At 72.2% G+C, this 100,381-nt stretch carries 82 protein-coding genes, 11 tRNA genes, 1 rRNA gene, 1 other RNA gene and 1 riboswitch (1 of these 96 cut by a window edge); of the genes, 50 read left to right on the top strand and 45 right to left on the bottom strand.

Annotated elements, in window-relative coordinates:
• Positions 1–150 precede the first annotated feature (150 nt).
• Together DCW30_RS12075 and DCW30_RS12070 are read right to left on the bottom strand one after the other, a co-directional pair.
• Positions 151–1,678 (bottom strand): 16S ribosomal RNA (locus DCW30_RS12075).
• Between the two features lie 686 nt (positions 1,679–2,364).
• Positions 2,365–2,913, bottom strand: coding sequence for a MarR family winged helix-turn-helix transcriptional regulator (locus DCW30_RS12070; RefSeq protein ID WP_062782505.1), 549 nt, complete (start codon positions 2,911–2,913; stop codon positions 2,365–2,367).
• A 134-nt stretch (positions 2,914–3,047) separates the two neighbouring features.
• Between DCW30_RS12070 and DCW30_RS12065 the strand changes: the two genes are divergently transcribed.
• The gene (locus tag DCW30_RS12065; protein WP_205576605.1) at positions 3,048–4,334 is read left to right on the top strand and encodes an MFS transporter; all 1,287 of its coding nucleotides are present in this window, start codon (positions 3,048–3,050) and stop codon (positions 4,332–4,334) included.
• Between the two features lie 6 nt (positions 4,335–4,340).
• Here the strand turns inward: DCW30_RS12065 and DCW30_RS12060 are convergent, their stop codons facing one another.
• The gene (locus tag DCW30_RS12060; RefSeq protein WP_076685455.1) at positions 4,341–6,014 is read right to left on the bottom strand and encodes an ATP-binding SpoIIE family protein phosphatase; all 1,674 of its coding nucleotides are present in this window, start codon (positions 6,012–6,014) and stop codon (positions 4,341–4,343) included.
• A 196-nt stretch (positions 6,015–6,210) separates the two neighbouring features.
• A complete protein-coding gene (locus DCW30_RS12055; RefSeq protein WP_076685454.1) occupies positions 6,211–7,605 on the bottom strand; it encodes an NAD(P)/FAD-dependent oxidoreductase in 1,395 nt (464 codons plus the stop codon).
• A gap of 372 nt (positions 7,606–7,977) precedes the next feature.
• On the opposite strand from DCW30_RS12055, the gene DCW30_RS12050 reads away from it, so the two are divergent.
• Positions 7,978–8,751, top strand: a complete 774-nt coding sequence (locus DCW30_RS12050; protein ID WP_076685453.1) for a TetR/AcrR family transcriptional regulator — start codon at positions 7,978–7,980, stop codon at positions 8,749–8,751.
• A gap of 213 nt (positions 8,752–8,964) precedes the next feature.
• Entirely contained in the window at positions 8,965–10,929 is a 1,965-nt protein-coding gene (locus DCW30_RS12045) for a sigma-70 family RNA polymerase sigma factor (protein ID WP_076685452.1), read from the top strand.
• A 110-nt stretch (positions 10,930–11,039) separates the two neighbouring features.
• On the opposite strand, the gene DCW30_RS12040 is transcribed toward DCW30_RS12045, so the two are convergent.
• Positions 11,040–14,468 (bottom strand): AfsR/SARP family transcriptional regulator, encoded by a 3,429-nt coding sequence (locus tag DCW30_RS12040; protein WP_076685451.1) that lies wholly within the window; start codon positions 14,466–14,468, stop codon positions 11,040–11,042.
• A gap of 200 nt (positions 14,469–14,668) precedes the next feature.
• On the bottom strand, positions 14,669–16,753 hold the full coding sequence (locus tag DCW30_RS12035; RefSeq protein ID WP_076685450.1) for an asparagine synthase-related protein: 2,085 nt from the start codon (positions 16,751–16,753) through the stop codon (positions 14,669–14,671).
• 804 nt (positions 16,754–17,557) lie between these two features.
• Between DCW30_RS12035 and DCW30_RS12030 the strand changes: the two genes are divergently transcribed.
• The 4 genes from DCW30_RS12030 to DCW30_RS12015 all read left to right on the top strand — a co-directional run bounded on the left by DCW30_RS12030 (position 17,558) and on the right by DCW30_RS12015 (position 23,242).
• Complete coding sequence (locus tag DCW30_RS12030) at positions 17,558–19,006, top strand: NsdA family TPR-like regulatory protein (RefSeq protein ID WP_076685449.1); 1,449 nt, start codon at positions 17,558–17,560, stop codon at positions 19,004–19,006.
• Between the two features lie 323 nt (positions 19,007–19,329).
• Positions 19,330–20,550 (top strand): L-2-hydroxyglutarate oxidase, encoded by a 1,221-nt coding sequence (gene lhgO / locus DCW30_RS12025; RefSeq protein WP_062782537.1) that lies wholly within the window; start codon positions 19,330–19,332, stop codon positions 20,548–20,550.
• Between the two features lie 202 nt (positions 20,551–20,752).
• A complete protein-coding gene (gene trmB / locus DCW30_RS12020) occupies positions 20,753–21,748 on the top strand; it encodes a tRNA (guanosine(46)-N7)-methyltransferase TrmB (protein ID WP_076685448.1) in 996 nt (331 codons plus the stop codon).
• Positions 21,749–21,820: 72 nt separating this feature from the next.
• The gene (locus DCW30_RS12015; RefSeq protein ID WP_076685447.1) at positions 21,821–23,242 is read left to right on the top strand and encodes a PrsW family intramembrane metalloprotease; all 1,422 of its coding nucleotides are present in this window, start codon (positions 21,821–21,823) and stop codon (positions 23,240–23,242) included.
• Positions 23,243–23,357: 115 nt separating this feature from the next.
• On the opposite strand, the gene DCW30_RS12010 is transcribed toward DCW30_RS12015, so the two are convergent.
• From DCW30_RS12010 to DCW30_RS12000, 3 genes are all read right to left on the bottom strand, one after another.
• Positions 23,358–24,437 (bottom strand): M23 family metallopeptidase, encoded by a 1,080-nt coding sequence (locus DCW30_RS12010; RefSeq protein WP_076685446.1) that lies wholly within the window; start codon positions 24,435–24,437, stop codon positions 23,358–23,360.
• An 11-nt stretch (positions 24,438–24,448) separates the two neighbouring features.
• A riboswitch (cyclic di-AMP (ydaO/yuaA leader) is annotated at positions 24,449–24,596 on the bottom strand.
• A gap of 236 nt (positions 24,597–24,832) precedes the next feature.
• On the bottom strand, positions 24,833–26,062 hold the full coding sequence (locus tag DCW30_RS12005; RefSeq protein ID WP_079250065.1) for a PP2C family protein-serine/threonine phosphatase: 1,230 nt from the start codon (positions 26,060–26,062) through the stop codon (positions 24,833–24,835).
• Between the two features lie 218 nt (positions 26,063–26,280).
• A tRNA-Met gene (locus DCW30_RS12000) sits at positions 26,281–26,354 on the bottom strand.
• A gap of 639 nt (positions 26,355–26,993) precedes the next feature.
• On the opposite strand from DCW30_RS12000, the gene DCW30_RS11990 reads away from it, so the two are divergent.
• The gene (locus tag DCW30_RS11990) at positions 26,994–28,214 is read left to right on the top strand and encodes a helix-turn-helix domain-containing protein (RefSeq protein ID WP_335755782.1); all 1,221 of its coding nucleotides are present in this window, start codon (positions 26,994–26,996) and stop codon (positions 28,212–28,214) included.
• Positions 28,215–28,359: 145 nt separating this feature from the next.
• Positions 28,360–28,842: a hypothetical protein gene (locus tag DCW30_RS11985; protein ID WP_076685444.1), complete on the top strand. Its 483-nt coding sequence runs from the start codon at positions 28,360–28,362 to the stop codon at positions 28,840–28,842.
• A 687-nt stretch (positions 28,843–29,529) separates the two neighbouring features.
• Here the strand turns inward: DCW30_RS11985 and DCW30_RS11980 are convergent.
• The 5 genes from DCW30_RS11980 to DCW30_RS11960 all read right to left on the bottom strand — a co-directional run bounded on the left by DCW30_RS11980 (position 29,530) and on the right by DCW30_RS11960 (position 33,631).
• Positions 29,530–29,602: transfer RNA gene (locus DCW30_RS11980), tRNA-Lys, on the bottom strand.
• 134 nt (positions 29,603–29,736) lie between these two features.
• Positions 29,737–29,943, bottom strand: coding sequence for a LamG domain-containing protein (locus tag DCW30_RS11975; protein ID WP_123985612.1), 207 nt, complete (start codon positions 29,941–29,943; stop codon positions 29,737–29,739).
• Between the two features lie 140 nt (positions 29,944–30,083).
• Positions 30,084–32,405 (bottom strand): DEAD/DEAH box helicase, encoded by a 2,322-nt coding sequence (locus DCW30_RS11970; protein WP_076685441.1) that lies wholly within the window; start codon positions 32,403–32,405, stop codon positions 30,084–30,086.
• Between the two features lie 280 nt (positions 32,406–32,685).
• Positions 32,686–33,192, bottom strand: coding sequence for a hypothetical protein (locus DCW30_RS11965; protein WP_076685440.1), 507 nt, complete (start codon positions 33,190–33,192; stop codon positions 32,686–32,688).
• 88 nt (positions 33,193–33,280) lie between these two features.
• Entirely contained in the window at positions 33,281–33,631 is a 351-nt protein-coding gene (locus DCW30_RS11960) for a metallopeptidase family protein (RefSeq protein WP_198505059.1), read from the bottom strand.
• A 71-nt stretch (positions 33,632–33,702) separates the two neighbouring features.
• On the opposite strand from DCW30_RS11960, the gene DCW30_RS11955 reads away from it, so the two are divergent.
• The 4 genes from DCW30_RS11955 (at position 33,703) to DCW30_RS11940 (ending at position 35,640) form a co-directional block, all read left to right on the top strand.
• Positions 33,703–35,274 (top strand): metallophosphoesterase family protein, encoded by a 1,572-nt coding sequence (locus DCW30_RS11955; protein ID WP_076685439.1) that lies wholly within the window; start codon positions 33,703–33,705, stop codon positions 35,272–35,274.
• Between the two features lie 81 nt (positions 35,275–35,355).
• Positions 35,356–35,428, top strand: a tRNA-Glu gene (locus tag DCW30_RS11950).
• Between the two features lie 39 nt (positions 35,429–35,467).
• Positions 35,468–35,542 (top strand) — tRNA-Asp (locus DCW30_RS11945).
• 24 nt (positions 35,543–35,566) lie between these two features.
• Positions 35,567–35,640 (top strand) — tRNA-Phe (locus tag DCW30_RS11940).
• 81 nt (positions 35,641–35,721) lie between these two features.
• Here the strand turns inward: DCW30_RS11940 and DCW30_RS11935 are convergent.
• From DCW30_RS11935 to DCW30_RS11920, 4 genes are all read right to left on the bottom strand, one after another.
• A complete protein-coding gene (locus DCW30_RS11935) occupies positions 35,722–36,897 on the bottom strand; it encodes a DUF3533 domain-containing protein (protein WP_107419631.1) in 1,176 nt (391 codons plus the stop codon).
• 30 nt (positions 36,898–36,927) lie between these two features.
• Positions 36,928–37,815, bottom strand: coding sequence for a cytochrome c biogenesis CcdA family protein (locus DCW30_RS11930; protein ID WP_076685438.1), 888 nt, complete (start codon positions 37,813–37,815; stop codon positions 36,928–36,930).
• A complete protein-coding gene (locus DCW30_RS11925; protein WP_079250063.1) occupies positions 37,812–38,663 on the bottom strand; it encodes a DsbA family protein in 852 nt (283 codons plus the stop codon). Before DCW30_RS11925 ends, DCW30_RS11930 begins: the two co-directional genes overlap by 4 nt.
• Positions 38,664–38,730: 67 nt before the next feature.
• Positions 38,731–39,126, bottom strand: a complete 396-nt coding sequence (locus DCW30_RS11920) for a hypothetical protein (protein ID WP_123985611.1) — start codon at positions 39,124–39,126, stop codon at positions 38,731–38,733.
• 83 nt (positions 39,127–39,209) lie between these two features.
• Between DCW30_RS11920 and hrpA the strand changes: the two genes are divergently transcribed.
• From hrpA to DCW30_RS37040, 3 genes are all read left to right on the top strand, one after another.
• A complete protein-coding gene (gene hrpA / locus DCW30_RS11915; protein ID WP_076685436.1) occupies positions 39,210–43,199 on the top strand; it encodes an ATP-dependent RNA helicase HrpA in 3,990 nt (1,329 codons plus the stop codon).
• A gap of 94 nt (positions 43,200–43,293) precedes the next feature.
• Positions 43,294–43,368 (top strand) — tRNA-Asp (locus tag DCW30_RS11910).
• Between the two features lie 135 nt (positions 43,369–43,503).
• Positions 43,504–43,839 (top strand): DUF6274 family protein, encoded by a 336-nt coding sequence (locus tag DCW30_RS37040; protein WP_198505336.1) that lies wholly within the window; start codon positions 43,504–43,506, stop codon positions 43,837–43,839.
• A 454-nt stretch (positions 43,840–44,293) separates the two neighbouring features.
• Here DCW30_RS37040 and bldC read toward each other — a convergent pair whose 3' ends face one another.
• Together bldC and DCW30_RS11895 are read right to left on the bottom strand one after the other, a co-directional pair.
• Positions 44,294–44,500 carry a developmental transcriptional regulator BldC gene (bldC, locus tag DCW30_RS11900; RefSeq protein ID WP_003949541.1) on the bottom strand — a complete coding sequence of 69 codons (207 nt, stop codon included), beginning with the start codon at positions 44,498–44,500 and terminating at the stop codon, positions 44,294–44,296.
• Between the two features lie 471 nt (positions 44,501–44,971).
• Positions 44,972–45,817, bottom strand: coding sequence for a DUF8083 family protein (locus DCW30_RS11895; RefSeq protein WP_076685435.1), 846 nt, complete (start codon positions 45,815–45,817; stop codon positions 44,972–44,974).
• Positions 45,818–45,958: 141 nt separating this feature from the next.
• Between DCW30_RS11895 and DCW30_RS11890 the strand changes: the two genes are divergently transcribed.
• On the top strand, positions 45,959–47,035 hold the full coding sequence (locus tag DCW30_RS11890) for a Leu/Phe/Val dehydrogenase (protein WP_076685434.1): 1,077 nt from the start codon (positions 45,959–45,961) through the stop codon (positions 47,033–47,035).
• 316 nt (positions 47,036–47,351) lie between these two features.
• Positions 47,352–47,603, top strand: coding sequence for a DUF3073 domain-containing protein (locus tag DCW30_RS11885; protein WP_062780714.1), 252 nt, complete (start codon positions 47,352–47,354; stop codon positions 47,601–47,603).
• Between the two features lie 145 nt (positions 47,604–47,748).
• Here the strand turns inward: DCW30_RS11885 and purM are convergent, their stop codons facing one another.
• The 9 genes from purM to purS form a co-directional block, all read right to left on the bottom strand.
• Positions 47,749–48,822, bottom strand: a complete 1,074-nt coding sequence (gene purM / locus DCW30_RS11880) for a phosphoribosylformylglycinamidine cyclo-ligase (RefSeq protein ID WP_062780715.1) — start codon at positions 48,820–48,822, stop codon at positions 47,749–47,751.
• Between the two features lie 36 nt (positions 48,823–48,858).
• Positions 48,859–50,385: an amidophosphoribosyltransferase gene (gene purF / locus DCW30_RS11875; RefSeq protein ID WP_076685433.1), complete on the bottom strand. Its 1,527-nt coding sequence runs from the start codon at positions 50,383–50,385 to the stop codon at positions 48,859–48,861.
• 82 nt (positions 50,386–50,467) lie between these two features.
• On the bottom strand, positions 50,468–51,352 hold the full coding sequence (locus tag DCW30_RS11870; RefSeq protein ID WP_237283411.1) for an META domain-containing protein: 885 nt from the start codon (positions 51,350–51,352) through the stop codon (positions 50,468–50,470).
• 105 nt (positions 51,353–51,457) lie between these two features.
• Positions 51,458–52,264: a maleylpyruvate isomerase family mycothiol-dependent enzyme gene (locus DCW30_RS11865; RefSeq protein WP_076685432.1), complete on the bottom strand. Its 807-nt coding sequence runs from the start codon at positions 52,262–52,264 to the stop codon at positions 51,458–51,460.
• A gap of 10 nt (positions 52,265–52,274) precedes the next feature.
• Entirely contained in the window at positions 52,275–52,916 is a 642-nt protein-coding gene (locus DCW30_RS11860) for a TetR/AcrR family transcriptional regulator (protein WP_062780719.1), read from the bottom strand.
• Positions 52,917–52,959: 43 nt separating this feature from the next.
• Positions 52,960–53,784, bottom strand: coding sequence for a M23 family metallopeptidase (locus DCW30_RS11855; RefSeq protein WP_079250387.1), 825 nt, complete (start codon positions 53,782–53,784; stop codon positions 52,960–52,962).
• Positions 53,785–54,046: 262 nt separating this feature from the next.
• The gene (gene purL / locus DCW30_RS11850) at positions 54,047–56,296 is read right to left on the bottom strand and encodes a phosphoribosylformylglycinamidine synthase subunit PurL (protein WP_062780721.1); all 2,250 of its coding nucleotides are present in this window, start codon (positions 56,294–56,296) and stop codon (positions 54,047–54,049) included.
• Positions 56,293–56,973 carry a phosphoribosylformylglycinamidine synthase subunit PurQ gene (gene purQ / locus DCW30_RS11845; protein WP_062780722.1) on the bottom strand — a complete coding sequence of 227 codons (681 nt, stop codon included), beginning with the start codon at positions 56,971–56,973 and terminating at the stop codon, positions 56,293–56,295. The genes purL and purQ overlap by 4 nt, the downstream gene beginning before the upstream one ends.
• Positions 56,970–57,221, bottom strand: a complete 252-nt coding sequence (purS, locus tag DCW30_RS11840; protein ID WP_062780723.1) for a phosphoribosylformylglycinamidine synthase subunit PurS — start codon at positions 57,219–57,221, stop codon at positions 56,970–56,972. The genes purQ and purS overlap by 4 nt, the downstream gene beginning before the upstream one ends.
• 354 nt (positions 57,222–57,575) lie before the next feature.
• Here purS and DCW30_RS11835 point away from each other — a divergent pair, with 354 nt between their 5' ends.
• The 8 genes from DCW30_RS11835 to DCW30_RS11800 all read left to right on the top strand — a co-directional run bounded on the left by DCW30_RS11835 (position 57,576) and on the right by DCW30_RS11800 (position 62,288).
• Positions 57,576–57,902: a histone-like nucleoid-structuring protein Lsr2 gene (locus tag DCW30_RS11835; RefSeq protein WP_062780724.1), complete on the top strand. Its 327-nt coding sequence runs from the start codon at positions 57,576–57,578 to the stop codon at positions 57,900–57,902.
• A 148-nt stretch (positions 57,903–58,050) separates the two neighbouring features.
• Positions 58,051–58,122 (top strand) — tRNA-Gly (locus tag DCW30_RS11830).
• Between the two features lie 79 nt (positions 58,123–58,201).
• Positions 58,202–58,277 (top strand) — tRNA-Gly (locus DCW30_RS11825).
• A gap of 144 nt (positions 58,278–58,421) precedes the next feature.
• The gene (locus DCW30_RS11820) at positions 58,422–59,387 is read left to right on the top strand and encodes an ABC transporter ATP-binding protein (protein WP_062780725.1); all 966 of its coding nucleotides are present in this window, start codon (positions 58,422–58,424) and stop codon (positions 59,385–59,387) included.
• Positions 59,384–60,160, top strand: a complete 777-nt coding sequence (locus DCW30_RS11815) for an ABC transporter permease (RefSeq protein ID WP_076685430.1) — start codon at positions 59,384–59,386, stop codon at positions 60,158–60,160. Before DCW30_RS11820 ends, DCW30_RS11815 begins: the two co-directional genes overlap by 4 nt.
• Before the next feature lie 17 nt (positions 60,161–60,177).
• Positions 60,178–61,587: a sensor histidine kinase gene (locus DCW30_RS11810; RefSeq protein WP_079250386.1), complete on the top strand. Its 1,410-nt coding sequence runs from the start codon at positions 60,178–60,180 to the stop codon at positions 61,585–61,587.
• The gene (locus DCW30_RS11805; protein ID WP_076685428.1) at positions 61,584–62,192 is read left to right on the top strand and encodes a response regulator transcription factor; all 609 of its coding nucleotides are present in this window, start codon (positions 61,584–61,586) and stop codon (positions 62,190–62,192) included. The genes DCW30_RS11810 and DCW30_RS11805 overlap by 4 nt, the downstream gene beginning before the upstream one ends.
• 23 nt (positions 62,193–62,215) lie before the next feature.
• Positions 62,216–62,288: transfer RNA gene (locus DCW30_RS11800), tRNA-Gly, on the top strand.
• A 184-nt stretch (positions 62,289–62,472) separates the two neighbouring features.
• On the opposite strand, the gene DCW30_RS11790 is transcribed toward DCW30_RS11800, so the two are convergent.
• The 6 genes from DCW30_RS11790 to ffs all read right to left on the bottom strand — a co-directional run bounded on the left by DCW30_RS11790 (position 62,473) and on the right by ffs (position 71,893).
• Entirely contained in the window at positions 62,473–63,369 is an 897-nt protein-coding gene (locus DCW30_RS11790; protein ID WP_076685427.1) for a phosphoribosylaminoimidazolesuccinocarboxamide synthase, read from the bottom strand.
• Positions 63,370–63,462: 93 nt separating this feature from the next.
• The gene (locus DCW30_RS11785; RefSeq protein WP_062780729.1) at positions 63,463–64,950 is read right to left on the bottom strand and encodes a N,N-dimethylformamidase beta subunit family domain-containing protein; all 1,488 of its coding nucleotides are present in this window, start codon (positions 64,948–64,950) and stop codon (positions 63,463–63,465) included.
• Positions 64,951–65,360: 410 nt separating this feature from the next.
• The gene (locus DCW30_RS11780; RefSeq protein WP_076685426.1) at positions 65,361–67,175 is read right to left on the bottom strand and encodes a hypothetical protein; all 1,815 of its coding nucleotides are present in this window, start codon (positions 67,173–67,175) and stop codon (positions 65,361–65,363) included.
• Positions 67,176–67,842: 667 nt separating this feature from the next.
• Positions 67,843–69,096 carry a phosphoribosylamine--glycine ligase gene (gene purD / locus DCW30_RS11775; RefSeq protein ID WP_076685425.1) on the bottom strand — a complete coding sequence of 418 codons (1,254 nt, stop codon included), beginning with the start codon at positions 69,094–69,096 and terminating at the stop codon, positions 67,843–67,845.
• Positions 69,097–69,458: 362 nt separating this feature from the next.
• Entirely contained in the window at positions 69,459–71,750 is a 2,292-nt protein-coding gene (locus tag DCW30_RS11770) for a DNA polymerase III subunit gamma and tau (protein ID WP_076685424.1), read from the bottom strand.
• 44 nt (positions 71,751–71,794) lie between these two features.
• An RNA gene (gene ffs, locus DCW30_RS11765) (signal recognition particle sRNA small type) lies at positions 71,795–71,893 on the bottom strand.
• Between the two features lie 250 nt (positions 71,894–72,143).
• On the opposite strand from ffs, the gene DCW30_RS11760 reads away from it, so the two are divergent.
• A tRNA-Ser gene (locus tag DCW30_RS11760) sits at positions 72,144–72,228 on the top strand.
• 172 nt (positions 72,229–72,400) lie between these two features.
• Here the strand turns inward: DCW30_RS11760 and DCW30_RS11755 are convergent.
• Complete coding sequence (locus tag DCW30_RS11755; protein WP_076685423.1) at positions 72,401–73,567, bottom strand: serine hydrolase domain-containing protein; 1,167 nt, start codon at positions 73,565–73,567, stop codon at positions 72,401–72,403.
• A gap of 53 nt (positions 73,568–73,620) precedes the next feature.
• A complete protein-coding gene (locus DCW30_RS11750) occupies positions 73,621–74,805 on the bottom strand; it encodes a serine hydrolase domain-containing protein (protein WP_076685422.1) in 1,185 nt (394 codons plus the stop codon).
• Between the two features lie 141 nt (positions 74,806–74,946).
• Here DCW30_RS11750 and DCW30_RS11745 point away from each other — a divergent pair, with 141 nt between their 5' ends.
• The 3 genes from DCW30_RS11745 (at position 74,947) to DCW30_RS11735 (ending at position 77,608) form a co-directional block, all read left to right on the top strand.
• Positions 74,947–76,188 (top strand): sensor histidine kinase, encoded by a 1,242-nt coding sequence (locus DCW30_RS11745; protein WP_076689110.1) that lies wholly within the window; start codon positions 74,947–74,949, stop codon positions 76,186–76,188.
• Entirely contained in the window at positions 76,185–76,892 is a 708-nt protein-coding gene (locus tag DCW30_RS11740) for a response regulator transcription factor (RefSeq protein WP_076685421.1), read from the top strand. Before DCW30_RS11745 ends, DCW30_RS11740 begins: the two co-directional genes overlap by 4 nt.
• A gap of 143 nt (positions 76,893–77,035) precedes the next feature.
• Positions 77,036–77,608, top strand: coding sequence for a hypothetical protein (locus DCW30_RS11735; protein ID WP_123985610.1), 573 nt, complete (start codon positions 77,036–77,038; stop codon positions 77,606–77,608).
• A gap of 38 nt (positions 77,609–77,646) precedes the next feature.
• Here the strand turns inward: DCW30_RS11735 and DCW30_RS11730 are convergent, their stop codons facing one another.
• The 3 genes from DCW30_RS11730 to DCW30_RS11720 all read right to left on the bottom strand — a co-directional run bounded on the left by DCW30_RS11730 (position 77,647) and on the right by DCW30_RS11720 (position 79,689).
• Positions 77,647–78,225, bottom strand: a complete 579-nt coding sequence (locus DCW30_RS11730; protein WP_076689109.1) for a DUF4396 domain-containing protein — start codon at positions 78,223–78,225, stop codon at positions 77,647–77,649.
• Positions 78,226–78,487: 262 nt separating this feature from the next.
• Positions 78,488–79,150: a DUF305 domain-containing protein gene (locus tag DCW30_RS11725; protein ID WP_076685419.1), complete on the bottom strand. Its 663-nt coding sequence runs from the start codon at positions 79,148–79,150 to the stop codon at positions 78,488–78,490.
• Positions 79,151–79,278: 128 nt separating this feature from the next.
• Positions 79,279–79,689 (bottom strand): DUF6153 family protein, encoded by a 411-nt coding sequence (locus DCW30_RS11720; protein WP_076689107.1) that lies wholly within the window; start codon positions 79,687–79,689, stop codon positions 79,279–79,281.
• Between the two features lie 136 nt (positions 79,690–79,825).
• On the opposite strand from DCW30_RS11720, the gene DCW30_RS11715 reads away from it, so the two are divergent.
• Positions 79,826–80,869: a phosphorothioated DNA-binding restriction endonuclease gene (locus tag DCW30_RS11715; RefSeq protein ID WP_237283410.1), complete on the top strand. Its 1,044-nt coding sequence runs from the start codon at positions 79,826–79,828 to the stop codon at positions 80,867–80,869.
• Here the strand turns inward: DCW30_RS11715 and DCW30_RS11705 are convergent.
• Positions 80,866–81,765, bottom strand: a complete 900-nt coding sequence (locus DCW30_RS11705; protein ID WP_076685418.1) for an alpha/beta fold hydrolase — start codon at positions 81,763–81,765, stop codon at positions 80,866–80,868. The genes DCW30_RS11715 and DCW30_RS11705 overlap by 4 nt on opposite strands.
• A 111-nt stretch (positions 81,766–81,876) precedes the next feature.
• Here DCW30_RS11705 and DCW30_RS11700 point away from each other — a divergent pair, with 111 nt between their 5' ends.
• From DCW30_RS11700 to DCW30_RS11685, 4 genes are all read left to right on the top strand, one after another.
• On the top strand, positions 81,877–82,446 hold the full coding sequence (locus DCW30_RS11700) for a CGNR zinc finger domain-containing protein (protein WP_076685417.1): 570 nt from the start codon (positions 81,877–81,879) through the stop codon (positions 82,444–82,446).
• Positions 82,447–83,101: 655 nt separating this feature from the next.
• Positions 83,102–83,800: a GAF and ANTAR domain-containing protein gene (locus tag DCW30_RS11695; protein WP_076685416.1), complete on the top strand. Its 699-nt coding sequence runs from the start codon at positions 83,102–83,104 to the stop codon at positions 83,798–83,800.
• A gap of 219 nt (positions 83,801–84,019) precedes the next feature.
• Positions 84,020–85,474 carry an FG-GAP-like repeat-containing protein gene (locus DCW30_RS11690; RefSeq protein ID WP_076685415.1) on the top strand — a complete coding sequence of 485 codons (1,455 nt, stop codon included), beginning with the start codon at positions 84,020–84,022 and terminating at the stop codon, positions 85,472–85,474.
• A gap of 147 nt (positions 85,475–85,621) precedes the next feature.
• Entirely contained in the window at positions 85,622–86,389 is a 768-nt protein-coding gene (locus DCW30_RS11685; RefSeq protein ID WP_076685414.1) for a sensor domain-containing protein, read from the top strand.
• Here DCW30_RS11685 and DCW30_RS11680 read toward each other — a convergent pair.
• Positions 86,331–87,293 carry a DMT family transporter gene (locus tag DCW30_RS11680; protein ID WP_076685413.1) on the bottom strand — a complete coding sequence of 321 codons (963 nt, stop codon included), beginning with the start codon at positions 87,291–87,293 and terminating at the stop codon, positions 86,331–86,333. The genes DCW30_RS11685 and DCW30_RS11680 overlap by 59 nt on opposite strands.
• Before the next feature lie 166 nt (positions 87,294–87,459).
• Between DCW30_RS11680 and DCW30_RS11675 the strand changes: the two genes are divergently transcribed.
• Complete coding sequence (locus DCW30_RS11675; RefSeq protein ID WP_079250060.1) at positions 87,460–88,452, top strand: LysR family transcriptional regulator; 993 nt, start codon at positions 87,460–87,462, stop codon at positions 88,450–88,452.
• On the opposite strand, the gene DCW30_RS11670 is transcribed toward DCW30_RS11675, so the two are convergent.
• On the bottom strand, positions 88,415–88,972 hold the full coding sequence (locus DCW30_RS11670; RefSeq protein ID WP_103557456.1) for a GNAT family N-acetyltransferase: 558 nt from the start codon (positions 88,970–88,972) through the stop codon (positions 88,415–88,417). The genes DCW30_RS11675 and DCW30_RS11670 overlap by 38 nt on opposite strands.
• Before the next feature lie 106 nt (positions 88,973–89,078).
• Here DCW30_RS11670 and DCW30_RS11665 point away from each other — a divergent pair, with 106 nt between their 5' ends.
• The 4 genes from DCW30_RS11665 to DCW30_RS11650 all read left to right on the top strand — a co-directional run bounded on the left by DCW30_RS11665 (position 89,079) and on the right by DCW30_RS11650 (position 91,026).
• Entirely contained in the window at positions 89,079–89,414 is a 336-nt protein-coding gene (locus DCW30_RS11665; protein ID WP_123985609.1) for a hypothetical protein, read from the top strand.
• A gap of 110 nt (positions 89,415–89,524) precedes the next feature.
• A complete protein-coding gene (locus DCW30_RS37035) occupies positions 89,525–89,704 on the top strand; it encodes a hypothetical protein (protein ID WP_123985608.1) in 180 nt (59 codons plus the stop codon).
• Between the two features lie 270 nt (positions 89,705–89,974).
• A complete protein-coding gene (locus tag DCW30_RS11655) occupies positions 89,975–90,271 on the top strand; it encodes a type II toxin-antitoxin system VapB family antitoxin (protein WP_003955420.1) in 297 nt (98 codons plus the stop codon).
• 113 nt (positions 90,272–90,384) lie between these two features.
• A complete protein-coding gene (locus DCW30_RS11650; RefSeq protein ID WP_076685411.1) occupies positions 90,385–91,026 on the top strand; it encodes a LytR C-terminal domain-containing protein in 642 nt (213 codons plus the stop codon).
• 74 nt (positions 91,027–91,100) lie between these two features.
• Here DCW30_RS11650 and upp read toward each other — a convergent pair whose 3' ends face one another.
• Entirely contained in the window at positions 91,101–91,736 is a 636-nt protein-coding gene (gene upp, locus DCW30_RS11645) for a uracil phosphoribosyltransferase (protein WP_062780950.1), read from the bottom strand.
• A 97-nt stretch (positions 91,737–91,833) separates the two neighbouring features.
• On the opposite strand from upp, the gene DCW30_RS36660 reads away from it, so the two are divergent.
• The 8 genes from DCW30_RS36660 (at position 91,834) to DCW30_RS11610 (ending at position 96,287) form a co-directional block, all read left to right on the top strand.
• The gene (locus DCW30_RS36660) at positions 91,834–92,004 is read left to right on the top strand and encodes a hypothetical protein (RefSeq protein ID WP_162933573.1); all 171 of its coding nucleotides are present in this window, start codon (positions 91,834–91,836) and stop codon (positions 92,002–92,004) included.
• A gap of 203 nt (positions 92,005–92,207) precedes the next feature.
• The gene (locus DCW30_RS11640; RefSeq protein WP_062780949.1) at positions 92,208–92,756 is read left to right on the top strand and encodes a tRNA adenosine deaminase-associated protein; all 549 of its coding nucleotides are present in this window, start codon (positions 92,208–92,210) and stop codon (positions 92,754–92,756) included.
• A gap of 75 nt (positions 92,757–92,831) precedes the next feature.
• Entirely contained in the window at positions 92,832–93,278 is a 447-nt protein-coding gene (tadA, locus tag DCW30_RS11635; protein WP_062780962.1) for a tRNA adenosine(34) deaminase TadA, read from the top strand.
• A gap of 31 nt (positions 93,279–93,309) precedes the next feature.
• Positions 93,310–93,394 (top strand) — tRNA-Ser (locus DCW30_RS11630).
• A gap of 200 nt (positions 93,395–93,594) precedes the next feature.
• A complete protein-coding gene (locus DCW30_RS11625; protein WP_055553710.1) occupies positions 93,595–93,774 on the top strand; it encodes a hypothetical protein in 180 nt (59 codons plus the stop codon).
• 47 nt (positions 93,775–93,821) lie between these two features.
• Complete coding sequence (locus DCW30_RS11620) at positions 93,822–94,115, top strand: Dabb family protein (protein WP_062780948.1); 294 nt, start codon at positions 93,822–93,824, stop codon at positions 94,113–94,115.
• A gap of 227 nt (positions 94,116–94,342) precedes the next feature.
• The gene (locus tag DCW30_RS11615) at positions 94,343–95,179 is read left to right on the top strand and encodes an RNA polymerase sigma factor SigF (protein ID WP_076685409.1); all 837 of its coding nucleotides are present in this window, start codon (positions 94,343–94,345) and stop codon (positions 95,177–95,179) included.
• Between the two features lie 244 nt (positions 95,180–95,423).
• Positions 95,424–96,287 (top strand): RNA polymerase sigma factor SigF, encoded by an 864-nt coding sequence (locus tag DCW30_RS11610; RefSeq protein ID WP_062780947.1) that lies wholly within the window; start codon positions 95,424–95,426, stop codon positions 96,285–96,287.
• A gap of 1,125 nt (positions 96,288–97,412) precedes the next feature.
• Here the strand turns inward: DCW30_RS11610 and DCW30_RS11605 are convergent.
• The gene (locus DCW30_RS11605; RefSeq protein WP_062780946.1) at positions 97,413–97,613 is read right to left on the bottom strand and encodes a hypothetical protein; all 201 of its coding nucleotides are present in this window, start codon (positions 97,611–97,613) and stop codon (positions 97,413–97,415) included.
• A gap of 172 nt (positions 97,614–97,785) precedes the next feature.
• Between DCW30_RS11605 and DCW30_RS11600 the strand changes: the two genes are divergently transcribed.
• Both DCW30_RS11600 and DCW30_RS11595 read left to right on the top strand, forming a co-directional pair.
• Positions 97,786–98,295 (top strand): MarR family winged helix-turn-helix transcriptional regulator, encoded by a 510-nt coding sequence (locus DCW30_RS11600; RefSeq protein ID WP_076685408.1) that lies wholly within the window; start codon positions 97,786–97,788, stop codon positions 98,293–98,295.
• Between the two features lie 97 nt (positions 98,296–98,392).
• Positions 98,393–100,381: the 5' portion of an MFS transporter gene (locus DCW30_RS11595; protein WP_472573274.1), read on the top strand. Its footprint extends 477 nt past the window's final position; only the first 1,989 of its 2,466 coding nucleotides appear in the window; the start codon lies at positions 98,393–98,395; its stop codon lies off the right edge, out of view.

Genomic DNA, 100,381 nt, shown 5'->3' with positions numbered 1-100,381 from the left:
TGCTTTCCACGCTCTGACGAGCAGTACTTGCAGCCTCCGACCCGGAAACCAGGCCGAGTAGTCAACGTTCCACCCATGAGCAACCAGCATCAGACGTTCGCTGATGAACTGGCCCCTGGACTGCCGAAGCAGCCTAGAAGTGCTCCTTAGAAAGGAGGTGATCCAGCCGCACCTTCCGGTACGGCTACCTTGTTACGACTTCGTCCCAATCGCCAGTCCCACCTTCGACAGCTCCCTCCCACAAGGGGTTGGGCCACCGGCTTCGGGTGTTACCGACTTTCGTGACGTGACGGGCGGTGTGTACAAGGCCCGGGAACGTATTCACCGCAGCAATGCTGATCTGCGATTACTAGCGACTCCGACTTCATGGGGTCGAGTTGCAGACCCCAATCCGAACTGAGACCGGCTTTTTGAGATTCGCTCCACCTCGCGGTATCGCAGCTCATTGTACCGGCCATTGTAGCACGTGTGCAGCCCAAGACATAAGGGGCATGATGACTTGACGTCGTCCCCACCTTCCTCCGAGTTGACCCCGGCGGTCTCCCGTGAGTCCCCAACACCCCCGAAGGGGCTTGCTGGCAACACGGGACAAGGGTTGCGCTCGTTGCGGGACTTAACCCAACATCTCACGACACGAGCTGACGACAGCCATGCACCACCTGTACACCGACCACAAGGGGGGCACCATCTCTGATGCTTTCCGGTGTATGTCAAGCCTTGGTAAGGTTCTTCGCGTTGCGTCGAATTAAGCCACATGCTCCGCCGCTTGTGCGGGCCCCCGTCAATTCCTTTGAGTTTTAGCCTTGCGGCCGTACTCCCCAGGCGGGGAACTTAATGCGTTAGCTGCGGCACGGACGACGTGGAATGTCGCCCACACCTAGTTCCCACCGTTTACGGCGTGGACTACCAGGGTATCTAATCCTGTTCGCTCCCCACGCTTTCGCTCCTCAGCGTCAGTATCGGCCCAGAGATCCGCCTTCGCCACCGGTGTTCCTCCTGATATCTGCGCATTTCACCGCTACACCAGGAATTCCGATCTCCCCTACCGAACTCTAGCCTGCCCGTATCGACTGCAGACCCGGGGTTAAGCCCCGGGCTTTCACAACCGACGTGACAAGCCGCCTACGAGCTCTTTACGCCCAATAATTCCGGACAACGCTTGCGCCCTACGTATTACCGCGGCTGCTGGCACGTAGTTAGCCGGCGCTTCTTCTGCAGGTACCGTCACTTTCGCTTCTTCCCTGCTGAAAGAGGTTTACAACCCGAAGGCCGTCATCCCTCACGCGGCGTCGCTGCATCAGGCTTTCGCCCATTGTGCAATATTCCCCACTGCTGCCTCCCGTAGGAGTCTGGGCCGTGTCTCAGTCCCAGTGTGGCCGGTCGCCCTCTCAGGCCGGCTACCCGTCGTCGCCTTGGTGAGCTTCTACCTCACCAACTAGCTGATAGGCCGCGGGCTCATCCTTCACCGCCGGAGCTTTCAACCCTCTCCCATGCGAGAGAGAGTGTTATCCGGTATTAGACCCCGTTTCCAGGGCTTGTCCCAGAGTGAAGGGCAGATTGCCCACGTGTTACTCACCCGTTCGCCACTAATCCACCCCGAAGGGCTTCATCGTTCGACTTGCATGTGTTAAGCACGCCGCCAGCGTTCGTCCTGAGCCAGGATCAAACTCTCCGTGAATGTTTTCCCGTTACCGGGATGAACACCACGAGAGCGGAACCAGGGAGAGGAATAATCCCCCCGGTTCACAGCGTCCTCGCTGTGCTGCCTGCACGGTCATGCCGTACAGGACTTTTTCAAAGGAACCTCAACTCACCGAAGTGAGTCGGGGTATCAACATATCTGGCGTTGACTTTTGGCACGCTGTTGAGTTCTCAAGGAACGGACGCTTCCTTTGTACTCACCCTTGCGGGCTTTCCTCCGGGCGCTTCCCTTCGGTGTTTCTTTTGTTCTTGCGTTTCCGACTCTATCAGACTCTTTCGTGTCCGATTTCCTCGGTGCCTTTCCGGTTCCCGCTCGGCCTTTCGGCTCTCGCGCTTCCCTTTCCGGCGTTCCGACTCTATCAGATCCTTTCGGGCCTGATTCCCAGTCAGCGGGGGTTGTCCTCGCGGCTGTTGGGCCGTTCCGACGTCTCAAACTCTAGCGGGTTTTCCCGGCGACTCATAATCGAGCCGTGGAATTGAATTCGGGCATGCCGAATGCGTTCCGTTGGGAGGTCGTGCAGAGTTTGTTTTGCCGCTACCCGCGGCGGGGAGTTGCTGTCGCAGAACCGTTACGGCCCCGTGGCAACCCGAAGAACTCTACGGATCGAGCGGGTTGCTGTCAACCCACCCCCTTGCCCGGCAGGCGGGGCGTCAAACGGCCGGTCAGTCCAGGTCGTTGAGGCGTCCGCCGGCGTCCGGCTGGGCGTCCTCCACACGGCGCAGGAGCCGGGTCAGCACCTCGCCCAGGGCTCCGCGCTCCTCCTGGGAGAGGTCCTGGAGGAGGTCCTCCTCGAAGACCGTGGCGAGGCGCATCGCCTCCAGCCACTTCTCGCGGCCCTCCGCGGTGAGCTCCACGATCACGCGGACGCGGTTGCTCTCGTCGCGGTCCCTGGTGACCAGCCCCTCCGCCACCATGCGGTCGATGCGGTGCGTCATGGCGGCCGGCGTGAGCCCGAGCCGCTTGGCCAGCTCGCCCGGACCCATTTGGTACGGGGCGCCGGACAGGACGAGGGCCTTGAGGACCTCCCACTCGGCGTTGCTTATTCCGAGGGTCGCGGTCTGGCGGCCGTAGGCGACGTTCATACGGCGGTTCAGGCGGCCGAGGGCCGAGACGATCTCCTCGACCTGGGGGTCTAGGTCCTGGAACTCCCGTTGGTACGCGGCGATCTGTTCTTCAAGTGTCGGCTCACTTGGGCCGGGGGTGTCACCCATGGGCCGAGTATGGCACGGGCCCACTTGGCGTTGAAGTGCTTCGGTGTGTACAGTTTAGCTCTGAACTTTAGCTTCGAAGTCTTCATCTCTAAGGCTTCACCACACTCCCAAGGCAGGTGAAAGTGACCAGGGCGATGGGCGCAGCGATGCGTCGAATCCAGGCAGGCAGCGCGCTGAGCGCGTTCGGCATCGGTTTCACGGTCCCGTTCCTCTACGTCTACGTGGCGCAGGTGCGGGAACTGGGAGCCAGTACGGCGGGCATCGTGCTCGCCGCGTTCGCCATGGCCGCTCTGATCGTCCTGCCCGTCACCGGCCGCGTCATCGACCGTCGCGGCCCCCTACCGGTGCTCGTGGGCGCGGCGGTCGTGGCGTCCGTGGGCGCGGTCGCGCTGGGCCTGGCGAACAGCGAGCCGACGGCGATCCTCGCCGCGGCCCTGCTCGGCGCGGGCACGGCGGTCATGCAGCCGGCGCTGGCGACGATGATCGTCTGGTCGTCGACGCCCGCCACACGTACGCGTTCCTTCGCGATGCAGTTCTTCCTGCAGAACCTCGGTCTCGGCATCGGTGGTCTGATCGGCGGCCAGATCGTCGACGAGAGCCGCCCCGACAGCTTCCTGCTGCTGTTCTCCATCGAGTCCGTGATGTTCCTGGTGCTCGCGGCGATCGCGCTGACCGTGCGTCTCCCGCACGCGCCGAACCTCCAGGAGGCCATGCCCAAGGACGCGTCCGCGCCGCGGGGCGGCATGCGCGCGCTCCTGGGGCACAAGGCCATGGTGCAGCTCTGCGTGCTCGGCTTCGTGATCTTCTTCGCCTGTTACGGGCAGTTCGAGTCGGGCCTCTCGGCGTACGGCGTGGAGGCCGCCGGCATCTCGGCCTCGACGCTGGGCATCGCGCTGGCCGCCAACACGGCGATGATCGTCATCGCGCAGTTCGCCGTCCTGAAGTTCGTCGAGCGGCGCAAGCGGTCCCGGGTGATCGCCGCCGTGGGCCTGATCTGGGCCTTCGCCTGGCTCCTCGCGGGGTACGCGGGCGTCGGCCACGGCAGCCAGGCGATGGCCACGGCCGCGTTCATCTCCACGTACGCGCTGTTCGGGCTCGGTGAGGCGATGCTGTCGCCGACCGTCGCGCCGCTGGTCGCCGATCTGGCGCCGGCCGGCATGGTCGGGCAGTACAACTCGGCGTTCGCGCTGGTGAAGCAGCTGGCCCTCGCGGTCGGCCCGGCCGTGGGCGGCCCGATGGGCGCCGCGCTGCACGTCCCGTACATCGTGACGTTCGTGCTGTTCTCGCTGGGCATCACGGTGCTCGCGGTGCGTCTGGGGCGGCGGCTCACGCCGGTGCAGAACCAGCCCTCGCTGGCCAAGAGCCCGGTGGTGGCGCAGGGCGGTCCGGCCACCGAGCCCGCCGCTGCGGCCAACGCCTAGAGCGCGCTACTCGGGCAGTGCGAACTCGCACCAGACGGCCTTGCCGCCGCCCGGGGTGCGGCGCGAGCCCCAGTTCGACGCGATCGTGGCGACGATGGCGATGCCGCGTCCCGCCTCGTCGGCGGGCTCGGCGTGGCGGCGGCGCGGCATGTGCTCGTCGCCGTCGGTCACCTCGATGATCAGCCTGCGGTCGGTGCGGCGCAGCCGCAGGCGCATCGGCGGCGTGCCGTGCTGGAGGGAGTTGGCGACCAGTTCGCTGGCCGCGAGGACCCCGAGGTCGTGCAGGTCGGGGGCGAAGCGCCAGCTCGCGAGGACCCCGGTGGCGAAGGCACGCGCGCGTGGCGCCGCCTCGATCCCGCCGAGGAGCTCCAGGGTGGCGTTGCGGAAGAGTTCCGCGTCGGAGCCGGTGCGCGCGGGGTGCTGGAGGACCAGGACGGCCACGTCGTCGTCGTGGTCGGCGGTCACCCCGAGGGCGCGGATCAGGCGGTCGCACACCACCTGGGGCGTGCCGGTGGCGCCGGCCAGGGCGCGCTCCAGGGACGCCACTCCCTCGTCGATGTCCTCGCTGCGCCGCTCCACCAGGCCGTCGGTGTAGAGGACAGCGGTCGAACCGGGCCCGAGCGGCACGGACCCCGACGTGTGCTGCCAGCCGCCGGTGCCGAGCGGCGGGCCCGTGGGCTCCTCGGCGCGGTGGATCACGCCGCTCTCGTCGCGTACGAGGATGGGGAGGTGCCCCGCGGAGGCGTAGGAGAGGCTGCCTTCGTTCGGGTCGTGCACCGCGTAGACACAGGTGGCGATCTGCATGGCGTCGATCTCGGAGGCGAGGCCGTCCAGGAGCTGCAGGACCTCGTGCGGGGGCAGGTCGAGGCGGGCGTAGGCGCGGACGGCGGTGCGGAGCTGGCCCATGACGGCCGCCGCGCGCACCCCGCGGCCCATGACGTCGCCGATGACCAGGGCGGTGCGTCCGCCGCCGAGGGTGATCACGTCGTACCAGTCGCCGCCGACCGCGGCCTCGGTGCCGCCCGGCTGGTACGTGGCGGCGATGCGCAGGTCGTCGGGCTGCTCCAGCTCCTGGGGCAGGAGTGACTTCTGCAGGGTGACGGCCGTCTCGCGCTGGGCGCGCTCACTGGCGCGCAGGCGCTCGGCGGCCTCGGCGTGGTCGGTGACGTCGGCGGCGAAGACCAGGACGCCGCCGCCCTGCCCGGCGTGCGCGGCGGGGCCGCCGAAGGGCGGCGTCGCCGGGGTGCACGTGAACGTGTACGAACGGCCGCTCGCCGCCTTGCGGGACTTGACGGTCCGCGGCTTCGCGCTGCGCAGGACCTGGTCGAGCAGGGGGAAGAGGCCCAGCTCGGCCAGTTCCGGCAGTGCCTCGCGCGCGGGCTCGCCGAGGGGGCGGGGCCCGAAGGCGGTCACATAGGAGTCGTTGACGTAGGCGACGCGGTGGTCCGCGCCGTACACGAGGGCGACGAGGGCCGGGACGCGGTCGAGCACCTCGCGGACCGGCAGGGCGTCGACGCCGTCGACCGGGGTGGTGGTGCGGGCTTTGTCGGAGAGCCGCTCGGCGCGGGCGGCGGGGACGGAGCCGTCCCCGCGCGGTGCCGCGGGGACCGTCTGCTCGGTCCGCGCCGCCGCGCGGCGCTGCGTTCCGGGGAGCCGGGCGCTCCAGCGCGTGAAGTTCACTGCGTTAGGCCTCGTGGTGTCGCTTCTGGATCGGCTTCGGGATCGAAAACACAGCGTGTCGAGGGCGGGTGTCCCAGGGCCGGCCTCGCGGCCGGGCCATGGTCACACGCACAGTCTGACCCGCCGGTCCGGCATTCGCCGGACCCGGCCGGTACCCGTCAGACGCCGGGCCCGGGTCGGGAGTTCCTGACTCCGGTCAGGAGGACTCCTTCGGGGGCTTGTGACCGGCCGCCAGTTCGAACTCCGCACGGGGATGTTCGAGCGATCCCAGGGAGACGATCTCTCGCTTGAACAGTCCGGACAGGGTCCATTCGGCGAGCACCCGGGACTTGCGGTTGACGGTCGGCACTCTGCTCAGGTGGTAGACGCGGTGCATGAACCAGGCAGGGTAGCCCTTCAGCTTGCGTCCGTAGACGTGCGCGACACCTTTGTGCAGTCCCAGGGAGGCCACCGAGCCGACGTACGCGTGCGTGTACCGCTGGAGCGGCCGCTCGCGCAGGGACGCCACGATGTTGTCGCCGAGGACCTTGGCCTGGCGTACGGCGTGCTGGGCGTTGGGGGCGCACTCCTTGCCGGTCTCGTCGGCGGTGACGTCGGGGACGGCGGCCGCGTCTCCCGCGCCCCACGCGTGCGTGGTCCCCTCGACGGTCAGCTCCGGGGTGCACTTCAGCCGGCCGCGTTCGTTCAATGGCAGGTCGGAGGCGGCGAGCACGGGATGCGGTTTGACGCCCGCGGTCCACACGACGGTGCGGGTGGGGAAGCGCGAGCCGTCACTCAGGACGGCGACCCGGTCCTCGCACGATTCGAGCCGTGTCTCCAGGCGTACGTCGATATTGCGTCGCCGCAGCTCGCCGACGGTGTACTTGCCCATCTCCTCGCCGACCTCGGGCAGGATGCGCCCCATGGCCTCGACGAGGATCCACTTCATGTCATGGGGCTTGATGTTGTGGTAGTGCCGCGAGGCGTAGCGCGCCATGTCCTCCAGCTCGCCGAGCGCTTCGACGCCCGCGTAGCCGCCGCCCACGAACACGAAGGTCAGGGCCGCGTCGCGGATGGCGGGGTCGCGGGTGGAGGAGGCGATGTCCATCTGTTCGATGACGTGGTTGCGCAGCCCGATGGCCTCTTCGACGGTCTTGAAGCCGATGGCGTACTCGGCGAGCCCGGGGATCGGCAGGGTGCGCGCGATGGAGCCGGGCGCCATGACCAGTTCGTCGTACGGGATGTCGACGGGGCCCGTGCCCTCCTCCTCGGTGGCGAGCGTCGTGAAGGTCGCGGTGCGCTTGGCGTGGTTCACGGACTCGACCTCGCCGATGACGATGCGGCACTTGTCGAGGACGCGGCGCAGCGGGACGACGACGTGTCTCGGTGAGATGGAGCCGGCCGCCGCCTCGGGCAGGAACGGCTGATAGGTCATGTACGGATCGGGCGTGATCACCACGATCTCGGCCGCACCCCGCCTGAGCTCCGCCTTCAGTTTCTGCTGGAGGCGGAGTGCGGTGTACATGCCGACGTAGCCCCCGCCGACGACGAGGACGCGCACACGGTCCGGGGTGCCGGGGGTCGTCCCCCGGGAGATCGCAGCCTTCACCATCCCATGACGCACCCGGGCCCGGAGTTTGTCCACAGGCCCGGCGAATTGTGTGACCGGAGGCGGCGCGCGGCAGGTGTGCGGGAGTCGGCCGGGACGGACGGAAGACACGCAGGTCATCCCGGGTGGAGAGGGGAGGGGCCCAGGGTGCGATAAGGCCTGAAACGGTGCGTACTCCGATCGGGGGGCGCACCGTGCGGAACCCACCCCTTCTGAATTGACTCCGGCTCAACTATGTTCGTGGGACGTCGGGGTGTCGGGGGATGCGCTCGTCGGGCCGAGTTTCGGGCCCGCGGCAGGGTTCACTCCTCACACGCCGGTTGTCAATGGCGGGGAGTGTCTCCGGGGGGAGACGTCATTACCGGGGGAACGTGTATGCACATTCAGGAGACTCACTGGACTTCCGCTGCCGCGTCGGCCTCAGCCGTCGGCCCGGGCGGAAGCGGACGCGACATGGGGGAAGGAGCGCGCACGACACCGCTGCGTGTCGACGCACAGCGCAATCTCGAACACGTGCTTCGTGCGGCACGCGAGGTCTTCGGCGAGCTGGGTTACGGCGCGCCGATGGAGGACGTGGCGCGCCGCGCGCGGGTCGGTGTCGGCACCGTCTACCGGCGCTTTCCGAGCAAGGACGTCCTGGTCCGGCGCATAGCCGAGGAGGAGACCTCCCGGCTGACGGACCAGGCGCGTGCGGCGCTCGGGCAGGAGGACGAACCGTGGTCGGCGCTCTCGCGCTTCCTTCGGACGTCCGTGGCCTCGGGGGCGGGGCGGCTGCTGCCGCCCCAGGTGCTGCGGGTGGGCGTCGAGGACGCCGCCCCCGAGGACGGGGCACGGGTGCCGCAGCAGCGGCAGTCGTCCCCGGGCTCCCCCGAACTGCGCCTCGTGGAACAGCGCCAGGCGCCCGCTGAGGAGTCCGCCTCCCTGGGCGCGGGCGACGACGCCGGGGCGGCGACGCTCCTCGACGTCGTCGGCCGTCTCGTCGAGCGGGCCCGTGAGGCGGGTGAGCTGCGTCCGGACGTCACGGTCTCGGACGTCCTGCTGGTGATAGCCACCGCGGCGCCCTCGCTGCCGGACGCCGCCCAGCAGGCCGCCGCCTCGTCGCGACTGCTCGACATCCTGCTCGAAGGGCTCAGGTCGCGCCCCGTGTGACGGCCGGCCGCGACGCGCTCGGTTCGGTGGAGGGCTCAACCGCTCGGTGGACACCAAGTGTTGAGCCTTCCCCGAACGAGTGACGAGTAGTGCTCCATTGCGGGAACTCACCCCGGACGGGTGGTTGCCTGTCGACGCCACCGACATGGGCACGGCCGTATGCCACTGTTTCCCGATGGTCGGGACAGAGCGTGCGGACGGGGGCGTTCCGCGATGAGTGCTGACGGTCGGGACGAGCCGTCCGACGGCTCCGCCGGGGAGGCGGTCCCGGCGAGCGGCGACACGGATACCGGCGGCCCGCCGCCGGAGCAGACGCCGTCCCTGAGCGGGCCCGGCAGCACGGCTGCCTCCGCCGGACCTCCCGCGCCCCCGGCAAAAGCACCGCCCGGTCCCAGCGTGCCCACGCAGCGCGCGGGCGGCGCGGGCACCCGCTTGTCCGCCGCCGGGGAAGCCTCCCGGGCCGACGCCGACCTCATCACGCGGATGCGGGCGGGCGACGACTCCGCGTACGAGACGCTGTACCGCAGGCACGCCGAGGCGGTCCGGCGCTACGCCCGCACCTGCTGCCGTGACGCGCACACCGCGGACGACCTCACCGCGGAGGTCTTCGCCCGCATGCTCCAGGCCGTACGCGGCGGCAGCGGGCCCGAGCACGCCGTGCGCGCCTATCTCCTGACCACCGTCAGACGCGTCGCCGCCGGATGGACGAAGTCGGCCAGACGGGAACAGCTCGTCGAGGACTTCGCGGTCTTCGCGGCGCAGGCCGCGCGGGGCCAGGAGATCTCCGACGACGACACCCTGGACCTGGGCGCCGACGTCCTCGCGATGCACGAGGCCGAGCAGTCCATGGCGATGCAGGCCTTCCTGAGCCTGCCCGAGCGCTGGCAGGCCGTGCTCTGGCACACGGAGGTCGAGGACGAGTCGCCGAGCGACGTCGCGACACTCTTCGGCCTCGACGCGAACGGCACACGGGTGCTCGCCAGCCGCGCCCGCGAGGGACTGAAACGGGCCTACCTCCAGGCGCACGTCAGCGCCACGCTCACCAGGAGCGAGGAGTGCGCCCGCCACGCCGACCGGCTCGGCGCCTTCGCCCGCGGCGGCCTGCGCGCCCGCGCCGAGCGGGGCCTGCGCAAGCACCTGGAGGAGTGCGCCGAGTGCCGCGTGGCCGCGGGGCAGATCAAGGACATCGCCGGCGGCATCCCCGCGGTCGTGCCGATCGCGGTCATCGGCTGGTTCGGCGCCGCCGGGTACGCGAAGGTGGTCGCGCTCGTCGGCGGCGGCGCCGCGGCGAGCGCCGGGGCCGGCGCGGCGAGCGCCGCCGTGGGCGGTTCCTCCGGCGGCTCCGCCGCGGGCGGGGCCGCAGCGGCCGAGGGGCTCGGCGCCCCGGCGAAGGCCGGCATCGCGGTCGGCGTGGTGGTGGCGGCAGCGGTCGCGGCGGCGATCGCCCTCACCGGCGGGGGCGGCAAGCCGAAGGACGACCCGCCGCGCAGGGCCGACGGGCCCGCGGCCTCCGAGTCGATCGTGCCGCAGAAGCCGCCGTCCTCCGCGCCGAAGCCGGAGCCCGCCCCGCCGTCGGCGCCGCCGAAACCGTCCCGCACGCCCGCGCCGCCCGCTCCGGCGCCCGAACCGGAGCCGCCGGCAGAGGAGACATCCGGGCCGAAGCCGCCCCCGCCGTCCCCCGAGCCCGAGCCCATACCCCCGAAACCGAGGCCGACGCCCACGCCGTCCCCTCCTTCGGCCCCGGTGGTCTACCAGTGGAGCTCGCTGCGGTACGACGTCGCCGGCGACGGCACCGGGCCCGAGATGCGCCTCGCCGACAGCAGCTGGGTGTGGCAGCGCCAGGGCCTCTCGGTCGCCGACACGCGGTACGCGCACGGCGTCACCGTGCACGGCGAGTCCTCCGTGACGATCGACCTGAACCGCAGCTGCTCGACGTACGACGCGCTGGTCGGCGTCGACGACATGACACTGGGGATCGGCCGACTCCGCTTCTCCGTGTACGGGGACGGGGTGCGCCTGTGGCGGTCGCCGCTGATCAGCGGCGGTGACCCGGCGACGCCCGCACATGTGGACATCACCGGGCGCGAGGCGATCCGGCTGGTCGTCGAACCCCACACGTCCTTCGACACGGTCGCCCTCGCCGACTGGGCCCAGTCACGCCTGAGCTGCCGTGGCTGAGCTGTCGCGGCGGAGTCGGTCGTGGCTGAGCTGTCGCGGCGGTGTCGGTCGCGGCGGAGCCGGTCGTGGCTGGGGGGCGCGGCGAAGCCGTGCCTGGGCTCGGGTGGCGTTCAGCCCCCGGGCCGGTGTGCCGCGGCTCGCAGCTCCTCGTACACGTCGTCCGTCGTCAGGACGCTGCCCGCGGCGGTCGCCGCCTCGTACCGCCCGGCGTCCAGTGCGGCCGAGGCGGCGGACACGACGCTCTCGGCCGCCGTCGAGTCGGGGCGCGGTCGCGGGCGTCCGCCCCGCAGCCGGGTGCCGACCGCGAGCAGGCGCACCGCGCGCACATGGTCGCCCAGTTCACCCACGAGTGCGGCGCCCCAGTCCACCAGCGAGGCGACGATCATCTCGGAGCACTGCCCCTCCACGGCCTCGCGCAGCGCTTCCGCCAGCTCCGCGAGGCCGGCTGCGGGACCCGCGTCGGCGGCGAGGAGCCGTGCCTCCACACCGCGCAGAGCCGCCCTGAACTGCACCGGCGGCGTCCCGTACCGCAGCTCGTCCCGCACCTTGGCGCACATCTCGCGCGCCCTGGCCACCTCACCGTCGTCGGCGGCCATCAGCGAGCGCAGCAGCCACACGAAGGCCCGTGCCTCCGTCACGCCGTGCCGCTCGGCCTCGGTGCTCGCCTCGTCGAGCGTCTTGAGGGCCCCGTCCCTGTCGCCCTCGCGGTAGGAGATCTCGGCGAGCCGGGCCAGGAGGAAGGACGTCTCCGCGTACGCCCCGACCTCGTGGGCCAGGCGCAGCGCGTCCTCGTAAGCCGCGCGGGCCACCGCGTGGTCGCTGCGGGCCATCGAGGCCTCGCCCACGGCGCTGCTGACCTGGGCGTGCATCCACCGGTCGCCCACCCGGCCGCTCAGCGTCGCCAGCTCGGCCAGGTCCTCGTCGACGCCCGAGAAGTTGCCGCTCATGTCGATGGCCATGTGCACGCGGAACATCAGGATGACGCAGAGCTCCCAGTCCCCTCCGTACCGACGGCAGTTCTCGACCGTCACGTCGACGGCGGGGCGGGTGTCCTCCAGCGTGCCGCCGGTGAAATGGTCCGTGAACGCCCAGATCAGACCCGGGAACGTGGCCGCCTGGGGGCCCGACCGCCGGAAGGCGTCCCGCACCCCCTCGACGTACGCGGTCCGGGTGTCGTCCTGCTGGCCCGCGTCCGCGGGCCGGGACTCGGCCAGCAGGAAGAGGTGGAGGAGCCGGAGCTTCATCCACGGCCAGTAGAGCGGATCGTCCTCGTCCGGCAGCGCCGCCGCGCCCGCCGACAGCGGGATCGGCGCCAGGGACAGGACGCGCTCCATCCACTGAAGGCCCTCCCTGCGGAAGTTGCGCAGCCACCAGAACCAGCCCGTGTTCAGGGCGAGCGTGATGGCCGCCGGCAGGTCGCGGGTCTGGATCGAGTGGTGGATGGCCGCGCGGATGTTGTCGAGCTCGGTCTCCAGGCGGCCGATCCAGGGCAGCTGCTCGGCGGAGCGGAGCAGGGGCTCGGCCCGCTCGACCAGCGCGCGGAAGTACGCGCTGTGGCGCCGCCCCGCGTCCGCGAGCAGGTCGGGGGTCTCGGCGGCGCGCTCGCTCGCGTACTCGTGGATGGTCTCCAGGAGGCGGTACCGCATGCCGCCGCCCTGCCCGTCCGCGACGGTCACGATCAGGGACTTGTCGACGAGGGCGCCGATGAGATCGGTGGCCTCTCCCGTGCAGACCGCCTCGGCGGCGGGCAGGTCCCAGCTCCCGGCGAAGACGGACACCTCGCGCAGAACGGTCCGCTCTGCGTCGTCGAGCAGTTCCCAGGACCAGTCGACGACCGCCCGCAGCGTCTGCTGGCGGGGCAGGACCGTGCGGGCGCCGCTGGTCAGGAGCCGGAAGCGGTCGTCGAGGCGGTCGGCGATCTGCCGGGGGGTGAGCAGCCGCAGGCGGGCGGCGGCCAGCTCGATCGCCAGGGGGAGGCCGTCGAGGCGCCGGCAGATCTCCGCGACGGCCCCGGCCGACTCCTCCGCGTCGAACCCGGGCCGCACCGACGTGGCCCGCTCGGCGAAGAGGCGGTGCGCGGGGTCGGGCGGAAGCGGCTCGACCGGGCGCACGGACTCCCCCGGCACCCCCAGCGGCTCCCGGCTGGTGGCCAGGACGGTGAGGTCGGGGCAGTGCGTGAGGAGGGTCTCGGCCAGCTCGGCGGCCGCGTCGATCACATGTTCACAATTGTCAAGGACCAGGAGCAGGGCGCGGGACGCGCAGTACTCGACGAGCAGGGCGAGGGGGTCGTCCTGCGGGGCGGTCAGCTCGCTGGTCATCAGCACGGTCTCGCGCAGACCGAGCGCGCTGACGACAGCGCCCGGCACCGCCTCCGGCCGGTCGAGCGGGGCCAACTCGACCAGCCAGGCCTGCGGATGCCCGGCGGCGGCTTCCTCGGCGAGGCGGGTCTTGCCGGAGCCGCCGGGACCGGTGAGGGTGACGAGGCGTGCTCTGTGTATGTCCGAACGGATGGCCCCGAGCTCGGGTTCCCGCCCGACGAAAGAGGTCAAACGGTTACGGATGTTCCCCTTCCGCTCGGGTCGAGCGAGACGGTCGGACCTCGCGGCGTCGGACCTCGCGAGGTCGGCGGGGCGCCGTGAGGAGGGCTCGGCGGACGCGGCGGCTCCGGCGGGCGCTGTGGCTTCGCCGGCCGTTGCGGCTTCGGCGGGCCCGGCCGGTCGAGTGGGCCCGGCCGCTTCCCCGCTCCCGGCGGCTTCGGCCGATCCCGCCGAGCCCGCCGATCCCGCGGGGCCGGTGGGCTGTCCGGCCCCGTCGGCCCCAGCCCCCTCACGAAGCAGCCGCTCATGCAGGGACCGCAGCTCGGGGCCGGGATCAGTCCCGAGGCCCTCGGCCAGGGCGCGGCGGGTGTCGGCGTAGGCGGCGAGGGCGTCGGCGCCGCGCCCGGCGGCCCGCAGGGCGCGGATCAGAAGGGCGTGCAGCGGCTCGTCGTACGGGCGGTCGGCGGTGAGCTGCCGTAGCTCCGGCACGACGTCGGAGGCCCTGCCGAGCAGCAGGTCCGCCTCGATGCGCGCGCGGACGGCCTCGCCGCGCAGGGCGTCGGGGCGCGCCGCCCCGCCGCGGTCGGGCAGGTCGGCGAGGGCGGGGCCGCGCCAGAGGGCGAGCGCGTCGCGCAGGGTGCGGGCGGCCGACTCCGGGTCGGCGCGGTCCAGTGCGGCCCTGCCCTCGCGCGCGAGCCGTTCGAAGCGGTGCAGGTCGACCTCGTCGGGGGCGACCGCGAGGCGGTAGCCACCCGGGCCCGAGGCGATGGCGTCCCTGCCGATGGCGCGGCGCAGGCGGCCGACGAGGGCCTGGAGCGCGGCGGGGGCGTCGGCCGGCGGATCGTCCGCCCAGACCTCGTCGATGAGGGAGCCGACGGGGACCGCGCGGCCCGCGTGCAGCGCGAGGACGGCGAGCAGGGCGCGCAGCCGCCGGCCCCCCACGCTCAGGGGGACGCCTTGCTCGTCGTACGCCTCGGTGGCGCCCAGGATTCCGTACCGCACCGGGTCATTCTCCCCGCACGGCCGCCACGGGGCGCGGGAGTTTCCCGGCGCGGCGGCGGGCGAGCGGGGCGCCGGCCGCCCCGCGGCCCCAAAAGCCCCCGGGCGGCTCCGCCCCACGCCCGACGGCCACCACCCGACCACCCGGCGGCTCCGCCCCTCGCCCGGCAGCCGCTGCCCCGGGGCCGCCGCCCCACGCCCCACTACCGTCCGGCCCCCAGCGCCCCTCTCCGCGGAACCACGCTCCCCGTCGGAACGGCCCGCTGGCGTGCCGGAGTTCCCGTCCAGCACGTCCCTCTCCGCGACAGGAGCCTCCGCAGCCAGAGTTCGGTGGAGACCAGCTCGGCCAGGCCGTCCAGCGGGAGCGGCTGCCCCTCGGCGGCCTCGCGCAGGGCCTTGCGGACGACGCGGGCCTCGACCAGGCCCGCCTGGGCGAGCAGCGGGGTGTCGAAGAGGGCGATCAGGTCGTCCACGGCGGCGCGCAGACCGGTGCGGGCGGCTTGCGCGCTCGGGGCGTGGGACGGGGCTCCCCAGCCCGGCGGCAGGTCGGCGACGCCCGCGCCCTCCAGGACCGTGCGCAGGATCGCGGCCCGCGCCCCCGGCTGGACCCGCAACGCCTCGGGGAGCGCCCGGCACGCGCGTACGACCTGATTGTCCAGGAACGGCGCGTGCAGCCGCTGGAAGCGGACCTCGGCGGCCTGTTCGAGGATGCGGAACTCCGCGGCGTGCCGGGCGAGGGCGGCCCGCGCGCGGAAGTCGCCGGGGCGCTGGCCCGGGCCGCCCGCGCGCAGGGTCGTGTCGTTCAGACGAACCGATACTTCAGCGAGGGCCTCGCCGGTCAGCCAGCGCGCGGCGGGGCCGGGTCTGGCCCAGGTGAGGGCGGCGAGCGAGGCGCCCACGGCCCCGCCGGGCTCGTCGAAGCGCCGGTGCAGGAGCCGGTCGGCGAGGGAGTCGATGCCCGCGCGGTGCGGTGTGCGGGCCAGCTTGCGGGCAGCGCCGTACACGCGCGCGGGGACGAGGACCGAGCCGTCGGCCTTGGTCAGGGCGGCCACCGGGCGGACCAGGTGGCGGCGCTTGCGGTCCATCAGGAGGTCGGCGAGGCGGGCCGGGTGGGCGTCGAGCACCTGCCGCGCTCCGTAGCCCGTGAAGTGGTCGGCGCTGCCCGACGAGAGCCGCGCGCGGTGCCGCTGGGCCGTCACCAGGGTGGCGCTCGGTTCGTCCGTCAGGGGCCCGTTCAGGTCGGCGTAGGGCAGCGTGTCCTCGCCCGCGGCGACGACGACGTGGTGCAGGCGCGGGTTGGCCGCGATGGCCCCGGCCCGTTCGAGCTCGGCCTCGCGGCCGGTGACGGCGAGGTCGTTGAAGGTGACGGCGAGGAGCCGTTCCCCGGCCCCGGTGCCGTGTCCGAGGACGGTTCCGGGCATGCCGGGCAGGCCGGCGGCCAGGAGGGCGAGGGTGCCCGACGCGGGGCCTCCGGAGAGGTCGGCCCCGATGCCGGGCACCGGCATGCCGCGCGCGGCGCGCCGCTCGGCGGGGCCCATGCCGGGCACCGGGCCCGGGTCGATGTCCGTTCCCGGCACGTGGCGCGGGGCGGTGAGGCGGGCGCGCACCGCTTCCACCAGGGCGTCACGCACTCCGTCGACGGCGCTGTCCGCGTCGGCCGCGGGGGCGGCCACGGCGAGCGAGGCCACCGGGTCGTACCCGGCGATCTCCCGTGCGCCGGCGCGCAGGATGAGCGCATGCCCCGGGGGCACGCGCCGCACGCCCTGGTAGGGCGTCGAGTCGTGCAGCGCCTCGGGGACGTCGGGGGCGGCGAGCAGCGCCGCGAGGTGGCCGATGTCCAGGTGGGCCTCGATGAGGTCGGCCAGGGGGAGCGCGGCGGTGGCGTAGGCCGTGCCGCCGGCCCAGGGGGCGTGGAAGACGGGGCGCGCGCCCGCGAGATCTCCGGCGACCATGAGGCGGCGGCCGACCTGGACGACCGCCGTGTAGCTGCCGGACCAGGCGGTCAGGTGGCGCAGGGCGCCCCCGCGCGCGGAGAGGAGGCCGGCCCGCAGTTCGTCGTCGGAGGCCCCGCAGGTGCCGAGCACCGCGATGCGGGTCTGCTCGTCGGCCGTCACCGTCCGTACTTCGTCGGCCCGCCAGTCGCCCACCGCCCAGAGCGGGTCGGGGTCGCCCCACAGGAGCTGGGAGCCGACGGGGCGCACAGCCTCACCGTCGTCGCCGGTGGCTCCGGCCGATCCCACGACCGAGGGCCTCGCGGCGGTACTGCTCCACCCCACCAACCACCGCATCGCTGCCTCCACAGGCTGTGGACGGGGCTGCCGGCGGCGTGCCGTGGGGCACGGCCGGCCAATGCACCGAAGAACTGGAGTCCCATGCTGCCACGAAGGGGGCGCGCGAGAGGGCCCGCGGGGCCGCTAGTGCGGCGGTGAACGCACCCCAGGAGGGCGGTGGTTGCAGCGCTGGGCTTCGATCCTCTTATCCCAGGGGTCCGGCACATCGGGCGCTCGGCTGCCGCACGGACGGAATGCCCGATCCGTCCTGGGGGTGCTTTTCGGCCAAATCGGCCAGGGTTGGGCGCAGCGGGGAACCACCCGCGGACAACACACAGCCCGGGAGGCGGTGTTCACCTCCCGGACCGGTCCGCCGCCCGCGGGGATGGAGGCGGCGGTGTCCCCCAGCCCGCTGACTCCAGCGCAGCGGGCCGACCCACGCATCGCCAATCGAAGCGTCCCCGCCATGGCCGGAGAAGAGCGCACACGCAGGCGCACGGCCACACACCGGGGGCACGCCCCAACGGCCGCGCGCCCTCGCACGTACAACAATCCCGCCATCCGGAACTGGGCCTCTTAACGCTTGGGAGGCGGCGAACTACGCTGTGTGTGCTGATGTTTTCGCGGAGGCATATACCTGGAGGATCGGCCAAACGCTCATGCGGCCGATGATCCGGCCACGACCCCCGGAGCTCGGGCCACCAGGCCCGATGTCCGACGCACGGCGGTCGCGGCCACGGGTGCCGTGCCCCCGCCGGAACGCAGCACGAATGCCGTGCGGTCCAGCCACCGCCCGGCAGCCGTCTGTGTCGAGGGGTGGCCATGTCCAGGGAGCAACGCGGGCCGAACGAAAAGCTCGGCACCGTTCTCGCCCTCGCGGGAATCAGCAACGCGGGTCTCGCCCGCAGGGTGAACGACTTAGGGGCTCAACGCGGGTTGACGCTCCGTTACGACAAGACGTCGGTGGCCCGCTGGGTGTCCAAGGGCATGGTGCCCCAGGGCGCCGCCCCCCACCTCATCGCGGCGGCCATCGGCCAGAAGCTCGGCCGTCCCGTGCCGCTGCACGAGATCGGCCTCGCGGACGCCGACCCCGCGCCCGAGGTGGGCCTCGCCTTCCCGCGTGACGTGGGAGCGGCGGTCAAGTCCGCCACCGAGCTGTACCGCCTGGACCTGGCGGGGCGGCGCGCGGGCGCCGGCGGCATCTGGCAGTCCCTGGCCGGCTCCTTCGCCGTGAGCGCGTACGCGACGCCCGCGTCCCGCTGGCTCATAACCCCGGCCGACAGCTCTGTCGCGCGCGACGCCACGGAGGACGTGCCGCGCGACGCGGCACAGGCCGACGACAGCGGCGCGCCGATGAAGGTCGGCCACAGCGATGTCCTGAAACTGCGGGAGGCGGCGGAGGACGCGCGCCGCTGGGACTCCAAGTACGGCGGCGGCGACTGGCGCTCCTCCATGGTGCCGGAGTGCCTGCGCGTCGAGGCCGCGCCCCTCCTCCTCGGGTCGTACTCCGACGAGGTCGGGCGAGCCCTCTTCGGAGCCTCCGCCGAGCTGACCCGCCTCGCCGGGTGGATGGCCTTCGACACGGGCCAGCAGGAGGCCGCCCAGCGCTACTACATCCAGGCGCTGCGGCTCGCCCGCGCCGCCGCCGACGTCCCCCTCGGGGGGTACGTGCTGGCCTCCATGTCCCTCCAGGCGACCTACCGCGGCTTCGGCGACGAGGGCGTCGACCTCGCGCAGGCCGCCCTGGAGCGCAACCGCGGGCTCGCCACGGCCCGCACCATGAGCTTCTTCCGCCTCGTCGAGGCGCGGGCACACGCGCGTGCCAACGACGCGCAGGCCGCGGGGGCGGCGCTGCGGGCCGCCGAGGGCTGGCTCGAACGGGCCCGCGACGGTGACAACGACCCGTCCTGGCTCGGCTTCTACTCCTACGACCGCTTCGCCGCGGACGCCGCCGAGTGCTACCGCGACCTGAAGGCGCCCCGGCAGGTCCGCCGCTTCACCGAGCAGGCGCTGTCCCGCCCCACGGAGGAGTTCGTGCGCTCCCACGGCCTGCGCCTCGTCGTCTCGGCGGTCGCCGAACTGGAGTCCGGCAACCTCGACGCGGCGTGCGAGCAGGGCACGCGCGCGTTGGAGGTGGCCGGACGCATCTCCTCCGCGCGGACCACGGAGTACGTGAAGGACCTCCTGCACCGCCTCGAGCCGTACGGCGACGAGCCCCGCGTCGTCGAGCTCCGCGAACGGGCCCGCCCCCTGCTGGTGGCCCCGGCGTAGCCTGGCGGGGCGCTTTGAGCGGGGGTGCGGGGTGGTCCTCGGAGTGTGGTCGGCCGGCCGGTGGGTCGGTGCTGTTCGCGTTGCCTCGGGCGTGGGGGTGGCCGCCGCCTCACGCCTGGGGGGCCGCGTGCCCTCCCCGCCGCTTCACGGCGAACCCTCCCACCCACCCGTTCACCCGGCAGCGTCGACGGCCCCGCACCGCACACCGCTCCACCGCGGGGAGACCCGAGCGAGGCCGAGCTGTGATGGAGGATTACGGCCCCGCAGGTTTGGGGGCGATGTCAGTGGCGCAGGGCAGTATCTGTGGTGGGAGGTGAGACGCGGTGAAGAAGCTCGCGTACGACTGCGACGTGCTGGTGATCGGCGGCGGGATCGTCGGCCTGGCGACGGCGTACGCCCTCACGCGCTCGTCCCCCGGCGTCGGCGTCACGGTCCTGGAGAAGGAAGAGGGCCCGGCCCGCCACCAGACGGGCCGCAACAGCGGCGTCATCCACAGCGGCATCTACTACCGCCCCGGCTCGCTCAAGGCGAGGTACGCCGTCCGCGGCGCCACCGAGATGATCAAGTTCTGCGCGGAGTACGGCATCCCGCACGACGTCACCGGCAAGCTGATCGTCGCCACGGAGCGCGCCGAGCTGCCCCGCCTGCACGCCCTGGTCCAGCGCGGCAGGGAGAACGGCATTCCGGTGCGCGAGCTGGGCCCCGCCCAGATCACGGAGTACGAGCCGGAGGTCCGCGGACTCGCCGCCATCCACGTCGGCACGACCGGCGTCTGTGACTACGGCGCGGTGGCGGAGCACCTGGCGAAGACCTCGGGCGCCGAGATCCGCTATGGAGCGGCCGGGGACGTCGTGCGCGTCGACCGCCGCCCCGACCTCGGCGTCGCCGTGCGCACGGCGGACGGAGCCGTGGTGCGCGGCAAGGTCCTGGTGAACTGCGCGGGGCTGCACTGCGACGAGATCGCGCGGCTCACGGGCGACGACCCGGACATGCGGATCGTGCCCTTCCGCGGGGAGTACTTCGAACTGGCCCGCCCCGAGCTGGTGCGCGGCCTCGTCTATCCCGTGCCCGACCCGGCCTTCCCCTTCCTCGGCGTCCACCTCACCCGGGGCATCGACGGCGGCGTCCACGTCGGTCCCAACGCGGTGCCCGCGCTGGCCCGCGAGGGCTATGACTGGTCGGTCGTCCGTCCCCGTGAGCTCGCCGGCACCCTCGGCTGGCCGGGTTCCTGGCACATAGCCCGCCGCCACTGGCGGTACGGAGCGGGTGAGCTGCGCCGCTCCGCCTCCAAGGCGGCCTTCACCGAAGCGGTCCGCAGGCTGCTGCCCGCCGTCAGGCCCGAGGACCTGGCGCCCGCCCCGGCCGGGGTCCGCGCCCAGGCGGTCCTGCGGGACGGCACGCTGGTCGACGACTTCCTGATACGGGAGGCCGCCCGCACGGTCCACGTCCTGAACGCTCCCTCCCCCGCCGCCACGGCTTCCCTCCCCATCGGCCGCGAGGTCGCCCACCGGGCGCTGGCCGCGCTGCGGGACGGGGACGCCTGAGCGGCACGGGCGCCGAGGCCCCGACCGCTGGAGCTTCCGGCCGACGTGTCACCGCCGGGCGGCGCGGCCTTCGGGCACCGGGCGCGGGTGGCGTTGCGCTGCCGGTGTGGAGTGCGGGTGGGCCGCACGGCTGCCGGGGTGGTGGGGCCTCGTCGCGCTGACCGCACTGCCGGGTCCGGCATCCCCGTAAAATTGACGCACTGTGTCTGAGTCACCCCACACCCCCGAAGCCACCGGCCTCCGCGAAGCCTCCCGGGCCGCCGAGCCGGCCGAAGCCGCCCGCGCCTTTGAGGCCGCCGGCGCCCGAGCAGCCGCCGAGCCGGACCGGGCCGCCGAGGCTGCCCGGTCGAGCGAAGCCGCCGAGTCCGGCCGGGCCGCGGGCGGTCCGCGGGCGTCCAGGCCGCAAGCGGCCCCCCGCTTCCCCGGCGGGCCGTCGCCCGACCCCGCGGGGTCGCACCACGAGCGGCGGATCCGTAGCTTCCAGCCGCGTCGCAGCCGGGTGACCACCAGCCAGGGCGACGCCCTGCGGCGGCTCTGGCCCGTCTGGGGCCTGGACATCGACGGGCTGCGCACGCTCGACCTCGGCGAGCTGTTCGGGGACGGGCAGAAGCGGTCCGACAAGCCCGTCGTCCTGGAGATCGGCTTCGGCATGGGCGAAGCCACCGCGCGGATGGCCGCCGCCGACCCGGACACCGGCATCCTCGCCGTGGACGTGCACACCCCCGGCCAGGGCAACCTCCTCGGGCTCGCCGAGCGCAACGGCCTGACCAACGTCCGCGTGGCCAACGGCGACGCGATCATCCTGCTCCGCGAGATGCTGCCGCCCTCCTCCCTCGACGGGCTCCGCGTCTACTTCCCCGACCCCTGGCCCAAGCCCCGCCACCACAAGCGGCGCCTGATCCAGCCGGATTTCCTCACGCTGGCCGCGCCCTCGCTCAAGCCGGGCGCGATCCTGCACTGCGCGACCGACTGGGAGCCGTACGCGGAGCAGATGCTGGAGGTGCTCACCGCGCACCCCGACTTCGAGAACACACAGCCCGACGGCGGCTACGCCCCCCGCCCCGACTTCCGCCCCCACACCCGCTTCGAGGGCCAGGGACTGCGGAAGGGCCACGTCGTGCACGACCTGCTGTTCCGCCGGGTCACCCGCCCCGGAGCCACCGACGCCCACTCCGGAGCCACCGCCCCGGAGGCCTGACCCCGCCTTCCGCACGCGCCGGAACCCGATGCACCGTCGCGGCCACCCGTTGTCCCTCGTTAGGGTCAACGAGTGGCCACCACCTCTGCGTATCCGATACCCCCCGAGGCGCCCGCCCCGGGGGAGCTCCGCCGCGTCCGCTGGTGGCAGCGGCGGGCGATACGCGCCGCCGGGCTCGTCATCCTGCTCGCCCTCTCGGGGCTGGTGATCCTGGCCCTGGTCAGGGAGCAGACCGGCACGGAGGGCTTCCTCGTGGGGCTCGGCCTGGCGACCGTGCCCGTGCCGCTGCTCGTCGCCGCGTTCCGCTGGCTGGACCGGGTGGCCCCCGCCCCCTGGCGGAACCTGCTGTTCTCCTTCGCCTGGGGTGCCTGCGCCGCCGCGCTCATCGCGATCGTCGCCAACAGCTTCGCGATCCGCTGGATAGCCACCGCCACCGCCGACCCCACCAGCGCGGACACCCTCGGCGCGACCGTCATCGCACCGGTCGTCGAGGAGTCGGCGAAGGCCGCGGCGGTCCTGCTCGTCTTCCTGTTCCGCAGACGCGACTTCACCGGCGTCGTCGACGGCGTGGTGACAGCCGGGGTGACCGCGACCGGCTTCGCGTTCACCGAGAACATCCTCTACCTCGGCAACGCCTTCGTCACCGACCAGCTCAGCCAGGACAGCGGCCTGGCGTCCGTGACGGCGGCGACCTTCTTCGTCCGCGTGGTGATGTCACCCTTCGCGCACCCCCTGTTCACGGTCCTGACCGGCATCGGCTTCGGCATCGCGGCGTACTCCGCGCCGCGCCTGCGCGTGCGCCGCGTCCTGCTCCCGCTCACCGGGCTGCTGCTCGCGATGGGCGTGCACGCGCTGTGGAACGGCTCGGCGGTCTTCGGCCAGTACGGCTTCTTCACCGTGTACGCGCTCTTCATGCTGCCCTGCTTCGGCCTGCTGACCTGGCTGGCCATCTGGACCCGGCAGCGCGAACTGCGCATGATCAGCGCGGAACTGCCCGTCTACGCGGCGGCGGGCTGGCTCACCCCGCCCGAGCCGTACGCGCTCGGCTCGATGCGCGCCCGCGCGCTGGCCCGCGACTACGCCTCGTACACCTGGGGCAAGGCCGCGGCCCGCACGGTCGCGGAGTACGAGACGCACGCGACGTCCCTGGCGTTCCTGCGCCACCGGGGCCGCAAGGGCCGGGCGGGCGCCGACTTCGTCGCCCGCGAGCGGGAACTGCTCCACCGGCTCTGGGAGCGCCGCGAACCCGCCCGCCCCGCGCTCGCCTACGCGGCGCGCGCGACGGCGCCGGTCCCGCCGGCCCTCCCGTACACGATGTACGGACGCCCGCCGTACGGCTACCAGGCCCCGACGCCTTACGGCCCCGGCCCCGGTCCTGGCCCCGGCCACGCCCAGCCCACGTACGCGGCCGTCCCGTACGGACAGCAGCCCCAGGCATATCCGGTGACACAGCCGTACCCGGCGGCACAGGCGTACAACCCGTACCGCACCTGACCCGGCAGCCCTCAGCCGGCGGCGACGGACCGGCGGCCCTGACGTCGGGGGGTTGGCGCCAGGACCGCCGGAGTTCCGTGCACCCGGGGTGTCACCCGGGCGTCGGCGCGGCCTCTCAGGGGTTGAGGCCCTTGCCCTGCAGCCAGGCGAGCGGGTCGATGTTGGCGCCGCCCGCGGTGTGGACCTCCATGTGGAGGTGCGGTCCGGTCACGTTGCCCGTGGCGCCGACGCGGCCGATGACGTCGCCCGTGCTGACCTTCTGCCCGGCGCTGACGCTCATCGAGGACTGGTGGCAGTACCAGACCTCGGTGCCGTCTTCGAGCTCCAGGACCGTGCGGTAGCCGTAGGCCCCGGCCCAGCCGGCCTCCTTGACGGTGCCGGTGTGCACGGCCTTGAGCGGGGTCCCCGTCGGCGCGGCGAAGTCGAGGCCGGTGTGGTGCCCGGAGGACCACATGGAACCGGCGTCACCGAAGTGCGAGGTCAGGGTGTACGAGGAGGTGGGGATCGCGAAGCTCTTGGCGAGCTTGGCCCGGCGCTCGGCCTCGGCCTTGGCCTTGCGGGCCTCCTCCTCCTTCTTCTTCTTCGCTGCGGCCTTGGCGTCGGCCTCGCGCTCGGCTTCCCTCTGCTGGGCGGCGGCTTCCTCGGCGGCCTTCTTGGCGGCGGCCTCCTCGGCCGCGGTCCGCACCGCGTCGTCGGCCTGGCTCTGCTGGTTCTCGGCCTGCTGCATGATGCGGCTGCGCAGCGCCTCACCCGCGTCGGTGGTGCCCTGCCGGGCGTCGGCGGAGCTGACGCCGGCGGCCGTGAGCGGGGCCGCGGCGGTGACGGCGTCCGTCCCGGCGCCGGAGCCGGCGGAGTCGTCGGAGATCAGCGAGCCGACGCCGGGGAGGGACTCGGCCTCCGGCAGCGAGTCGGCGACGGCGCCCAGGTCGGGCATCGATATGGAGACCGGCGGCTTGCCGTCCTGCGCGGTGGCGATGCCGCCCGCGCCGACGGCGGCGATGACGCCGACGCCCAGGACGGTGGAGCTGCGGGCGAGGCCGCCGCCGCCCTTCTTGTGCACACGGTGCCTGCCGCGGACGGGACGGACGGACTCCTCGGTGGGATTCCACTCCTCCCAGGTCTGCTCGTCGTACCCGCCGAAATCAGGGTCGTTCGGAATGTACGCGGCTTCTGGGGCAGGCCGGTTGGACGCCACTGGGGCGCACTCCTTTCCTTCCTTCTCGCCTACCGGGTTAGCTGACGGGTTCGGAGCAGGAAGGTCTCCTACGAACACCTGGCACGGATGCACAGATGCCCGATTCACCCCAAGTTGGTGGTTCCCCGGCTCCCTTGCGGGATTAGGCGTGTGCGCACGGAGCCGCCTCTAGTGACGGCTGGGACGACCGCGCTGCGTTATCGAACGTTAATAGACAGCGGGCCCGTATTCCAAGCTGTTCCTGGTGATTCTTAAGGCTCCCGGGGTATGGACCGGCCGCACGTATGGGGACACGGGGGCAGCATACGGGGCGAGTTGACCGGCAGGCGGCGCACACGGGGGCCCCGCCTCCACTTGACAGTACGTCAGTCGTTATGCGGAGGGGCGCAGTTCCGTCACTCGGCGTGACGGTCGCGCCCGGTCTCCGGGTAGATCTCCGCGGCGGTCCCCGGACCCGTGTCGGGGTCTCCCGCCGCGGGCCGTCGCACCGCGAGCATGGCCAGGTCGTCCGTCGCACCGCCCCCGGTGTGCCACCGCACCTCCTGCGTGAGCGTGGCGAGCAGCGCCTGCGGCCCCCTGCGGCCCGGGAAGATCCGCCCGCCGAGCCGGGTGGCGGGGTCGTAGAACTCCCCGGCCTCGTTCCGCGCCTCCGAGAGGCCATCCGTGTAGAGGAGCAGCATCGCGCCCGGCGGGAACTCCGTCTCGTCCGCCCGGTCCGGCCAGGCCCCCAGGGAGCCCATGCCGAGCGGCAGCGCCGGCTCGGTCGGGGACAGCACGCACAACCGCCCGTCCCCGCGCAGCAGCAGCGGCTCCGGGTGGCCCCGGTTGATCAGGCGCACGCGGCCGTCGCCGTGCCCGATCTCCGCGAGGACCGCCGTGGTGAACCCTTCGAAGGCGTCGAGCCCGTCCCGCCGGGTCCCCTCCCGGGCGAGCGCCCGCTCCAGGCGCTGCGCCACCGCCTCCAGGGTGGTCTCCTGCTCGGCGGCCTCGCGGAACGCCCCGATGACGACGGCGACGGCCGCGACGGCGCCCATGCCCTTGCCGCGCACGTCTCCCACGATAAGCCGCACGCCGTGCGGGGTGTCCTGCACGGCGTAGAGGTCGCCGCCGATGAACGCGTCCGCCTGCGCCGCCTCGTACCGCGCCGCGATGTCGAGCCCGCCGATGCGGGCGTCCGGCTCCGGCAGGACCGCGCGCTGGGCGGCCTCGGCGATGGAGCGGGCGGTCGCGAGCCGGTCGTTGCCGCGGCGCACGACGCGGTTGATGACGACGGCGAAGACGGCGACGGTCACCACGGTGAGCAGCTCGGTCACGGATTCGACGTGGCCGGTCGAGGAGTGGCGGTAGTGCAGCAGGAGGACGGCGGCGGAGGCGGCGGCGCCGGTCAGGACGGTGTTGAGCAGCGAGTAGAAGGGGGCGGCGATCAGGGGGGCCGCGGTGTAGAGGGGGGCCGCGGTGAACTCCGAGGGGGTCGAGACGTCGTACACGATGCCGACGATGAGCAGCAGGAAGGGCAGGGTGCGGACGAAGGCCCACTCGCGGAGGGTGGCCCTGCTGCCGTTCAGCCGCGGGCCGGGCCGACGGCCCCCACGGCCGGGCCCGTCGGCCCCTCCTCGCTGCCCCACCGCTCGTCTCCCGCCGAATCCGCGCCCATCACCGCGCTGCACCTGCCCAGGCTTCCCGCAGCTCGGTGCGGATGCGACCCGTGTGGGCCGAACGGGTCACGTGATCGCCCCATGCGAGGGCGGGTCGACGGCCGGCCGGACGCGGGCCGGGCGAGCGGGCGGGCCCCGGAAAACACTCAGGGCCGGGAAGCTGATGCTTCCCGGCCCTGAGCCTTCAGTAGCGGGGACAGGATTTGAACCTGCGACCTCTGGGTTATGAGCCCAGCGAGCTACCGAGCTGCTCCACCCCGCGTCGGTAAACACAACTCTACGCCATCCGAAGGGGTGCGTCGAACCACTTGCCCCGCCCCGGCGCGCGCCGCACCACGCCGACCCACCACAGGCCCCGGTCGGAACCATCCTGACCCGGGCCTGGTCGCCGCCGTGCTCACCGCCGTGCTCACCGCGATCGTCACCAGCAGCGGCCCGGCCGGTCCCGGCCTCATCGAGACCGCCGCCCACCAGACACGCCACGGTGCCCGACGAGCATCTACCAGCAGGAGTCGAGCGGTGACCGACGAGCCGACCCTCGGTGAGGTGGACCGCAGGTCCGAGGACCGCTTCGCCGACGTCCGCGAGGACATCCAGCAGCTCGGCCCCGCTCGGCGAGCCAGGCCCTGCCGGCGCGGACGGGAAGGACGGTCAGGTCTGCCCGGACGGCTACTCGCTCCAACCGCCACTCGGCGCCCCGGACGCCCTGGCCCGCCGCCGGGACGGAGCGCCACAGCCTGAGCCTGGCGGCGAGCCCACACCGCAGGCCGCCCTCGATCCCACGCGACGCCAGTACTGACACGGACCCCTTCCGCCTTCGGGTGCAAGGGGGCGCTTTCCCATGTCGGGGGTCCATCCGTCAGGAGTAGCGTGAAAGGAACACCTTCTGGCGGGGGTAGCAATGAACACACCTATGGGTTCAGGCATGGGCGAGCGCATCGCGACACTGAGGTACAGGCGAAGCCTTACGCAAGAGGAGCTTGCAGAGTGCGCGGAGATCTCCGTGGACGTCGTCCGCAAGCTGGAGCAAGGGCGCAGAAAGACCGCCCGACTAACCACCATCAACGCCATCGCCCGCGCGCTGGATACCGAACCCAGCTACCTCCTCGGGCAGCCCGGCACGTACGAGATCCACGACGGTTCCGAGGATGAATCCCCCTCGGTCCTCGCTCTCCGACAGGCGATCTCGCCGGTGGCTGATCTATTGGGCGGGGAACCCGATCCAGAGGACCCGCCCAGCATCCATGAGCTCCAGGAATCGCTCCGGTCCACAGAGGTGATCCGCCGAGAGGGGCGCATGGCCGAGATCGGCGTACTGCTGCCGCCACTGATCCAGGACGCCCGCGCCGTCGTGCATTCCTCCACCGGCAGCGAGAAGGCAGCCGCCAATTCGGTACTCGCCCTCGCCTATCAGGTGGCGTCAGTCACACTGACCGGCCTGGGCAAGGAGGATGCGGCGTTCACCGCGATGGAGCGCTCGATGCTCGCCGTCCAGGGCTGTGATGACCCTGGCCTGGAGACGATGGCGGCCTCCACCCTCTCCTACGTCCTGACCAAGCAGGGCCGCCTCGCCGACGCGGAGCGCGTGGCGATGACGCGGGCCGCGGCAATCGAACCGGGATTCAACAGCACTCCACAGGAATTGGCCCTCTGGGGAATCCTGCTGCTGCGCGCGGCCACTGCTGCCGTGCGGCAGAAAAAGCACGCCCAGGTGCTCGACTTGCTGCGGATGGCGAAGGGTGCCGCCGAGACGATGGATCAGGATCTTCTGCTGCACGCAACACCGTTCGGTCCGACCAACACGGGCGTAGCGCGCGTGAACTTCCTGGTCGAGATGGAGCACTCCGACGACGCCGTCCGAGCCGCGCGGAGCGTCCGCCATCTCACCTCGTTGCCGCCAACCTGGCGCGCCCGTTTCCATGTCGATCGCGCACTGGCCTTCAACGACATGGAGAAGGACAGTCAGGCCGTCGGTGCTCTGCTCACGGCCGAGGAGGACGCTCCGGAATGGATGCGCTACCACTCGACCTCACGCCGCTTGGTCGAGGAACTGCGAGGCCGGGCCGCTCGGCGTGATGCGCCCGTGAACGCCCTGGCAGACAGGCTCGGCCTGCTGCGGTAGGGCACTGTGTCCTACCTGATCCCAAGACTGGGACGGCCCGTCACTGGGCACTGGTCGCGCGGCTCCATAGCGTGATCTGCATGACGCGGCGTCGGCTCACCCCCGCCGGGCGAAAGCCGACGCCGCACGTGCGGACGGAGGCGCCATGAGCACCCAGACGAGTACGGCGGTAGCGGAGTGGCTGGCGCACGCGCAGGACGAGCCGGGTCACGCCTGGGGCGAGTGGCGCGCCCGCGGTGTGGCGGTGCTCCCCCTCGGCGCCCGCTTCGACGCCGTCCGCATCCCCGAGGCGATCGTCCACGCCGCCCTCGGCACAGCCGCCCCCAGGGAGGTCGCCGAATATCTCGCCCGCCGACTCAGGGGCCCGGTCATCCACGACGGCCGGACCATGGGCGGCGTCTACTACGCCCTGGCCCGGCCCCGCGCGGCATGCCGCTGGCCACACGCCGACAAGGCGGCTTGGCTGGGAGCGGGCACCTACCTGGGGGTACCGCGGCCGGAGCGGACACAACCCCCAGGAACACACTGGGTGGTGCCGCCACAGGCCGACGGCACCCTGTGCCCGCTGGTGCCCCTCACAGCCCTGGTCCTCGCCGGATGGCACGCCAGTACGGAGGTCGAGCAGTGATGCCGTTCACCGGCGAGGAGTGCTCGGCCCAGCTCGCCAGTCGCCTCCGCGGGCATCTCCTCACCTGTCCCGACTGCCCGGCCAGAGACTGCGAGGAGGGCGCACGCATCCGCCGGGCCTTCCGGGCGGTGCAGACGCTGCTGCGCCCGCCCGAGCCCGTGATCGGACAGATGCGGCCATGACCTTCTCCTACGTGGCCCGCGCCTTCGGGTTCCCGGCCTGGTGCGACGGATGCAGCCAGACCCTCCGCGACGGCGAGACCGTCAACCAGCAGGGCCCCGGGATGGCGCACTCACCCCGCTGCCCGCAGATGCCCTCAACGGTGCCGTGCCCGCCATGCCTGAACGCCCTCCTGGACGGCGACACCGCGGAGCGGCACGACTGCGACCTCACCACCGTGATCACGGTCGACGGCGTGCAGCTCCTCGCCAGCCGTGAGCGTGACTGCCCGTGCCCCGGAACGCACCGCGGGCCGCCCACCCCTTCCGCGGCGCCCCGTACCCCGATGCTCCGGGGACGGGCGGAAGGCCAGGCCCCCGGCCGGGCATGTCCCCCGGCCCGGAGAGGACGTGGAGGACGAGGTACGGGCGGCCACCCCCCTTGGGTGGCCGCCCGTACCTCGTCCTCCAACCCCCCGAAAAAGCAGACGGCCCCCGGCCAGACGATGTCTGACCAGGGGCCGAGCGGTAGACCGTGTGGGACTCGAACCCACAACCAATGGATTAAAAGTCCACTGCTCTGCCAATTGAGCTAACGGTCCGCGTCGGTGCACCCCCGAGCATAGCGGGACGGGCGCCGCCATCCGATCGGGTATCACCGCCGGAAGCCGAATCAGTTACGGAGTAAGAGATTCCGGATGCTCGTGGGGGGCACGGCACGGCCGCCGCCACCGCGTCAGACGGCCGCGCGCAACAGGGCCACCTCTTGCTCGGTCAGCGCACCCGTGAAGGCGTGCACGTCGTCCACGGCCCCGCGCAGGTGCTCGCCCCAGCCGTCCGCCGACTGGGCGCGGCCGGCCTGGAGGCCGCCCGTGGCCCGCCACGCGTGGGGGTACGGCGCCCGCGCCGCCACCGTGCCGCGGCCCGGCTCCCCACCGGACACTCGATCCCAACGGCCTCGAAGGCAACAGTGCGTGCTGACATCGGTACGCGAAGCGCGATCACCACGCTCCGAGCACGCCGAAGGGCCCGCACGACAGGAGTGTCGTACGGGCCCTTCGGTCAGGCGGAGACTGCTACCGATCAGCCGTTGCGCTTCCAGCGCGGCTTGTCGTCGCGGCGGCCGAACGAACCCGTGGCCGAGCCGGAGCGGTCGTCGCGGCGGTTGTGCGCCGGGCGGTCGTGGCCGCCGGAGCGGAAGCCGCCCGAGGGGCGGTCGTCGCGGCGGTCACGGTTGAAGGGACGGTCGCTGCCACGGTGGCCGCCGGAGGGGCGGTCGTCGCGGCGGAAGCCGCCACCGCGGGTGTCGTCACGGCGGTCGCGGTTGAACGGACGGTCGCCACCGCGGTTGTCGTCCCGGCGGAAGCCACCCTCGCGGCGGTCGCGGTTGAAGCCACCGCCGCGGTTGTCGTCACGGCGCTCGAAGGAACGGCCGCCACGGTCACCGCCGCGGTCGTCACGGCGGTCACGGTTGAAGCCGCCACCGCGGTTGTCGTCACGGCGCTCGAAGGAACGGCCGCCACGGTCGCCACCGCGGTCGTCACGGCGGTCACGGTTGAACGGACGGTCGCCACCGCGGTTGTCGTCCCGGCGGAAGCCACCCTCGCGGCGGTCGCGGTTGAAGCCACCGCGGTCACCGCGGTCGTCGCGGTTGAAGCCGCCACGGTCGCCGCGGCGGTCCCGCTCGTAGTTGCCGCGCTCGTCACGCTGCGGACGGCGGTTGTCGTACGAGGAGGAGCGCTCCTCGCGGACCGGGCGCTCGTCGGCGGCCTGCTCGGGCACCGACACGGCGGCCTCGACGACCGCCTGGGCGGCGGCAGCGGCCTCGGCGACCGCGGTCTCCGGGTCCTCGCCGCGCTCACGGGCGGCACGCGCGGTGAGGCGGTCGGCCTCCTCGCGCAGCTCGGCGGCGCGGCGCGTCGCGCGCTCCAGCTCCTTGGTGAGGTCCTTGACCTCGCGCTCGGCCTGGGTCGCGGCGTTGCCCGCGGAGTCGGCCTGCACCTCGGTCATGGAGCGGGCGCCGGTGATCTCGGCGACCTCCGGGTCGAAGGTGCCGCCGCCGTTGATGATGTGGCGCGTGGCGTCGACGCCCGCGTCCTCCATCAGGCGGAAGATCTGGCGGCGCTGGTGCGGCAGCGACAGGGAGACGACCGTGCCGGAGCGGCCGGCACGCGCGGTGCGGCCCGAGCGGTGCAGGTAGTCCTTGTGGTCGCCGGCCGGGTCCACGTTCAGGACCAGGTCGATGCCGTCGACGTGGATGCCGCGCGCGGCGACGTCCGTGGCGACGAGGGCGTTGACGTAGCCCTTCTTGAAGTCCTCGAGGACGCGGGTGCGGGCGCCCTGCGTCATGCCGCCGTGCAGGGCGTCGGCCTTCACACCGGCGTCGCAGAGCTGCTCGGCGATGCGGTCGGCGCCCAGCTGGGTGCGGACGAAGATGATCGTGCGGCCCTTGCGCGCGGCGATGGCGGCCGTGACGGGCGCCTTGTCGCGGGGCTTCACGATGAGGATGTGGTGCGTCATGGTCGTGACGTTGCCCTGGGCGCTGTCGACCTCGTGCGTCACCGGGTTGTTCAGGTAGCGCTTGACCAGCGTGGAGATCTCGTTCTCCATCGTGGCCGAGAACAGCATGCGCTGGCCGCCGGACGGCACCTGGTCGAGCAGCTCGGTGACCTCGGGCAGGAAGCCCAGGTCCGACATCTGGTCGGCCTCGTCGAGGACGGCGATCTGGGTGTTCTCCAGCGAGCAGGCGCCGCGGTTGATGATGTCGCGCAGGCGGCCCGGGGTGGCGACGAGGATGTCGACGCCGCGCTCCAGGGCGTAGATCTGGTTGCCCATCGACGTACCGCCGCAGACGACCTTCATCTTCAGGCCGAGCACGTCGCCGTAGGGCTGGAGGGCATCCGCGACCTGCATCGCGAGCTCACGGGTCGGGGTGAGGATGACGCCGCGGGGCTTCTTCTTCTCGGTGCGGCCGTCGGCGGCGAGCGTCGCCAGCATCGGCAGACCGAAGGAGAGGGTCTTGCCGGAGCCGGTGCGGCCACGGCCGAGGATGTCCTTGCCGGCCAGGGCGTCCGGGATGGTCGCGGCCTGGATCGGGAAGGGGGCGGTGACGCCGTTCTGCGCCAGCTTGCGGACGATGCCCTCGGGCAGACCGAGGTCGCCGAAGGTGAGCTCGGGCTCGGCGTCGGAGGCGTCGGCCTCGTCGGAGGCAGTCGCGTCGGCGGCGCTCGCGTCCGCCTCGGCGGAGGTGGCGTCGGCAGCGGTCGTGTCGGCGTCGGGGGTGACCTCGGTGACGCCCTGGGCCTCGGCGGACTCGACGATCTCGGCGGCGGCCACTACGGCCTCGTCGGTCACGACGGTCTCGTTCTCGGGCAGGACGGCGTGGTCAGAACTGAAAATGGACATGCGAAATGCGAAACCTTCCGGAGTCTCGGCACGCGCCCGTCAACTCCGTGATTTCGCAATGGACCGCCTCTATGCGGTCAGCCACGGCAAGGGAGAGTACGCGCCACGCGGCGCTCTTCTGTGTCGGCGCCGGGCAAATGGGATCAAACGATCTACCACCATACGCACCTACCCCCCTGCAAGGCAAACCACCCCCGTCGCACCCCCTCCGACCTGCACATACGCACATCCCTCCCCGGAGGCGCACACCGACGGACTACCTCACCCGATGCTCGCCGCACTACGCCGGCCCGGACCCCTCGTGCTCCGACGGGGACGGCTCCGGAGTCGTCGGGTCCGGCGTCGGGGTCGGCTCGGGCTTCGGCGGCTCCGGCCGCTCGGTCGTACGCGTCGGGGTCGGCTTCGGCGGCTCCGGGTCGCCCTGACCGCCCGGCGGCGGCCTCTCGGGGAGCGTGACGGAGTCCCCCGGGTGCTTGCCGCGGTCGGCGTCGCCCTCGCCGTCCTCCCGGGCGGCGTCCCCGCCCTTGCCGCCCTTGCCGTCCTTGCCGCCCTTCCCCTTGCCCTTGCCCTTCGCCCGGTCCTCGGCCCGGCCCCGCTCGCCGCCGGACATGGCGCCGTCGCCGCTGACCACGGGAGCGCCGTCGGGGGCCGCCGCGCCGCCGCGGCCTCCCGCCGAGTGCCCGGGGCGCGGGGTGCGCCCGTCGTCACCGACGCTCACGCAGCCCGCGGTCGCCGCGACGGCCACCGCGACCGCGGCCCAACGGACGGGAACGTACAAATGGCGCACGGCCGAGCACCTCCGAGGCGCTGACAACGGGACGCCCTGCCCAACTCCCGTCACCCGCAAGAGGACACGGATGCGGCGGGACCCGGCGTCACCCGTACCCGAGCGCGTGCAGCCGGGCGTCGTCGATGCCGAAGTGGTGGGCCACCTCGTGCACCACGGTGATCTCCGTCTCCTCGACCACCTCCTCGCGCGACCCGCACATCCGCAGGGTCGGCCCCCGGTAGATCGTGATGCGGTCCGGCAGCACCCCGGCGTACCACTCGCCGCGGTCGGTCAGCGGCGTCCCCTCGTAGAGCCCGAGAAGTTCGGGATCGTCGGAGGGCGGCTCGTCCTCGACGAAGACGGCCACGTTGTCCATCAGCCGTGTCAGCTCCGGTGGAATCCGGTCGAGAGCCTCGCCGACCAGTTCCTCGAACTCCTCGCGCGTCATCTCCAGCACGCCCCCATTGTCGGCCACGCCACCGCTCCCGTCCCGGCATACCCGATGCCCCAACTGGGCATACGGGACCAATGGCCCGCGACTTCGGAGTCGTTCTCCAGGGCGTACCACGGGTGGGCGGCGCCCTCGTGGGCCGCATCCGCGCTCGCCGCACCCTCGGACGCGACGGCTCCGCGGCCGTCACGGCCCCGCTCGAAGGCTCTCCGCGCCACCCCGTGCGAGCCGCGGCCGGCCTGATCGCGGTCGTCGTCTTCGGCGCCTGGCTCGGCCTGCTGATCGTCGGCAGCGTGCGCACGCCCGTGGGCCCGATGGACACCCGCATGACGCTGCGGCCCTCCCTGTCCGGCGGCACGAAGATCAACGTCTCGCCGCTCGGCGCCCTGGAACTGCGCTCGCACACCGCGCCGATCCGGCTCGACGTGGACGTGGACCAGCTCGACCCGGTCCGCTCCCAGGCCCTGGTCGACCACCCGGAGCGGCTCGCCGGCCTCCAGGACGAGGTCGTACGCGACGTCGGCCACGGCACGCTCGACCTGGCGGCGCGCTCCTGCGCCGCCGTCGTCTCGGGGGCCACCGCGCTCGGCCTGGCCGTCTACCGCCGCCCGCGCCGCGCGCTCGCCGCCGGCGGCCTCGCGCTGGCGCTCCTCGCGGCGTCGGGCGCGGCCGCATACGCCACCTGGAACCCCAAATCGGTCCTTGAGCCCAAGTTCTCCGGGCTGCTCAGCAGCGCCCCCTCGGTGGTGGGCGACGCCCGCAGCATCGTCAGCGAGTTCGACGTCTACCAGCAGGAGTTGGCGCGCCTGGTCACCAACGTGACCAAGCTCTACGACGTGACGTCCACGCTCCCCGCCTACCAGCCCGACCCGACCACGATGCGGGTCCTGCACGTCTCCGACATCCACCTGAACCCGGCGAGCTGGAAGATCATCGCCTCGCTCGTGGAGCAGTACGACATCGACGTCATCGTCGACTCCGGCGACACCATGGACCACGGCTCGGCCGCCGAGAACGCCTTCCTCGACCCGATCGAGGACCTGGACGCGCCCTACGTCTGGGTGCGCGGCAACCACGACTCGCGCACCACCCAGCGCTACCTGGAGCGCTTCGAGAACGTCCACGTGCTCGACGACGGCCGGGCCGAGACCGTGGCGGGGTTGCGGTTCGCCGGGATCGGGGACCCGCAGTACACCCCCGACCGCTCGGCGAAGCGGTCGGGCTCGGTCCACCACCTGGCGGGCGTCCGGCTGGCCTCGGCCCTGCGCGCCGAGCGGGCGGCGGGCACCCCGGTGGACGTGGCGGTCGCGCACGACCCCACGGCGGCCCGCGAGACGGACGGCGAGGTCCCGCTGGTCCTCGCCGGCCATGTGCACCACCAGGAGATGGAGGTCATGGAGGGCGGCACGCGGCTGCGCGTCGAGGGGTCGACGGGCGGCAGCGGGCTGCGCGCGGTCGAGGGCAAGTACCCCGACCCGGTCGAGGCCTCCGTGCTCTATCTGGACCGTACGACCAAGCGGCTGCAGGCCTGGGACGAGATCAGGCTCGGCGGCCTCGGCCTGACGAAGGCGGAGGTCAGCCGCCATCTGCCCAAGGAGAACCAGCCCGGCGCCACCCCTTCGCCGACCGCTCCGAGCCCCTCCGGGTAAACCGTTTTGGCGATAGCTCCCCGCATCCCATATGCTTCTCACGTCCCCGACGCGCTGCAAAGCGCCCAGGCGGGCCTCTTAGCCCTCATCGTCTAGTGGCCCAGGACGCCGCCCTTTCAAGGCGGTAGCACGGGTTCGAATCCCGTTGGGGGCACGCAATACCTTGTGCGAGACTAGTGCTCGCACAAAGCTTGGTCCTGTGGAGCAGTTTGGAGTGCTCGCCACCCTGTCAAGGTGGAGGCCGCGGGTTCAAATCCCGTCAGGACCGCTTGCGATTCCACGCGGATCGCGTGGCTGGGTAGCTCAGTTGGTACGAGCGATCGCCTGAAAAGCGATAGGTCGCCGGTTCGATCCCGGCCCCAGCCACTTGCGACGAAGGCCCCGTCCATCGGACGGGGCCTTCGTCGTATCCGCCTCCGGCGGTCGTCCGTGCCCGTGGCGGAGGGATCAGGCCATCGTGGCGCCCGCGCCCGCTCCCGCCGCGTGCGCCGGGGTGTGCGCGCGTCCGCCGTTCCTGCCACCCGGATGGCGGTGCCGCCACACCCAGAAGATGGCGGAGGCGAGCAGCGCCCAGCCCGCGAGGACCAGGAACGGGAACGCGTGCTGGTGCCCGCCGAAGTAGACGGCCGTGTGCTGCGCGTTGACCGAGGCCCCCGGCGGCAGCCACTGGCCGATGTGTCCGAGCACCGAGGGGAGCAGCGGCCATGACACGGCGCCGCCGGACGAGGGGTTGCCGAGCAGCACCATGAGGCCCCAGGTCGGGAGCATCGCCCACCGCCCGAAGAGGGTGTTGAACATGGTGAAGACCATCCCCGAGGCGAACATCGTCAGCGCCAGGATCAGCCACGACTCCACGAACGGCAGATCCAGCGCGCCCAGCCACCAGTCCACGACCGCCGCGATGACGAACGCGCCGAGGAGCGCGTAGAGCACCGTGAAGCCGATCCGTTCCGCCGGGTTCAGGCCCCTGGCGTGGACGCTGAGCTGGATCGCGCCCACGAAGCCGATGATCACCGCGGCCAGCGAGATGTAGAAGATCGCGAGGCCCCGCGGGTCGCCCTCCTGGAGCGGCTTGATGTCCGTGACCGTGACCGGGACGCCGGTCGCCTCCGCCACCTTCGGCGCGGCCTCGGCGAGCACCTGGGCGACCGAGGCGCCCGAGGCCCCCGAGACGTTCAGCGTCACCCGGTCGTCGCCGCGCCTGACGTCCACGATCGCGAAGACCCGCTGCTCGTCCACGTCCCGCCGGGCCTCGTCGAAGGTGGCGTACTCCTTCACCTCCAACGAGGCGTTCAGGGCCTTCTCCATGCCGCCGAGGAAGGCCTTGCCCTGTTCGGAGCCCTGGTCGCCGACGACCGCCACCGGTACGTGGTGGGGCGTCGGCTTGGCCATGGAGTACGTGTACGAGCCCGCGAAGAGCCCGGCGGCGGCCGCCAGGATGAACACCAGCACGAGCGCCGGAAGGAACGGTGACTCCTTGAACGAGGTCCACCGCTCGCCGAGGGTGGGGACCCGGCCGTGCGCGCCGTGCTGGTTCGCCTCGTGGGGCGACTGAGGCTGCTGGGGCTGCTGGGGCTCCAGCGATTGCGGTGATTCAGGTGATTCAGGTGCCGGGTGAGACATACGAACCACGCTAAACCACCTAAAAGGTACTCACCCCTGCTCGGCCTCGGCCCCGGCGGAGCCGGCGCCGGTCCTGGAGCCGGCCTCGGAGCCGGTGCGGGAACGCCCCCGCCACGACCGCACCGCGAGCACCGCCCCCACCAGGGCCACCACCCCGATGAGCAGCACCGAGTCCGGCACGGCCCTGCCGAGGTCCCCCGCCCACCGCTCCACCGCGAAGGAGTCGTCCACGTCGAGGAGACCGGGCAGGGCGGTCGTCCCGTCGTAGGCGAGGAAGAGCGCGCCGAGGCCGATGAAGAAGAGGCCGGACAGCAGCGAGGTCGTGTGCAGCTCGAACCGCCCGAGCCGGAAGGTCCGCCCCCGCAGCCAGCCGCGCCGCCCCAGGTCGAAGCGGTCCCAGAGCAGGGCGAGCAAGAAGAGCGGCACGGCCATGCCGAGCGCGTAGACCGCGAGCAGCAGCCCTCCGTAGACGGGGCTGCCGCTGACCGCGGCCACCGTCAGGACGCTGCCGAGGATGGGTCCGGCGCAGAAGCCGGCGAGGCCGTAGACCGCCCCGAGCGCGTACACCGAGAACGCCGTGGTCGGCCTGATCCGCCCCGAGAGCTCCGCCATCTTCCGCGAGGCGAAGCCCATGCCGAGGATCTGGAGGACGCCGAGCCCGATGATCAGCCAGCCGGCGGTGAGCACGAGCTGGTCGCGGTGGCCGAAGAAGAATCGCCCCGCGACCGATCCGGCCGCGCCGAGCGGCACCAGGGTCGTCGCGAGCCCCGCGTAGAAGATGCCGGTCCGCGCGACGAGGCGGGACGTGGAGTCGATCGAGTACGCGAAGAAGGCGGGCAGCAGCAGGGCGCTGCACGGGCTGATGAGGGCGAGCAGACCGCCGAGGAACGCGGCGAAGTACCCGAGGTCGGCGGTCACCGCGAGCCGTCCGCGCTCTTGCCGACGGACTTCTTCGCGCCCTCGGCGGCCTTCGCGGCGGCCTCGATCGCCTGGTCGAAGACCTGGTCGGGCTGGGCGCCCGAGATGGGCCTGCCGTTGACCAGGAACGACGGCGTGGAAGTGGCCCCGAGGCCGTACGCCTCTTCCTGGTCCCTCTTGACGGCCGCCCGCGCCTCGTCGCTGCCGGCGTCCTTCACGAAGCGGCCGACGTCCTTGACGCCCGCCTCCTCGGCGAGCTCCTTCAGGCGCTCGCCGCCGAAGCCCTTCTCCTTGCTCCCGTCGGCGTACGCGGCCTCGTGGAACCGCCAGAAGCGGCCCTGGCGCCCGGCGGCCCACGCGCCGCGCGCGGCGCGCTCGGAGTCCGCGCCGAAGATGGGGAAGTTGCGCCATTCGATGCGCAGGGTGCCCTTCTCGACGTACTTCTCGACGAGTCCGGGCTCGGTGTCGCGGGCGAACTTGCCGCAGTAGCCGCACTTGAAGTCGGCGTACTCCACCATCACCACGGGCGCGTCGGCGTCCCCCTGGGCGAGCGGGTCCTTCGCGTCGCGCCGGGCGAGCTTCTCCAGCTCGGGGTAGGCGCCGGCCTGCCCTTCCGCCTCGGTGGACGTGGCCGGCCGGTCGCCGGCGGCCTCCTCGGTCACGGTGGCGCCGGAGGAGTCGTCGGGCTTGGTCGCCGTGTAGGAGGCGATCCCGAGCAGCGCGGCGGCGACGGCGACGCCCGCGCCGATGGCGATGTTGCGTCCCTTCCCGCCGCCGTTCCCGCCGCTGCCGTTCGTGTTGCCGACGCTCTTGTTGACGGCGCTCTTGTTGCTGTCGTTCTTGGGCATGGGTGTGTTCTCTCGTGTCCGTGTGTGTACGTGTACGTCGATGAGGGCCCCTGGAGTCAGGGGCCTCCTACACGCGCAGGACCGAGAGGGCGAACGGGGAGGGCGCCAGCGGCTCCGGCGGCCCCCGCACCGGCGTCAGATCGAGGAACGCCGGGTCACCGGCCCAGGAGCCACCGCCGCCGTGCGCCTCGGCGAGGGCGGGCAGCAGTTCGTGCGAGGTGCTGGGGCGCGGCGACTGCGCGGGGTCGTCGAGGCCGTCCCGCCGCTCCCCCCGCCCGCAGCCCGGCCGGTCGTGGCCGGGAGCGGAGACGGAGACGGAGACGGATTCAGCGGCGGGCACCGGGTCGGCGGCCGACGGCGCGGTCCGCGCCGCCACCGCGGGCGCGCAGAACATGCCGAGCCCGAGCACGGCCAGGAGCAGCGCCACGAGGGGGCTCCGGAGCGTGCGTACGCGGGTCGGCATGCCCGGAATCGTAACGGCCGGGCCGCGCCCCGCGGGAAATCGGTTCGCCACCGCCGAGCGGCGGGTGAGATCCTGGGACCCGTATGTCTACGCAGCCCGCCCTCACCCTCGACGCCCTCGCCCCCCGTCTGTCCGAGCTGTCGCTGCGCGACGAGCACCGGATCGGCCGGCGGCTGGAGGGCGCGCGCCGGATCCGCAAGCCCGAGGCCCGCGCCGCCGTCCTCGCCGAGATCGCGGCGGACGTGGCGAAGGGCGAGGCCCGGATGGCCGAACGCGGCTCCCGCGTGCCCGCGGTCAGCTATCCCGAGCAGCTCCCGGTCAGCCAGAAGAAGGACGAGATCGCCGACGCGATACGCGACCACCAGGTCGTGATCGTCGCGGGTGAGACCGGCTCGGGCAAGACCACGCAGATCCCCAAGATCTGCCTGGAGCTCGGCCGCGGCGTGCGCGGCATGATCGGCCACACCCAGCCGCGCCGCATCGCCGCCCGCACGGTCGCCGAGCGCGTGGCCGAGGAGATGGACACGCCGCTGGGCGAGGCCGTCGGCTGGAAGGTCCGCTTCACCGACCAGGTGAACCCGGACGGGACGTTCATCAAGCTGATGACGGACGGCATCCTGCTGGCCGAGATCCAGACGGACCGCGAGCTGCGGGCGTACGACACGATCATCATCGACGAGGCCCACGAGCGGTCGCTCAACATCGACTTCCTGCTCGGCTATCTGGCGCAGCTGCTGCCGAGGCGTCCCGACCTGAAGGTCGTCATCACCTCGGCGACCATCGACCCCGAGCGCTTCTCGCGGCACTTCGGGGACGCCCCGATCGTCGAGGTCAGCGGGCGCACGTATCCGGTGGAGGTCCGGTACCGCCCCCTGCTGGAGGAGGACTCCGACGACTCCGACCGCGATCAGATCACCGCGATCACGGACGCCGTCGAGGAGCTCCAGGCCGAGGGCAAGGGCGACATCCTCGTCTTCCTCTCCGGTGAGCGCGAGATCCGCGACACGGCGGACGCGCTGAACAAGAAGAACTACCGGTTCACGGAAGTCCTCCCCCTGTACGCCCGGCTGTCGCACGCCGAGCAGCACCGCGTCTTCCAGCAGCACACCGGCAGACGCATCGTCCTCGCGACGAACGTCGCCGAGACGTCCCTGACCGTCCCCGGCATCAAGTACGTGATCGATCCGGGCACGGCCCGCATCTCCCGCTACAGCCACCGCACCAAGGTCCAGCGGCTGCCCATCGAGGCGATCAGCCAGGCCAGCGCCAACCAGCGCAAGGGCCGCTGCGGTCGCACGTCGGACGGCATCTGCATCCGCCTCTACAGCGAGGACGACTTCCTCTCGCGCCCGGAGTTCACGGACGCGGAGATCCTGCGCACGAACCTCGCCTCCGTCATCCTCCAGATGACCGCGGCCGGCCTCGGCGACATCGAGAAGTTCCCCTTCATCGACCCGCCGGACCACCGCAACATCCGCGACGGCGTCCAGCTCCTCCAGGAGCTGGGTGCGCTGGACCCCACCCAGAAGGACCCCAAGAAGCGGCTCACGGAGCAGGGGCGCAAGCTCAGCCAGCTCCCCGTCGACCCGCGCCTCGCCCGCATGGTCCTCGAGGCCGACAAGAACGGCTGCGTGCGCGAGGTCATGGTGATCGCCGCGGCGCTCTCCATCCAGGACCCGCGCGAACGCCCGGCGGAGAAGCAGGCGCAGGCCGACCAGCAGCACGCCCGCTTCAAGGACGAGACGAGCGACTTCCTCGCCTTCCTCAACCTGTGGCGCTATGTGCGCGAGCAGCAGAAGGAGCGCGGCTCGTCGTCCTTCCGCCGGATGTGCAAGGCGGAGTACCTGAACTACCTGCGCATCCGCGAATGGCAGGACATCTACTCGCAGCTGCGCACGGTCGCCAAGCAGATGGGCATCCACCTCAACGAGGAGGACGCCCCCGAGCAGCACGTGCACATCTCCCTCCTGGCCGGCCTGCTGTCCCACATCGGGATGAAGGACGTGAAGGAGTCCAAGGAGAGCAAGCCCGCCAAGGACGGCGACGCCAGGCAGCGCGGCGGACGCAACGAGTACATCGGCGCGCGCAACGCGAAGTTCGCGGTCTTCCCCGGTTCGGCGCTGTTCAAGAAGCCCCCGCGCTTCATCATGTCCGCCGAGCTCGTGGAGACCTCCCGCCTGTGGGCGCGGGTCAACGCGCGCATCGAGCCGGAGTGGGTCGAGCCGCTCGCCCAGCACCTGGTGAAACGCACGTACAGCGAGCCGCACTGGGAGAAGGACCAGGCGGCGGTCATGGCGGTCGAGAAGGTGACGCTGTACGGCGTCCCGATCGTCACCGACCGCAAGGTGAACTACGGCCGCATCGACCCCGAGGTCTCCCGCGACCTGTTCATCCGCAACGCCCTGGTCGAGGGCGACTGGCGCACGCACCACAAGTTCTTCGCCGCGAACCGCAGGCTCCTGACCGAGGTCGAGGAGCTGGAGCACCGCGCCCGGCGTCGCGACATCCTCGTGGACGACGAGACGCTCTTCGACTTCTACGACCAGCGGGTGCCCGCCGATGTCGTCTCCGGGGCGCACTTCGACTCCTGGTGGAAGAAGAAGCAGCGCGAGGAGCCCGAACTGCTCGATTTCGAGCGGTCGATGCTCATCAACGAGAAGGCGGGGGACGTCTCCAAGGACGACTACCCCGACTCCTGGCGGCAGGGGCCGCTCAAGTTCCGGGTGACCTACCAGTTCGAGCCGGGCGCGGACGCGGACGGCGTGACCGTCCACATCCCCCTCCAGGTCCTGAACCAGGTGACGGAGGACGGCTTCGACTGGCAGATCCCCGGTCTGCGCGAGGCCGTGGTCATCGAGCTGATCCGCTCCCTGCCGAAGCCGATCCGCCGCAACTACGTGCCGGCGCCGAACTTCGCCAAGGCGTTCCTGGACCGTGCCGTGCCGCTGCAGGAGCCGCTGCACGTCACGCTCGCCCGGGAGCTCCAGCGGATGGTGGGCGTGCCGGTCGCGCCCGAGGACTTCGATCTGACGCGCGTGCCCGACCACTTGAAGGTGACGTTCCGGATCACCGACGAGCGGCGCAGGAAGCTCGCCGAGGACAAGGACCTCCAGGCGCTCAAGCTCCGGCTGAAGCCGAAGGCCCGCAAGGCCCTCTCCCAGGCGGCCGCCGCGACGGCGGAGCGCTCGGGCGGCGCGGCGGTGGAGCGCTCCGGGCTCACGGACTGGAGCATCGGCTCCCTCTCGCGCGTCTTCGAGACCCGGCGCGCCGGCCAGCCGGTCAAGGCGTATCCCGCGCTCGTGGACGACGGCGACACCGTCTCCGTACGCCTCTTCGACACCGAGGCGGAGCAGCAGGTGGCGATGTGGAAGGGCACGCGCCGTCTCATCCTGCGCAACATCCCGGTGAACCCGGGCAAGTTCGCCTCGGACAAGCTGACGAACCAGCAGAAGCTGGCCCTGTCCGCCAATCCGCACGGCTCCATGCAGGCGCTCTTCGACGACTGCGCGATGGCGGCGGCGGACCGGCTGATCGCGGACTTCGGAGGGCCCGTGTGGGACGAGGAGTCCTACCGCAAGCTGTTCGACAAGGTGCGCGCCGACATCGTCGACACGACCGTACGGGCGGTCGGCCAGGTCCAGCAGGTCCTCGCCGCCTGGCAGGCGTGCGAGCGGCGCCTGAAGTCGACCAGGAGCCCGGCGCTGCTGCCCAACCTCGCGGACGTGCGGGAGCAGCTCGGCTCCCTCGTCAAGCCGGGTTTCGTGACGGAGACGGGGCTGCGGCGCCTGCCGGACCTGGTGCGGTACATGGTGGCCGCGGACCGGCGGCTCCAGCAGATGCCGACCAACGTCCAGCGGGACACCACGCGCATGGAGAAGGTCCGCGAGATGCGGGACGAGTATCTGTGGCTCCTGGAACAACTGCCGCAGGGCAGGCCCGTGCCCAGGGAGGTCCTGGACATCCGCTGGATGATCGAGGAGCTTCGCGTCAGCTACTTCGCGCACGCGCTCGGCACGGCGTACCCGGTCTCGGACAAGCGGATCGTGAAGGCCATCGACGCCGCCGCACCGTGACGGTGCGGGCACATGGGGTGAGTTCGACCACCGAGCCTGCACTGCTGTAGAGTCCTGTCTCGCAGCGCAACGCACGACAAGCACTGCGGAGCAAGGTCCTGTGGAGCAGTTTGGAGTGCTCGCCACCCTGTCAAGGTGGAGGCCGCGGGTTCAAATCCCGTCAGGACCGCAGAAGAGCAAGAGGGCCGCACCCATCGGGTGCGGCCCTCTTTCGTGTGCACGGCCGCCGGAGCCTTGACTCCGTCACATTCCACCGGTACCCAGACAGCTAGGGGCCGGCGGGAGGCTCCCACGGAGGTGACGCATGTCCGCTTCTTCTGCGTCCGCTCGCCATGAGACGCGCGCCCTGCTGCGCGCCCACCTCGCGGCAGCCACCGGCTACCGCCATCTGACGCGGCACTGCCCCATCTGCCACCGGCTCCTGAGACTGGCCCTGGAGCCCTCCCAGACCGGCTCCGACGAGCATGAGGCGCCGCAGGCCGGCTTCGTCCGCCAGAACGCCGTGGACGAGGAGCACGACGGGCGGCGCGGCGAAGGCCACGACGCCGAGCACGGCGGGCGGCGCGGGGAGCGAGAGGGCGAACCGCGGGGCGACGAGCCGCCCGAGGACGAGAGCGCCGGACCGCCGAAGTCCCTTTAGCGCAGCGGCATCTCGCGCAACAAGACACGCGGCGTGTGACGGGTGTCACCGAACTCGTTTGACGAACACCCGAACTTACACCCTTCCTACAACGAGTCAATTTAATATGTGCCATTGCACCACCCGTTGGCCAGCCCCTCTCCTCCCTCCCCAGGGACCCTCCGGGCAACTCCCCCGTGACCGGCGGAGACTCGCACCGGGTCCCCCAGAGACCGACAAGGGCGCTCACGGCCACGCCCGATCGGACCCCTGGGCGCACAAAAAAGATCGCGCTGGACCCGGCGGAGTCCAGCGCGATCGAACGACTCACCCAAGTGGTTCAGGCGTGGCTCCCGTTGGGGCGGGACCCGCGTCGCGTGCAGCCATATGTCGGACGTACGACCAGGTTGGGGGACCCGGCAGTAGTGGTGCTCTTCGCCCGAGTTGTACGAGTTACTGCTGGTTGAGCTGTGGTTCAGGCCTCGCTGCGCTGCTGCGGAATACCCGCGAGCAGTGCACGGACCTCAGCCTCGCGGTACCGGCGGTGTCCGCCGAGTGTGCGAATCGACGTGAGCTTGCCAGCCTTTGCCCAGCGCGTCACCGTCTTCGGGTCGACGCGGAACATCGTGGCGACCTCAGCCGGGGTCAGCAGCGGCTCGGCATCAGGGGTGCGAGCGGTCATGAGCGGCCTCCTCGGGAGAACCGAACCTTCTCGGTTCATTCCTCTAAATTCTGCACCTTGACCCGCGTTGCCCGAAATGGCGGACGCGAGTCGAGTCGGTTATAGGACGAACGGCTTGTCCTCGGCACTACAACTACACCATCCGTCCAGCCGCGTCGGCCAAACCGATGGAATTGCCCTCCCAGGTGTTCATCACCGACGGAAGCCGATGGACCATGCCATAGCGGACAGTCACGCCACCGTGACGATCAGTCACAGAGCGATCAGGAGTCAACAGGACCCCCCATAGCGTGCAATGCAGAGCAATCCGCCCATAGTTGGGCGGAAGGAGCCCTCCCCGGACTCCTTGTCCTATTTTGGCACGAGGAGGGGTGATGGGCGCAAGGGCCCCGTTAGTGCGGTCCATCACGCTTCAGGGGCATAGGCCCGGATCGGGACCTACGTCCCGGCGGCCCTCACGACCGCCGGCGCTCAGTTCGCGAACTGCAGGTGCCGGATCGCCCGCCACCGCTCCACGAGCCTCGCATAGGCCTCGCCGGCCGCCTCGCCGTCGCCCTCGCGCAGCGCCTCGATCCCCTCGGCGACATCGGCCGCCGAGTGGTCCTCGTCCAGCTCGTCGGCGGGCACGGCATGCACGAGCCCTCCGTAGTCCACCTCGACCAGGGAGCGCGGGTGGAACTCCTCCAGCCACCGGCCCACGTCCACGAGCCCCTCGACGAGCGGGGCGTCGTCCAGCGCGTCCCGCAGGGCCCGCAGGCCCCGCGCGACCCGGCGCCTGGCCTCCACCATCTTGGTGCGGTAGCGGAACACCGGCGGGCGTCCCGGCCCCGCGCACGGCTCGTAGACCCGCTCCTCGTCCGAGACGAGGACGAACCAGTGCAGCGGCACCTGCCACGTGGAGGTGCGGATCCAGGGCCGGGCGTCGGGGTTGCGGACCCGCCACCGCTCGTAGTCCGCGGCCGTCTGGCGGCGCAGCACCGGGGGCAGCACCGCGTCCAGGACCGGGGCGGGCAGCTGTTCGGGCAGCTCCCCCATCGCCTGCCAGCCGCGCAGCCGGGTGCGCCACGGACAGACGCGGACCACCCCCTCGGTCTCGACGACGAACGCGTCGCCGCTCTCGTGCACCGGCACGGGCACGGGCGGCGTGGACACGAGGTCCGCCAGCGAACGGCGGAGTTCGTCCTGGTAGGAGGGACGGTCGGAGCGGCGCGCATAGCGGGCCCAGTGATCGCGTTCCGGTTCGGGGAAGGCGGCCAGGGGCTCGTAGACACGCAAGTAGGACGCGTACGGGACCGTCACCGATGACACCTTGGGCACGGCTGCTCTCTCCCCCACGTACAGGTTGGAAAACACGGGTGATCGTGCCATGGCCGATCAGGCTCTAGTCTCGTGCCCAACGGGCCCCGCCACCCGTACGGGAGCCCGCCCACCGCCGCTATTCGACCGGGAGTCACCACAGTGACCGATGCAGACAACGGCGTCCTGCGCACCCTGTTCCACTCGGACCAGGGCGGCCATGAGCAAGTAGTGCTCTGCCAGGACCGCGCGAGTGGCCTCAAGGCCGTCATCGCCCTCCACTCCACCGCCCTGGGCCCCGCCCTCGGCGGCACCCGCTTCTACCCGTACGCGAGCGAGGAGGAGGCCTTCGCCGACGCCCTGAACCTCGCGCGCGGCATGTCGTACAAGAACGCCATGGCCGGGCTCGACCACGGCGGCGGCAAGGCCGTGATCATCGGTGACCCCGAGCAGATCAAGAGCGAGGCCCTGCTCCTGGCCTACGGCCGCTTCGTCGCCTCGCTCGGCGGCCGGTACGTGACGGCCTGCGACGTCGGCACCTACGTCGCCGACATGGACGTCGTCGCCCGGGAGTGCCGCTGGACCACCGGACGCTCCCCGGAGAACGGCGGCGCCGGCGACTCCTCGGTGCTCACCGCCTTCGGCGTCTTCCAGGGCATGCGCGCCTCGGCCCAGCACCTGTGGGGCGATCCGACCCTGCGCGGCCGCAAGGTCGGCGTCGCGGGCGTCGGCAAGGTCGGGCACCACCTCGTCGAGCACCTCCTGGCGGACGGCGCCGAGGTCGTCGTCACGGACGTGCGCGAGGAGTCGGTGAACCGGATCGTCCACAAGCACCCGTCGGTGACGGCGGTGGCCGACACGGACGCGCTGATCCGCACCGAGGGCCTCGACATCTACGCGCCCTGCGCGCTCGGCGGCGCCCTGAACGACGAGTCCGTGGCCGTTCTGACCGCGAAGGTGGTGTGCGGCGCGGCCAACAACCAGCTCGCCCACCCGGGCGTGGAGAAGGACCTCGCCGACCGGGCGATCCTGTACGCGCCGGACTACGTGGTCAACGCGGGCGGGGTGATCCAGGTCGCCGACGAGCTGCACGGGTTCGACTTCGACCGGTGCAAGTCGAAGGCGTCGAAGATCTTCGACACCACGCTTGCCATATTCGCTCGTGCGAAGCAAGACGGCATTCCGCCGGCCGCGGCGGCCGACAGGATCGCCGAGCAGCGGATGGCCGACGCCCGCTGAGGCCGTCTGGAATGCGGCATTCCGCCACCGCGTGAGGCCGCGCGAGGGCTCCGCCGACGGGAACGGGAGACAAGACTCACCCCCGTCGGCGGGTCGCCCGGCAAGAAGAGGTTAAAATCGCAGTTGACCAGCGAGGACGGGGCTCCTCGAGGGTTGTGCGCCGAGGCGCGTCCTGCGGGCGACGTACCGTATGGCCGCAGGAGCAGGTACCGTGGAAGCCCTACGGACCGGTCTCTCCGAGGAGAGACCGTTCTAGATCATGAACGCGTGTCAAGACTCTGGGGCCGTCGAGCCCCGTATCCGAGGGGGTCGAGCCATGGGGCGCGGCCGGGCAAAGGCCAAGCAGACGAAGGTCGCCCGCCAGCTGAAGTACAGCAGCGGCGGGACAGACCTGTCGCGTCTGGCCAATGAGCTGGGCGCTTCGACTTCGCAACAGCCGCCGAATGGCGAGCCGTTCGAAGACGACGACGAGGAAGACGACCCGTACGCCCAGTACGCGGATCTGTATAACGACGACGAGGACGAGGACGAAGAGTCCGGTCCGTCGTCGCAGCGCCGCGGCGCTTGACCTCGTTGCACAAGCGGTAGTCGCACAGAGCGGTATCCGCGGTCGGCCTCCGTGCCGTCCGCGCTTCACCCGGTCCGGGGTGGTCACCACACCGGACCGGGTTTTGTGCTGCCTCGGGGCGGCCCGGCCGGGCCGCCCCACCGGCTCACTTCGCGTAGTCACCGATCAGGGCCGCGCCCGTGGTGTGCTCGCCGCGCTCGGTGATCTCACCGGCGACCCAGGCGTCCAGGCCGCGGTCGGCGAGCGTGGTGAGCGCCGCGTCCGCCGACTCCTCGGGGACGACCGCGATCATGCCGACGCCCATGTTCAGCGTCTTCTCCAGCTCCAGGCGCTCGACCTGCCCGGCCTTGCCGACCACGTCGAAGATCGCGCCGGGCGTCCACGTCCCACGGTCCACGACCGCGTGCAGGCCGTCCGGGACGACCCGGGCGAGGTTCGCCGCGAGGCCGCCGCCCGTGATGTGGCTGAAGGCGTGGACGTCCGTGGTGCGGGTGAGCGCCAGGCAGTCCAGGGAGTAGATCTTGGTGGGCTCCAGGAGCTCCTCGCCGAGCGTGCGGCCGAACTCCTCGACCTGGCGGTCCAGGGTCCATCCCGCGCGGTCGAAGACCACGTGCCGGACGAGCGAGTACCCGTTCGAGTGAAGGCCGGACGCCGCCATGGCGATGACCGCGTCACCCTTGCGGATGCGGTCCGCGCCGAGCAGGCGGTCCGCCTCGACCGCGCCGGTGCCGGCGCCCGCGACGTCGAAGTCGTCCGGGCCGAGCAGGCCCGGGTGCTCCGCCGTCTCGCCGCCGACCAGCGAACAGCCCGCGAGGACGCAGCCCTCGGCGATGCCCTTGACGATGGCGGCGACACGCTCGGGGTGGACCTTGCCGACGCAGATGTAGTCGGTCATGAAGAGCGGCTCGGCACCGCAGACGACGATGTCGTCCATGACCATCGCGACGAGGTCGTGGCCGATCGTGTCGTACACGCCCATCTGGCGGGCGATGTCGACCTTGGTCCCGACGCCGTCGGTGGCGGAGGCCAGGAGGGGGCGCTCGAAGCGCTTGAGGGCGGAGGCGTCGAAGAGCCCGGCGAAGCCGCCGAGGCCGCCGAGGCCCGCGACCTCGGGCCGCTGGGTCTTCTTGACCCACTCCTTCATCAGCTCGACGGCGCGGTCGCCCGCCTCGATGTCGACGCCCGCGCTTGCGTAGCTGGCACCAGTGGTCTCAGACATGACGGTGAGAACTTTCGTGTCGTACTGCGTGGGGACTTACGGGCGGCGGATCGCGTCGGCGGCGGCAGTGCTCGCCGGGCCCGCGGCCAGTTCCGTCTCCAGGAGCTGCTTGCCGAGCAGTTCGGGATCGGGCAGGTCCATCGGGTACTCGCCGTCGAAGCAGGCGCGGCAGAGGTTCGGCTTGTCGATGGTCGTGGCCTCGATCATGCCGTCGATGGAGATGTACGAGAGGGAGTCGGCACCCATGGAGGTGGCGATCTCGTCGATCGTCATGCCGTTGGCGATCAGCTCGGCGCGGGTCGCGAAGTCGATGCCGAAGAAGCAGGGCCACTTCACGGGCGGAGAGGAGATGCGGATGTGGATCTCGGCGGCGCCGGCCTCGCGGAGCATCTTGACCAGGGCGCGCTGGGTGTTGCCGCGGACGATCGAGTCGTCGACGACCACGAGGCGCTTGCCCTTGATGACTTCCTTGAGGGGGTTCAGCTTGAGGCGGATGCCGAGCTGGCGGATCGTCTGCGAGGGCTGGATGAAGGTCCGGCCGACGTAGGCGTTCTTGACCAGGCCCGCGCCGAACGGGATGCCGGAGGCCTCCGCGTAACCGATCGCGGCGGGGGTGCCGGATTCGGGGGTCGCTATGACCAGGTCGGCCTCGACGGGGGATTCCGCGGCGAGTTTGCGGCCCATCTCGACGCGCGAGAGGTAGACGTTCCGGCCGGCGATGTCCGTGTCGGGACGCGCCAGGTAGACGTACTCGAAGACGCAGCCCTTGGGCTTCGCTTCCGCGAATCGGGAGGTGCGCAGACCGTTCTCATCGATCGCGACGAACTCGCCGGGCTCGATCTCGCGGACGAAGCTGGCGCCGCAGATGTCGAGCGCGGCGGACTCCGACGCGACGACCCAGCCGCGCTCCAGGCGGCCGAGGACCAGCGGGCGGATGCCCTGCGGGTCGCGGGCCGCGTACAGCGTGTGCTCGTTCATGAAGACGAGGGAGAAGGCGCCCTGCACGTCCGGGAGGACCTTGGCGGCGGCTTCCTCGATCGTCAGCGGCTTGCCGTCGTCGTCCACCTGGCCCGCGAGGAGAGCCGTCACCAGGTCGGTGTCGTTGGTCGCGGCGACCTGGGTCGCACGGCCGTTCTCCTTGGGAAGTGCGGCCACCAGCTCGGCGAGCTGGGCCGTGTTGACGAGGTTGCCGTTGTGCCCGAGCGCGATGGAGCCGTGCGCGGTGGCACGGAACGTCGGCTGGGCGTTCTCCCATACGGAGGCCCCGGTGGTCGAGTAGCGGGCGTGACCGACCGCGATATGACCCTGGAGCGAACTGAGAGACGTTTCGTCGAAGACCTGGGAGACGAGCCCCATGTCCTTGAAGACAAGGATCTGGGAGCCGTTGCTGACCGCGATTCCCGCGGACTCCTGGCCTCGATGCTGGAGGGCGTACAGCCCGAAGTAAGTGAGCTTGGCGACCTCTTCACCCGGAGCCCAGACACCGAAGACGCCGCAAGCGTCCTGGGGGCCTTTCTCGCCGGGGAGCAGATCGTGATTGAGTCGACCGTCACCACGTGGCACATCATCGAGTGTAGGCGAGATCGACCACTGGTCCGAATTGGGGATACGACCCCTGCACGGACCGTAATCACGAGCGGCGGGGTCACTTCTCGCCGGGCCGGTCCTCGTCGGACCGGTCCTTGTCGGGCTTCGCCGCGTTCCCGGCGCTCGCGTCGACGACCGTGCCGTCGGCCGCGGTGAGTTTCAGGGTGTCCTGGCTCACCTCGTAGCGCGCCGTGCCGTCGAAGATCTTCAGCAGCTCGCGCTCGGTCCGCATCGCTTCGCCGGGGCACATCTTGCGCGTGGTGCGCGGGGCGCCGAAGGTGATGCGGCCGTCCTTGGCCTCGGCGGTGGCGGAGACGTCGTTGCAGCCGAGGTTGCCGCGGACCTTGCCGTCCTTGCCGAAGGTGAGGTGGACCTTGTCGGCCAACTCCTCGGGCAGGGACGCGGACGTGCGGTCGTCGCCGACGCCGCGCACGGTCCACGTGGTGCCGGTCAGCGGGGCGTCGGGCTCGTCGGCGCGCGAGGTGAGGTCCACGTGGTCTCCCTTGGCGGAGGTGAGGGTCATCCGGTCGCCGTCGACCTCCGCCGTCAGCTTCTGCTTGCCCAGGGTGTCCGCGAGGCTCTTCTCGAACGCCATGCGGTCACCGTCCGTGCAGGCCATGTCGGTCATCCGCGTCTCGGAGAAGGCCAGCTGGTCGCCGTCGATCCTCACGTCGGCGCCGACGTGGTTGCAGCCGAAGCTGCCGCCGGCCCGCCCGTCCTCGCCGATCTCTAGGTGGGCGCCGTCCGGCGCCTCGTACTTCTTGCCGCCGACGGTCACGCTGTCGACGTTCCACCGGATGCCGGTGATGGCCGGGGCGCTCCCCGCGGACCGGTCGGCGGCGCCGCCGTCGGAGCCGGCCCCGGTCTCGGTGCCGCATGCGGTGAGCAGCAGCCCGGCGGAGGCCAGCGCGGTCAGGGTCAGGGTCAGACGCTGCGTGTGCATGCCGATGTGACGGGACAAGTGGGGGAGTCGGTTCCATCCGGCTCACGCGGCGGTCCCTGCCCGGTTCCCGCTCCCAGCGCGGGCCCCGTGGCCGGCGGCTCCGGCCTAACCCATGATGGGCAGCAGTTCCGAGAGGTCCGCCCGTTCGCCGCTCGCGCTGACCTTCGCCGCGTCGAGCGCCGTCTTCCAGTCGGTGCGGCCCGTGGCGAGCCTGATCCAGGTCAGCGGGTCGGTCTCGACGACGTTCGGCGGCGTGCCGCGGGTGTGCCGGGGTCCCTGCACGCACTGCACCACCGCGTACGGCGGGACGCGGACCTCGGTCGAGGCGCCGGGGGCCTTCACCGCGAGGGCGTCGGCGAGCAGCCGGGCGCAGGCGGCGAGGGCCTGGCGGTCGTGGGGGACGTCGAGGCCGGGCACGGCGTCGTTGAGGTCGTCCGTGTGGACGGTCAGTTCCACCGTGCGGGTCACCAGGAAGTCGCCGAGGGTCATGACGCCGACGCGGGAGGGCACGAGGCGCGCGTCCGGGGCCGCGGCCAGGGACTCCTCGATGCCGGCGAGGGTGCGCGCGAACAGTGCGCCGAGGCCTTCGCCGGTGCCCGCCGCCTCCGCGATGGCGCGGGTGTCCTCGTCGACCTGGGCGGCCTTGCCCACCGTGGCGAAGGGCCAGTCCATGAGGGCCACTTCGTGCCGTTCCGGTTCCGGCATGCCGAGGTAGCGGTGGACGGTGCCGAGCACCAGGGCGATGTGCGCGGCGAGTTCGTGGACGGTCCATTCGCCGAGGCGGGTCGGCCGGGCGAGCTGGTCGGGGGTGAGGGCGCCCACCGCGTCCCGTACGGCGCCGGACTGGGCGAGCACGGCTTTGCGGATCTTGGCGGAGTCGTACGTACGCGTGCGCTTCTTGGCCGGTGGCATGGTGCCGACCCTAAGCGCTCGCCGGGTAGCCCTGAAGTCCCTTTTCGACCAGGTCGAAGGCGCGCTCGGCGAGTGCCGCGCAGTCGGCGGCCATGGCGTCGGCGCGGTCGCCCGCGAGCAGCCTGCGGTGGTTCTCGACGACCACCGCGTCACGGGCGGAGACGAGCTGGTGGGCGGCGATGCCCGCGGTCAGCCGGTCGCCGGTCTCCTCGGCGAGCACGTCGGTGAGGAGGGCGATGCCGCGCATCTGGAAGAGCATGACGCGGCGGGCCAGCGCGGGCGTATCGCTGATGAGCCGGAGCAGTTGCACCACGCCCACGTCGTCGCTGAGGCCGATGGAGGGGTCGCGCCCGTCGACCTTGGCCAGGAACTGCCTGCGGAGCGCGGCGACCGCGGACTCGCCCGGCTCGCGGTCGCGCACCGCGTCGGCGGCGTCGGCGACGTGCGCCTCCAGCGGGGCGAGGAGCACGTCCTCCTTGGTGCCGAAGTAGTTGAAGACCGTCATCTTCGAGACGTCGGCGGCGGCGGCGATCTCCGCGACGGAGACCTTGTCGAAGCCGCGCTCCACGAAGAGGTCGAGCGCGGTCCGCCAGATCCGGTGCGCGGTCTGCCGCTTCTTGCGCTCGCGCAGCCCCAGGGATTCCTCAGCCATGGCGGCAACTTACCAGGATGAATATTTGACCCGGTAACAATCTTTACCCGGTGGTTTCCGCCGCCGCCGTGAACTCCTCGCCGTTCGCCGGCACCCCGATCCCGCGCCAGCTGAACGGCACTCCTCGCGCGGTGTCCAGGTCGGGGCCGTCCATGAGCTGGAAGTGCACGTGCGGCTCGGTGGAGTTGCCCGAGTTGCCGCAGCCGCCGAGCCGCTGCCCTGCGACGACGCGGTCCCCCGCCCTGACGGCCAGCGAGCCCCGCTGGACATGGGCGTACATGGCGTACGCGCCCTCTCCGAGGTCGAGGACGACGTGGTTGCCCACGATGCGGCGGGTGCCGCCGATGCTGCGGCCGACACCCTCGACCAGCCAGAAGTACAGGACCCCGAGGAGGGAGCTGCGGCTGAGGTGGTCGCGCTGGCCGTCCTCGGCGTGCACGACGGTGGCGTCGGCCACCGCGAGCAGCGGCGCCCCGAAGGCGGGGTAGGCCGCGCCGGGCCGGGCGACGGGCCAGAACCAGACGGGGGCGGGGCGTGCGCCTTCCTCCGGCTCGGCGGTGATGTCGATCGCGTACGTCTGCCCGAGGCCGTGCGTGCCGTGGCTCGGCACCTTGTCCGCCGGGCTGTTGAGGGCGGACCAGCGGCCGGTGACCGGGGCCTCGACCTCGATGGGGGCCGGGGGCTCCGCCTCGGTCCGCCGCCGGGCCGAGCGGGAGAGCAGCAGGCCGACGGCGATCGCGCCGAGCGCGGGCAGCCAGCCCAGCCAGTAGTCGTACGGCAGGTCCACGAAGAACCCGGCGGTCACCTGGGCGAAGAAGATCAGCCACAGCAGGCGCTGGGCCAGGGCGGCGAGCTTGCGCTGACGTATGGACACGGCACTTCCCCCTCGTACGGGTGAACGATCGCCGAACACCCCTGGTGCTGCTGGTCGGAGGCCAACACTGGCCGTCGCCCGGAGAGGAGTGCGACATCGTGGTCCGCATCACGCCGGACACGGCGGCCGGCGGCCGGCGGCCACCTCGACGCTACCCCCGGCAGGACGCACGCCTGCCGCACACCTGACGCACGCCTGACGCACGACGGAGCCCCCGCCCGGATCAGGTCCGCACGGGGGCTCGCGGCAGGGGCCGTCAGGCGAAGAGACCCGGCAGGGTCGCCTCGTGGGCCTCGCGCAGCTCGCTGAGCGGCAGCGTGAACTCGCCCTGGACGTCCACGGCGTCACCGTCGACGACACCGATGCGGGTCACGGGCAGGCCCCGCGCCCCGCACATGTCGGTGAACCGCAGTTCCTCGCTGCGCGGCACGGAGACGACCGCGCGCCCCGCCGACTCCGAGAAGAGGAACGTGAACGCGTCCAGGCCGTCCGGCACGACGAGCCGGGCGCCGCGACCGCCGCGCAGGCAGGACTCGGCGACCGCTTGCACGAGACCGCCGTCGGACAGGTCGTGCGCGGCGTCGATCATGCCGTCGCGCGAGGCGGAGATCAGGATCTCGCCGAGCAGCCTCTCGCGGGCCAGGTCGACCTCGGGCGGCAGCCCGCCGAGGTGGCCGTGGATCACCTGCGACCAGGCGGAGCCGCCGAACTCCTCGCGGGTCTCGCCGAGGAGGTAGAGGAGCTGGCCCTCCTCCTTGAACGCCATCGGCGTGCGGCGGGCCACGTCGTCGATCACGCCGAGCACGGCGACGACCGGCGTCGGGTGGATGGCCGCCTCGCCCGTCTGGTTGTACAGCGAGACGTTGCCGCCGGTCACCGGGGTGCCCAGCTCCAGGCAGCCGTCCGCGAGGCCGCGGATGGCCTCGGCGAACTGCCACATGACGTCCGGGTCCTCGGGCGAGCCGAAGTTGAGGCAGTCCGAGACGGCGAGGGGCTTCGCGCCGGAGGCCGCCACGTTGCGGTAGGACTCCGCGAGGGCGAGCTGCGCGCCCTTGTACGGGTCGAGCTTGGCGAAGCGGCCGTTGCCGTCGGTGGCGATGGCGACGCCGAGGCCCGTCTCCTCGTTGATCCGGATCATCCCGGAGTCCTCGGGCTGGGCGAGGACCGTGTTGCCCTGCACGAAGCGGTCGTACTGGTCGGTGACCCAGGACTTGGCCGCCTGGTTCGGGGCGGCGACCAGCTTGAGGACCTGCTCGCGCAGCTCGTCCGCGTTCGCCGGGCGGGCCAGCTTGTTCGCGTCGTCGGCCTGGAGGGCGTCCTGCCAGGACGGGCGCGCGTAGGGGCGCTCGTAGACCGGGCCGTCGTGCGCGACCGTGCGCGGGTCGACGTCGACGATCTTCTCGCCGTGCCAGAAGATCTCCAGGCGGTCGCCGTCGGTCACCTCGCCGACGACGGTGGCGATGACGTCCCACTTGTCGCAGATCTCCAGGAACCGGGCGACCTTGTCGGGCTCGACGACCGCGCACATGCGCTCCTGCGACTCACTCATGAGGATCTCCTCGGGAGTGAGCGTGGAGTCGCGCAGCGGCACGTCGTCCAGCTCGACCCGCATGCCGCCGGAGCCGTTGGACGCCAGCTCGGAGGTCGCGCAGGAGAGTCCGGCCGCGCCCAGGTCCTGGATGCCGACGACGAGCTTCTCGGCGAAGGCCTCCAGGGTGCACTCGATGAGGAGCTTCTCCTGGAAGGGGTCGCCGACCTGCACGGCCGGGCGCTTGCTCGGCTTGCTGTCGTCGAAGGTCTCGGAGGCCAGGATCGAGGCGCCGCCGATGCCGTCGCCGCCGGTGCGGGCGCCGTACAGGATGACCTTGTTGCCGGGGCCCGAGGCCTTCGCGAGGTGGATGTCCTCGTGCCGCATCACGCCGATGGCACCGGCGTTGACCAGCGGGTTGCCCTGGTAGCAGGCGTCGAAGACCAGCTCGCCGCCGATGTTGGGCAGGCCCAGGCAGTTGCCGTATCCGCCGATGCCCGCGACGACGCCGGGGAGCACGCGCTTGGTGTCGGGGTGCTGGGCGTCGCCCATCCGCAGCGGGTCCACGACCGCGACCGGGCGGGCGCCCATCGCGATGATGTCGCGCACGATGCCGCCCACGCCCGTGGCCGCGCCCTGGTAGGGCTCCACGTACGAGGGGTGGTTGTGCGACTCGACCTTGAAGGTGACCGCGTAGCCCTGGCCGACGTCGACCACGCCGGCGTTCTCCCCGATGCCGACGAGCATGGCGTCGTTGGCGGGGGCCTTCTCGCCGAACTGGCGCAGGTGGACCTTGCTGCTCTTGTACGAGCAGTGCTCGGACCACATCACCGAGTACATGGCGAGCTCGGCGCCGGTGGGACGGCGGCCCAGGATCTCCCTGACGCGCTCGTACTCGTCTTCCTTCAGGCCCAGTTCGGCCCAGGGCAGCTTGACGTCGGGCGTCTCGGCCGCGTGCTTGACGGTGTCCAGAGTCATGCGTTGACCAGCTTCTTCAGGATCGAGGTGAAGAATCCGAGGCCGTCGGTGCGGCCGGTCCCGACCAGCGGCTCCACCGCGTGCTCGGGGTGCGGCATCAGACCGACGACGTTGCCCGCCTCGTTCGTGATGCCGGCGATGTCGCGGAGCGAGCCGTTGGGGTTGCCCTCCAGGTACCGGAAGGCGACGCGGCCCTCGGCCTCCAGCATGTCCAGGGTCCGCTCGTCGGCGGTGTACTGCCCGTCGATGTTCTTGAGCGGGACGCGGATCTCCTGTCCTGCCGTGTAGTCGGCGGTCCAGGCGGTCTCCGCGTTCTCCACGCGCAGCGTCTGCTCGCGGCAGATGAAGTGCAGGTGGTTGTTGCGCAGCATCGCGCCCGGCAGGAGGTGGGTCTCGGTGAGCACCTGGAAGCCGTTGCAGATGCCGAGCACCGGCATTCCGGCCTTCGCCTGCTCGATGACGGACTCCATCACCGGCGAGAAACGCGAGATGGCGCCGGCCCGCAGATAGTCGCCGTAGGAGAACCCGCCGGGCAGGACCACGGCGTCGACCTGCTTGAGGTCCTTGTCCTTGTGCCAGAGCGGCACGGCCTCGGCGCCCGCCACGCGGACGGCGCGCTGGGTGTCGCGGTCGTCGAGCGTTCCGGGGAAAGTGACGACTCCAATTCGAGCGGTCACTTCTCGTCCTCCACCTTTACGACGAAGTCCTCGATCACGGTGTTGGCGAGGAAGGTTTCCGCCATCTCGTGGATACGGGCGAGGGCGGCCTCGTCGACCGGTCCCTCCACCTCCAGTTCGAAGCGCTTTCCCTGACGTACGTCGGAGATGCCCTCGAAACCGAGGCGCGGCAGTGCACGCTGCACCGCCTGGCCCTGGGGGTCGAGGATCTCCGGCTTGAGCATGACGTCGACTACGACGCGTGCCACTGGCACTCCCGGTGTGTGGTGCTGGCGTGTGCTGCTCGCCTGGTGCTGAAGCAGGTTCCTTCAGACTACCGGCACAAAATTTCTACTCGCGTAGACTCGTAGAAACCTACGTGATGACGGTCACGTTCACCTGCTCAAACAGGTTTCGAACGGGACACCTTCACGGAGAATCCAGGAAAAGATCACGGTTCGGCATTACGGCCGGACACGCGGAGCTATTCGGACGGACTTCACAATGCATTGCCAGGCACTGTACAAAGGAAATGGCAATAGCCGATACTCGCTCCAAAACAGCCGGACAGTCGGTGTCACCGCACGTCAACGCGGTGCTGCCGCACGAAGGGACCGATATTCGTGGCGCAGCGTGTCGTAGTCACTCTCTTTGACGACATGGACGGCGGGGAAGCGGCGGAAACGGTCGCCTTCGGTCTTGACGGGAACTCGTACGAGATCGACCTCAGCCAAACGAATGCCAAGAAACTGCGCACGGCACTTGCCCCGTACCTGGAGGTGGCGCGCAAGCAGTCGAAGTCCGGGAAGGCGTTCCGGCACACGGCGGTCTCCCCCGACCCCTCCGCGGTCAGGGCCTGGGCCCGCTCGCGGCAGATGGACCTGCCGCCGCGCGGCCGCATCCCGAAGAAGGTCTACGAGGCGTTCGAGGCGTTCGAGGCGGCCGACTGACGGCCTCGTCGCGGAGCCGGAGGCCCCGGGCCCCCGACGGTCCCCGAGCCCCTCGCGGCAACCGACTTGCGCAGCACCCCCGCTGGTCAGCTAGAGTCTGGAGCACGCCGAGGGGCAAGGCCGAAAAGCCGGGTCCCAAGGAGTCTGTGCGGGTGTAGTTCAGTAGTAGAACATCCCCCTTCCAGGGGGAAGGCGCAGTGTGCAATTCCTGTCACCCGCTCCGCATCGCCTACGGACCAGTCAGCTGGTTGCGGTAAGCTGATGCACGCGCCGATCAGTGAGAGCTGGTCGGAGGCAATGCGAACGTAGCTCAGTTGGTAGAGCGCAACCTTGCCAAGGTTGAGGTCGCGAGTTCGAACCTCGTCGTTCGCTCCAGAGAAGAAGGCCCCGGTCGATGCGACCGGGGCCTTCTCCGTGTCCGGCCCCCCATCGCCCCGTTCGTCCGCTTCTGACATTTGTCATAAGGGCAGGTGACAGCGCGCACTGCCGCCGCCGCCCCTCCTGGGGGAGGCTCGGACCATGACTGACCAAGTGATCGACGTGACCGACCTCCGGCGCGTGTACGGGGGCGGTTTCGAGGCGGTGCGGGGGATCTCCTTCGAGGTGGGCCGCGGCGAGCTGTTCGCGCTGCTCGGCACCAACGGCGCGGGCAAGACGTCCACCGTCGAACTCCTCGAAGGCCTCGCCGCGCCCGCCGCCGGGCGCGTACGGGTGCTCGGGCACGACCCGTACACCGAGCGGGCCGCGGTGCGTCCCCGCATCGGCGTCATGCTGCAAGAGGGCGGCTTCCCCGCCGAGTTGACGGTCACGGAGACCGTGCGGATGTGGGCCGGGTGCACCAGCGGGGCCAGGCCCGTCGCGGAGGCCCTCGACGTCGTCGGCCTCACCAAGCGGGCCGGCGTGCGCGTGAAGCAGCTCTCCGGCGGCGAGAAGCGGCGGCTCGACCTGGCCATGGCGCTCATCGGGCGGCCCGAGGTGCTCTTCCTCGACGAACCCACCACGGGACTCGACGCCGAGGGGCGCCGCGAGACCTGGGAGCTGGTCCAGGAACTGCGGGACGGCGGCACGACCGTGCTGCTCACCACGCACTATCTGGAGGAGGCCGAGGAGCTGGCCGACCGCCTCGCGATCCTGCACGAGGGCCGCATCGCCGCCGAGGGCAGCGTCGCCGACGTGGTCGCCGCGCAGCCCTCGCACGTCTCCTTCGAGCTGCCCGAGGGGTACTTCGTCGGCGATCTGCCGCCGCTCGCCGGAATCGGTGTGACGGGCCACGAGACCGTGGGGCGCCTGGTGCGGCTGCGGACGAACGAACTCCAGCGGACGGCCACCGAACTGCTCGTGTGGGCCAGGGACGCGCGGATCACCCTCGGTTCGCTCGACGTGCGGGCCGCCTCGCTGGAGGAGGCCTTCCTGCGCATAGCGCGGGAGGCCGGGACCGCCGACGACGCCTCCGGGCGGCCGGGACGGAAGGAGATGGCGGCATGAGCACCCTGACGACGACTCCCGCGGGGCGCATGACGTCCCTGGCCCGCGCCGAGATGACGCTGCTCGCCCGGAGCAAGGGGACGCTGTTCGCGGCGCTGTTCGTGCCGATGGTCCTGCCGTTCAGCGTCGCCTCGGCGGTGGACGAGGCCGACCTGAAGGAGGCCGGGCTCTCCGTCGGCACCATGCTGCTGCCCTCCGCGGTCGGCTTCTCGCTGATCTTCGCCGTCTACGGCTCGCTGATCGGCGTCTTCGTCGCCCGGCGCGAGGAGCTCGTGCTCAAGCGGCTGCGCACCGGCGAGCTGCGGGACCACGAGATCCTGCTCGGCGCCTCGCTGCCGGCCGTCGCCATCGGGCTCGCGCAGACCCTGGTGATCTCCGTGGGCTGCGTGGCATTCCTGGACGCGGGGACGCCCGGCGCGCTCCACTACGCCGTCCTCGGGGTGCTCCTCGGCATCGTGATGTTCGGCGCGCTCGCCGCCGTCACGGCCAGCTTCAGCAGGACCTCCGAGACCGCGCAGGTCATGAGCATGCCGCTGATCTTCCTGTCGATGCTCGGCTCCGGGCTCGTCATACCGTTCGAGGTCATGCCCGACGGCCTCGCCTCGGTCTGCGAACGCCTGCCGCTCTCCCCGGTCATCCAGCTCGTGCGCGGCGGCTGGACCGGCGGCCTCTCGACGGGGGAGGCCTTCGACGCGGCCGTCACCGCGGTGGTCTGGACACTCCTCTCGGTGTCCGCTGTGCGACGGTGGTTCCGCTGGGAGCCGAGGCACTGAGAGGGGCGGTCAGGGTGGTGGGCCGGATACGGGACTGGCAGCGGGGCTGGCACGCGCGGAGCAAGATCGAGAAGGTCGAGTTCCAGAGCGTCGCCATGTGGCACGCCATGCCGTGGATCTTCTATCTGAGCTGGTGCTCGCTGCCGCTCGGCCTGAGCCTGCGCGCCGAACCGGCGGCGCGGTTCACCGGCTGGGCGCTGATCCTGGTGGGGGCCGCGCAGTGCGCGCACGCCAACCGCTCGCTGCGGCGGTCGCTCGACCACTTCCTGCAGCGGCGGGAGCTGCCGCGCGGCGACCTCGTGGTGGCCGCCGCCCTGATGGGCGCCGCCTACGCGCTGACGGTCGTCCTGGAGGCCCTGGACGGGGTCGAGGACGGCCTGATCGGCCTCACCGTCATGTACCTGATGGTGCCGTACAGCCAGGCCCTGGCCTTCGCCGTCCCGGTCCGCACCTTCCTGGCCCGTCTCGCTGTCCTCGCCGCCGTGCTCGTGGCCGCGTTCGCCGCCGCCGGGGCACGGGACGGACGGCTGGTCGCCGTCGCCGTGCTCATCGCCGTCGGCGGTCTGCTGACCCTGCTGACCGCGCGCTGCGGGGCCTGGACGCTCTCCGTGATGTGGGAGGCCGACCACGCCCGGGAGGTCGAGGCGCGGCTCGCGGTCGCCGAGGAGCGGCTGCGCTTCGGGCGTGACCTGCACGACGTGATGGGCCGCAACCTCGCCGTCATCGCCCTCAAGAGCGAACTCGCCGTACAGCTCGCGCGCCGCGGACGCCCCGAAGCCGTGGAGCAGATGGCCGAGGTGCAGCGCATCGCGCGGGAGTCGCAGCGCGAGGTGCGCGAGGTCGTCCGCGGCTACCGCGAGGTCGACCTCGGCGTCGAGCTGATCGGCGCCCGGGGGGTGCTCGAAGCCGCCGGGATCACCTGCCGGGCGACCGGGTCCGCGACGGGCCTCCCGGCCCCCGTGCAGTCCGCGCTCGGCTGGGTCGTGCGCGAGGCGGCCACCAACGTGCTGCGGCACGGCGACGCCAAGCGGTGCGACATCACCTTGGCGGTGACTCCGGAACATACGACGCTGACCGTGGAGAACGACGGTGCGCCCGCCGGAGCGGAGCCGGGCCCCGCGCCCACCGGGGGCTCCGGGCTCGCCGGGCTGCGGGAGCGGCTCGCCGAGGTGGGCGGAACGCTGGACTCCGCCTGCGAGGCAGGGCGGTTCCGCCTCACCGCCCGGGTGCCGTCGGCGCCCGCCGGGGCCGAGGGCCGGAGCCCGGACCCGAGCCGGAGCCCGGACCCGTCCCCGAACCCGTCCCTGGACCCCGGCCCGGACCGGGATCAGAGCTCGGGCCCGGCCCCGGACCCGAGCCCGAGTCCGAGCCCTGGTCAGCGACCGAGTCCGAGCCCCATCGAGGAACAGGAAGAAGTCCTGCTGTGAGTCTGCGTGTGCTGCTCGCCGATGACGAGCACCTCATCCGAGGCGCGCTCGCCGCGCTGCTCGCCCTGGAGGACGACCTCGTCGTCGTCGCCGAGGCGGCGACCGGGCCCGAGGCGCTCGCCATGGCGCTCGCCCACCGGCCCGACGTGGCCGTGCTCGACCTCCAGATGCCGGGCGCCGACGGTGTGAGTGTGGCCACATCCCTGCGGGACGAACTGCCGGGGTGCCGCGTCATGATCGTGACGAGCCACGGCAGGCCGGGGCATCTCAAGCGGGCCCTCGCCATGGGGGTGCGCGCCTTCGTGCCGAAGACCGTGAGCGCCCAGCGGCTCGCCGAGCTCATCCGCTCCGTGCACGCGGGAAACCGCTACGTGGACCCGGAATTGGCCGCCGACGCGATCTCCGCCGGGGACTCCCCGCTGACCGAGCGCGAGGCCGAGGTGCTAGAACTCGCCGCCGACGGCGCCCCCGTCGCGGAGATCGCCGAACGCGCCTCGCTCTCCCAGGGCACCGTCCGCAACTACCTCTCCTCCGCGGCCATCAAGATCGGGGCGGAGAACCGTCATGCGGCGGTGCGTCTCGCACGCGAGCGCGGTTGGGTATAGTTGTTCTCGCGCCACGGCGCAACGCGGACGTAGCTCAGTTGGTAGAGCGCAACCTTGCCAAGGTTGAGGTCGCCAGTTCGAACCTGGTCGTCCGCTCAGAGATAGGAAGAAGGCCCCGCTCCTCGGAGCGGGGCCTTCTTCGTGTTCCGGCCCGGGTGGACCCGCCGGGCCGGGAAGACCGACGGGTCCGGCGGGTCCGGCAGGTCCGGCAGGGCTGGCAGGTCCACCCGGCTCGGCGGGCTGGCGGGTCCACCCGGCTCGGCGGGCCCAGCAGGTCCGGCTACCAGGTGGTGCCGGTCAGCCGCTCGTACGCCTCGATGTACTTGGCGCGTGTGGCGTCCACCACGTCCTGCGGCAGCGCGGGCGGCGGCTGCTCGCTCCCGCGGTCCCAGCCGGAGGCCGGCGAGGTCAGCCAGTCGCGGACGAACTGCTTGTCGTAGCTGGGCTGGGCGTGGCCCGGCTCCCACTGGCCGGCGGGCCAGAAGCGCGACGAGTCCGGCGTCAGGACCTCGTCGCCGAGGATCAGGGCCTCGCCGTCGAAGCCGAACTCGAACTTCGTGTCGGCGAGGATCAGACCGCGCTCACGGGCGGTGTCCCGCGCCCTGCTGTAGACGGCGAGGGTCGTCTGGCGCAGCTTGGCCGCCGTGTCGGCGCCGACCTGGCGGGCGACCTCCTCATAGCTCACGTTCTCATCGTGCTCGCCGACGGCGGCCTTCGCGGCGGGCGTGAAGATCGGGGCGGGCAGCTCGGAGCCGTCGGTGAGGCCCTCGGGCAGCGCGAGGCCGCAGACCGTGCGGGAGGCGTTGTACTCCACGAGCCCCGACCCGGTGAGGTAACCGCGGGCCACGCACTCGACCGGGATCATCTGGAGGGACTTGCAGACCAGGGTGCGGCCCGCCCAGTCGGCGGGGGCGCCTTCGGGCAGGTCCGTGGAGACGACGTGGTTGGGGACCAGGTCGGCGAGCTGGTCGAACCACCACAGGGAGAGCTGGGTGAGCACCCGGCCCTTGTCGGGGATCTCCGTGGGGAGCACCCAGTCGTAGGCGGAGAGCCGGTCGCTGGCGACCATGACGAGGTCGCCCGCCTCGTTCTGGTACAGCTCGCGCACCTTGCCGGTGTGGAGGTGCACCAGACCCGGCACATCGAGAGGCTCGGGCTTTTCTACGAATCCGGACACGGTTCCTCCCGGTGGTTCTGGCCAAGTGCTGTCGATTCTCCCGTATCGGGGGCGTGCTCTCGGCCAGGGGGCGGGCGGGAATGTGCGCGGCGGTCAGTCCCGCTTGCAGATGCGGTCGAGGAGATTGGCCGTGGCGCGCTGCACGCGCGTGTCCACATGGCCCGGACGGTCGAGCGCGGGGGACCAGGCGAAGGTGCCGGAGGCGAAGACCAGGGCGCCCGAGGGGGCGCGGTAGAGCGAGGTCTCCTGGTGGCGCTTGGCGCCCTCGGTGTCCGTGTACGGGGAGTGGGCGAGCAGGATGCGGCCCTGGTGCTCGGGGAGCGGCGTCCGCGGGAAGTAGCGGTCGGCCTCGCCCGCGACGAGGCCGTCCAGCTCGTCGCCCTCGTGCGCCCCCGTCGCCTCCCAGAGCCAGTGGTCGGCGTTGCGCACGACCAGGGGGTGCGGCTCGGGGACCCGGCCCGCGTACTGGATGCCGATCAGCTGCTGCTCGGCGGTCTTGTCGCCGTCGCGCTCGCGCCAGAGGGCAGGGCGGCCGGGGCCGCGGCGCTTGCGGCAGGTCAGCAGGCGGTCGGGGACGCCGGACGGGGAGGGGGCCAGCTCCACCTGCCAGTACATGGTGTTGGCGGAGAGGAAGACCAGGGAGGTGCCGCCGTCGCGGGCCAGCTCGGCGGTGCGGCGCATGGCGGGTGACCAGTACTCGTCGTGGCCGGGGAAGACCAGGCCGCGGTAGCGCCCGGGGTCGATGCGGCCCGCGTGCAGGTCGCGGGCGTCCGCGTACGCGAGGTCGTATCCGTACCGCTCGGCCCAGCGGATGAAGTCGTAGGCGTGGCCCACGTGGAGCGGCAGGCCGGCCCCGGCGAACGGCCGGTCGAAGGAGACCGTGACGGCGGCCTCGCCCTCGCCGAGGAGACGTCCCTGCTCGTCCCAGGCGTGGTAGAGACTCGCGCCCGTGCGGCCGTCCTCGGGATAGAGGTTGTACGCCTGCCAGGTGACGTCCGGCAGGAGCAGCAGGAGGTCGGCGGGGTGGTCGTCGCGGACCGTGAAGGGGACGTGCGAGCGGTACCCGTCGGCGGTGGTCAGCACCGCCACATACGCCCCGACGTTCCAGTAGCTCGGGATCTGCAGCCGCCAGGAGAGCCACCAGTGGTGGCAGGAGACGGTGCGGTCCGCGGTGAGGGGGGCGGGCTGGACGATGCCGGACAGGCGGGGACTCGTGGTGATCTTCGACGCGCCGTCGCCGCCGTAGTGCCCGATGCGGTAGATGTCGACGCTGAACTGCTGGGGCGGGTCGACCGTGACGTGGAAGTCGATGGCCTCGCCGGGAGCGGCGGCTCCGGTGGAGGTGAAGCCCTTGATCTGGCGGCGCACGTCGTCGGCGTTCAGCGGGCCTCCGGTGCGGGCCGCCGGGATGTCGGCCCCCGGGGGCGAGGCGTGCTCGACGTACCAGGGCACGACCTGGCCCGTGTCGTCGAAGTAGTGCTCGGAGCCGCGGAGCCAGGGCAGTGGGCCCTGTCCGAAGGGGTCCGACACGGCGTGCGCGAGCGCCCCCGATTCCCAGCGGCGGATCGGCTCCTGCCCCATGTGCCCTTCCCTCCCTCGCTCCCCCGAGCCGGCGTATCCGGTCTGTACGTACGACCGGGGCCACGCCCAGCACATCACATTACGCACGCAGGCCGTCACCGTTCGTCGTGAATTGACGAGATCGGAACGTTGTCTTCCGGATATCTGTGCTCCGGCGCCTTGGGCGCGTGTGGCTCGGGTGGGTGCGGCTCGGGCAGGTGCGGCTCGGGTAGGTGCGGCTCGGGTAGGTGCGGCTCGGGTGGGTGCGTGTGGCCTGGGCGCTCGGTCCACGTGGCTCGGGAGCGCTTGGAGTGCGGCTGCTCCGGGGCGGGCGGCTGGGGCGTGCGGCTCGGGGCGGCTGCGGCTGCGGCTGCGGCTCGGCGCGGGTGCCCGGGGACGGGCGGCTGGGCGGCTGGGCGGCTGCGGCTCGCTCAGGCCAGGCGGACCGGCTTCTCCGGGCGGACGCCGAGGCGGGTGAGCCAGTCGCGCAGCGGTGCGGGGTCGCCCCGCTCCACGAGGCTCCGCACGCTCGGCGCGAGGTCGGCCGCGCGCTCGCCGCCGATCAGTAGGGCGGGGCCGTCGAGCCAGTCGAGGCCGGGGGCGGCTCCCGCGGTGTCCACGGCGGCGCAGCAGACCATCGCGGTCACGTGGTCGGCGAGGAGCTCGCGTCCGGTGCGGGGCGGCTGGAGCGGGAAGAGGGGCAGTGCCCCGTCCACCCAGAGCGCCTCGTCAGGTCCCTGCCCGGCGGGGGCCGGGCGAGGCGGGGCCGTGGCCTCCTCACGGGCCAGCTCGGCCGTGAGCGAGGCGGCGAGCATGCCGCGGGGGCCCTCATCGGGGGCGTCGTCGGAGGTGTCGTCGGAGGTGTCGTCAGGGGCGACATCGGGGGCGTCGTCAGGGGCGATGCTCGCCGCGGAGGCTTCGAGGCGGGCCGGGTCGGCCGTCGCGACGGCGTCGGGCCCGCCCGTGGCGTCGGGCGCAGTGAGGTGGGCGAGGACGCGGCCGAGGGTCGGCCCCTCCGGTCCGGCGGCGGCCGGGTCCGCGAGGTGGTCGACGCCGAGGGAGTCGAGGACGCGGTGCAGCCGCGCCGCGTCCGTACGCCACTTGCGGTCCACGACCTCGTCCGGATACTCCTGCCACGCCACCGGGGCCCAGTCCGGGCCCGGCTCGGCCGGACCGCCGTGGAAGAGGCGCGCGGCGAGGAGCGAGGCGGCCTCGTCCACCATGCCGGGCTCCTCCAGCAGGTCACAGGCGGGGCGCTCGCCCAGGCGCGAGGCGAAGCCCTCCGCGAGGCGGTCCCTGCGGGAGAGCTCGGTCAGCGCGGCGACCACGCCCGCGTCGAGCCGGGACGGCCAGCGGCCCATCCGCCAGGCGGGCAGCGCGACCCGGGTGAGCAGCCGGTCCCACCCCGCGTACGCGAGGCCGACCTGCTCCTGGGCGACGATCCGCACGCCGTAGTCCACGGCCTGGGCGCGCTCGGCGGCGGCCGCGGCGACGCCGCGCTCCATCTCGGCGGCGTGCACCCGGCAGTTGCGCAGCAGCAGCCGGGCCACCCAGCCGACACCCGCGAGCAGTGGGCGGAGCAGGGGGGCGCGGCCGGGGGCCGAGGCGTCGGCCACCGCGGCGTCGAGCCCGCGCACGAAGCGCCGGGCGGCGGCTATGTCGGGGTGCGCGGAGGGGCCCGTACCCGCCACGACGGGGGCGAGGACCGCGCGCAGCTCGCCGACCCGCATCCACCACAGGAACGGGGAGCCGATGACGAGCACGGGCGCGGTGAAGGACGGGCGGTGCGTGGCGCGGGCGTCCTCGGCGGGGGCCGCGTCGGCGGGCGTGCCGTGCGCGGGGTGGGTGCGGTCCTCCAGCCAGCTGTCGCAGTCGGGGGTGAGCGCTATCGCCGAGGGCGCAGGCACGTCGAGCCGGTCGGCGAGGTCACGGACCAGGCGGTACAGATCGGGGGCGGACTCCTCGGGCACCGGCACCGTGGGGCTCAGGGCGGGCCTCGCCCTGGCCACGACCAGGGCGACGGCTCCCGCGGCGAGCAGGACGAGCAGGGCGAGGACCGCGACGGCCCAGCGCGCGACGTCCCAGCCCGGGCCCTCCATATGGCCCATGACACCACCGGCGACGAGCACGACGGCGACGGCCGCGGGCAGCAGGGCGACGGCCAGCGCCCTGCTGCGCAGCCGCAGCACGGCGAGAGCCCGTGAACGCGCGGCCTGCGCGCCCACCTCCACACCCGGACCTGACACGACCGATGGCACCCCCTGCTGCCTACTGCTCGGCCACCGGCCGGGGCCGGTGGCACACGTCAATGGCGTTGGCGTTGCTCATTCCCCCACTGTTGCACCCGCCGCCGACACCGCAATGCCGGTGGTCTGTTTGGCTCTGGGCGCCCGGAAGGCTTCCGCCGCACCCTAGTTGGGGTGCCGGACGTCGTCAGCCGGATAGGGCAGCGGTCACTCGATGGAATGGCTTTGGCTAAAGGTGGCCGTCGAGCAAGCACCGGGCGAGCGCCGAACGGGCACCGCGCGAGCCCGAACGGGCGTCACGCGAACCCGAGGCGGACAGGAGACAGGCCCTGGATCCGAGGCTGGATCCAGGGCCTGAACTTGGCCGAAAGGCGTGTACGGCGAGTGCCGCCCCCGCGGGCGAGTGCCGACCCGGCGAATGGGCGCGGCTCCAGCGGGCGGGCGCGGCTCCGGCGGGCGGGCGCGGCTCCGGCGGGCGGGCGGGTGCCGTTCCCTCACGGCGGCGGGTTCCGTGCTGCCGCTGCGGCGGGCGGGCGCGGCTCCGACGGGCGGGTGCCGTTCCCTCACAGCGGCGGGTTCCGTACTGCCGCTGCGGCGGCGCTGCGGCGGCCTGCGGCTTCGAGATCCGGGACCCGCGCCCCGGCGGCTCACCCGGCGGAGCCGGGCCTCACGCCTCGGCCGCCGCCTTCGCCGCGATGTCCGTACGGTGCTGCGAACCGTCGAGGCGGATGCGGGACAGCGCGGCGTACGCGCGCTCCCGGGCCTCGGTGAGGCCGCTGCCCGTCGCCGTCACGGACAGCACGCGGCCACCGGCGCTGACCACGGCGTCACCCTCGCGCCGGGTGCCGGCGTGCAGGACGTACGCGTCGGGGGCGTCCTGCGCCGCCACCTCGTCGAGCCCCTCGATGGGGTCGCCCTTGCGAGGCGTGCCGGGGTAGTTGTGCGAGGCGACGACCACGGTCACCGCGGCGTCGTCGCTCCAGCGCAGCGGGGGCAGGTCGGCGAGGTTGCCGGTGGCCGCGGCCATCAGGAGCCCGCCGAGCGGCGTCTTCAGCCGGGCGAGGACCACCTGGGTCTCGGGGTCGCCGAAACGGGCGTTGAACTCGATGACCCGTACGCCGCGGCTCGTGATCGCCAGGCCCGCGTACAGCAGCCCAGCGAATGGCGTGCCCCGGCGGCGCAGCTCGTCGACCGTCGGCTGGAGCACGGTCCGCATGACCTCGTCGACTAGCTTCGGGTCGGCCCACGGCAGCGGCGAGTACGCGCCCATCCCGCCCGTGTTGGGGCCCTCGTCGCCGTCGAGCGCGCGCTTGAAGTCCTGGGCGGGCTGGAGCGGGACGACCGTCTCGCCGTCGGTGACCGCGAAGAGGGAGACCTCGGGGCCGTCGAGGAACTCCTCGATGACCACGCGGTCGCAGGCGTTGGCGTGCGCGCGGGCCGCCTCGACGTCGTCCGTCACGACGACGCCCTTGCCGGCGGCGAGCCCGTCGTCCTTGACGACGTACGGCGCGCCGAAGGCGTCGAGGGCCTTGTCGACCTGCTCGGGCGTGGTGCAGACGTAGGACCGCGCCGTCGGCACGCTCGCGCCCGCCATCACGTCCTTGGCGAACGCCTTGGAACCCTCGAGCTCCGCGGCCTCCTTGGACGGGCCGAAGCAGGGGATGCCGGCGGCGCGCACGGCGTCGGCGACACCGGCGACGAGCGGGGCCTCCGGGCCCACGATCACCAGGCCCGCGCCGAGCCGCTCGGCGAGGGCGGTCACGGCGGTGCCGTCGAGGGCGTCGACCTGGTGGGTCTCGGCCACCTCTGCGATGCCGGCGTTGCCGGGGGCGCAGTGCAGCTCGGAGACGTCGGGGTCGAGGGACAGAGAGCGGCACAGGGCGTGTTCGCGGGCACCACTGCCGATGACGAGGACCTTCACGGTGGTCAGCCTAGCGGGTGGCTTCGTATGCCTCCCCGAGGTCCGGCTGCGGAGCCTTTCGTACGATCGTCCAGCCCTGGGCGGCCCGGCCGCTCCCCACGGCCCTGCCCGACCGGTGGCTCTTGGCCTTGACCGGCGCTCTGGAGTGGGCTCCCCCACCCTTCGTCCGCGGCCCGGCCCCCACCCGCCCCGTCGCTCCGCGACCGACCTCTTCCACCCCCCGCCCGTTTCTTCGGGTGCCTCGGGCGCGCAGGGGCCCGCCGTGCCCTGCACCCCGCGCCCTGCGGCCGCCTACGTGCCGCAGGGCTGGGGCGGGTCGCTCACGGGCCGCGAGGCTGGGGCGGTCGCTCACGGGCCCGCGGTCACACGTTGGGGTACTCGTCCACCACCGTCGCGCCCAGTTCCCGCATGATCAGGTCGTGGCCCGAGAGGGCCGAGTCGACCAGGTCGGGATCGTCGTCCGCGGGCATGTCGTCCTCGGGCGACACATGCTCCGGGGCCGGTGCGGGGGCCGAGCGGGGCGGGGCCGCCGGTTCCGGAGCAGGGGCGGGGGCCGGGGCCGGCGTGCGGGCCGGGGCGGACTGGGGGGCGGTCTGGGGGCGCGGGGCCGCGGGGGCGCCGCCGAAGCGGCCGCCAGGGCTGCCGCCACCGAAGCCGCCCGAGGCGCCGCCGCCACCGCCGCCGAAGTTCCCTGCGGCGGGCGGGGGCGCGGAGCCGCCCGAGGGGTCGACGATCGCCTCGACCTTCCACTGCACGCCGAACTGCTCCGACAGCGCCTGGCGCAGCACGTCCTCGCTGCCGCTGCTGGCGAAGTTGTCCCTCGCGCCCGCGTTGACGAAGCCGATCTGCAGGGTCGTGCCGTCGAAGCCCGCCACCTGGGCGTTCTGGCTGAGCAGGATCCAGGTGAAGCGGCGGCGGTTCTTCACCGCCTCCAGGATGTTCGGCCACAGGGTGCGGGGGTCGGGGCCGCCGCCCGCCGGGGCCTGGACGGCCATCGGGGCGGGCGCGGACGGCTGCGGTGCGGGTGTCTGCGGGGCGGGGGCCTGCGGGGCTCCGCCGGAGGGGGCAGCCGTGGGCCAGCCGCCGGGACGCTGGGGCGCGGCCGTCTCGGCGGGGGCGGCAGGAGCGACCGGGGCCGCGGGGCCGCTGCCCGGGGCGGAGGCCGTGGGCCAGCCGCCGGGGCGCCGCTCACCGGACGGGGCGGCGGGGGCGGGGGCGGCAGGAGTGGCGGCCGGTGGCGGGGTCGGGGCCGCGGGGGGCGCCGCCTGCGGAGCGGGGGCCTCCGGGGCGGCGTCGCCCTGCGGTGCGCCGGGCCCTCGTACGGCAGCGCGGGCGGCGGCGGGACCGCCTCCCGGCGGCACGGGCGGGCCCTGCGGAACCTGCGGAGGTCCGGCGGGAGGCATGGCCACGCCCGGCTGCCGCACGGCCGCGTGGGCCTCCGGACCGGGGGCGTACGCCATGGCGGGGCCGGGGCCCTGGCCCGCGGGGACGAAGTTCCCCCCGCGCTCCAGGCGGTCGAGGCGGGCCATCACGGAGCGCTCGTCGTCGTACGCCGCGGGAAGCAGCACGCGCGCGCAGATCAGCTCCAGCTGGAGGCGCGGCGAGGTGGCGCCGCGCATCTCGGTCAGGCCGTCGTTCACCAGGTCGGCGGCGCGGCTCAGCTCGGCTGCGCCGAAGACGCCGGCCTGCGCCTGCATCCGCTCCACCACGTCGCTCGGGGCGTCGATGAGCCCCTTCTCGGCGGCGTCGGGCACGGCGGCGAGGATGACGAGGTCGCGCAGCCGCTCCAGCAGGTCGGCGACGAAGCGCCGGGGGTCGTTGCCCCCCTCGATGACGCGGTCCACGACCTCGAAGGCCGCCGCCCCGTCACCGGAGGCGAAGGCCTCGACGACGGAGTCGAGCAGCGAACCGTCCGTGTAACCGAGCAGGGACGTCGCCATGGCATACGTCACACCGTCGTCGGCGGCGCTGGCGAGGAGCTGGTCCATGACGGACATGGAGTCACGCACGGAACCGGCTCCGGCCCGCACGACCAGCGGCAGCACACCCTCCTCGACGGGCATGTCCTCCCGGCCGCAGACCTCCGCCAGATAGTCGCGGAGGGTGCCGGGGGGCACGAGGCGGAAGGGGTAGTGGTGCGTGCGCGAGCGGATCGTGCCGATGACCTTCTCGGGCTCGGTCGTCGCGAAGATGAACTTGAGGTGCTCCGGCGGCTCCTCGACCACCTTCAGGAGGGCGTTGAAGCCCGCCGAGGTGACCATGTGGGCCTCGTCGATGATGTAGATCTTGTACCGACTCGACGCCGGGCCGAAGAAGGCCTTTTCCCGCAGGTCACGGGCGTCGTCCACGCCACCGTGCGACGCGGCGTCGATCTCGATGACGTCGATCGAGCCCGGGCCGTTCCTCGCCAGGTCGCGGCAGGACTGGCACTCGCCGCAGGGCGTGGGGGTGGGACCTTGCTCACAGTTCAGACAGCGGGCCAGGATGCGCGCGCTCGTCGTCTTGCCGCAGCCGCGGGGGCCACTGAACAGGTACGCATGATTGACCCGGTTGTTGCGCAGCGCCTGCTGCAGCGGGTCGGTTACATGCTCCTGCCCGATGACCTCGGCGAACGACTCCGGGCGATAACGGCGGTACAGCGCAAGGGACGACACACATACGAGGTTAATGGCGACCACTGACAACCCGGACCGCCCCAACGCAAAGCGCCCCCCACGCACCCGCCAGAGCCGACCTACCCTTGCTGCCTTCCGGCCCTGGGGGAGTTCAGTCAGATAGCGCCACGTGAGGGGCTGACGCCCACCCTAGCGGATCCCGGCACCGGGAAGCGACGCCGGGCCCCGCACCGCCGCCCCACACCGCCCTCACCCCGCCCCTCGCCCCGCCTGCAACCCCACTCCCGCCCGGCCCCGGATCGACTTCGCCCCGGCTGCACCCCGACTCCACCCCGACATCGAGGCGGCTCCGACCCCCTTCGCCCCGGCTCCGGGAGCCCCCGACGGGATCATGTTCGCGAGCACCCCTCAACGTCTTGTATTGTTTGCGGCGGAGGATTCGCCTAGTGGCCTAGGGCGCACGCTTGGAAAGCGTGTTGGGGGCAACCCCTCACGAGTTCGAATCTCGTATCCTCCGCACCCGCCCGCAAGGGCAGACGAAGGTCCCGACCGGTTCACCGGTCGGGACCTTCGTCGTTCCATCGCCTGTCGGGCAAGTGGCCCGGCAGGAGATCGAGAACCGGTGGTGGGACGCCGCCGACGAGCCGCGCGTGGCTTCCCGAGCCGGCCGGTCAGATCCTCGGCAGGCTTCAGCGGCACAGGGCGGCATCCACCGCGCGTTCGAGGCTCCTCCGGGGGGCCGCGCCGGTGAGCTGCGTGGTGACCGCGATGTTGGCGGCGCGTCCGTCGTCGGTGACACCGCCCCGCGTCTCGTAGCCGGGGAAACTGCCGCCGTGGCCCCAGGAGAGGCCGCCGCACCGCAGCGGCCTGCTGACGAGTCCCAGACCGTAGCGGGCGCCCGGGCCGAAGGTCGCTTCGGCCGGGACGGTGGCGCGCATCTGGGCGAGCTGGGTCGAGGGCAGGAGGCGGCCGGCGAGGAGCGCGGTGAAGAAGCGGTTGAGATCCGAGTTGGTGGAGATCAACTGGCCTGCCGCCCAGCCCCAGGACGGGTCGATCTCCGTGACGTCGCGCAGCGGCGTCTTTGCCGATTCCCGGTAGTAGCCGTGAGGGTGAGGCCCTTTGACGCTCGCGTCGCCGGGCGCGGGGAAGTAGGTGTGGCGCAGCCCGAGGCGCTTGATGACGCGCCGGTCGATCTCGTCGGCGAGTGGGTGAGCGGTGATCTTCTGGACGATCAGGCCGGCGAGCACGTAGTTGGTGTTGCTGTACTTCCAGCTCTTCCCAGGGGCGAATTCGGCCGGGTGCCGGAGCGCTGTGGCGAGCAGTTCACGGGGGGCGTAGTACCGTACGTCGTCCCCGAGATGGCTGCTGTACTCCGGAAGTCCGCTGGTGTGCTGGAGAAGGTGGCGGATCTTTATGTGGCGCCCGTCGATGCCCTCTCCGCGGACGAGGCCGGGCAGGTGGGTGTCGACCGAGTCCTCAAGGCTCACCCTCCGCTCCGCGACGAGCTGGAGAACGACGACCGCGACGAAGCTCTTGGTGTTGCTGCCGATCCGCACCTGTCCGTCGACGGGTACCGGTGCGCCGGTGGCGAGGTCACCGATCCCTGCGGTGTAGGTCAGGTCACGGCCCTCACGGCCCCTGACGCTCGCCAGCGCGCCGGGCGTCCCGCTGTCGCGCACCAGGGCGTTCAGGCTCCGCTGGACGGCGTCCGGCCTGGCGGCCGAGGCGGCGGGCAGGGCCAGGGCCCCCAGCGTCATCGCGCCGATCGTCGCCGCCACCACGGCGGACAGGACCGGTCGCCGTGTGCCGTGCCGCCGGCTCTTCGAGCGGGGCTCTCGCCGATTCTGTCCACGCATGGGTCGACTCCTGGGGATCATTGGATCGTCGTTCGGGCCGGCGGTTGCTCGACTCAGCCGCACAGGGCCCTGTCCACGGCGTCGTTCACGTGCTGTGTGGCCGCCTTGTCCTCCGGGATGCTGGTGACCGCGATGTTGGCGGCGCGGCCGTCGTCGGTGGCACCGCCCCGCGTCTCGTATCCCGCGATGTCACCGCCGTGGCCCCAGTAGACGCCGCCGCAGGACAGCGGCCTGCTGGTGAGCCCCAGCCCGTAGCGGAGGCCGGAGGTCCCGGCGGGGATCGTCGTGCGCATCTCGGCGAGCTGTTCCGCCGGGAGGAGGCGGCCGGCGAGGAGCGCGGTGAAGAAGCGGTTGAGATCGGAGTTGGTGGAGATCAGCTGGCCCGCGGCCCAGCCCGCGGAGGGGTCCATCTCCGTGAAGTCGCGCAGCGGTCCGTCCGCCGGGCTGCGGTGGTAGCCGTGCGGGTGCCGCTCGCGGATGGTCATCTCGCCCGGAGCGGGGAAGTACGTGTGGCGCAGCCCGAGGCGCTTGATGACGCGCCGGTCCATCTCCTCGGCGAGCGGGCGGCCGGTGACCTTCTGGACGATCAGGCCGGCCAGGACGTAGTTGGTGTTGCTGTACCCCCATGTCTTTCCCGGTTCCGCGTCGGCCTTGTGCTCCAGGGCGAGGTCGAGCAGTTCGCGGGGCTCGAAGTACCGGTTCCGGATCTCGGCGTCGTCGAGGTGGATGCCGTACTCCGGTAGTCCGCTGGTGTGCTGGAGGAGATGGCGGATCTTTATGTGGCGCCCGTCGAGGCCCTCTCCGCGGATGAGGCCCGGCAGGTAGGTGTCGACGAAGGCGTCGAGGTCGACCTTTCCCTCGGCGGCGAGCTGCAGCACCACGACCGCGGTGAACGACTTGGTGTTGCTGCCGATTCTCACCTCACCGTCCCTGGGCACCTTCGACCCGGTGGCCAGGTCGCCGACTCCGGCGGTGTAGGTGCGGTTACGGCCGTCGCGGTCCTTGACGCTCGCCAGTGCGGCGGGCATCGCGTCGTCGCGCACCAGTGTGTTCAGGGCCCGCTGCACGGCGTCCGGCCTGGCGGCGGAGGCGGAAGAGGCGGAGGCGGAGGACGGAGCGAGGGTGCCCGCTGTCATGACGCCGATGGCGACTGCGGCCGCGGCCGCCACGGCCCGTCGCCGTCGGCCGCCCTGTCGCCGGATCGAGAAGCGAAGGCCCTGCCGTGTCTGAGCACGCATGAGTCATCTCCCGGAAGATCGTGTGGTCGGGACACGAATCCTGGCTCGCGGGACCTTGCGACCACATCGCGGGAAGGCAGGAGAAATCGCTCCCCCGATCGGGGGAGGCCGCCGGTGAACCGCCCGGCGATACTGACGACCATGATCAGGGGATTTCGGCCGTTGCTGCGTGGCTCCACGTACTCAGGTGTGCTGTTCGCCTATTGCGGCGCCTTGGCGAGCCTTCCGCTGCTGCCTTTCGCCCTGCTGCCGGTGCTGTCGTGGCGATCCGCCCCCGAGAGCGCGCAGGTCGTCCTAGTCCTGCTGGTCTGGGCGGTGCTGGTCGGCGTGGTCGGACTGGCGCGCCCCGTACGGCGAGCACTGGTCGTGTCCGCCCGCCGGCTGCTGCGGGTGCCGCTGCCGAATCCGGTGGCCGGCCGCCGTGCCTCCGGTTCGCTCGGCCTCGACCGCTGGCGGACCCCGCTCTGGCTGGTCCTGCACGTGGCCGTCGGGTGGACGGGGGCGCTGGCGAGCGGAGTGCTGTTCGTCATGGGCCTCTCCCTGCCGTCGAACTGGCTCGGCGGCGAGGTGCGGGCGGGCCTTTTCGGCACGTCGGTCCGGCTTTCGGGCGGGTGGAGCTGGGTGGCGGCCGCGGTGTGCCTGCTCCTGGCGGTCGCCGTCTGCGTACTGGTGACGAAGGCTCTGCGGTGGTCGGCGCCACGGCTGCTGGGGCCGTCGGCGGCCGAACGGCTCGCGCTGGCCGCGGAGCGGGAACTGCTGCTGGCCGAACGCAACCGGATCGCCCACGAGTTGCACGACTCGATCGGGCACACGCTGACGGCGGCCACCATCCAGGCGGCGGTGGCCGGAGAGATGCTCTCCGCCGACCCCGCTGCGGCGCGGGCCGCCATGCGCAGCATCGAGGACTCGACGAGGGCGGCGCTGGAGGATTTGGACTACGCGCTCGGAGTACTGCGCGAGGAACAGTCGGGAGCGGCGCCGACCCGCACCCTCGCCGACCTTCCCGAGCTACTGGAACGCCTGCGGCACACGGGGGCGGTGGTGGAACCGGAGCTGTCGGGTGAACTGGCGCAGGTGCAGGGGACGCTCTCCCGGGCCGCGTACAGGATCCTCCAGGAGGGACTGACGAACGCGCTGCGTCACGGGGCGGGCGGCCCTGTCCAGGTCCGGGCGGCGGCGAGACCTGACGGCCTGGATCTCGTGGTGGTCAACCGGACCGGAGCACGGTCGGGGCCGGACCCGGGCCCTTTCTCGACGTCCGGCCACGGCCTGCCCGGACTGGCCGAGCGCGTCAGGCTGCTGAACGGTGAGTTCCGGTCCGGCCCGGACGGGACGGGGCACTGGCGGCTTGCTGTCCGGCTGCCGGTACGGGCGTCGGCGTGAGTGGACCCGGCGCAAACGGGGACGCGGCCCTCCCCGCAGAAGCCGACCCCGCCGCCACCCTCCTGATCGCGGACGACGACGAGGTGACCCGCAGCGGCCTCGGCATGCTGCTCGGCGCACAGCCGGGGATCACGGTGGTCGGCGAGGCCGCCGACGGCGTCGAGGCGGTCGACCGGGCGCGGAGCCTGCGGCCGAACGTGGTCCTCATGGACGTCAGGATGCCCCGTCTCAACGGGATCGACGCCACCCGCCGACTGCTGGCCGGAGCGGCCGACCCGCCGAAGGTAGTAGTGATCACCACCTTCGAGAACGACGGCTACGTCACCGCCGCCCTCAGCGCGGGCGCCAGCGGCTTCGTCCTCAAACGCCTCCCGGTCCGCCGGATCGCCGAGGCGGTTCGGGTGGTGGCGGCGGGCGAAGCGGTTCTCTTCCCGGCCGCACTGGGCCGCATGGTCGCCGCCCGCCCGATGGGCTCCGCAGAGGCTTTGCCGCAAGCCGCCCTGACCTGCCGGGAGGAGGAGGTCCTGCGCCTGATGGCGGTCGGGCTCTCCAATCCGGAGATCGCGGAATCCCTCACGGTGAGCGTGGAGACGATCAAGACCCACGTCGGAAACGTGCTGACCAAGCTCGGCGCGCAGAACAGGACCCACGCGGTGGTGATCGCCTACGAGTCCGGCCTGGTCGTCCCGCGCTTCGCCGAATGACCGGCTTTTGCCCCTACGGGCCGCGTGCCGAGGGGACCGCTCGCGAGTGCCCGGGGGCGCCGGTGATCTATTTTGTGCCGATGCAGCCTTCCCCGTCGTCGCCCATATCCGCCGGCGAAATCCGGCCCGGTCGGCACTGGTACGTGACTGCGGCCGTGATCGCCGGCGGGCTGATCATGCTGGGTGCGGCCATCGGCGTCCATCGGTTCAAGGACGCCATCAACGCGGTGGACGCGGACAACCAGTTCGCGAACGGCGACACCGTCACTGTGCGGCTCGATCCGGAGCACGAGAAGGCGATCTGGATGCGGGACGACGTGTTCGGGTCGTCGTCCGGTGAGGCGTGCGACATCACCGGGCCGGGCGATCCCCGGCTCACCGGTCCGGGGATCGATGTGTTCCTCACCCGCGACGAGACCTGGAACCCGCTCTACGACATCGACGTCTCACGGGCGGGCGAGTACAAAGTCACCTGCACACCCCAAGGACCCTCCCGGTACGCCATCGGGGATCCCGGCGGCCTCGTAGCGTTCGGAGGCTGGCTGATCGTGGCCATCCTTGTCCCGATGCTCGGTATCGGCGTCGGCACCGCCATCGCCCTCGTCACCGCCTTGCGCCGGAGAAGCCACCGCAAGCGGCTGCTCGCCGAGCGCCACGGCTCCGCCGACAGCACCCCCGCGCGGGCCGCCCCGACGGCCGGCGCGGACCTCGGCTGACAGTGGAGCGAGCCTGCGCCTGCCCCTGACGGACGTCGTCAGTGGTGGGCGTGGACGACCGCGTGGCCCTTGCCGCGTCCGATCATCCACTTGTTGACCGGGGTCGTGATCAGGAAGGCGACCGCGAAGCCGCCGAGGAGCGCCGACCAGAACAGGCCGTCCGACAGGTGTGCGTCCATCGCGCCCGGCGTCAGGGCGACAATGCCGTTGTCGACCAGTTCCATCACGGCGATCGAAACGGTGTCCGCGGCCAGGGCCACCTTGACGGCGCTCCTGAAGTCCAGGCCGGACCGGAGAACGGCGAACAGGGTGAAGGAGTAGCCGAAGAGGAACGCCAGGGTGACCGCCAGGGCCATGGTGGGCACGTTTCCCCACATCAGGGCGGTGCCGATGACCATGCCGAGGATCTCGCCGATGGCGCACCCGGTCAGGCAGTGCAGCGTCGCCTTCGCCGCCATCGCCCAGGACACGCCTTCCCGCGCGTGCCCGCCGTGACCTCCATGCCCGCCATGCCCGCCGCGACCTCCATGGTCGCCATGCCCGCCGTGGACTCCGCTCCCGTGGTGTGCGGCGTGGTCTCCCTGCCCGGTGCCCGTGTGATGTGCGCTGTGGTCCATGACCCGCTCATCCCCCATCCCGTGTTCCATGTTCCGTGGTCCGTGGTCCGTGGTCTGTGGTCCGTGTCTGTGGTCGTCCGTGGCCGTGGTCCGTCCGGTGTGGGCGCTCTCGCTGCTCACGACGGGAACCATATACCCCCATGGGGTATTCCCCGCGATAATTCGCCTTCCGGTCTCGTCAGCTGCCGTCGGGCGTGCTGGGGCACGCAGAGGGAGGGGAGGGCTCGGCGAGCCCTCCCCTCCCTCTGCCGTCGATCGGGGGTCAGTCCTTGCCGAGCAGGCCGTTCATCCTGGCGATCTCGGCGGTCTGTGACTTGATGATGGCGTCGGCCATCTTCTTGGCGCCAGGAAAGGCACCCTTGGCCTTCTCCGTCTTCGCCATCGTCACCGCGCCCTCGTGATGCTTGATCATCATCTTCATGAAGGCGGTGTCGAACGCCTTGCCGGACGCCTTCTTCAGCTCGTCCATCTCCTCGGGCGTCATCATTCCGCCCATGCCATGCGCCGAGTGGTCCATGGCGCCCTTCGCGGGCACCTCCTCGCCCCAGGACGTCAGCCACCCGGACAGGGTCTTGATCTCCGGGTCCTGAGCCTTCTTGATCTCCTCGGCGAGCTTCTTCACCTCGGTCGACCCGGCCCGGGAAGGAGCGAGGTCGGCCATCTCCACGGCCTGCCGGTGGTGCGGAATCATCCCCTTCGCGAAGGTGACATCGGCGGCGTTGTGCCCGCCCTTCTCCGCCGGTGCCGATGCGGCCGGCGACTTCGAGCCGTGGCCGTCGTGCCCGGGGGAGCTGTCGCCGTCCGAACCACCGCAGGCGGCCAGGACGAGCGCGGCCACTCCCGCGCTCGCGACGGCGGTGGTGGCACGGCGGAGGCGGGAACGGTTCCCGCTCGCGGTGATCTTGGTCAGAGCGGTCCTGCTCATGGTGGTGCTACTCCTTGCCACGCAGCCTCGCGGGGCATGCGTCAGTACGGATCGAGGGCGTTCCCGAGCACGCGCCCGTCACCGACCGGCCCGACGGCAGGACGGGAAGGGGCGACGCGCGGGCCGCTCTATATCCGTAGGAGTTGCAGTTCGGCCAGGTCGGGCGGTGCCCGCTCGCTCTCGGCCGACCCCGCCGCGGCAGCGGGCAGCACGGCCGCCGAAGGTGCGCCTCGCAGGGCCACGGCCGGCGTCGGAGGCTCGTAGGGCGTGCTGATTCCGGTCGCCGCGCAGGTCGCGTCCGCGTGGTCGATGTGACCCGCTCCGCCGTCGGTGTGCGCGCAGTCCCCGGCCGCCTGGTGCGCGGCCGCTCCGGCCATCGCCGCCCCGTGCCCCTCCGCAGCGCTGGTGTGCGCCGGCCGGGGGGCCGGCCCTGACCCCAGGCCGTGCATCGCCAGCACACCGGCCAGCACGGCGAGCACCAGCAGCAGGAGGCCGCGCCCGGCGGGGCGACGGCGCGACGGCTGCGCGGCGGAGGTCATGGGGCCCATCGTACGGTCGAGCCGGCCGCTCACCCCGCCCCCGCTCCCCTTGCCACTGCCCCCTCGCAACTCTTGCCCCTCACCCCTCACCCCTCACCCCTCACCCCTCACCCCTCACTCACTACGATCGCCGACCATGGACTGGGTCGAGCGCGCCGCGCAGTTGAGGCAGTGGACGAGAGGCGGGACGCGGGCTCCGCACAAGCCGTTGCTGCTCCTGTACGCGCTCAGCCGGTTCCAGCAGGGCGCCGACGACGAGCTGCGGTACAGCGCCGTGGAGGAGGACCTGCGAGGGCTGCTCGCCGAGTACGGCCCCGGCAACCGGACGACCCCCGCCTACCCCTTCCACCACCTGGTGACCGACGGTGTGTGGGAGGTACGCACCGAGCGCGGGCCGGGCAGCCCGGGACCCGGGGTCAGGGAGCTGCGCGCGACCGGCGCCGCCGGGCGGCTCGCGCCGGAGCTGCGGGCGGCGCTGCGGCGGGAGCCGTCCCTGCTCGGCCGGATGGCCCGGGTGCTGCTCGATCTGAACTTCCCGCCCTCCCTCCACGGCGAACTCTGCGAAGCCGTCGGCCTGGAGCCGGAGGAGGCCGAGACCGGACTCCTCTCGGTGGCGCGCAGACAGCGGGACCGGCGGATGCGGGAGATGGTCCTGACGGCGTACGAGTACCAGTGCGCCTTCTGCGGCTACGACGGCAGGATCGGCGCGGCGCCGGTCGGGCTGGAGGCCGCCCACGTGCGCTGGTGGGCGTTCGACGGACCGGACGTCGTCGAGAACGGGCTGTGCCTGTGCTCGCTGCACCACAAGCTGTTCGACAAAGGCGTGCTCGGCCTCGGCGAAAGCACGGCCGATGAGCCGGGCACGAGCTCAGGCTCAAGCTCGGGCACAGGATCAAGCACCCGCACGGACACGGACACGGGCCCGGGCTCAGGCACGGACCCACGCGCGGGATCAGGCACGGACCCACGCGCGGGATCAGGCACGAGCCACCGCATCCTCGTCTCGCAGAGCTTCGTCGGACGCAGCGCCGCCGCCCGCGAGCATGTCGTCGCGCTCGCCGGGCGTCCCCTCATAGGGCCCCAGCCCGGCGCCCGCCCCGTCGCGGCCGCCCACCGCGCCTGGCACACCCGCCAGGTCTTCCACGGCAGCCCGCGCCCCGCCGCCACGAACCAGGCCTAGGAACCCAGCGGCTTCGCCGCCGCCGACGTGGCCGTGGCCGTGGTCAGGAACCCCCGTATGTACCCCGCCACGGTGTCCAGATGGCTTTCGAGCAGGAAGTGGCCGCCCCCGGGGATCACGTGGATCTCCGCGTCCGGCAGATCCCTCGCGAAGGCGCGCGCGCCGTCCGGGCCGAAGATCTCGTCGCCCTCGCCCCAGACGGCGAGGAGGGGGACCCGGCTCTCCCGGAAGTAGGCGTGCAGCTCGGGGTAGAGCGGCCGGTTGCTGCGGTAGTCGCGGAACAGGGTGAGCTGTACGAGGTCCTGGCCGGGGCGGTTGACCTCGCGGTGGTCGGCGGCCCAGGTGTCGGGGTCGACCAGCTCGGGCCGCGCCACTCCGTGCAGGTACTGCCAGCGGATGGCGTCGAGCGAGAGGGCGGTGCGGGCGGCGGGCTCGGTCAGGGGGCCCGGGTTCTCGCCGTACGCCCAGACCGGCGCCCAGAAGTCCGGTACGAAGCCGTCCTCGTAGGCGTTGCCGCTCTGTGTGATCACCGCGGTGATCGCGTCCGGGGTGCGCAGGGCCAGCCGCCAGCCGATGGGGGCGCCGTAGTCCTGGACGTACACGGCGTAGCGGGCGATGCCGAGCTGGGCCAGGAGGGCTTCGGTGATGTCCGTCAGGGAGTCGAAGCTGTACGTGAACTCGTCCACGGGCGGGACGTCGGAGTTGCCGAAGCCGAGGTGGTCGGGGGCGATGACGTGGAACCGGTCGGCCAGCGCCGGGATGAGCTGGCGGAACATGCGCGAGCTGGACGGGAAGCCGTGCAGCAGGACGAGCGTGGGCGCGTCGGGGGCTCCCGCCTCGCGGTAGAAGACGCGGTGTCCCCGCACGGACGCGTACTGGTGGCGGACCTCAGCCATTACTAACCTCTTCGAGGCATCTTGGTGGTTACTGCCGGGCGACCAGTAGACCGCCGCTGGAGTAACCTGTCAAACGCCTTGATGAAGTTAGTGGAGGATGAGGTGAGGTCGATGCTCGACGACCAGGCCCTGATGCGGGCGCTGAACAGCACCCCCGTCGTGGACGGCCGGCCTCACGACCTGTGGCGTGACGACCACGAACTGGAGCGGTGGGCGCTGGAGCACGGCGGCATCGGCGGCGACGAGGAGCGCCGATGGCTGCGCACCGCCCGTGACGCGCTCCAGGCCGTCGAGACGGGCGCCTCGACGGAGTCCGGCCCGCACCGGCTGCGGCAGGTCCTCGCGGGCGTCCGCCGCGTCCCCGAACCCGGCCCGGCGGGCGTCGCGTGGCGCTTGGAGGTGCCGCCCGAGCGCAGGCTCGCCGTGGAACTCGTACTCGCCTGGGCGGACGTCAAGGAGCGCATGCCCGGCCGCCTGCGGCCCTGCGGGAACCCCGAGTGCCGCCTCTTCCTCCTGGACCGCAGCCGCGCCAACGCCGCGCGGTGGTGCTCGATGAAGACCTGCGGGAACCGGCTCAAGGCCCGCCGCCACCAGGCGCGGACACGAGAGAACCAGCGACCCGAGCAGGGCCGGCGACCCGAGCACGACGAGCGCCCCGAGCAGGACGAGCAGGACGAGTAGGACGGGGGACGGGCGGCAGGGGCCGGACGCGTAGGCCCCCCGGAGCGGGCGGCTCGGAGAGCCGTGAGCGCGGGGAGGGGATGGCCGCCGTCGGGCTCACGGTCCTGGCGGCGGCCATCGACGAGGACGGTGCGGCTCCCCTCCGGGCCGCCCTCGCATCTGACGTCCTCGTCGGTCCGTCCGGGACGAGCGGGAGCACGTCCCGGCCGTGCGCGGGCCGGAGGACGGGGCGCGGGTCGGTGCGGTGGGCCCGGGGTCAGGGGGCTCGGCGTGCGCGCGGACCCCCGCGGCGGGCGCGGGGCGCGGCAGCAGGCGGCCCGGGACAGGTGAACCCCGTTCACCCGGTGCCGCCTTCCCCCGCAGTACAGCTCAGTTCACCCGCCCGCGCCAGAGCGCGATTCGGCCGCGACGGGGCGGCTGTCCGGACGCCCACGCGTCACCTCCGGACATATCCCCCATGTCCCCGGCGAGTGCGGTACGGAACCAGGGGTACCCGGGTGCCACCTGTTCGCAGGACGAGGCGCTGCCAAGCGCCGGACGCAGCACTACCGGGAGCCGGAGAGCGCGGGACGAGGCGCCGCGGAGCGCCGGACAAAGCCCTGCCAGAGCCGGAAAGCGCGGGACGAGGCGCTGTTGAGCGCGGAATGGGAGCGCCATGACGGAGCGGTTCACGGCGGCGGACCTGGTTCTGTCCGCCGCGGCCGACGACGCCGAGGATCTGCCGCGGCGCCTGTGCGAGGCGCTGTGCGAGGGGTTGCCGGTCGACGGGGCCAGTCTGTCCTTCCTGACCGACACCCCCTACCGCCAGTTGCTGTGCGCCTCGAACACGCTGTCGCTCCGCCTGGAGGAGCTGCAGTTCCTCGCGGCCGAGGGGCCCTGCGTGACGGCCGTGACCAGCGGTGAGCCCGTACTGGTCAGCGACTTCAGGCGTCCGCTGCCGCGCTGGCCGCTGTTCGAGGCCGCGATGCAGAGCGAGCTGAGGCAGGTCGGAGCCGTGTACGCCTTTCCGCTCTCCTTCGACGACAAGGTGTTCGGCTCGGTGGAGCTCCTCCGGCACGAGCCGCTGGTCCTCGACGAGGGGACCGCCGAGCAGGCCGAGACGGCCGCGGACACCATCGCCAAGGTCATGCTGCCCGCCTTCTGGCAGTTGCTGGCCCACGGGGAGCTGCCCCTCTGGGAGCCCGCCGAGCAGATCGACACCCACTGGGGCACCACGCACCAGGCCACCGGCAAGCTCGCCGACCGCCTGCACATCACCCCGGAGGAGGCGCTCGCCCATCTGCGGGCCTCCGCCTTCGTGACCGGGCGCCCGCTGCCCGAGATCGCCCAAGAGGTCATCGACCCGCCCACCTAGGGCCTGTCGTTGGGATATGCCCGGCGTCGCGGGGCGGACCGCTGTACAACCCTCACGCCCCGTCGAAGGTCTCTTGATCGCCCAGCGCATCGCCCACGCGCGCGTGCGCGTCCACGGCCCCGCATGAAGCGGGCGGCGGGACGCACACGCGCGTGGGCACCCTTCGTAGCGGAACGCCCGCCTCCAGGGCTCCGCATGCCGCCGCAGGAGAGACCCCGCATGCCCCAGAAGTTCCGTATGGCCCTGGCCTGTGCCGCCACGGCCGCCCTGACCGGTTCCCTGCTCGCCGCGGGCTCCTCGCCGGCCGGCGCCGCGCCCGCGCCCGGTGAGGACCGGATACGCGCCGACTTCAACGGCGACGGCTACGGCGACCTCGCCATAGCGGCCCCGACCGCCAGGATCTCGGGGAAGTCCGGCGCCGGTTACGTCGCCGTCGTCTACGGCACCGCGCGCGGCCTCGACACCACCAAGCACACGCTGATCAGCCAGGCGACCTCCGGCATCCCGGGCACTCCCGAGAGCAGCGAGTACTTCGGTGACCGGCTGACCTCCGGCGACCTCGACGACGACGGCTACACCGACCTGGTCGTCGGCGTGCACGCCGAGCGCATCGGCAGCACCGACGACTCCGGCGCGCTCACCGTGATCTGGGGCGGCGCGAGCGGTCTCAAGAAGGCCACGGACATCACCTCGCCCCTGCCCGCCAACCGTCACGAACTGGGCTGGTCGGTGGCCACCGGGGACTTCGACGGCGACGGCAGGACCGACCTCGCCGCCGCCAACCTCGCCTCCCCCGAGCTGAACCTCTTCAAGGGCCCGATCTCGCGCACCGGGAAGGCCGTGAAGCGCACGGGCATCGACACCTACGGGGCGACCGGCATCAACACCGACCGGATCGTCGCCGGTGACGTGAACGGCGACGCCGCCACCGATCTGCTGATCATGGGCCAGGAGGAGCACGGCGAGGGCTACCGCACCCGCAGCGTCCTCTACACGGGCGGCACGACGCCGGAGCCCGCGGGCAAGGTCGCGGGCGGTTACGCCGCGACGATCGCCGACGTGGACAAGGACGGCTACGGGGACCTCGTCACCGGCAACTTCATGGAGAAGTCGACCGACGAGCCGAACGGCGGCAAGGGCGGCGCGGTCACCGTGACGTACGGCGCCGCGGCCGGTCTGAGCACCCGCACCCCGGTGCGCGTCACCCAGGCCACCTCGGGCGTGCCCGGCGCCGCCGAGAAGGGCGACGCCTTCGGCTGGAGCCTCTCCGCGGGCGACACCAACGGCGACGGGTACACCGACATCGCGGTCGGCGCGGAGTCCGAGACCGTCGGCTCCGCGGCCAAGGCGGGCTCCGTCGTCGTGCTGCGCGGCTCGGCGCGCGGTCTCACCGGCACCGGCGCCAAGGCCTTCTCGCAGAGCACCTCGGGCGTCCCCGGCACGGCCGAGCGGATGGACAACTTCGGCGGCGCCGTCCAGCTCACGGACGTGGACGGCAACGGCCGCGCCGAGCTGGTGGCCGGGGCCGCGCACGAGAACGACGGCGCCGGCGCCGTCTGGCTCTTCAAGTCCACCGCCTCGGGGATCACGGCGACGGGCTCGACGTCGTTCGGCGCCGGTGCGGTCGGCGGCCCCTCGGGCCTGTCCTACTTCGGCGACGTGCTGCAGGGCTGACCCGGCCGGCGAGGTCGGGCAGGGGGCCTGACACCACCCCCGGGACACCTGGTCGCCGTATGTCGCCGGGGGCGCGGATCGACGAGCGTGGGGCGTGCCGGAAAAGCACGTCCCCCGCTCCCCAACCGCGACGATCCGAGGCCTGCCATGAGCACCGAGACCCTGCCGCACACCACCCGCCCGTACGCCGGTCACCCGGACGCCGGGCCGTGCCCCGACGCCCCGCCGCGGAGGGCCGCCGCCTTCGGTGGTGAGGCGTCCGCCGGGTTCTGGCGGGCGCCGTTCGCCGCCGGCACGTTCCGGGAGATCGGCCACGTGCTGGTCTCGCTGCCCGTGGCGATCGCCGGGTTCGTGTTCGCCGTCACCGGGTTCGCGCTGGGGGCGGGGCTGCTCGTCACCGTGCTCGGGCTGCCCGTGCTCGCCGTGCTCCTCGCGGGGGCGCGGGGGCTCGGGGCCGCCGAGCGCGGCCGGGCGCGCAGGGCGCTCGGTCTTGCCGTCAAGGGACCCGCCGCGCTCGACCTGCCGCGGGGCCGCGGCCGGTGGGCCTGGACACGGGCGCGCCTCGCGGACACGGCGGGGTGGAAGGCGCTGCTGTTCCAGGCCGTGATGTTCCCCTGGCGGGTGGTCAGCTTCGTCCTGACGGTGACGGTCTTCGCGACCGGCTGGGCGCTCGCGCTCTTCCCCACGTACTCCTGGGTCTTCCACCGCTACGTCGGCTGGCCCGGCTACCGCGTCTACGACTTCACGTCCGGCGGTGAGCGGCACCAGTACCACATCACCTCGCCCGCCCAGATCGCGGCCGTGGCGCTCATCGGCGCCGTCGTCGTCCTCCTCACCCCGAAGCTGGTGCGCGGCCTCACGAACGTCGACCGCTCGGCGGTGCGCTCGCTGCTGGGCCGGGGCGCGGGCGGCTGAGCGTCCGGGCCGCCGGCTCGCGCCGCCCCTCGCCGCCACGGCTCAGCCCCACCCCGGCGAGCACCACCGCCATGCCGACGACGACCCGCGGCCCGATGTCCTCGCCCAGGACGAGCGCGCCGAGCGCGACGGAGACGACCGGCAGCAGATAGCCGACGGTGGCGGCGGCGGTGGGCCCCTCGTCGGCGATCAGCCGGGAGTTGAGGTGGAAGGTGACGCCCGTGCCCAGCGTGCCGAGGACGCCGACCGCGACGATCCCGGTCGGCGTCGGCGAGAAACCGCCCCCGGGGGCGGCGGGCAGGGCGAGTGTGGTGAGCCCCGTCGCGGTCAGGAGCTGCGCGGCGGAGAGCGCGAGCGGCGCGGAGTCGCGGGCGACGAGGTGGCGGGCCATGTAGGCGAAGGCGACGGCGTAGCTGACGGCGGCGGCGAGCAGGGCCAGCGCGCCCCGGCTCGCGAGCCCCGTCTGCTGCCAGGGCGCGAAGATCAGCAGCGTTCCCGCGAAGCCGAGGAGCAGTCCGGCGAGGCGGAGCGGTCCCAGGCGGCGTTCGGTGCGCAGCATCAGGCCGATGGCCAGGGACCACAGGGGCGTCGTCGCGTTCAGGACGCCCGCCACGCCCGAGTCGACGGTCTGCTCGCCGAGGCCGAAGAGGAAGAACGGCAGGGCGTTGCAGAGGAGGGCGGCCACGACGAGATGGCCCCAGACCCCGCGGTCCCGCGGCATGCGCTGCCCGGCCGAGCGGGCGAGGACGAGCAGCACGGCGGCGCCGAGCGCACACCGAATGATCGTGAGGTGCAGCGGGGCGAAGCCGCCGTCGAGGGCGAGCTTGATCCAGAGGAAGCCGGAGCCCCAGAGCAGGGCGAGGACGGCGATGCGGACGAGAGGGGCGCGGGGGCCGCTGAACATGGCTCGCCTCCGTCGGGAGCGGCGGGTGTGGGGTCCCTGGAAACGGTCCTCCGCCCCGACCCGTAAGACAAGCGAAAAGAAATGCACTCAGAATTAAGGTCTGCTACATCTGCGTCGGTCACGCCGCCGCCCCGTCCGCCCGCGCTCCCGTCGCCATACTGGTCGCATGCTCGACATGCGGCGCATGCAGATCCTGCGGGCGGTGGTCGCCAGTGGCTCGGTCACCGCGGCGGCCCGCAACCTCGGCTACACCCCCTCCGCCGTCAGCCAGCAGATGGCGGCCCTGGAGAAGGAGGCGGGCATCGCCCTCCTCGAACGGACGGGACGCGGGGTGCGCCCCACGGAGGCGGGCCGGACGCTGACCGAGTACGCGACGGCCATCGGCCGCCACGCCGCCGAGGCGGAGACGGCCCTGGCCGAGCTGCGGGCGGGGCGCACGGGCCGCGTCTCGATGCGGTACTTCGCCACCGCGGGCGCGCCCCTGGTCGCCCCGGCGCTCGCCGCGCTGCGGCGCGCCCAGCCCGGCGTACAGGTGGAGCTGAAGCTGTTCGAACCCGCCGACCCGGTGCCGGAGGTCGCGGCGCGGCGCGCCGACCTGGCGCTGGTGGTCAGGGGCCGGGACGCGGCGGCGGTGGACGGCGTCCGCTTCGTGCACCTTCTGGAGGACCACTACCGCGCGGTGCTCCCGGCCGGCCACCGCCTCGCCGCGCGCCCCGTGCTCGACCTCGCCGAGCTGGCCGAGGAGCCCTGGGTCGCGGGCGAGACGCCGGGCCCGTGCCTCGACCCGGTGCTCGACGCCTGCGCGGCGGCCGGCTTCACCCCCGACTTCGTGGTGGAGAGCGGCGACTACGCCACGGCACAGGGCCTGGTCGCCGCCGGTCTCGGCGTCACCCTGATCCCCGAACTCGGCCTCGCGGGCGGCCACCGCCCCGACGTGGTCGTACGGGAGGTCACCGGCCCGCGGCCGGTCAGGTCGATCCACGCGGCGATCCGCGGCGGCACGCCGGTGCGGCCCGCCCTACGAGGCCTCCTGGACGCCCTGCGGACGGCGACCGCCCAGGCGCTGGGCGAGGCCCCGCCGGCTCCCGGGGCCGAGCACCCGGAGGCCCCGCCCCGTGACGTCAGTCCGCCGGAGGCGCCGCGTAGCAGCGCAGGGTGACCCGCTGGCCCGGCTGCCATTCCTGCTCGACGACGTCGAGGAGCTGCCAGCCGAGGCGTTCGTAGAGCGCGGCGGCCGAGGCGTCGGAGGAGACGACGTCCAGGACCGGATGCAGCTCGCGCGCCCGCGCCTCCCTGGTCGCCCGCCCCATCAGGAGCGCCCCGATCCCGTGGCCGCGCGCGTCCGGCGCGACGAAGAGACGGCCCACCACGGCCGTCGTCCGCACATCCACGCCCGCACGCGCGCTCCACAGGCCGGGCGCCACGTCCCCCACCGCATGAGGGGCCAGCGACACGTGCCCCACGATCCGCCCGTCGAACTCGGCCGCCCAGGCTCCGAACGAGGCGGTCCCGGTGAGCCACGCGCCGGGGTCGGCGGGCCAGTTGACGGGGTATCCATCGGCCTTGTGCACCTGGGCGAGCACGTCGACGCACGCCTCCACGTCCCGCTCACCGCCCAGCTCCCGCACGCACAGGACAGGGTGGCCATCGGCCGCGTCGGCGGCACGGTCTCGTCTCATCGGAGCATCGAAGCACAGGCCCGCCGGTACCGGCACCGCTAGCCCGACCGGACCCATTTCGCCTCCCGGGCCCCTACAACTCGCCCCAGCCGGGGAAATGCCCTGAATGAGCCGCCCCGTTCCGTCCGTGCCGCGCCTCCCGGCGCGGCTTCGGGCATGGTTCAGGGTGCCGCTCGTCCTGGTCGCGGTGTTCGCCACCGCCCTGCCCATGGCCTCGGCCTCGGCGGCCGTGCCGCCGCCCGCCGCGCTCGCCGCGGAGTCCGGTGGCGAGAGCCAGCACGACGGCGCCGAGACGGCTCCGAGGCCGCCGGCCCGGCAGGGGACCCGGCTGCCGACGGTCGCGCGGCCGGGGCCGCCGCGGACCTCCGTGGCGCGCGCACTGCCGCCGCCCCGCCTCGTCCCGCGGGTTCCGGCCCGCCGCTCGGTGGTCCTGCGCTGCTGACAGGGGTGCGCGCACCCCCGTGGCCAAGACCCGCCCGGCCCGGTCCTGCCCGACCAGGCCCGACCAGACGGCCGAGCGAGGACCAGCAGAGGACCAGAAGGAACACAGTCATGCCCAGGGACCCCTACGCGGCCCTGCACGCCCTCCTGCGCGCAGAGGCCGTACGCACCACGCCCCCCGAAGCCACACGGGCCCCCGAGGGGAGACGGACGGAAGCGCCCGAAGCCCGTGCCCCGCGTGAGGACGGGCGGCGGCCGAGGAGCGGGACGCCCGCTCCCGAGATCCGCTGAGGAGAGCCCGGCGCGGCGCGCCCTGCGGGGCGCTCGCGCCGGGCCACGGACCGGAACCCGCCGTTCCATGCGTCGCCCTCACGCCGCCACAGACACGTTCGGGCGATTCCGACGCCCCGATGTGGACGTATCCGCCCGGTTCTCGGCCATGTGAGCCGCCGCTTCCGGCTTGAGTGTTCCCGGTTTGCCCTGATATCCGGCGCCATTTCCCGGGCTCGCACTCGGTCACCATGGCTGCGCCCGGAGAGCCTTGCCCGGTAGGCTTTCCGTGTGATCTTCAAGCGCATCGGAAACGGCCGGCCGTACCCCGACCACGGCCGGGAAAGCACCCGGCAGTGGGCGGACGTCGCGCCGCGCCCGGTCCGCCTCGATCAGCTCGTGACGACCAAGGGGCAGCTCGACCTCGAAACGCTGCTGGCCGAGGACTCCACGTTCTACGGCGACCTCTTCGCGCACGTCGTGAAGTGGCAGGGCGACCTCTATCTGGAGGACGGGCTGCACCGCGCGGTCCGCGCCGCGCTCCAGCAGCGCCAGGTGCTCCACGCCCGCGTACTCGAACTGGGCTGACACCCGGCCGAAGCGGCCCCCGCCCACCCGGCATTGACCCTTTCGGGTTGCACTCGCACCGGTTGGATGATCGTTTAGTAGGCATCGCCGCCGGGCCGCACTACGCTGCGGCCATGAGCATGCTGACTCCCCCCGGTATGGGCGGCGAATACCGCATCACGGGGGACAAATATCCTCGAATGCGCCGCACCGGCGGGCGCCGCAGGATCGTGCTCGCGGTCGTCGCCTCCGCCGCGGCCCTCGCCCTGGTCAGCTGGGGCACACTGCAGCTCATCCACGTCTTCTCCGGCGGCGCCAAGGCCTCGGCCGCGGGCGGTGCCGCCGACTGCGACCGCAAGGCGGAGCGGGCCGCCGCGGCGAGGAAGGCGAAGCCGCTGCCGAAGCCCGGCCAGATCAAGGTCAACATCCTCAACGCCACACCCCGCGGCGGCCTCGCCAAGAAGACCGCCGACGAGCTGAAGAAGCGCGGCTTCGCCATCGGCGAGGTCGGCAACGCCACGAAGGCCCACGACAAGAAGGTCAAGGGCATCGGGCTGCTGCTCGGCGCCCCGGCGGCGACGGACACCACTCTCCCCGTCCTCGGCACGCAGCTCCCGGGCGCCGAGCACCAGACGGACGCCCGCAAGAACGGCGAGGTCGACCTGATCATCGGCACGCGGTTCAAGGACCTCGCCAAGAAAGAGGACGCCGACAAGGCCTTGGCGGCACTCGCCAAACCCGAGCCGGCGCCCGAACCGTCGGGCAAGAACTGCTGACGGGAAAACATGCTGACGGCAGCAACCGCTGACGCGGCAGGACCGCCGGCGGCCGAGCCGCCGGCCTTTGGTCGCTACTCCGCCGTCCCGTACATGCGGTCCCCGGCGTCACCGAGGCCCGGCACGATGTAGCCCTGCTCGTTGAGCCGCTCGTCGACCGAGGCCGTCACGACCGTCACCGGCGTGCCGGCCAGCTCGCGCTCCATGACCTCGACGCCCTCGGGGGCGGCGAGCAGCACCACGGCGGTCACGTCGTCGGCGCCGCGCTTGATGAGCTCCTGGATCGCCGCGACCAGCGTGCCGCCCGTGGCAAGCATCGGGTCCAGCACGTACACCTGGCGTCCGGAGAGGTCCTCCGGCATGCGCGTCGCGTACGTGGAGGCCTCCAGGGTCTCCTCGTTGCGAATCATGCCCAAGAAGCCGACCTCGGCGGTCGGCAGCAGCCTGACCATGCCGTCGAGCATGCCGAGCCCTGCGCGCAGGATCGGCACCACCAGCGGGCGCGGGTGCGACAGCTTGACGCCCGTCGTCCGCGTCACGGGGGTGTCGATGTCGACCTGCTCGGTGCGCACATCCCTGGTGGCCTCGTACGCGAGCAGGGTGACCAGCTCGTCGGCAAGGCGCCGGAAGGTCGGGGAGTCGGTGCGCTTGTCGCGCAGCGTGGTGAGTTTGTGCGCCACCAGCGGGTGGTCGACGACGTGGATCCGCATGGCATCAACAGTAACCGGGGCCCGCCCTCGACCCGTGCCGGCATCAATTCCGCCGACCGGGGGAAGGTGGGGACGTACGACCCGAGGCGGTGTGGCGATGGCGGACAGCAAGCCCGAAGACGAGACCGATGCCGAGCGCCGCAGGCGCCGAGCCCAGTTCCTCCGTGAACGCGACGAGGCCATCGGGCTCCGCGAGCGCGTGAAGCCGCGCCGCGCCCGGGCGGCACGGATGCGTCAGCAGATGCGCATGCGCACCTTCCGCTGGTGACGGCCCCGCTCCGCGACGGCGTGTGAAGGGGCCGGGAAAAAACCCGACGCGGACACAGCGGGCCGAAGACCTCTCCTGACGGCGCTGTTTCTGCCACGATTCCGAATGGGCGGGGCTCGGCACCGCGACCCCCGCCCCCCGACCTCGCCGGGGGGACCCCAAACCGCCAACCGGCACCGCTTATGACCAGTGGGAGAGTCACGGTGTACTTCGCCGCACTGCTCGCGCGCACCGAAGACGGGTGGGAAGCGAGCGACACGGAGCTCGACGACGTGGAGACCCTGGCGGATCTGGCCGATCTGGCCCGTGAAGCCACGGCCGACCACGACGACGACACAGTGCTCGTCTTCATCGAACAGGAAGACGCGTGGTTCGGCGTCGTCCGCGTCGACGGCGAGGAGGACCCTCGTATCTACGTCTCGGACGCCGCCGCGGCCGCCCGGAGCTCGTACGGGGAGATCCTGCTCACCGACGAGGTGCTCGGCCGCGATCCGGACGCGTCCGACGACCTGGACGTCCTCGACCTGGACGGCACGGAGGACGGCGAGCCGGAGGACTCCGCCGCCGACGACGAGGACGCGGGACCCGCCGACGCCGGTGAAGCCGTGCCCGCGGGCCCGCTCGGCGACACGGAGATCCTCATGGACCTCGGCGTGCCGGAGAAGGATCTGCTCGGCCTCGAACCGGGTGACGCCCTCAACGACATCGCCGAGATCCTCGGGGCGGCGGAGGTGCTCGAAACCGTCCGCTAGGTTCCCCGTGTGAACGATCCGACCGAACACCGCACCACCGGCGGCGATCCCGTACGCGACCGCTGGCGGGCGCCCATGCGGCTCGCGCTGGCCGAGGCCGAACTGGCCGTCGGGGGCGGCGACGTCCCCGTGGGCGCCGTCGTGCTGTCCCCGGACGGCACGACGGTGCTCGCCACGGGCCACAACGAACGCGAGGCGACCGGCGACCCCACCGCGCACGCGGAGGTGCTCGCCGTCCGGCGGGCCGCCGCGAAGCTCGGCGAGTGGCGTCTCACCGGCTGCACGCTCGTCGTGACCCTGGAGCCCTGCACGATGTGCGCGGGCGCGATCGTGCAGTCCCGCGTCGACCGGGTCGTCTACGGAGCGCGGGACGACAAGGCGGGCGCGGCCGGCTCGCTGTGGGACGTCGTGCGCGACCGCAGGCTCAACCACCGCCCCGAGGTCGTCCACGGCGTGCTCGCCGATGAGGCCGCCGCGCTGCTCACCGGCTTCTTCAGGGCGTCACGCGGAACCGATTTCTGACCACGGCCCATCGTGGGCTAGAGTTCCTCTCGGTAGCGTGTCCGAGCGGCCGAAGGAGCTCGCCTCGAAAGCGAGTGTGGCGCAAGTCACCGTGGGTTCAAATCCCACCGCTACCGCTCTCGACACGAAGGGCCCGTCCGGATCGGACGGGCCCTTCGTCGTGTGTCCGCCGCCCCGCGAGGCGCAGCAAAGGGCCTGGGCCGAGGGGCCGTTGGTCCTCCAGGACCCCGCGCACAAGGTCCGGGTTAGACTCACCGCCGTCACAGGGGTCGCAGGGAGCACGGGCCGACGGAGCGCGGTAAGGGGAGGCCAGGTCGTGGCAGTGCAGTGGAAGAAGCTCGGTCTCTTCGTCGTGGTCGTCTTCGTGCTCTACGTGATCATCACCGACCCCGCCAAGGCCGCGGACTACGTGCAGATAGGCTTCGAAGGTGTCTCGAGCGCCGCTCAGAGCATCGGCGACTTCATGACGTGGGTGGCCAACGGAGGCAAGGACTGAGCGGCCACTGAGGCCGTCAGGCCCGTAGCCCCTTCCAAGGAGTGCCCGTGATCCGCCACCTGGTCCTCTTCAAGCTCAATGACGGCGTGCGGCGCGACGAGCCGCGCGTGGTCGAGGGCGTCGAGGCCTTCCGCGCGCTCGGCGAGCAGATCCCGGAACTGACGTTCTGGGAGTGCGACTGGAACATCACCGACCGCCCCATCGCCTACGACTTCGCGATCAACTCCGCGGTCGAGGACACCGACGCCCTGAAGCGGTACATCGAGCACCCGGCCCACCAGGCGGGCGTGGCGCTCTGGCGCGAGTTCGCCACCTGGGTGATCGCCGACTACGAGTTCTGAGCCGCCCTCCCCGCACCTTCCCGAACGGCCCCGCACCTCGCCGGGATGCCCCATGGCATCCCGCACCGGTGCGGGGCCGTTCCGCGGTCAACACGTGGTTATCGGGTGCTTGCACACGGTGCACATGTCTTGTGATGCTATGACCGCTTTTGACGGATGAGTTGACCGAGGTCGATCGATGTACCGACCAAGGCCGACTGGTCCTGACTGGGCTCGACCGAGAAGGGGTGGCGTTGACCGTGCCGGCCAGTACTGCGCCTGAAGCTCCGCCCGCCAGGACCACACCGAGCACCGGGAGCTCCCGAGGCGCGGACACCCGGGCCCTCACCCAGGTCCTCTTCGGCCGGCTCAAGGACCTCGAACCGGGCACCCCGGAGCACGGCCGCGTGCGCGGCGCGCTCATCGAGGCCAACCTGCCCCTCGTGCGGTACGCCGCCGCGCGCTTCCGCAGCCGCAACGAGCCGATGGAGGACGTCGTCCAGGTCGGGACCATCGGGCTGATCAACGCCATCGACCGGTTCGACCCCGAGCGCGGGGTGCAGTTCCCCACCTTCGCGATGCCCACCGTCGTCGGCGAGATCAAGCGGTACTTCCGCGACAACGTCCGCACGGTCCACGTCCCGCGCCGGCTGCACGAGCTGTGGGTGCAGGTCACGGGGGCGACCGAGGACCTCACCACGGCCTTCGGGCGCTCCCCGACGACCGCGGAGATCGCCGAGCGGCTGCGCATCACCGAGGACGAGGTGCTCGCCTGCATCGAGGCCGGACGCTCGTACCACGCGACGTCGCTGGAGGCCGCCCAGGAGGGCGACGGGCTGCCGGGGCTGCTCGACCGGCTCGGCTACGAGGACCCCGCGCTCGACGGCGTCGAACACCGCGACCTCGTACGCCATCTCCTCGTCCAGTTGCCCGAGCGCGAGCAGCGCATCCTGCTGCTGCGCTACTACAGCAATCTGACGCAGTCCCAGATCAGCGCCGAACTGGGCGTTTCCCAGATGCACGTGTCCCGGCTCCTGGCCCGGAGCTTCGCGCGGCTTCGGTCCGCAAATCGGATCGAGGCGTAACCGTATCGGGTGGAGTGCGGTCGGGGATCTTTCCGACGGCACTCTCCGACAAAAAGCCTCAGACCCCCTCTTTCCTGCACGGATGTCACCCTTGTTTGTCGACAAGTAACTACAGCGCGTTGCCGACATGTGACATTCTGCTGGAACCGCGTTTGCCGTAGCCCCACCTCCGGTATTCAGGTGGAGGCTGCGTTCCTCCGACGGGAGCGCCCACCGCGACCGTCCGCGACCTCAAGGGGGTGGCATGTCCGCAGACCAGGGCAGCTCGAAGGTGCTCACGCTCACGCTCGCCGAGAGCCCGAGCGAATCCGCGCCCGACGCGCTTCACGGCTCACCGGCCTCGGAGGCCATCGACACCCGGACCCTGTCCCGCTCCCTGTTCCTGCGGCTCGCCGCGCTCGACCAGGACAGCCCGGAGCGCGTCTACGTACGCGACACGCTCATCGAGCTCAACCTCCCGCTCGTGCGGTACGCGGCGGCGCGCTTCCGCAGCCGCAACGAACCGATGGAGGACATCGTCCAGGTCGGAACGATCGGCCTGATCAAGGCGATCGACCGTTTCGACTGCGAACGCGGCGTGGAGTTCCCGACGTTCGCGATGCCGACGGTCGTCGGGGAGATCAAGCGCTTCTTCCGGGACACCAGTTGGTCGGTGCGCGTCCCGCGCCGCCTCCAGGAGCTGCGGCTCGCGCTCACCAAGACCAGCGACGAGCTGGCCCAGCGGCTCGACCGCTCGCCGACCGTGCCCGAACTCGCCCTCGCGCTCGGGGTGTCCGAGGAGGACGTGGTCGACGGGCTCGCGGTGGGCAACGCCTACACCGCCTCCTCGCTCGACTCCCCGGCCCCCGAGGACGACGGCGGCGAGGGCTCCCTCGCGGACCGCCTGGGGTACGAGGACTCGGCCCTGGAGGGCGTGGAGTACCGCGAGTCCCTCAAGCCGCTGCTCGCCAAGCTGCCGCCGCGCGAGCGCCGGATCATCATGCTGCGCTTCTTCGCCAACATGACGCAGTCGCAGATCGGCGAGGAGGTCGGCATCTCCCAGATGCACGTCTCGCGGCTCCTCACGAGGACGCTGGCCCAGCTGCGCGACGGCCTGATCTCGGACTGACGCAGGCGTGGCCCCGGCCCGGCTTCCCGGCTCGGCCTCGGTCCGGCCGGAGGAAGCTCTGCGGCGCGCGGCGTCGGTAGCGGTGACGGTCACGTGGCCACCGGGGCGGCCGGCACCGCTCCGGGGTGGAGCCCCGGCAAGGCGGTGGGACCCCGGCAAGGCCATGGGACTCCGGCAAGGCCGTGGGCCCGGTCGGCGACGGGTGACTGCTCCCAGAGGGGCAGCTCGCTTCGGGCGGGCGGCTTGATCCCGGAGGGGCGGCTGGACCTGGGCGGGCGGTGGGGTCCCGGGGGAGGCGGTTGGCCCCCGGGCAGGCGGCTTGATCCCGGAGGGGTAGCTGGACCCCGGGGGGGGGCGGCTGACCCCCGAGCAGGCGGCTTGATCCCGGAAGGGGAGCTGGACCCGGACGGGCACTTGGTCCCGGGGGGGGGCGGTTGGCCCCCGGGCAGGCGGCTTGATCCCGGAAGGGCAGTTGGCCCCGGGGGCGGCGGCTGACCCCCGAGCAGGCGGCTTGATCCCGGAAGGGGAGCTGGACCCGGACGGGCACTTGGTCCCGGAGGGGTAGCTGGACCCGGACGGGGGCTGGTCCGGGGCAGGCGGCTTGATCCCTGCGGACAGCTTGACCGGGCGGGCCGCTTGGTCCCGGCGGCCAACTGACCCCGGAGGGACGGCTGACCACGGGCAGGCAGCCGATCCCGGACGGGCAGCTTGACCCCGGACGGAGAGCTGGCCCCGGAAGGGCAGCCGATCCCGGAAGGGCGGTCGGCCCCGGACGGGCAGCTTGACCCCAGCGGGCAGCTCGATCCCGACGGGCAGCTTGACCCTGGACGGAGAGCTGGCCCCGGACGGGCGGTCGGCCCCGGACGGCGACCGTGCCACGCGGCGCGTCGGACGTCCCGCGGAGAACGGCCGGATGGCGCCCCCGAGGGCCCCGGCCCCAAAGCCGCCGCCGGCGGTGACTCGGAGGGGAAGTCACCCGGCGGCACAAACGCCCGCCCGCAGACGTGGCCCCGGGCGGGCGGTCGAAGTGCTCCGGCGGCGCGCCCGCGCCCGGCCGGTGGCGCGGTTATCCGCGCCCCTGCCGGGGCCGGCCGTCGCCGCTGACGCGGCCGGGCCGCGTGTCCGCTACGCCAGGGCCAGCCACGCCACGCCGGCGATCACGGCGACCGCGAGGACCACGCCGAGGATGAGCCCGACCCGCGGCCCGGAAGAGGCGGCGGCCTGCTGCCGGGAACCTTGCGGAGCCTCGTCGACGAACGCCCGGAACATCTGCGTGCTGCCGGCGGGATCGGGGTTGCCCTGGTGACCCTGGGGGTTGTGTGCCATGAGGCAGGACCCTAGCGAATGCACGGCCCCGGGCCCAACCCCCGCCCGCCAGGGACTTTACGTTTCAGCCTCCAGGCCTTTGCCGAGACTTTAAGCCATTGCGCCCGTTTTAGTTTGCCTGCGGCAACCAACTGCTTCTATCGTTGCCCTAAGCAACAAAAAAGGAGGTGCCGTGGCCGCGCAGCGTCAGTACGAGGAGCTGGCCCGACAGCTCAGCGCCATCGGCGCCGTGAAGCGTGGTCTCGGACGGGGCCTGCCCCACGACTGTCCGGGCGGATCCGCGGCCGTGCTCATCCTGCTCGACCGCCACGGTGCGATGCGGATGAGCAGGCTCGCCGAGCTGCTCGCCGTCGACACGTCGGTGACCAGCCGGCACGTCGCCCATGTCGCGGAGAAGGAGTGGATCCTCCGGGACCCCGACCCCGCGGACAAGCGCTCCCGGATCCTGCGGCTCACGCCCGAGGGCAAGGCCAAGGTCGACGAGCTCTCCGAGCACTCCATCCGGACGCTCACCCACTACTTGCACGACTGGACCGACGACGAGGTCGTCCAGCTCAGCACGTTGCTCGCGCGACTGCGCGACAGCTTCGGGGACTGCCGCGCGGCTTCGGCCCGGCTCCCCCACGACGTGCAGACCCATGACGTGCGGACCACGTCAGAGACCACCCGTACACCCGCGTAAGAAAAGGAAGTCCATGGCAACAACCACACCAGCCGGTGTGCGGGGCAGCCATGCCAAGCACGGAGCACCTCACGGTCACCCCGGTGAGGTCGCTCCGATGACGCACCGGCAGATCATGGAAGCACTGTCCGGGCTGCTGCTCGGCATGTTCGTCGCGATCCTGTCGTCGACGATCGTCTCCAACGCACTGCCCGAAATCATCGGTGACCTCGGAGGCGGCCAGTCCGCCTACACCTGGGTCGTCACCGCCTCGCTGCTCGCGATGACGGCGACCACCCCCCTGTGGGGCAAGCTCTCGGACCTCTTCAGCAAGAAGGCCCTGGTCCAGATAGCCCTGATCATCTACGTCGGCGGTTCCATCGTCGCCGGTCTCTCGCAGAGCGCCGGCATGCTGATCGCCTGTCGTGTCGTCCAGGGCATCGGCGTCGGCGGTCTCTCCGCCCTGGCGCAGATCGTCATGGCCGCGATGATCTCCCCGCGTGAGCGCGGGCGCTACTCCGGCTACCTCGGCGCCACCTTCGCCGTCGCCACCGTCGGCGGCCCGCTGCTCGGCGGTGTCATCACCGACACCTCGTGGCTCGGCTGGCGCTGGTGCTTCTACGTCGGCGTGCCCTTCGCGATCATCGCGCTGATCGTGCTGCAGAAGACCCTGAAGCTCCCCGTCGTCAAGCGCGACGTGAAGGTCGACTGGGCCGGCGCCTTCTTCATCAGCGCCGCCGTCTGCCTGCTGCTCGTCTGGGTCACCTTCGCCGGCGACAAGTACGACTGGATGTCCTGGCAGACCGGCGCCATGGTCGGCGGCTCGATCGTCCTCGGACTGCTCTTCGTGCTCGTCGAGTCGAAGGCCGCCGAGCCGATCATCCCGCTGCGTCTCTTCCGCAACCGCACCATCACGCTCGCCTCGCTCGCCTCGCTCTTCGTGGGTGTCGCGATGTTCGCGGGCACGGTCTACTTCAGCCAGTACTTCCAGCTGGCGCGGGGCGAGTCCCCGACCATGTCCGGTGTGCTGACGATCCCGATGATCGGTGGTCTGTTCGTCTCCTCCACCGTGTCGGGCCAGATCATCACCAAGACCGGCAAGTGGAAGGCCTGGCTGGTCAGCGGTGGCTTCCTGGTGACGGCGGGCCTCGGTCTACTCGGCACCATCCGGTACGACACCGCGTACTGGCACATCGCGATCTTCATGGCCCTGATGGGTCTCGGCATCGGCATGATGATGCAGAACCTGGTCCTCTGCACGCAGAACCAGGTCGCCCCCGAGGACCTCGGGTCCGCCAGCTCCACCGTCACCTTCTTCCGCTCCCTGGGCGGTGCGATCGGTGTCTCGGCGCTCGGCGCGATCATGGCCACGCGGATCAGCGACTACGTCAAGGACGGCGTCAACGACCTCGGCCCGAAGGCCGCGGCCCAGTTCGGCCACGGCGGCACCGGTGGCGGCGGCATCCCGGACCTGGACAAGATCCCCGAGCCGTTCCGCACGGTGATGGAGAGCGCGTACGGGCACGGCATCGCGGACGTCTTCCTGATCGCCGCGCCGCTCGCGCTGATCGCCTTCCTGATCACCATCTTCATCAAGGAGGTCCCGCTGCGGACCTCGGGCGGCCTCGCCCAGGCCGCCGGTGAGACCACGGACGCGGCGGCTCCGGTCGCCTCGCCCACCCCGGCCGCCGCGGCCACCGCCGAGCAGCCCGTGCTCGCCTCCGTCACCTCGCGCGCCGAGGCGGGGCCCGAGGGCACGCAGCGGCTCGCCGCCGTGGCGTCCGCCGCCGAGGCGGGCTCCGGTGAGCTCCCCCCGATCACCGGCGGCGTCCCGGTCCGCGGTTACGTCCGCGGCGCCGAGAGCGCGCCCGTGCCGCAGGCCGCCGTCACGCTGATCTCCCTCGGGGGACGGCAGCTCGGCCGGTCGGTCGCGCAGGGCGACGGTTCCTACGCCGTCGACGCCCCGGGCGCCGGTTCGTACGTGCTGATCGCCTCCGCCGACGGGTTCCAGCCGCAGGCCTCGACGGTCGTCGTGGGCGAGGAAGCCCTCGCGTACGACATCCTGCTCAGCGGCACCAGCGGGCTCAGCGGTCTGGTGCGGGACGCG

The sequence above is a fragment of the Streptomyces alfalfae genome (assembly GCF_004127445.1).
Taxonomy (GTDB): domain Bacteria; phylum Actinomycetota; class Actinomycetes; order Streptomycetales; family Streptomycetaceae; genus Streptomyces; species Streptomyces alfalfae.
The sequence above is the reverse complement of the archived record's forward strand: the minus strand, read 5'-3'. Positions and strand labels throughout refer to the sequence as shown.

What these genes read in the sequence shown, in the direction of transcription:
- DCW30_RS11700 (WP_076685417.1), top strand. Translation starts at nt 81,877, where the DNA reads ATGCTCGACGACCAGGCCCTGATGCGGGCGCTGAACAGCACCCCCGTC.
- DCW30_RS11650 (WP_076685411.1), top strand. Translation starts at nt 90,385, where the DNA reads ATGAGCATGCTGACTCCCCCCGGTATGGGCGGCGAATACCGCATCACG.
- DCW30_RS11885 (WP_062780714.1), top strand. Translation starts at nt 47,352, where the DNA reads ATGGGGCGCGGCCGGGCAAAGGCCAAGCAGACGAAGGTCGCCCGCCAG.
- upp (WP_062780950.1), bottom strand. Translation starts at nt 91,736, where the DNA reads ATGCGGATCCACGTCGTCGACCACCCGCTGGTGGCGCACAAACTCACC.
- DCW30_RS11675 (WP_079250060.1), top strand. Translation starts at nt 87,460, where the DNA reads ATGCTCGACATGCGGCGCATGCAGATCCTGCGGGCGGTGGTCGCCAGT.
- purL (WP_062780721.1), bottom strand. Translation starts at nt 56,296, where the DNA reads ATGACTCTGGACACCGTCAAGCACGCGGCCGAGACGCCCGACGTCAAG.
- DCW30_RS11865 (WP_076685432.1), bottom strand. Translation starts at nt 52,264, where the DNA reads ATGCCACCGGCCAAGAAGCGCACGCGTACGTACGACTCCGCCAAGATC.
- DCW30_RS37035 (WP_123985608.1), top strand. Translation starts at nt 89,525, where the DNA reads ATGCCCAGGGACCCCTACGCGGCCCTGCACGCCCTCCTGCGCGCAGAG.
- DCW30_RS11665 (WP_123985609.1), top strand. Translation starts at nt 89,079, where the DNA reads ATGAGCCGCCCCGTTCCGTCCGTGCCGCGCCTCCCGGCGCGGCTTCGG.
- DCW30_RS11720 (WP_076689107.1), bottom strand. Translation starts at nt 79,689, where the DNA reads ATGACCTCCGCCGCGCAGCCGTCGCGCCGTCGCCCCGCCGGGCGCGGC.
- DCW30_RS11685 (WP_076685414.1), top strand. Translation starts at nt 85,622, where the DNA reads ATGAGCACCGAGACCCTGCCGCACACCACCCGCCCGTACGCCGGTCAC.
- DCW30_RS11670 (WP_103557456.1), bottom strand. Translation starts at nt 88,972, where the DNA reads ATGAGACGAGACCGTGCCGCCGACGCGGCCGATGGCCACCCTGTCCTG.
- DCW30_RS12035 (WP_076685450.1), bottom strand. Translation starts at nt 16,753, where the DNA reads ATGCGGTGGTTGGTGGGGTGGAGCAGTACCGCCGCGAGGCCCTCGGTC.
- DCW30_RS11750 (WP_076685422.1), bottom strand. Translation starts at nt 74,805, where the DNA reads ATGCGTGCTCAGACACGGCAGGGCCTTCGCTTCTCGATCCGGCGACAG.
- DCW30_RS11715 (WP_237283410.1), top strand. Translation starts at nt 79,826, where the DNA reads ATGGACTGGGTCGAGCGCGCCGCGCAGTTGAGGCAGTGGACGAGAGGC.
- DCW30_RS11970 (WP_076685441.1), bottom strand. Translation starts at nt 32,405, where the DNA reads ATGTCCATTTTCAGTTCTGACCACGCCGTCCTGCCCGAGAACGAGACC.
- DCW30_RS11935 (WP_107419631.1), bottom strand. Translation starts at nt 36,897, where the DNA reads ATGTCTCACCCGGCACCTGAATCACCTGAATCACCGCAATCGCTGGAG.
- DCW30_RS11610 (WP_062780947.1), top strand. Translation starts at nt 95,424, where the DNA reads ATGTCCGCAGACCAGGGCAGCTCGAAGGTGCTCACGCTCACGCTCGCC.
- DCW30_RS11695 (WP_076685416.1), top strand. Translation starts at nt 83,102, where the DNA reads ATGACGGAGCGGTTCACGGCGGCGGACCTGGTTCTGTCCGCCGCGGCC.
- purM (WP_062780715.1), bottom strand. Translation starts at nt 48,822, where the DNA reads ATGTCTGAGACCACTGGTGCCAGCTACGCAAGCGCGGGCGTCGACATC.
- DCW30_RS11705 (WP_076685418.1), bottom strand. Translation starts at nt 81,765, where the DNA reads ATGGCTGAGGTCCGCCACCAGTACGCGTCCGTGCGGGGACACCGCGTC.
- DCW30_RS12070 (WP_062782505.1), bottom strand. Translation starts at nt 2,913, where the DNA reads ATGGGTGACACCCCCGGCCCAAGTGAGCCGACACTTGAAGAACAGATC.
- DCW30_RS12045 (WP_076685452.1), top strand. Translation starts at nt 8,965, where the DNA reads ATGAGTGCTGACGGTCGGGACGAGCCGTCCGACGGCTCCGCCGGGGAG.
- DCW30_RS11955 (WP_076685439.1), top strand. Translation starts at nt 33,703, where the DNA reads ATGGCCCGCGACTTCGGAGTCGTTCTCCAGGGCGTACCACGGGTGGGC.
- DCW30_RS11680 (WP_076685413.1), bottom strand. Translation starts at nt 87,293, where the DNA reads ATGTTCAGCGGCCCCCGCGCCCCTCTCGTCCGCATCGCCGTCCTCGCC.
- DCW30_RS12030 (WP_076685449.1), top strand. Translation starts at nt 17,558, where the DNA reads ATGTCCAGGGAGCAACGCGGGCCGAACGAAAAGCTCGGCACCGTTCTC.
- DCW30_RS11785 (WP_062780729.1), bottom strand. Translation starts at nt 64,950, where the DNA reads ATGGGGCAGGAGCCGATCCGCCGCTGGGAATCGGGGGCGCTCGCGCAC.
- DCW30_RS37040 (WP_198505336.1), top strand. Translation starts at nt 43,504, where the DNA reads ATGTCCGCTTCTTCTGCGTCCGCTCGCCATGAGACGCGCGCCCTGCTG.
- DCW30_RS11870 (WP_237283411.1), bottom strand. Translation starts at nt 51,352, where the DNA reads ATGCACACGCAGCGTCTGACCCTGACCCTGACCGCGCTGGCCTCCGCC.
- DCW30_RS11755 (WP_076685423.1), bottom strand. Translation starts at nt 73,567, where the DNA reads ATGCGTGGACAGAATCGGCGAGAGCCCCGCTCGAAGAGCCGGCGGCAC.
- DCW30_RS11745 (WP_076689110.1), top strand. Translation starts at nt 74,947, where the DNA reads ATGATCAGGGGATTTCGGCCGTTGCTGCGTGGCTCCACGTACTCAGGT.
- DCW30_RS11985 (WP_076685444.1), top strand. Translation starts at nt 28,360, where the DNA reads ATGAGCACCCAGACGAGTACGGCGGTAGCGGAGTGGCTGGCGCACGCG.
- DCW30_RS11730 (WP_076689109.1), bottom strand. Translation starts at nt 78,225, where the DNA reads ATGGACCACAGCGCACATCACACGGGCACCGGGCAGGGAGACCACGCC.
- DCW30_RS36660 (WP_162933573.1), top strand. Translation starts at nt 91,834, where the DNA reads ATGGCGGACAGCAAGCCCGAAGACGAGACCGATGCCGAGCGCCGCAGG.
- DCW30_RS11860 (WP_062780719.1), bottom strand. Translation starts at nt 52,916, where the DNA reads ATGGCTGAGGAATCCCTGGGGCTGCGCGAGCGCAAGAAGCGGCAGACC.
- DCW30_RS11925 (WP_079250063.1), bottom strand. Translation starts at nt 38,663, where the DNA reads ATGCCCAAGAACGACAGCAACAAGAGCGCCGTCAACAAGAGCGTCGGC.
- DCW30_RS11990 (WP_335755782.1), top strand. Translation starts at nt 26,994, where the DNA reads ATGAACACACCTATGGGTTCAGGCATGGGCGAGCGCATCGCGACACTG.
- hrpA (WP_076685436.1), top strand. Translation starts at nt 39,210, where the DNA reads ATGTCTACGCAGCCCGCCCTCACCCTCGACGCCCTCGCCCCCCGTCTG.
- DCW30_RS12050 (WP_076685453.1), top strand. Translation starts at nt 7,978, where the DNA reads ATGCACATTCAGGAGACTCACTGGACTTCCGCTGCCGCGTCGGCCTCA.
- DCW30_RS11690 (WP_076685415.1), top strand. Translation starts at nt 84,020, where the DNA reads ATGCCCCAGAAGTTCCGTATGGCCCTGGCCTGTGCCGCCACGGCCGCC.
- DCW30_RS11605 (WP_062780946.1), bottom strand. Translation starts at nt 97,613, where the DNA reads ATGGCACACAACCCCCAGGGTCACCAGGGCAACCCCGATCCCGCCGGC.
- DCW30_RS11920 (WP_123985611.1), bottom strand. Translation starts at nt 39,126, where the DNA reads ATGCCGACCCGCGTACGCACGCTCCGGAGCCCCCTCGTGGCGCTGCTC.
- tadA (WP_062780962.1), top strand. Translation starts at nt 92,832, where the DNA reads ATGCGGCTCGCGCTGGCCGAGGCCGAACTGGCCGTCGGGGGCGGCGAC.
- DCW30_RS12055 (WP_076685454.1), bottom strand. Translation starts at nt 7,605, where the DNA reads ATGGTGAAGGCTGCGATCTCCCGGGGGACGACCCCCGGCACCCCGGAC.
- DCW30_RS11725 (WP_076685419.1), bottom strand. Translation starts at nt 79,150, where the DNA reads ATGAGCAGGACCGCTCTGACCAAGATCACCGCGAGCGGGAACCGTTCC.
- bldC (WP_003949541.1), bottom strand. Translation starts at nt 44,500, where the DNA reads ATGACCGCTCGCACCCCTGATGCCGAGCCGCTGCTGACCCCGGCTGAG.
- DCW30_RS11820 (WP_062780725.1), top strand. Translation starts at nt 58,422, where the DNA reads ATGACTGACCAAGTGATCGACGTGACCGACCTCCGGCGCGTGTACGGG.
- DCW30_RS12065 (WP_205576605.1), top strand. Translation starts at nt 3,048, where the DNA reads ATGGGCGCAGCGATGCGTCGAATCCAGGCAGGCAGCGCGCTGAGCGCG.
- DCW30_RS11815 (WP_076685430.1), top strand. Translation starts at nt 59,384, where the DNA reads ATGAGCACCCTGACGACGACTCCCGCGGGGCGCATGACGTCCCTGGCC.